Raw genomic sequence first — 111053 nt, forward strand, 5'->3', positions numbered from 1 at the left:
GTCCAAGCCCACGCGCCAGCTGATCCCCTTACTTCACCCGGTCAGGCAGACCTCACCGCCCATGTGGATTTTGAGGCACTCCTCAACGCAACCGCCGCCTGCTCCCCCAGCCGCGTCACCCCCCAAGGGATCTTTCTCGAACGCCTTGGCATCACACAGCGCGCGACGGCTTTGGCAAAAACGCTCAGCGGCCCCGCGCTTGAGAGCCACATTGCTGCACATCGCCGCTTGACGCACCCTCAGGAAATGGGAAACTTGTTCAAGACTTTCGGAATCGTCCCGAAGGGGGCTGCAATGCTACCTGGGCTTGAAACATGACGCTTGAAATACTGACTTCCGATGCCTTGCCCGTTAAACACGGCTTCTTCACCCGCCGGGGCGGTGCCTCCTCTGGCGTTTTCGCTGGGCTGAACTGCGGCCAAGGCTCTTCTGACCAGTCCGAGATCGTTGCAATCAACCGTGCTCGGGTGGCCGATGCCATGGGCGTCGCCCCTGATCACCTGCTCGGCGTCCATCAAGTACACTCGGCAACTGCCATTCCTGTAACAGCACCTTACGCCGAGAAACCCCGCGCCGACGCGCTGGTCACTTCCACACCTGGCCTTGCGCTGTCGGTGCTGAGCGCCGATTGCCAGCCTGTGCTGTTTGCCGACGCAGAGGCGGGTGTTATCGGTGCTGCCCATGCAGGCTGGCGCGGCGCCCTTGACGGTGTTCTGCACGCGACCGTGGACGCGATGGAAGACTTAGGTGCAAAACGCGAGAATATCGCCGCAGTCATAGGCCCGTCGATCAGCCAACGCGCCTATGAGGTCGGTCCGGAGTTCATGGACAGCTTCATGGCGGAAGACGCAGACTACGCCCGCTACTTCATCAACGGCGAAGGCGACCGCATGCTGTTCGACCTTCCGGGCTTTGGCCTCAACCGTTTGCGCGCGGCAGGCGTCGGCCGTGCGGAATGGACCCGCCACTGTACCTTCTCGGACCCCGAGCGATTCTACTCCTACCGCCGCACCACACACGCTAAAGAGGCCGACTATGGCCGCCTGATCGCCGCCATCACTCTGTGAACTTGGCACAAATGGGGCAATTTCGGCCATAGGCCTGCCCTATTCACGCTCCCCACCCTTCGAAACAATCCCCACGACTGTTGCCATATGAAGCACAATGCCCAGTGTTTACTATGTTTTCACAGGGCTTGGCTTGAATATGGCCACGCCGCCACATTCCTCGCTCAATCCTGCGTAGATTTTCTAAACCTTTTATTCAAATGCCCAAAACCGGCCCGATTGCTCCGCCATATTAGTCTCAATCAAGGGCAAACGCTCAGAACACAAACTGATACCGAGGACGAGCAGATGAAAACCAACGCACGCTTTATCAAGTCGATCACAAAAGCCGCCGCCGAGAATGACACGGTCATGCCTTGGGCCCGTGGCACCCGCCGCGCCGCATTTATCGCCAAGCGGAACGCAGCAGAGGCGGCACAGCAGCGCAAGGTCGCCTGAACGGCGGACAACACTCACATTCTCCCTGACAGCGCACCACCTCCTTCCCTCGTAGCGCGCTGTCCCATTATCCCTTCCCGTGCCGAATCGCGGGGAGGGATTTTTTGATTCTGCCCTTTGATCAGCGTGGTTAACGCCAAAAAAGGCAGAATGTGGCAGGCTTTCCGAAAATTAGAGAAACAAAACCACTCAAATTGGCAGGATTAACGCGTCAAAAAGCCCAAATGTCGTTCAAACTTTGACAATGAGGCGCAATCATGGCGAATTAGGTCACACGAAAGACACGAAATGACATACCACGTTATTTCCGTCGTTGTCGGTGGGGGCCGACGAGGGATGTGACAAACCATGATAGGTTACGCACATGACACAAACTGCAAATCCAGCCGCACTGCGCGGCGCGCCACGTAAAACAGGGTACGGAATGATGAACTCTTCACTTTCCACCTCCGCAAGCCAAATGGCCGAGGCCCCGATGGCAAAGCGCACATATGAAGTTGCCGCACTGCGGATGGATGGCTCGCTTTATATTGGCCAAAGCACTGCACCCGCCATTCCACTGTTTGAAGACGCCTTCTCAGCTATGACCCACGGCAGCCTGATCCAGACCACGATGGGCCTTGTTGCAGTCGAAGACCTCCAGCCAGGTGACATGATCAACACAGCTTCAGGCGAAGCGGCAGAGCTGACATGGGTCGGCACCTCCACATTCTCACCCGCTGATGCTGGCAAGCGTACTCCCCTGATCCGCATTATGCCCGATGCATTGGGTCAGTCGCGTCCAGAACGGTCACTGACAGTCGGACCCGGCGCGCGTATCCTGCACACCCCCGCGGCACTGCGCGGCGTTGCAGATGGCAAACAGCTTTTGACCCCTGCGGCCAAGTTGGTGGACGGTGTCAACGTGATCGAGATCACACCGCCAACCGCCACACGCATGTTCCACATCTGCCTGTCGCGTCACGCGGTGATCAATGTGGACGGGATCGAGATGGAAACCTTCCATCCTGGTGCGACTGCGCCGCGCGAGGTCAGCCATTCGGTGCGCGATCGCTTTATCTCACTGTTTCCGCGCATCAGCCACCTGTCAGATTTTGGTCCATTGGCCCATCCGCGCGCACCTGAAATGGACGCACACTAAGTTTTCGAAATCTCTCCTGAGCAGACAGGTTCCCTATCAGGCCTGAATGCTCAGACGTTCCTCCAAAACGTCGAACGGAACGCCGGGGTCATCCTTGGCGTTCCGGATGACGAGCGAGGTTTTGACACTCGCCACATTCGGCGCTGTCAACAACTGCCCCGTCAGAAAACTTTGGAAGCTGGAAAGATCGGGTGCGACGCATTTAAGTACAAAATCAACTTCACCGTTGAGCATGTGACACTCACGCACCAAAGACCACGCGCGGCAACGGTCCTCAAACGAGGACAAATCCGCCTCCGCCTGACTGTTCAATCCTACCATCGCAAAGACCTGAACCTCGAAGCCAAGCTCACGCGCATCAACGTCTGCATGATACCCACGGATAAAGCCCTGCTCCTCCAAGGTGCGCACTCGGCGTAGACAAGGTGGGGCAGAAATGCCGACACGTTTCGCCAACTCAACATTAGTCATGCGCCCGTCTGCTTGTAATTCGGCCAGAATTTTCCGATCAATCGGATCTAAACGCGCACCTGCCATATGTCCCCCTGCAGCTTTTCGATTGTTATACAGATAATGCCGCTCTGCGCAATATTGTTTCACATAAGCGCAATATTATTCGGTCAATCCACATTCAGCAGCCAAATAATGTGAAAAATTTGAATTTTTCGATCCAGAATTTTTTCAAAATTTCGCAACCTCTCGTAAAGGTGACGTTTCCACTCTTCCCAAAAGCGCAGAGGGGTTTAAGACCGCCCCCACGGCGTATATATCCGTGCAAACACAGATTCCCATAAGCACCAGATAGGGGCACACCATGGCCGAGACACGCAAAACCAAGCTTTTGATCATTGGCTCCGGCCCCGCAGGCTATACCGCAGGAGTATATGCAAGCCGCGCGATGCTTGACCCTATCCTCGTGCAAGGGATTGAGCCGGGCGGCCAGCTGACCACCACCACCGAAGTCGAAAACTGGCCCGGTGATACCGAGGTCCAAGGCCCCGATCTGATGATCCGCATGGAAGAGCACGCAAAAGCGATGGGCACCGAAATAATCGGCGACATCATTACCAATCTCGACCTGTCCAAACGCCCGTTCGTCGCCACAGGCGACAGCGGCACACTTTATGAGGCAGACGCCGTCATCCTTGCAACGGGAGCACGCGCCAAATGGTTGGGCCTTGAGACTGAGGAGAAGTTCAAAGGTTTCGGCGTCTCCGCTTGTGCGACCTGCGACGGCTTTTTCTATCGTGGACAAGAGATCGTTGTCATTGGTGGCGGCAACACCGCTGTCGAAGAAGCACTCTTCCTCACCAACTTCGCGTCAAAGGTCACCCTCGTTCACCGCCGCGACGAATTGCGCGCCGAGAAGATCCTCATCGACCGTCTGGAAAAGAACCCCAAGATCGAGCCACTCTGGTTTCACCAGCTTGACGAAGTATACGGCACCGACAGCCCGTTGGGCGTTGAAGGCATCAAGGTGAAACACGTAAAAACGGGCGAGATTACGGACATCCCCTGCAAAGGTGTGTTTGTCGCCATCGGCCACGCCCCCGCCAATGAGTTAGTCAAAGACACGCTTGAGACGCACATGGGCGGCTATGTCGTGACCAAACCCGACAGCACAGCCACTTCTATTCCGGGTGTATTCGCTGCAGGAGATCTGACCGACCACATCTACCGCCAAGCCGTCACAAGCGCGGGTATGGGATGTATGGCGGCACTTGAGGCCGAACGGTTTCTTGCAGAAGTAGGGGATAATGACGGCAAAGACACATCATTACCCTTAGGATACGGTGCCGAAGTCACACAAAACGGTTGATTGCAACGCGGCGAAGCCTGACAAACAACGGAAGCAGTTCCGCTGGTTTTCTCGTCAAAAAGGCAACAATCACGTCAATAAACAGTGTTTTGTTTCCATATTGCTAGAATTTTGCCATATTCAGTCAGTAGGTACCGCGTGAACGGATCAACAATGATCCCACGACGAGGCCAAGAAGCATGACAATGATTTCCAATTTGGCTCCAATTCCGGAGCTATTTGTATCCTACGATTCCGCCCAAAAACTCAAAGCCGAAGCAGGCAACCTGATCAGTCACGATCTGACCCCCCGTCAGATATGCGATCTCGAACTGTTGATGAATGGCGGTTTCAATCCACTCAAAGGGTTCCTGAGCGAAGCAGACTATGACAGCGTTGTCGAAAACATGCGCCTCGCCGATGGCAGTTTGTGGCCTATTCCCATCACGCTCGACGTGTCAGAGGAATTCGCAGGCAAGCTCGAAATCGGTCAGGACATCGCCCTGCGCGACCAAGAGGGCGTGATCCTCGCGACCATGACCATCACGGATAACTGGGTGCCCAACAAAGCGAACGAGGCTGAAAAAGTATTCGGCGCCGATGATGATGCGCACCCCGCCGTCAACTACCTGCACGACCAAGCAGGCAAAGTGTACCTCGGCGGTCCTGTCACAGGCATACAACAGCCCGTGCACTATGACTTTAAATCCCGCCGCGACACGCCGAACGAATTACGCGCCTACTTCCGCAAAATGGGTTGGCGCAAAGTGGTTGCGTTCCAAACACGCAACCCGCTGCACCGTGCGCATCAGGAACTAACGTTCCGCGCCGCGCGCGAAGCGCAGGCCAACCTGCTGATCCACCCTGTTGTTGGCCTGACCAAACCGGGTGACGTGGATCACTTCACCCGCGTCCGCTGCTATGAGGCGGTGCTCGATCAATACCCCCAAGCGACCACATCCATGTCCCTCCTGAACCTTGCCATGCGTATGGCTGGCCCGCGTGAGGCCGTCTGGCACGGTCTGATCCGTAAAAACCACGGCTGCACCCACTTCATCGTTGGCCGCGATCACGCTGGTCCCGGAAACAACTCCAAGGGCGAGGATTTCTATGGCCCCTATGATGCGCAGGACCTGTTCCGCACACATCAGGAAGAAATGGGCATCGAGATGGTCGATTTCAAACACATGGTCTGGGTGCAGGAACGCGCCCAATATGAAGCCATGGACGAGATCAAAGACAAGGACGACGTCACCATTCTCAACATTTCGGGCACCGAGCTGCGCCGCCGCCTTCAGGAAGGTCTGGAAATCCCCGAATGGTTCTCCTTCCCCGAAGTGGTCACCGAGCTGCGCCGCACCAAGCCGCCACGCAACAAGCAGGGCTTTACCGTCTTCTTCACAGGCTTCTCCGGCTCTGGTAAATCAACCATCGCCAACGCCCTGATGGTCAAACTGATGGAGCAAGGCGGCCGCCCCGTCACGCTGCTCGACGGTGATATCGTGCGCAAGAACCTCTCCTCCGAGTTGGGTTTCAGCAAAGAGCACCGCGATCTTAACATCCGTCGCATCGGCTATGTTGCGTCTGAGATTACCAAAAACGGCGGCATCGCAATCTGCGCACCCATCGCGCCCTATGCCACAACCCGCCGTGCTGTGCGTGAGGACGTCGAAAACTTCGGCGCTTTCGTTGAGATCCATGTCGCAACATCGATCGAGGAGTGCGAGCGCCGCGACCGCAAAGGTCTCTATAAGCTTGCACGGGAAGGCAAGATCAAGGAATTCACAGGAATTTCAGACCCCTATGACGTACCTGCGAACCCCGAGCTGAGCGTCGAAACGGAAAATGTCGACGTCGACAACTGTGCACACCAAGTGCTCTTAAAGCTCGAAAGCATGGGCCTGATCAAAGCCTGATCTTTCCCAACTTAATAACAAACGGCCAGCTCTCACAGGCTGGCCGTTTTGCATTTCAGGGTATCAGGATCCATCACCCTAACATAAACACATCATAGCGCGTTGATTTTCCCATAATCCGATGCGAACAGGGCCGTATCCCTTCAATCGGGTCAGCTTTAGCAGGCCACTTTAAAACAACACGCTGACGGGCATGGGTCAAAGCCACCCGCATCAAATCAGCAGCATCCTCATCAGTTCCCACAATCTCGCGCACCTGACGCAACTCACGCTTGACGAGGGCAGAGTTCTTGCGCGGTGGATGCATCGGATCAATCAAGATCGCATCGACCGCAAGCGTGGGCAGCAAATCCTTGGCATCGCCGTGCAGCAAGGTCATTCGTTCGACAATCTCGCAAAAATCGCCTCCCTCGGCCAAGGCCCGCTCGATCCCATCCGCCAACAGCGCATGCATCTCCAGCGACCGCTCAATCAGTGTAACTTGCGCCCCCAGCGAGGCCAACAAAAACGCATCACGCCCCAGCCCCGCCGTGGCATCCACAACGGTCGGCGTTTTGCCTGCGCGCAAGCCCATCGCTTTGGGCAAATCCTGCCCGCGCCCGCCGCCAAAGCGCAACCTGTGCGCCACAGGGCCATTCACAAAATCAACGCGTAGAGCGGCCTCACGCGCTATCATCCAAGATAGACCTCTCCAGACATTACAAGCGCCCCCTGCCCTGAAACCTTCACGCCAGTAATTGCTTCGCGTGGTCCCAAAACTTCAACCTGTGCTTGACCCGGACGTCCCATGCCATGTCCCTGCTCTGCAGTAAATATAGGTGAAACAATCAATCCATGCGCCCAAAGATACGCCGCCATACAACCCGTGGCCGATCCTGTGAACGGATCCTCTGGCGGACTGGGCGGCGCGAGGAGCAAACGGCTAAATGTATTGCCTCGCTCCGTTGCCCCCTCCAGACAGACCCAATACGGTTCCATAATGTCGGTGCTCTTGTGGCCCAAAGCGTCGGCATATGCAGCCAAGGCATCTTCGTTAAACTTGACCCCCTCTAGTGTCGCACGGTCCTTGAGAACCGTGATACAGAACGGCAACCCTGTGGAGACAACTTGCGGCGGGTGGATAATATCGCTGGCCTGCATCCCCCCAACAGCAGCGACCAATCCGGCATCCACCACCTCTCCGAATTCGGGTGCGATCTGCGTCATCGTCACACGGTCGCCCAGCACCTCCACAGGCACCAGACCGGCCCCCGTTTCCAGCACAAGCCGCCCATCCGCAATCATCCCGCGTCTGCGCATCGCGACAACAGTCGCTACTGTGGGATGACCTGCAAAGGGAATTTCACGGCTGGCAAGGAAATACCGCACACGAATATCTGCCACATCGGACGGCCCTGTGAACGTACATTCGACTAACGAAGTCTCCCGCACATAGGCCGTGCAAACCTCATCCGGCAATCCCGCCCCGCCATGAACAACTGCACAGCCATTTCCGCCGAACACATCGCCCGTAAACGCATCCACCCAGTCAAATTCAAATGCCATTCACGATCTCCACATGCCAAAAGGGGCCGCACTGCTGCGACCCCTCTACCTTCTGCGGATGACGCCACTGGTCAACCGTTTTAATGTACCAATACTGGCGCATAGTTATGCTCACGCGCCAAATCGAAAGCCAGTTTGCGGTCGCCTACAAGGGCCAGTTGCTGACCATCTGCATTGTGCACCGCATAAAGCTGCTCAAGCCCTTCAGCCTGATCGCGCACCTCACGGGGCAGGTCGATCACGGCAATCGTCTTGACGTAAACGGTCCGGTCCGCTGGTCCTGTCATTTCAGTAGTATCCATGTGCTACCCCTTTCGGATATTGATCGTCTGTACGACCGTTTCAGGCTTGGCTTGGGTCAGGTCCACATGCAGCAGACCGTTCTCCATCAGCGCCTCGCCCACTTCGACACCATCCGCGAGCACAAAGCTGCGCTGGAACTGACGGCCCGCAATGCCACGGTGCAAAAACACGCGGCCCTCGCTGTCTTCATTCTGCCGACCCCGAATGACCAACTGGCGGTCCTCGACAGTGATCGACAAATCACCTTCTCCAAAACCAGCCACCGCCAGTGTAATGCGGTAACTCCGTTCGGAGGTTTGTTCGATGTTAAAAGGCGGATAGCCTTCATTGCCGGATTTGGCGCTGCGTTCCAGCACCCGCTCCAGCTGTTCAAATCCCAACATATGGGGATAAGAGGCAAGCGTAAGTTTCGTCATCTATGACACGTCCTTATGATCTCAAGCGACAGTCCTGTAACGCCCCATGGTTGGCAGCGTCACCTCATAAATATGGGAAGCCAATCGGTTCTGCGCAAGGGCTATGCGCCAATCACCCGATCGCTTATACTTAAAAGCCTAATCAGTAGTCAGAATCAGAGTAGTAATGAACGCCCAAGACGATCTCTCCATGAAGAACGATGAGGTGCTGCGGGTTGAACTCGAAGTATTCCGTAATGAGCACCGCGATCTGGATGATGCAATCAGAGCACTTGCGGAACGCGGCACCGCCGATCAGTTGACCCTGCAACGGCTGAAAAAGCGCAAACTCCTGCTCAAAGACCGTATCGCACGCATCGAAGACCGCCTAACCCCCGACATCACCGCATGAGCCAGAGTTTCCCCGAAACTCTGTACCCAAAATTTCTCCGAAATTTTGCCCACCGCGCTACATTGCCCCTCCGCTCCGAATGGCTATAGTGCGCGCTTACGCACCTGACGCAAAGGCTTTAGCGCTATGAGCACACCACCCGTTGGCATCATCATGGGGTCCCAGTCCGACTGGTCCACTATGCGCGAGGCCGCCACCCTGCTCGACGAGCTTGGCATCGTTTACGAGACCCGTATCGTCTCGGCCCACCGCACGCCCGACCGCCTTTGGGAGTACGGGAAAACGGCTGTGGAGCGTGGGCTTCAGGTCATCATTGCAGGCGCGGGCGGTGCCGCCCATTTGCCCGGTATGATGGCCTCAAAAACCCGCGTTCCGGTGATCGGTGTGCCCGTCCTGACCAAAGCCCTCTCCGGCGTCGACAGCCTCTATTCCATCTTGCAGATGCCCAAAGGCTTCCCCGTTGCCACCATGGCCATCGGCGCACCTGGTGCAGCAAACGCCGCCCTGATGGCCGCTGGCATCCTCGCACTCCAAGACCCGGTTCTGGCTACCCGCCTCGACACATGGCGCAGCGATCTGAGCGCCTCTATTCCGGAAGCTCCCACAGATGACTAACCCTCTGCCCACGGGCGCGACCATCGGCATTCTTGGTGGGGGCCAGCTTGGCCGCATGCTTTCTGTGGCCGCCTCCCGCCTTGGCCTACGCACCCATATCTATGAACCAGGCAGCAATCCGCCCGCCGCTGACGTAGCCCATGCCGTCACTACGGCGCCCTACAGCGATGTGGCCGCTCTCACTGCTTTCGCCAATTCCGTTGACCTCGTGACCTACGAATTCGAGAATATCCCCACGGAGGCGCTCGACATCATCGAGGCGATAACGCCCATCCACCCCAACCGCCGCGCTCTTGGCACCTCCCAAGACCGCCTTGTGGAAAAGAGCTTCCTGCAAGAAATCGGCCTGCAAGTCGCCCCTTTCGCGGATATCACCAACGCCGCCAGCCTTGATGCAGCCCTCGCCACCATCGGCACGCCTTCAATCCTGAAAACCCGCCGTTTCGGCTATGACGGCAAAGGGCAGTCCCGCCTGAACGCTCCCGAAGACGCCGCCACAGCCCTCACCGACATGGCGGGTGCGCCCGCTGTGCTCGAAGGCTTCGTCAACTTCTCGGTCGAAATCTCGATCATTGCAGCGCGCAATCCACAAGGCGAAATCGCTTGCTACGATCCCGGTGAAAACATCCACCGCGATGGCATCCTGCACACAACAACCGTCCCTGCAAAAATCCCCGCGCGCCTGCGCACCGATGCTGTCCTGCTGGCCGCTAAAATCCTCAACACGCTGGATTATGTGGGCGTCATGGGGGTTGAGCTTTTCGTCACCCCTCAGGGACTCATCGTGAACGAGATCGCCCCGCGCGTACATAACTCGGGCCATTGGACGCAAAACGGCTGTGCCGTCGACCAGTTCGAGCAGCACATTCGCGCCATAGCAGGCTGGCCACTTGGCGACGGGAAACGCCATGCAGATGTAGTGATGGAGAACCTGATCGGTGACGACATGGACCAAGTCCCCGCACTGGCGAAAGAGCCCAACTGCGCCATCCACCTTTACGGTAAGGTCGAGACGAAAACAGGCCGCAAAATGGGCCACGTCAACAGGATCAAAACCTGAACCAACATCGGGAGCAGAATTTCAGCGCAATTCTGGCGTCAGGCCATAAATCGCATGGCAATCTCACCACTCATGTAGCTCACACGCCCCTGCACCAGCGTTGCAGCGACCCGCAAGCTCTCGCGCTCCAGCACAACCATATCCGCACGTTTGCCCACCTCCAGCACACCGCGATCACTCAGCCCCAGAACCCCCGCAGGACCGCTTGACACCAGCCCCCATGCGCCGTTCAAATCCAGCATGCCGTTCTGCCAAAGCATCAGGGCAGCACGCCGAACGCTGGGATAGTGATAATCAGACGCCAGCGCCGTACAATAGCCCATGGCAATCAGGTCCACCGCAGAAACATTGAGGTTATGCGAGCCGCCCCGTACGACATTGGGCGAACCCATAACCACAATCCCGCCATGCGTCGCAGCTGCTTCAGCCGCCTCAAGTGTCTCAGGAAACTCGGCCACATTCACGCCGCGCCCTGCCCAGATCGCACGCCCTTCAGCAGTCGTATCGTCATGGCTACCCATCGCGATCCCCCGCAGCGCAAGCTGCGCACAAAGCCAGTCGAGCGCTGCTGGCACATCCTCACTCTCCGCCTCCAATGCTTGCATAAGCGCCAGATGCGTTTCAGGACTTCGCCTAGCCTTTAGCGCTTGCGACACCAGCCGACGTGGCTGCACACCCTCCTGTAAACGGGCATGGGGCAAATGATCGTTAAAAACGATGTAACGCAGGCCCCACTCCGCCATTTTCTCGGGCAGCTCTTCATAAAAATCCAGCAGATGCGTTTCGAACCGCAATTGCCCCCGCAAATCTGTGACCATACCGGGTCCAAGATCGCGCAGATGCGAAAACACCTGATCCGCAAACTCGTAGCTGCGCACGCCACCTTCCCAACTGACAAACTGCGCCAGCGTCGCCGTGGTGATCCCGTTCGCCGCCAGCTCGGCCTCGACCGCGACCAAGCCTTCGGCCATCTCCTTCATCGCACCACGCCGTGGCGCCAAATGCCGCTCGAAGCCGTCACCGTGGACATCGACAATACCGGGCAGAACCAGATATCCACGCAAATCAACCGCGCGGCCCACGGGCGTATCCACGATCACACCATCAGAGAACGACAATCCGTCACGGTGCAGCCCGTAAGGCCCCAACACTTCTGCGCCAGTCAGATCAAGGCTTAGCATCAAAGACCTCGATGCCCGGCAAACAATCCCCGTCAGGGCAACCGAACTGCTCAAGCATCGCCCCAAAGAATGTCATGTCAGGGTCAAAACGCCCTTTTCGCAAAAAGGACACTGTCTGCGAAATCACCCGCGGATTATTCATCATAAATGTATGGGTCACAGGCAGGGTAAGATGCGCCCGCATCCCGTTTAGGCGCGTCGAAGACACCGCCACCTTTCCGTCATCATCCCCCGGCAACAACGACGAGAAATAGGGGTTAAGAGATTGCGTTCCAGCAATAATTCCCACTTCAAAATCAGCATCTGGCAAACTGCGCGGCAAAGACCCCGGACCGGTCCCCATCTGCATTCCCGCAGGCCCGTTAATCCAGTCAAAGGCGACCACATCGCGTAACTGGTCCACGATCTCGCTCCCCTTATTGGGGGGCCCCAACATCACTGCGCGTCCCACACGGTCAGGACCGACCTCGGCAACCCACTGCCGCAACAGAATGCCGCCCATCGAATGGGTCACAAAATCGACTTTTTCCGTGCCACACGCGGCTACTGCCGCGGGCAAAGTTTGACGCGTCAACTCTTCAATTGGCGCTTCTGTTGACGGATAGCCTGGCCTTACCACGCGCCAGCCCTCAGCCTCCAACGCCGCTTCCATCAAGGCAAAAGACGTCTCGGTCCGAGCCAAACCATGTAGCAGAACAACGCACCGCGCCTGCGCCGCCGTCCCAAGCAACACCATCGCACATATGATCGCAATCAATCTCATACGCTGCTATGTAATGCCAATCCGCGCACTTGTAATCCCCCATCGCATCTTACCGCTAAGAGGACCGCAACATGACCCCGACAACGCCCCCTCGCCTCGCCGTGCGTGCCATTATTCTCCATCGGGAGCGCCTGCTGCTGGTCAACGCGTGGCCCACAGGGAAAAGCGATCTTATGTGCGCCCCCGGTGGCGGGGTAGAGCGTGGCAGCTCCCTGCCCGACAACCTTATCCGCGAGGTTTTTGAAGAAACCGGCTTGCATATCACCGTAGATGCGCCGTGTTTGGTGAATGAGTTTAATGATCCAAACGGCAGCTTTCATCAGGTCGATGTATATTTTCATTGTACGCTGATCAGCCCACCAACGCTGGATCATGGATGGCAGGATGTTGACGCTATCGTGACTGACCGACGCTGGGTTACGCGCACTGAAATGGTCAAGCTCCGCGTCAAACCCGACAGCCTCGCCGCCGTGGCATGGCGCGATTCTGACGCGCCAACGTATGATCCGCTAGAGCCCCTTATCACTTAACCGTCACAGACCAGCCGATCCCCCCCACCACCAGTGCAGCTGCAATCATAATCACAGGCGTCGCTGCTTCGCCCAGCAAAACTGCCCCCGACAGTATCGCAATCACAGGTACGCTCAGCTGCACAACCGCTGCCGTGCTGCTGCGCATCTGACCCAAGACTGAATACCACAACGCATAGCCCAAGCTGGAGGTGAGCGCCCCACAAATCAATGCCAAGAAGATGCCGCGCCCATCGGCTTCCACACCACGTTGAAGCAGCAGCAACGCCAACAAAGGCAGGCAAAATATGAAATTCGCACCCGTTGTTGCCAACGGATCAGACGCACCGCGCCCCGCAATCGTATAGGCCGCCCAACCAAGCCCTGCTATGCACATCAAAAGCGCACCGCTCATATCTACAGCACCCCCGCCGCTGGGCCACAGAACCAGCGCCAACCCGCCAAAGGCAACAGCGGCGCCAATAACTTGACGTGTTGTAGAGGCTTGGCCAGTGTAAGTGCCATACGCAAACATGGCGATCTGTGTCACGCCAAATAGAATAAGCGCGCCCAACCCCGCATCAAGTGTCAAATAAGCCAGCGAGAAACCCGCCATATAAGCCGTTAGGCTTACCACGCCGATGATCCGTTCGGCCCGAAACAGCGGCAGCGACGTTCCACGCAACAACGCGATACCGCCCAACATCGCAGCCCCCGCAGCAACCCGAAGCACGGCGAAGGCAGCCGGAGCAATATGCCCACCTTCCACAGCCGCCCGTGTCAGAAGGGAATTTGCAGCAAAGGCGCACATGGTCAGAATGGTCAACAGGATCAAACGCATACTCGGGCGTACCGCGTACGCCGCCAAGCGCCAAGCCTTATCGCATCAAGTAAAGATAAACTCATCATCATCACCCAACGTCGCGATCAACGCCTCAAGATCGCTATGATCCTGCCCTACACCCACAGCAGAAAGGCCCCCCATCATCTTGCGCATCTCTTCTTTGAACAACGACACCACAGAGCCTTGAACTTCACGGTCCATCAAAGCCGCGGTTAGGCCCTGCTTAATCACCTCGCGCTGATGCTCGGATTGCGCAATTAAATCCCGCTGCTCTGCGGCAGTCTGCATCGCACCGACCATGGCAAATCGAAGCTGATCGGCAGTCATTGCCTCTTTCGTTAGGAAATCATGACACCCGTTGCGCATTGCGGTGACGGCGGTTTCCATATCACCGTTCCCCGTAATCATGATGGTTGCAACGTCGTTGTTTAATGCGCTGTTCTGGATATGCTCCAGCACCTCCAACCCGTCTCCCTGTGGCAAGCGGTAGTCGATCAGGATAAGGTCGAAAACCTCCCGCGCAACCGCCTCTTTCGCTTCTGCGATCGAGCTGACTTCGGTTAAGGCGACCATCAACCGGCTGTTCTGGCTCAGCCGCTTGATCCGAGCGCGATCAAACGTGCTGTCATCCAACAACAAGGTTTTTATTATTTTTGGAAATGCCCCCTCATCGGGGCCTAATACTTCAACTTGCACTGACATGGCTCATCTCTCCCACAGAAAATCTCAGGACAATCGTAGCTCAGGCATGCCTATCAAATGATAAATTCAGCCATCATTTACTCGTCAGCATTATCGCAAAAAACCTGATAAATTGGGTAGATCGGACCGCTTCCATCTAAGCGTCATACCCCACGGCAGTCACGTCAGCGTGGGCACCCATGGGGGATGACGACATCAATGCGCAGACCACTGCTCTCACCGTCCACTTCAGACAGTGCGACGTATCCTCCATAATGCTCGGCCAGCTTGCGCACATTGGCAAGGCCCATACCTGTCCCCTCCACTTCATCACGTGGTCGCAAGGTCGTCATCGCGCCCAGCGCACGCGAATGAAACCGCTTCGGAATTCCAGGCCCGTCATCGCAGACGGTAAAGCGGATCAACGCACCCTCTTGCTGTGTTGTGACAGTAATTGTGCCACGCGTAGCATGGTGATGCTTGACCGAGTTTCCAATTAACGCGCTCCACAATAGCAACGCATCCTGCTCGCCCATCATAACGTGGGCGCATCCAATATCACGGCTCAGCTGCATCGTCTCAGGCAGGTGCAGTTCTGACAGAACCTCCTCCAGTGCCGCCCCTACATCCACCCGCACCACGGGCTGCATTCGACCAACCCGCGAATAAGTCAACAAATCCATCAACATCCGGTCAAGCCGCGCAGTATGACGGTTCATCATCTCAATTGATTGCGCGACTGAGCCTGTGATCTCGACCCCCGCTTCCGCCAGATCCTCTGCAATCCACTGCGGCAATTCAAGCAATGCACGCACTGAGGCGCGAACATCATGGCTCATCAAATAGATGAAATCGTCAATGTCCTGAGTGTCTGTATCGGGTGCTCCTGCCGGAGCAGCCTGTGCAGCGTTGCGCGTCATGGATAACCTTTCAAACTCGTTCACTCGCGAGCCTAACAGGCCAATCCTTGCAACGCCGTTAACGTCCCCCCAGAACGAAACAAAGGGCCCCTGATAGGAGCCCTTTGATCTGTCGGTAAGGACAGGGTGGTAGATGCGTCTTGCCCTGCTCGTGATCTTTTTCTTCGAAAAAGACACTGTCAGGGTTCGCTCACAAGCTTTGCTTGTAAGCTTACATCATGCCGCCCATGCCGCCCATTCCGCCCATGTCCGGCATGCCGCCACCGGCGCCATCTTTGGAGGGCTTATCAGCAACCATCGCTTCGGTTGTGATCAGCAGGCCAGCAACAGATGCTGCATCCTGAAGCGCTGTGCGCACAACTTTGGCAGGGTCGATAACACCAAACTTGAACATGTCACCATATTCTTCTGTCTGTGCGTTAAAGCCGAAGTTCTTGTCGTCACTCTCGCGGATTTTGCCCGCAACAACGGAACCGTCAACACCGGAGTTTTCGGCAATCTGACGCAGAGGCGCTTCAATCGCACGACGGATGATGCCGATGCCTACGTCTTGGTCAGAGTTCGCACCCTTGAGACCGTCAAGCGCTTTGCCACCTTGGATAAGGGCAACACCACCACCAACAACAACGCCTTCTTGTACGGCTGCGCGTGTCGCGTTCAGTGCATCGTCAACGCGGTCTTTACGCTCTTTGACTTCCACTTCGGACATGCCACCAACGCGGATCACAGCAACACCACCGGCCAGTTTGGCCACGCGCTCTTGCAGTTTCTCTTTGTCATAGTCGGATGTTGTTTCTTCGATCTGGTTGCGGATCTGTGTGACACGCGCTTCGATCTCGGCTTTTGCACCAGCACCTTCAACGATGGTTGTCTCGTCTTTGGTGATTGTGACTTTCTTGGCGGAACCCAGCATGTCCATGGTCACGGACTCAAGCTTCATGCCCAGATCTTCGGAGATCACTTGACCACCAGTCAGAACTGCAAGGTCTTGCAACATGGCTTTACGGCGATCGCCGAAACCAGGTGCTTTGACCGCTGCGATTTTCAGACCACCGCGCAGTTTGTTCACAACAAGAGTTGCAAGCGCTTCGCCTTCAACATCTTCCGAGATGATCAGCAGCGGCTTTTGCGACTGGATCACCTGCTCGAGCAATGGAACCATTGGCTGGAGCGAGGACAGCTTCTTTTCGTGCAGCAAGATGATCGCGTCTTCCAGCTCGACTGTCATCTTGTCGGAGTTTGTCACGAAATAAGGGGACAGATAACCGCGGTCGAACTGCATGCCTTCAACAACAACAGTTTCTGTTTCCAGACCCTTGTTCTCTTCGACAGTGATAACACCTTCGTTACCGACTTTTTGCATTGCGTCTGCGATCTGACGACCGATTTCCGCCTCACCGTTGGCAGAGATTGTACCAACCTGAGCAACTTCGTCGCTGTCGTTGACAGGGCGCGCTGCTGCGATAATTGCTTCAACGACTTTGGCAGTTGCCAGATCGATGCCGCGCTTCAGATCCATCGGGTTCATGCCCGCTGCAACCGACTTCATGCCTTCGCGAACGATAGCCTGAGCCAAAACTGTTGCGGTTGTTGTACCGTCACCAGCTTCGTCATTGGTGCGGGAAGCAACTTCCTTAACCATCTGAGCGCCCATGTTCTCGAACTTGTCTTCCAGTTCGATCTCTTTGGCGACAGATACACCGTCTTTTGTGATGCGCGGGGCGCCGAACGATTTGTCCAGAACCACGTTACGGCCTTTGGGGCCGAGGGTTACTTTGACCGCATCTGCGAGGATGTTAACACCCTTGAGCATTTTGTTGCGGGCATCAGTACCGAATTTGACGTCTTTTGCAGACATATTCGAAGTCTCCTAATATTAATTTATGATGGATCGCTTGTCTTGAGGTGGGTTTTCAAACCCGCCCGTCCTTGTTCAGGACAGGATCCCCATGATGTCGCTTTCTTTCATCATCAGCATTTCTTCACCGTCTATGGTGACCTCTGTACCGGACCATTTGCCGAACAGAACACGATCACCGGCTTTTACCGCTGGTGTGATCAACTCACCGTTGTCTTTGCGTGCGCCCTCGCCCACAGAAACAACTTCGCCTTCGGAAGGCTTTTCTTTTGCGCTATCGGGAATGATCAGCCCGCCGGAAGTTTTCTCTTCGCCCTCTGTGCGTTTAACCAGCACGCGGTCGTGAAGTGGTGTTAATGCCATCTTTGTAGCTCCTTGATGCTCAAAGTTATCTCAAAGGACCAGCCCTTCACCCGAAGCGACCAGCCGTTATCACTCACCTTGGTCGAGTGCTAACGAGTGGTAATTAAGGAGTGCGCTGAGCTGAGTCAACGGGCGCACTGATAAAAATTTCTCAGCTCAGTCGGCCCCCAGCACACGGCCAGAAACAGTCACCGCATCCGCCCCCGCAGGAGTGATGCCATAAACACCCTTCTCGACCTTCTCAAACCAGCCATAATGATTGGCACGCATCATGGTCGTGGCCTTGGACACACCTGTCTCGCGTGCGACGTCCGCACCTTTGCACGCACCAACCTCGAACAGATAAACCGCGATCTTGACCGCATCCTGACGGTAGGCCGTAACCAGTCCCGCCCGCGTCTGCCCCCCGTCATTGGGATCACCTTGCCGCCGCGCAAACTCGCGCAATAGCGTGGCTTTCCGCTTTGCATTCTTGCGCGGCGCGTAGGGTCCAGGATCACAATGCACTGTGACCAATCCGTCCTCCAACCGCACCGTGAGAAGCCCCAGCCCCAGACGTCGCGCCATGGCAGTATTGGCCTTCACCGCCTTATAAAACGGCTTGCCTGCCTTATGCGCCACGGCCATGTACACATCATCACTGACCTTCAACCGCTCCACACACTGATGGAACAGCGCCAGCGAGAAGCCCAGCTTCAGCTCCACGACCACAGGCGGTTCGGCCCCGCGCACGGCAACCACATCGGCAGCACCCACTTCACCTTTCACCACATATCCCTGATCCTCCAAAAAGGACTTCACAGGCAGGTAAAGGTCGGTCTCACGTACTTTCATGGGCGAAACCTATCACCATTCCCAAATGCTGCGCGACCCCCTAAGCTGGCCCCATGACACGAGATGAACTTAAAACCTTCTGCGCCTCCCTGCCCCAAGCCACCCATGTAGTCCAATGGGGCAATTCGGATGTGTATAAAGTAGGCGGTAAACTCTTTGCTGTACTCGGCATGGGCGGCACCTCCAACGCTGTGACATTCAAAGTCACCCACCTCGCCTACGAGCTTCTCTCCGACAGCCCCGGTCTACGCCCCGCGCCTTATCTGGCCTCCCGCGGGATGAAATGGATACAGCAATACGACAAGCCTGGCCTCTCAGACGAGAGCCTCCGCGAGCACATCCACGCCTCTTATGACATGGCCATTGAGAAGCTTACCAAAAAGCTGCGCACCGAGCTTGACCTTTAACGCCGCCAGACTTTCGCCAAAAGTTTGTGCACAAATCCTCCCAAAGGATTTGCCCCCCGTGACACCGTCCCGCATCCTGCTATAAGGCGCACAAATTGACACACAGCTTGCAGGAGCGCCCCCATGACCACCCTCGTTTTCGGCCACAAATCTCCAGACACTGACAGCACGGGCAGCCCCATTGTTTGGGCGTGGTATCTGTCCGAAATCATGGACACCCCTGCTAAACCTGTTCTGCTGGGAGAGCCGAATACCGAAGCGCTGTTCATGCTCGACCACTGGAACCTAGAGAAACCCGAAATCATCTCGGGGCTAGAGGCAGGTCAAGACGTCGTCATCGTCGACACCAACAACCCCGCCGAACTGCCCGACAACATCAACGACGCCAACATCACCGCCATCATCGATCACCACAAACTGGTTGGTGGTCTGGAAACAGCAGGCCCAATCCCAATCCGGATCGAACCCCTCGCCTGTACCGCCACAATCATGTGGAAGATGATCGGCAAAGACATGGCACAGATGCCGAACGACATCAAAGGCGCGATGCTTACCTGCATCCTCTCGGATACGCTCGAATTCCGCTCGCCGACCACAACGCAAGAAGACAAAGCCATCGCATGGTCACTGGCAGAAAGCCTCGACGTGAACATTTCCGACTACGCCGCACAAATGTTCGCTGCGAAATCAGATGTCTCTTCCTTCTCCGAGGCAGAACTGCTGCGCATGGATAGCAAAGAATTCGAAGTAGACGGTAAAAAGCTCCGCGTTTCCGTGCTGGAAACCACCTCGCCTTCGGCCATACTGGACCGCAAGGATGCGCTCATGGCCGCCATGCCCGCCGTGGCCAGAGAAGACGGCGCAGATCAGGTTCTGCTCTTTGTGGTCGATATCCTCAACGAGGAATCCACCATGCTCATCCCCAATGATCTTACTAAAGCTGTGGCCGAAAAATCATTCGACGCCAAAGTGGAAGGCGACACCGTCGTTCTCCCCGGCATCATGAGCCGGAAAAAGCAGATCATCCCCTTCCTGAAGGCCTAATCCTCTTCCACACAACACCCTAAAAGGCCTCCTGCTCCAACAGGGGGCCTTTTTCACGTGCTGCCCACTGCTTGCATCCCCTGCCCACTCCGCTATCTCAGCCCCAACAGATTAACAGGAGCCGCCCATGACCCGCATCATCACCGCCCTTTCAGAAGTCTCCGCCGATTATGACGCACTCTTTGTCGATCTCTGGGGATGTGTGCACAATGGCGTGGCGGCCATGCCTGCGGCAGTCAAAGCCCTGCAAGACTACCGGAAAACAGGTGGCAAAGTTGTCCTTGTTACCAATTCCCCCCGCCCCCGCGCAGGCGTAGTCAAACAGCTCGCCCACTTCGGCGTGCCAACAGATGCGTACGACGCCATCGCCACCTCAGGCGATTCCGCCCGCTCCGCCATGTACCGTGGTGTTGTGGGCACACAGGTCTGGCACTACGGCCCCGCCACCGACAGCCGCTTTTTCGACCCGCTCGACATTCTCGAAAACCCCGTCGAAATTACCCGCGTTCCCTTGGCTGAGGCCACAGGCATCGTCTGCACAGGCCCATTTGACGCCGAAGCTGACCCCGAAACATGGCGCCCCGATCTGGAAATCGCGCTCGAATCAAATCTCAAACTCCTGTGCGCCAATCCTGACATCATCGTAGACCGTGGCGAGGTGCGCGAATGGTGCGCAGGTGCCGTGGCCAAAATGTACACCGAAATGGGCGGCACCAGCCTCTACTTTGGCAAACCCCATGCCCCCATCTATGACCTCGCCCGCCGCCGCCTGCACAAGCTCGGTAATGACATTCCCGACCCCCGCATCCTCGCTATTGGCGACGGCATCGCAACGGACGTCAAAGGCGCCATAGATGAAGGCATTGATTCCCTCTTTATCTCTGGGGGCCTCGCCGCAGCAGAAACTAAAACTGTGACCCAACCCGACGCGGAGGCCCTAACTGTTTATCTTACTGCAGAAAATTCCACCCCACCCTTCACAATAGGTCACCTGCGCTGACGTAAATAATGCTTGCCTTTCTGCGCTTGCGAAGTAATTAAGTTCCAACAACGGCGTCTGAGTCGTACTTTTATTACCAAGAGGGCAAACATGTTGGACAATCTTCCGCGCGGCACCATCGTCATCGAAGACATCGAAATCGGCATGTTCCGCTACCTGCGCAAACAGGTCACGGATGAGGATATCGAGATGTTTGCCACCATCTCGACCGACCGCAACCCCGTCCACCTCGACGACGATTACGCCCAAGACACGATATTTCAGGGTCGTATCGCCCATGGCATGCTGACGGCTGGTCTGATCTCTGCTGTCATCGGCGAGCAACTCCCGGGTCACGGCACCGTCTACCTCGGCCAAACGATGAAGTTTCTCCGTCCCGTGCGCCCCGGCGATACCGTCTATGCCGAGGTAAAAGTCACCGACATAGATCCCGCCAAACGCATCGTAAAAATGGACTGCCATTGTTCCGTAGATGGAAAAAAGGTTCTCGTTGGCGAAGCCACTGTTCTGGCCCCCTCGCGCAAGTTCGACTGACCCTACCCTACCGTGCACGGCACGACTGTCTAGCCTTGCACCAAACGCCATAGGCGGCTACCAAACCGCCTATGCGGATCATATCAGACTATCAATTTATAGAAGACATAGATCGCGGCGCCACAGCTGCGATTGGCAACTTCGACGGCGTTCACCTCGGCCACCTCTCTGTGATTGACATGGCACGCAACGCCGCCCCCAATGCGCCCCTTGGGATCGTCACCTTCGATCCGCACCCCCGCGAATACTTCGCACCCAAAGCGCCTCCATTCAGGCTGATGAGCAGCGCCGCCCGCGCCTCCCGCCTCGCAAAAGTGGGCGTAGAGCGGCTCTACCAACTCCCGTTCAACACGGCCCTTGCCTCCCTTACCCCCTTCGATTTCGCGGACAAAGTCCTGCACCAAGGTCTCGGTCTGCACCATGTCGTCGTGGGAGCCGACTTCTGCTTTGGACAAGGCCGCAAAGGCACCGCCGCCGACCTGCAATCCTTTGGTGAAGACCTTGGCTTTGGCGTCACTATCGCCCCGCTGATGGCGCAAACCGATCAAACCATCTCCTCCACCGCCATCCGCACGGCGCTGTCAGAAGCTCGCCCTCGTGACGCCGCCGCCATGCTTGGCCATTGGCACCGAATTGAAGGGCCTGTGATCGGCGGGGAGCAGCGCGGCCGCGAACTCGGCTACCCGACGGCCAACATGTCCATCGACGGCCTGCACCCGCCCGCCTTCGGCGTCTACGCTGTACTCGCCGACGTGCTTGAGGGCCCCCACAAAGGCAGCTACCACGGCGTCGCTTCTATGGGTGTGCGCCCGATGTTCGGCGAAAACAAACCAAACTTGGAAACCTTTATTTTCGATTTCAAAGGGGACCTCTACGGCACCCCCATCTCCATCGCCCTCGTCGAACACCTGCGCGGCGAGGAAAAATTTAACAGCCTCGAGTCGCTCATCACCCAAATGGATGCCGACAGCGCCCGCGCTCGTGCCATTCTGACCTCCCTATGACCGATCCTAAACGCCCCAGCAGCGAAGACACAATCGACCGCCACGGCCTCAGCCCCAAATTTTGGGAACGCAAGCCGCTCAAGTCGCTAAACAAAAAAGAATGGGAAGCACTGTGCGACGGTTGCGGAAAATGCTGCCTGAACAAGCTTGAGGACGAAGACACAGGCGAAGTCGCCCTCACAAAAGTCGCCTGCCGCCTGCTCGACGATGCCACATGTCATTGCGCCCAATACGATATCCGCCACCAGTTTGTGCCCGATTGCATCGTGATGACCCCGGAAAACATCGATGACCATGCCTATTGGATGCCCCAAACCTGCGCATATCGCCTGTTGTGGAAGGGAAAGCCCCTTCCCGAATGGCACCCCCTGATTTCTGGCACCCAAGAGAGTGTACACGCCGCTGGCGTTTCCATGCGGGGCCGTACGGTCAGTGAATGGGAAACTGCATTTGAAGAGTGGGAAGACCACATCATCGAGGAGCCTACCTGAATGTTCTTTGCATCCGATAATTCCGGCATCATCCATCCGAACATCATGCAAGCCATGGTCGACGCCAACGCAGGCTACGCCATGCCCTACGGCAACGATGACATCATGGAAGGCGTGCGCGCCAGCATCCGCGAGATATTCGAAGCGCCAGACGCTGCCGTTTACCTCGTGGCCACTGGCACGGCGGCCAATGTCCTCGCACTCGCCTGTTACACCCAGCCATGGCAAACCATCTTCTGCGCCCAATACAGCCACATCGAGGAAGACGAATGTAACGCCCCTGAATTCTACGCAGGCGGCGCTAAACTCACTCTGATCCCTACTAAAAACAAGATGACGCCCGAAGGACTCGCCAAGGCAATCGCCCATCGCGCAGGCGGCAGCGTTCACATGGCGCAATCAGGCGCTGTCTCCATCACCCAAGCTACTGAATTCGGCTCGGTCCACAGCCTCGCAGAAATCCGCGCCCTAACAGCTGTGGCAAAGGACACAAACCTCCCCGTACACCTTGATGGCGCACGCTTTGCCAATGCAATTGTCGCCCTAAATTGCACCGCAGCCGAGATGACATGGAAATCAGGTGTCGACGTGGTCAGCTTTGGCGGTACGAAAAACGGCTGCGCTGGCGTCGAAGCAGTCGTCTTTTTCGATCCTTCCAAGGCCGAGGAGTTCGAATACCGCCGAAAACGTGGTGCGCATCTCTTCTCCAAACACCGCTATCTCAGCGCCCAAATGGCAGGCTACCTCAAGGACGGCCTCTGGACCGACATGGCCCGCAAAGCCAACGCAAACTGCGCCCGTCTCACCGCTGGCCTACGCGCAAATGGTGCGAAATTCCTGCACGAGCCTGACGCGAATATGATCTTTGCCAGCTTCCCCCGCGCTGTGCATCAAAAACTGCAAAAGGCTGGGGCAAAATACTATGTCCTCGACGGGGATGTAACGACTGGACCTGCCGACGAACACCTCGCCTGCCGCCTCGTCTGTGACTGGGCAATGACCGACGATCTGATCGACCAGTTCCTAAATTATTTCTAACTCCGCGCCAGTAACGCCCGCACAGGCGCCGCCACGGCATCAGGATGCGTCACAGGCAGCATATGCCCCGCACCATTGATGATGACTCGCTCCGCATCAGGCAGGCGTTTTTCCAGCGATATAGCGACTTTAGCGCTCATTGGCGGCGATTGATCGCCCTCGATCATCACTGTGGGCATCGCCGCCCGCGCCATACGCCCCGGCTCCAACAACCCCGCACTGTCATGATGCAAAAACGCGCCGCTGGCAGGCACATAATGCACCAACCGCGCCATATGGTCCTGCATCCGTTCGGGCAGTGTCTCCCATGGCGTGCCATCGCCCCAATCGCGGTTGAACACCCGCGCGGCCTCCCGCTCGTCTCCACTCGCAAAAGCCGCATTAAGCGGCTCGCTCGCCCGCTGATGCGCGACCAACAGCTCAGGATCATCCTGAATGGCGGCAGCAAAATAAACAGGCTCGATCATCGTCAAACTGCGGACCAGTTCGGGGCTTTCCACCGCGATGCGCAACGCAACTGTGGCACCGAACGAATGACCCATTAAATCCATTGGCTCGGTGATCAGCGCCCGCGCCATATCCGTGGCCACATCATGCACGTTGCCCTTACGGTCCCAAACGCCCGACTTGCCATGGCTCGGCAAATCAAACGCCAACAGGCTCAGATCATCCTTGAGTGCGGCGGCCAAACCGCGCCACGCCCCCACATGACCAAGGGTGCAATGGATGGCGAGGGCACGGCGCGCCGCCCCCTCGTATAGATGTGTATGCGTATGTAGAATCACAGCTTTCCTTGCAATAAAAGATCAATATCAGCAATCCGGTCCTGCCCCCAGAACCGCTGCTCCCCAACGACATAGAACGGCGCACCAAATACGCCAGCATCCACAGCATCTTCCAGATTGCGGGCATACGTCTCGGCGCCTTGCAATAATCCACTATCGGCGAGTGCAGGATCAAACCCCGCCTCAACCAAACAGGCGCGGATCACATCATCCTGCGCGAGATCTTTCTCCTCGGCCCAACAGGCACGCGTCATGGCATGCGCCAACAACCCCAAATCACCGCCCCCCACATTCTGCGCCGCGATAAAAGCATAAGAGGCGGGTGCGCCATTGGTCGGCCAATGCGCAGGCTTCAGGTTAAATGCCATTCCCAGCTTTTTCGCCTGACGCGGCAACTCCTGCGCACGGTATTCAATCCGGCTGATATGGCGGTCTTTGGGCGGAACACCACCAGTGCGCCCGAATCCCTGAATGATGTCGAACGGCTTATAGTTGATCTTGGCACCATGCTTTGCCGCCACCTCCTCCAACCGCGTCCCCGCAAGGTAGCAATAGGGTGACAACACCGCGAAATAATAATCAATCTGGGTCATTTGGGGCTCCTCTTAGGCCTGTGCGCTTTGCCTAACCCTAGGCACATGTTACCCCCTGTTCCAGAGACGATTCTGTCTGCCGCTGCCACCGGAGCCTTCCCATGCGACACACCCCCGAGCCGAAACTTATTTCAGGCAACGCTAACTTGCCTCTCGCAAAAGCCATCGCACGGCGGATGTCCCTGCACCGCGGCGTGAACGTCGATCTGGTCGACACGCGGGTAGAACGGTTTAACGATGGCGAGATTTTCGTCGAGGTCTTCGAGAACGTGCGCGGCGAGGATATGTTTATCATCCAGCCGACCTCGAACCCCGCAAATGACAACCTGATGGAGCTGCTGATCATGGCCGATGCCCTGCGCCGCTCCTCGGCGCAGCGTGTGACTGCGGTACTGCCCTACTTCGGCTATGCCCGTCAGGACCGCCGCACAAAGGCCCGCACACCCATCACTGCCAAACTGGTCGCCAACATGATGGTCGGTACAGGGATCGAGCGTATCCTGACAATGGACCTGCACGCCGCGCAGATTCAGGGCTTCTTCGACATTCCCGTGGATAACCTCTATGCCTCCCCCGTCTTTGCGCTGGACATCAAACACGCGTTCAAAGACCAGATGGAAGATCTGCTGATCATCTCTCCCGACGTAGGCGGCGTGGCGCGCGCGCGTGAGCTGGCCAAGCGACTGAACGCCCCCCTCGCGATCGTCGATAAACGCCGCGAAAAGGCTGGTGAAGTCTCCGAAATGACAGTGATCGGGAACGTGACTGGCAAAACCTGCCTCATCATCGACGACATCTGCGACACCGCAGGTACGCTCTGCAAAGCCGCCGAAGTGTTGATGGAAAACGGCGCCAAAGAGGTCCACGCCTATATTTCACACGGCGTGATGTCCGGCCCTGCGGTAGAGCGTGTCACAAACTCCGTGATGAAATCGCTGGTCCTTACCGACAGCATTCAACCGTCAGAAGCCGTGAAGAACGCCCCAAACATCCGCATCGTGCCAACTGCTCCGATTTTCGCTCAGGCGATACTGAATATCTGGAACGGCACATCCGTGTCTTCCCTGTTCGAGCAGGACACCCTTGGCCCAATCTACGACGGCATGTACACCGATGGCTAAGAGCTGACCCTTTTTCTCTATTTTGACTATAAACTAAAATGATCTCTCCCCTTTGGGAGAGGTCAAACCGCAAGCTGCCTCCGGCGCTATCAGCCCACATCCCAAGCATCAGAATCCTCAAGCTCGCCCATGGCCGTCCATGATATGCGGATACGCGCGACTTTGGTGTCCCCCCATGTGCGGAAGACCATATCGAAACCCTTTTCGGTCACAGCTTCCGCCGTCACATCCGCACGCAACACAGTCCCCGCATCCATATCCCACAAGGATATCGACAGTTGGACATTTGGAACACTGAGATACTTCTCCGAGAACTTGATCCGCCGCCGCCGTTCACGCTGACCACGGCCTGTCCACATCTCGCCACCGTCCTCGAAATCCTCGAACAGAACTTCGTCACCGCTGTCTATGCCAACGATCAAACTGCGCAGCTTCTTCATAGGGGTCTTCCTGTCTTGATTTGAGCGGACCTAATACACCTGATTTATGGCATAATCACGACATGGGTAAACGCAAAAGGCCCCACACAATGGCGGGGCCTTCCGTAACGTGTTGAAATGGGATCACTCTTTGGCGGTAAGGCCCATGTGATCACCCATCGCGACCATATCAGACAACAGCTTGGCTGCGTCATCAACTGGACCAGGCTCGTTCTCGAACGCTTCTTTGACCTTGGTGTACATGGTCCGCGCTTCTTCCATGATCTCGTCCATGGTTTCCTGCGTCATGTCTTCCTTGGCCAAAGCACGCTCGGCCAGAACCGAAACGCCTGTTGCTGTGATCTCGGCGAAACCGCCGGTCACAACATACTGCGACTGCCCGTCAGGGCCGTCCACGGTCAACAAACCAGGGCGCAGCGTGGTGATGGTTGGTGCATGATCGGGCATTGCCGTCATATCACCATCCGCACCGGGTATCTGCACCGAGGCTACTTGAGCCGAGGCAAGGCGCCGCTCGGGCGACACCAGATCGAATTGCATCGTGTCTGCCATCTTGAGCGCTCCTTAAGCGGCGTCAGCCGCCATTTTCTCTGCTTTCGCAATCACTTCTTCGATGCCACCTACCATGTAGAATGCACCCTCTGGAAGGTGGTCATACTCGCCAGCAACAACCGCTTTGAATGACTGAACAGTCTCCGCAAGCGGAACCTGCTTACCATCAGCGCCGGTAAATACCTTGGCCACGTCAAACGGCTGGGACAAGAAACGCTCGATCTTACGCGCACGGGCCACTGCCAGTTTGTCGTCTTCTGAGAGTTCGTCCATGCCGAGGATCGCAATGATATCCTGCAAGGATTTGTAACGCTGCAAAACCTGCTGAACGTCAGTCGCCACTTTGTAGTGCTCTTCGCCAATAACCAACGGGTCAAGCAAACGAGATGTGGAACCAAGCGGATCAACAGCAGGGTAGATACCTTTTTCCGAGATCGAGCGGTCCAAAACCGTTGTCGCGTCGAGGTGCGCAAACGACGTCGCTGGTGCAGGGTCGGTCAAGTCATCCGCAGGTACATATACGGCCTGAACGGACGTAATGGAGCCAGCTTTTGTGGAGGTAATACGCTCCTGCATCTGACCCATATCCGTAGCCAATGTCGGCTGGTAGCCAACAGCGGAAGGAATACGACCCAACAGAGCGGAAACTTCGGAACCAGCCTGTGTGAAGCGGAAGATGTTGTCCACAAAGAACAAAACGTCTGTACCGGATTGGTCACGGAACTGCTCGGCCAACGTCAGACCTGTCAGGGCAACACGCATACGCGCACCTGGAGGTTCGTTCATCTGACCGTAAACCAGTGCCACTTTGGACTCTGTGAGGTTGTCAGGAACAATAACGTTGGATTCGATCATCTCGTGGTAAAGGTCGTTACCTTCACGCGTACGCTCACCAACACCCGCGAATACGGAGAAACCTGCGTGCACTTTGGCGATGTTGTTGATCAATTCCATAATCAGAACGGTTTTGCCAACACCAGCACCACCGAACAGACCAATTTTACCACCCTTGGCGTATGGCGCCAGAAGGTCGATCACTTTGATGCCTGTTTCCAGAACTTCAGAAGTGGTCGCCTGATCCGCAAACGCAGGCGCGTCGGCGTGAATGGAACGACGCTCGGTCGCTTCAACGGGACCTTTTTCGTCGATAGGCTCGCCTACAACGTTCATGATGCGGCCCAGTGTGGCGTTGCCAACAGGGATCGTGATCGGTGCGTCGTTGTCAGTTACTTTCTGACCGCGAACAAGACCTTCGGTCGCATCCATCGCAATGGTACGAACCGTGTTTTCGCCAAGGTGCTGAGCCACTTCGAGGATCAGCTTCTTGCCGTTGTTTTCAGTTGTCAGAGCGTTGAGAATCTGTGGCAGATTATCCTCGAACTGTACGTCAACGACCGCGCCGATGACTTGGGTGATTTTGCCGACTGCTTGTGCCATGTCGTGTTACTCCAATATCTTACAGCGCTTCCGCGCCGGAAATGATTTCGATCAGCTCGTTGGTGATGACGGCCTGACGTGAACGGTTGTAGACGATTGTGAGATCGTCGATCATATCGCCCGCGTTGCGCGTCGCATTGTCCATTGCGGACATACGCGCCCCCTGCTCGGACGCACCGTTTTCCAACAGCGCCGAGAAGATGGCAGTCGCAACACCACGTGGCAGCAAATCCGCAAGGATCGCTTCCTCGCTTGGCTCGTAATCAAACAGTGTGTCAGGCGCATCGCCTTCCGCTGCTTCGAACTTTGCCGGAATGATCTGCAATGCCGTCGGGATCTGCGTAACCACATTAACGAACTCTGCATAAAACAGCGTGGCGACATCGAATTCGCCTTCGTCAAAACGGCCCAACACGTCCTGCGCGATGCCCTGCGCGTCGACATAGCCGATGCGCTTGACCTCGGTCAGGTCAACGTGACCGATCATGTGCTTGCCCAGATCACGCTTGAGCTGGTCACGACCCTTCTTGCCAACGGTCAGGATTTTGACTTCCTTACCTTTGGCGATCAGGTCTTGAGCATGCGCACGCGCCTTTTTGGCGATGTTGGAGTTAAACCCCCCACACAGACCTTTTTCCGACGTCATAACCAACAGCAGATGCACGTCATCTTTGCCCGTACCGCTCAGCAGTTTGGGTGCAGAGTCTGATCCACCAACCGACGCCGCAAGCGACGCCATAACAGCATTGAAACGCTCCGTATAAGGGCGCGACATCTCTGCTGCTTCCTGCGCGCGGCGAAGCTTCGCCGCGGCAACCATTTGCATGGCTTTCGTGATCTTACGGGTGTTCTTCACACTCGCGATCCGGTTTTTAAGGTCCTTGAGATTGGGCATTGCCTATCTCCCCTTAAGCGAAGTCAGCAGCGAACGCGTCGAGAGCCGCTTTGATTTTATCTGCCAACTCGTCCTTCACCTTGCGGTCGTTATTGGTGATGTCTTCGAGCAGATCATTGTGGTTGCTGCGCAGGTGCTTGAGCAAGCCAGCCTCGTAGCGGCCAACAGACTTAACATCCACTTTGTCCAAGTAACCGTTCGTACCTGCATAGATGACGCAGACGATTTCGGCGTTGGTCAGCGGGTTGTACTGCGCTTGCTTCATCAGCTCTGTCAGGCGCGCACCACGCGCAAGCAACGCTTGGGTGGAGGCATCAAGATCGGAACCGAACTGAGCAAATGCTGCCATTTCGCGGTACTGAGCCAGCGACAGTTTCACCGGACCAGCAACAGAAGACATCGCCTTCGTCTGAGCGGAGGAACCGACACGTGAAACCGACAGACCGGTGTTCACAGCAGGGCGGATGCCTTGGTAAAACAATTCGGTCTCAAGGAAGATCTGACCATCCGTGATCGAAATCACGTTAGTCGGAATAAACGCGGAAACGTCACCACCTTGGGTTTCAATGATCGGCAGCGCCGTCAGGGACCCGTTACCAGCGTCATCACCAAGTTTGGCGGAACGCTCAAGCAATCTGGAGTGGAGATAGAAAACGTCACCAGGATAAGCTTCACGCCCGGGTGGACGACGCAGCAGAAGTGACATCTGACGATAAGACACAGCCTGCTTGGAGAGATCATCATAAACGATCAAAGCGTGGCGGCCATTGTCGCGGAAGTGCTCTGCCATGGCTGTCGCGGAGTACGGTGCGAGGAACTGCATAGGTGCAGGCTCGGACGCTGTCGCGGCGACAACGATGGAATACTCGATCGCGCCTGTTTCTTCGAGCTTTTTAACAAGCTGAGCAACAGTGGAACGCTTCTGGCCGATCGCAACGTACACGCAGTACATCTTCTTGCTCTCGTCGTCGCCAGCCGCTTTATTAACCTGCGCTTGGTTCAGCATCGCGTCGAGTGCGACAGCTGTTTTACCCGTCTGACGGTCACCAATGATCAATTCGCGCTGGCCACGGCCAACGGGGATCATCGCATCCACAGACTTCAGGCCCGTTGCCATCGGCTCGTGTACGGATTTACGCGGGATAATGCCCGGCGCTTTAACTTCGGCCAGACCGCGCTTGGTCGCACCAAGGGGGCCTTTGCCGTCAATGGGATTGCCCAAACCGTCAACAACACGGCCCAGCAACTCATCACCAATTGGCACGTCCACAATCGAGTTCGTACGCTTTACAACGTCGCCCTCTTTAATGTCGCGGTCGGAACCAAAGATAACAACACCAACGTTGTCCGCCTCGAGGTTCAGGGCCATACCCTGAATACCACCGGGGAATTCCACCATCTCACCGGCTTGGACATTGTCCAGACCGTAGACGCGCGCAATACCGTCGCCTACGCTGAGAACGCGGCCGACTTCGGCTACTTCAGCTTCTTGACCAAAATTCTTGATCTGGTCCTTAAGGATCGCAGAAATCTCTGCAGCTTGGATACCCATTTATCCGACCTCTTTCATTACATTCTGAAGGGAATTGAGCTTGGAGCGGATCGACGTATCGATCATCTTCGAGCCCACTTTAACAATCAAACCCCCGATGAGGGTTTCATCGACGCTCTGGTGCAGTGTCACGGTCTTGCCGGTTGTCTTCTTGAGTGACGCGGCCAGCTTGTCGGCCTGCGTCTTGGTCAGTGCCTTGGCGGATGTCACGTCCGCAGTCACTTCACCTTTGTCCTCGGCGATGATGTCACGCAGGGTTTGCACCAGCTGCGGCAGCACGAACAAACGACGCTTTTGCGCCATCAATGCCACTGTGTTTGCCATCATCGGCGAAAGTTTCATTTTCTTTGCAAGTGCCGCGATTGCGACCGCCTGCTCGTCCCGTGAGTAGATGGGCGAGTGAATAAGCGCGCGAAAATCTTCGCTTGTGCTCATTGCTTCGTGCAAAGAGGTCAAATCCGTCTCAACGGCTTTAACCTTTTTGGCCTCTTTGGCCAATTCGAATACGGCTGTCGCATAGCGCTGCGCGATACCGGTGGAAATCGAAGCTGGTTCCGACACGTCCATCCTCTCATACGTTTACACCAGCCTGCGATCATCGCTGGGCCAGTGAGTGGCGCGGCCTCTGCCAAAATTGGCAAAAGCGGTTAAATCAGGGGCGATGTAGCAGACCGTTATGTGCGCCGCAACACGCTATCGCGACGACACCGCTTCCCCAGTCCTCATGTTTTCAAGGGCTTGGCAAAAATGCGGCCTTTTGACCACGCAAATTTTTCAAGTTCCTGTCGTATTTTGCGCAATTTGGGGCGATTCTACTATCTTTAACGGTTCCCACAGTGATCATGCCAACTTTACTGAAATGCGAAACAATCACCTTCATTTTAATCTAATTGTTTCCTGCCATCGCGCATCAGGTCCTCTTTGCCCCTGAAAGATAACAATATTTGACTCATCGCAGGATTTGGCAAATGGTTAATGAAATCAGGGAGCACCACTGCCATGTCTGCACTCGCCTTGTTATCGCTTTTGGGCCTTATTCTATTTTTGCCCGCTTTCACGGACGGATCAGACGTGGACGAAGAAGAATTAACCCCCGTTGAGCCCGCGGTCGTTAACGGCACCGAAGGTGCTGACATGCTCACCGCCCAAAGCGGTGAGATAGTAAACGGTTTGGGCGGTAACGATACGCTCGTAACGGAGCAGGATTCGGACGGTGCTACCATCAACGGTAACGCAGGCAACGATATTCTTGAGTTGAGCGGCACCAACGCGACGGCAAACGGCGGCATCGGCAACGATACAATCGACTCCCGCTATATTCTGAACGGCGTTGCCGAAGGCGGCGATGGCGACGACGAGATTACCTTCTACCCCCTGCGCCCCTCCGATGCGCTCGACGGCACCGAACCCGAAGACACCAGCAGCGCTGACGGCGGCGCGGGTAATGACATAATCTTTGCGGAGGGGTTTGGCGGTGATGTTTTTGGCGGCGCAGGTGATGACCAAATCTTCGCGCAAGGTGCGCTTGAAACTGTCGATGGCGGCGATGGAAATGACACGATCTCGTATAACACCTCCGCAGAAGGCGGTAGCCTTACTCTTTCGGGTGGTGCAGGTGATGATGTCATCTCCCACGTCACGCTAAACAGCACGCCTGAAAACCTGAACAGTCTGATGATCGACGCAGGTGAAGGCGACGACAGATTGCTGTCCAACGCCAATATCGGACCAGATGCGAACAATTCCGGTGACACGCTCACAGGCGGTACTGGTTCCGACAGTTTTGAGCTTACGTTCCACCACCCCGACCTGACCGAGCCCTTCCGCGATGCGGGCGTCGTCACAACGATTACCGATTTCGACCCCGATGAAGATGTCGTTCTACTCACTCAGGGTATCGAGTCAGCTCAGGAATCCCAAGTCTCCCTCCCCTCACCCGCAGCAATTACCAGCTTCGAGATTATCGAGGCCGAAGACGGCAGCTTCACCGATGTAACTTTCCAAGCCACCGCCGCTGATACCGGCAGTGGCACAGTCACAGGCACAATTCGCCTTGCTGGCACCACCGGCGTCACCGCCGCAAACATTCAAATCGGTCCGCCCAATTTGTCCACTACGGTATAACGGCGCGCAAATTACCATAGGAGCCTATTCAATATGACCCCAATTGCCCTTCTCGCCCTTTTGGGCATAGCTTTATTTCTTCCAGTATTTATGTCCGACGATGACGCAGACGTAGAGACACCTGAAGAGCCGGAAGTACCCGAAGAACCTCTTGAGCCTACGTCATTAGTGATTGAAGGAACTGCTGAAGCGGACACTCTGAATGGTAATTCCGGCGAAATTGTAAACGCAGGCGAAGGCAACGATACCCTGACAGTGACTGAAAATGCGGCCCTTACCACGCTGAACGGCGACGGAGGAGATGATCTGTTCGACCTCGGCGGGGACGGCAACTCTGACAATACAGTCGCGAGAGGCGGCGCTGGGAATGATGTGATCACCGCAGGCCAGAACCACATCAACTTTACCGCCAATGGCGAGGGTGGCGATGATACGATCACCGTCGATAGCGACGGGGACAGCGCGATCTTGGGCGGCAACGGTGATGACCGGATTACATTCGGCGGCGACGTCGCTCAGGTCTCCGGCGGCGAAGGTGACGATTTTATGACACTGAACAGACCCAACAGTTTTGGTGGCACCGACAGCGCAATGACTGTCACTGGCGATGCGGGAAACGATTTCATTGGCATCGGGCGCTCTAATCTGACGGCTGAAGGGGGTGAAGGGAACGACCAGATCAGGCCGGGCTACTCCGCGAGTGATCCATGGACCGGGAACACATTGGATGGTGGCGCAGGGGACGATACGCTGATTGCGAATGGCACAGATAACATCCTGCTGGGCGGCGACGGCGAAGACCTTCTGCGCGATACTTTCTTCCCAAGCACCCAAAACGCCAACGTGTTGGATGGCGGCGCTGGCGACGATGTACTGGAAAGCAGATACTTTATCCGTGGCGATCAAGAGGCCGCTGTGACCGACACGTTGACTGGCGGCACTGGCAGCGACCTGTTCGACATCGAAATCGGGTTAGTCACGGACAATCCCGCCCCCTCTACTCCGGTTGCGACAATAACAGATTTCAATCCTGATGAGGACCGCCTGCGCATCGACGTCGCCAGCTTCGCCCAACAAGGGGGGTATCAGGACGTCACACTTGTCCAGGATACAGCCGCCAACAGCACCGATATCATCCTGCGCTTTGCCAATCCCGATGGCGTGTCCGCCGATACCACCGCCCTGATCCGGCTGGAGGGCGTGACAGGTTTGACCGAGGATGATCTGGAGATCGATGACGGCAGAGACGTGATTGAGGGCACCGCAGGTAACGATACCCTATCGTCCACCGATGCCGATGATGACAGTTTTCGCGGCATCGACACATTGCGCGGCCTTGCGGGCGATGATGTCCTTGTGCACGAAGCCTCCGACAGTTCGGGCCCTCTCGTGCTTGAGGGCGGTGAGGGCAACGATACGCTTGTGGCAAACGAGGTGGAGTTTGGTCAGCAAACAACACTGAATGGCGGCGCAGGCGATGACGTATTGCGCAGTGATAACTTCATCCCACGTGGCAACGGAGCCTTTGATACTTTCATCACTGGTGAAGGTGCTGACAGGATCGAGATCACGACCTTCAATGTGGGTAGCAACGACAACATTGATCTGGGACTCATCGGACTTGTTACCGATTTCACTCCCGGCGAAGATATGATTTTTGTCGATCCGTCCCAGCTCGTTCGGGAGGTTGTCCCGGATGGCGAAACCAACGGCGGCGAGGACTTTGTTGCGGAGTACACTCAAGAGTTTTCCCTGCGCGAAGATCAAGATGGTGCCTTTACCGATCTGGAATTCACCTACACCGCAATTGGCAGAACCTTGGATGGCGATCCCGTTCAAATGACGGGAATTATCCGTCTCGAGGGCCTTACCAACTTGACCGAAGACGACATTGCCTTCGCCCAGCTGGAAACACAGGCACCACTATTTGTTAGAAGTGGTGTTGCCGCAGGCATCTAAACAGGCTTGGCGCTCGGCTCCATCGCACCGATGGGATTGAGCGCGCGCTTACGCTTGACCTGCCCCTTGGGCGGATAGACCAGTTTGGTCGCCTCCACCATAAACGCGCCTCCCGCCATCATGGTGGGCAGGCTGCGGCCAACCCGCTCGAACAGGCCGCCCGACTTCATCCACATCCGCTGCCCCGAGGGGAACTGATAGAGCGCCCCTGCATGCCGCTCGGGCAAAAACTGGTGCTTGCGCAGCTGCGCATCCAGCTGCCCCGGCGAATAGGGTCGGCCATAGCCGAACGGCGTACGGTCCCGCCGCGCCCAGAGGCCCGCACGGTTCGGCACAATAAACAGCGCCTTCCCCCCCGGCCCCAGCACACGCCAACATTCTTCTAACAAATCCGACGGTCGCTCGCAGGTCTCAAGCCCGTGCAACAGCACCAGCTTGTCCACATGCCCCGTTTCGATGGGCCAGAGCGTCTCTTCGGTCAGAACTGATGTATTCGCCATTCCCGCAGGCCATGGCATAACACCCTGCGGTCCCGGCATGAGCGTGATCACTCGTCGCGCATCCTTGAGATAGGGTCGCAGCAAAGGGGCCGCAAACCCGAACCCCACAACTGTTTGGCCTTTGGCTTCGGGCCACAACTCGACCATGCGATCGCGCAATGACTTCTGCGCCGCACGTCCCAGCGCACTGCGATAGTAAAAGTTGCGCAAATCTTGCACATCAAGATGCATTGACAGAGCCCCACATTACGCCATCTTTGTACATCCTAGCGCAGCACAGGAGCCTTGCCCATGCCCTCTGAAACAATCGAGACCGACAGCCACACCCTCGTGACCATTGCATGCCTGTCTGACAATTACGCATTTTTACTACAGGATAAGGCGACAGGCAAAGTCGCGCTGATTGATGTTCCCGAAGCCGCCCCCATCGCGTCCGAGCTTTCGGCACGCGGCTGGACGCTGTCGCAAATCTGGCTTACCCACCACCACCCCGACCACATCCAAGGCGTGGCGGAACTTACTGAACAATACCCCGCTCCCCTCTACGGTGCCGCTGCAGACGCCCACCGCCTGCCCAATCTCGACACGGCACTTATAGACGGCGACACTTTCGCTCTTGGAGAGACACCGGTTCATGTTATTGACGTCTCCGGTCACACCCTTGGTCACATCGCCCTGTACACGCCGACGGCAAAAGCAGCCTTCACTGCAGACAGCTTAATGGCGCTCGGATGCGGCCGCCTGTTCGAAGGCACCCCTGCCCAGATGTACGAGAGCCTCGCCAAAATGGCCAACTGGCCCGATGACACCCTTATCTGCTCTGGCCACGAGTACACCGCCTCAAACGCAAAATTTGCCCTGACAGTCGATCCCGACAACATGGCGCTCCGAACCCGCGCTCGCGACATCGATAAGGCGCGCGCGGCAGATCGCTTTACCGTCCCCTCCCTGATGTCTTTGGAACGCGCCACAAACCCGTTTCTCCGCGCCAAAAACAGTGACCATTTCGCCGAAATTCGCGCTCAAAAAGACAGGTTTTAACCCCGCATCAAGGGCAGAGCCAATTTTTGTCCCAAGAATTGCGCACAAATCCTTCGCGAGGATTTTTCTTGGATTGTCCAACCAGTTCCGCGACACAGTGTTGCACCGTTGACTCAAACCGGCCCTAAAACCCGTCAACACCAAGAGATTAAAATAAATGTGACAACTTTCTTACAAAAAGGGGTTGAAGCTGAGCCACTATCAACCAAACTCTAAGAGTATCAGGCCATGGTCGGACAATAGGCGCTGGCATACTTCACGCCACCACCGACCCCCTTCGAAAAGGAGCACACCGTGCCTTCATTCTCGACTACACTAGAGCAGTCCATTCACGCAGCACTTGCGCTGGCGAATGCACGCAAACATGAATTCGCCACGCTGGAGCATCTTTTGCTCTCGCTGGTAGACGAGCCTGATGCCCTACAGGTGATGAAAGCCTGCTCCGTCGATGTAGACGAGTTGCGCGAAACCCTTGTGGAATTCATAGACGAAGACCTGAGCAATCTGGTCACCGACGTCGAAGGCTCCGAAGCTGTCCCCACGGCCGCTTTCCAGCGCGTGATCCAACGCGCCGCGATCCACGTGCAATCGTCGGGCCGCACTGAAGTGACCGGGGCAAACGTGCTCGTCGCCATCTTCGCGGAGCGTGAAAGCAACGCCGCCTACTTCCTGCAAGAGCAAGACATGACCCGCTATGACGCGGTCAACTATATCGCGCACGGCGTCGCCAAAGACCCCGAATACGGCGAAGCACGCCCCGTCTCAGGCGCACCGGAGCACGAGGAAGAGGCACAAGGCGTCACCGACGGCGACAAAAAAGAATCCGCGCTTGAAAAGTATTGCGTAGATTTGAACAAAAAATCCCGCGACGGCGACGTCGATCCTCTCATCGGCCGCGATTCAGAGGTGGAGCGTTGTATCCAAGTCCTCTGCCGCCGCCGCAAGAACAACCCGCTGCTGGTGGGCGACCCCGGCGTCGGCAAAACTGCCATCGCTGAAGGCCTCGCACGTAAAATCGTTGCGGGTGAGACGCCTGAAGTGCTGGAAAACACCATTATCTTCTCACTCGACATGGGTGCCCTGCTCGCAGGCACACGCTACCGTGGCGATTTTGAGGAGCGTCTCAAGGCAGTCGTGACCGAGCTTGAGGATCACGACGACGCGGTTCTCTTCATTGACGAAATCCACACTGTCATCGGTGCCGGTGCCACGTCAGGTGGCGCAATGGACGCGTCAAACTTGCTCAAACCCGCACTCGCGGGCGGCAAACTGCGCACCATGGGCTCAACAACCTACAAAGAGTTCCGCCAGCACTTTGAAAAAGACCGCGCACTCGCCCGTCGTTTCCAAAAGATCGACGTGAACGAGCCTTCCGTGGAAGACGCCCAGAAAATCCTCAAGGGCATTAAGCCCTACTTCGAGGATCACCACGGCGTGAAATACACCGCGGACGCGATCAAAACCTCTGTCGAGCTTGCGCACCGCTACATCAACGACCGCAAATTGCCCGATAGTGCTATCGACGTGATCGACGAGGCGGGTGCAGCACAGCACCTCGTCCCCGTGTCCAAGCGCCGCAAAACCATCGGCACCAAGGAAGTCGAAGCTGTCGTTGCGAAAATCGCGCGCATCCCACCGAAAAACGTCTCCAAAGACGACGTTGTCGTGCTGCGTGATCTTGAGGCGTCTCTCAAGCGGGTCGTCTTCGGTCAGGACAAGGCAATCGAGGCACTCTCGGCCGCGATCAAACTCGCCCGCGCTGGTCTGCGTGAGCCTGAAAAGCCCATCGGCAACTACCTCTTTGCCGGTCCTACAGGTGTCGGTAAAACTGAAGTCGCCAAACAGCTTGCCGATACACTCGGCGTAAAACTGCTGCGCTTTGACATGTCGGAGTACATGGAGAAACACGCCGTTTCCCGCCTCATCGGCGCCCCTCCGGGCTATGTCGGCTTCGATCAGGGTGGCATGCTCACGGACGGCGTCGACCAGGACCCGCACTGCGTTCTGCTGCTGGACGAGATGGAAAAGGCACACCCTGATGTCTATAACATCCTGCTTCAGGTCATGGACCACGGCAAACTCACCGATCACAACGGCCGCTCTGTGGACTTCCGCAATGTGGTTCTGATCATGACTTCCAACGCAGGTGCGTCCGAGCAAGCAAAAGAAGCAGTAGGCTTTGGCCGCGAAAGCCGCACAGGCGAGGCTACAGCAGCGATCGAGCGGACATTCACGCCTGAATTCCGCAACCGTCTGGATGCGGTGATTTCCTTTGGCGCGCTGCCCAAGGAGACGATTTTGCGCGTGGTCGAGAAGTTCGTATTGCAGCTTGAGGCCCAGCTTATGGACCGCAACGTCACAATCGAGCTCAGCACAAAAGCCGCAGAATGGCTCGGTGACAAAGGCTATGACGCCAAGATGGGCGCACGCCCCCTTGGCCGCGTGATCCAAGAGTATATCAAAAAGCCGCTCTCAGAAGAGTTGCTGTTTGGCAAACTCACCAAAGGTGGCGTGGTCAAAATTGGCGTCAAAAAGGGCGAACTCGACATCGTCGTCGAAGGTCCCGACAGCCCGCGTATCACCAGTAAAAAGCCACCACTGCTTACGGCTGAATAATGCGTTACGGTCTTTTGATCCTTCTCTCCCTCGCCGTGCCTGCCACGGCGGGGGAGTTGTCGTTAGTGCCCCCTATCGACTGTGATCTGACGGGTCCGTGCTACATCCAACAATATGTCGACCGCGATCCTTCCGACGACGCCTCCGATTTCACCTGCTCTGGCCTCACTTATGATGGCCATAAAGGCACCGATTTCGCCCTTCCAACCTACGACATGATTGAACAAGGGGTCGATGTCCTGGCGTCCGCTTCGGGCACCGTGCGCGGCACCCGTGACGGTATGGAAGACGTCCGATATTCCAGCCTCAATGCCGCCGAGACCAAGGACCGCGAATGTGGCAACGGCATCGTGTTGGCGCATGAGGGTGGCTGGGAAACCCAATATTGCCATCTGCGCAAAGGCTCGATTACGGTCAAAAGAGGTCAGCACGTCAGCTCAGGCGACATAATCGGCCAAGTCGGCATGTCAGGCCGCGCTGAATTCCCCCATGTCCACCTCTCCGTGCGCCGCGACGGCGAAGTAATCGACCCTTTCGATCCCGATGACGTCATCACATGCGGCAAATTGGAGACCGACACGCTCTGGTCCGAACTGCCCCCCTACCGTGCTGGCGGGATCATAAGCATTGGCGCTGCCGCAGGCATTCCCGAGTTCGCAACCATCCGCGCAAATACGGTTCCTTTGCCGAATGCTACAAGCGACGCACTGGTGATCTACGCTTCTCTCTTCGGCACTCGAAAAAGCGATGTCATCCATCTTGCCCTCGACGGCCCCGATGGTTCGGTCGTCACCCGCGACATTCTGCTGAAAAAACCGCAGGCGCAGTCATTTCGCGCCATCGGTAAAAAGCTGCGGACTGACCGCTGGCCCGCGGGTACCTACACTGGCACCGCCGAGCTGCGCCGCGCAAACAAAGTGGTCGAACGGCAGGAATTCACACTCACCATCCCCTAAACGAATGGCCACCCCACCAGTGTACGGGGGGTGCACAAGGGGTGTACGCATAACACCCCCTTATTTTTCTGTGAATTTTAGCTCGATCCGGCGGTTGCGCGCCCGCGCCTCATCTGTGTCGGCGGTGTCTACAGGCTGGTACTGCCCGAACCCGTTTGCCGCCAAACGGTCAGGTGGTATCCCTAGAAAATTCGCCATGTATTTGACTACCGACAGCGCTCGTGCTTGGCTCAATTCCCAGTTGTCAGCAAACTCGCCCAGACCCGACAGCGGCACGTTATCCGTATGCCCATCCACACGGATAACCCAATCAATCTCTTCAGGAATATCCGCCGCCACATTCCGCAGGATATCAGCGACCTTCGCTACTTCCCGGGTGCCCTCCCGCGACAGATCAGCGCCTCCAGGCGGGAAAAGCACTTCTGAGCTGAATACAAACCGATCCCCCTCAATACGCACACCCTCCTGTGCGCCCAGCACGCTGCGCAGCCGGCCAAAGAACTCCGAACGGTACTGTTCCAAATTCTTTGTCTCCGCCTCCAGCCGCTTAACCTCCGCCGCCTCCAGCTCCGCCCGCCGCCGCTCTTCCGCAGCCACACGCGCCAACGCGGTATTTAACTGTGAGCCAAGCGATTGAAGCTCAACTTCTCTTGCAATATCGTCAGCTTCCGCGCTGTCTAGCAACCCTTGAAGATTGCTCAGCTGAGCTCGCAATGCTGCAACCTGCTGGTTCAAAAGCTCTGTTTGGCGCTGTGCTGCAGCAGAGGTTTCTTGCTCTTGGGCCAGTTCTGCTTCGGCCTGCGCCAGCAACGCAGCACGGCGCTCCACCTCCGTCTGGGTCTCGTCAATATTGCTTTCAGCCGCCAATTTCGCGGCCATAGCCTCCGCCAACTGCGCCCGCAAATCATCAATTTCTACGCCTGTTTCCGTCTGTGTAGCTGCTAATCTCAAGTCCAGTTCATTCTGTGCAGACCGCGCAGCAGCAAGCAGAGTGAGCGTCTCTTCTGCCCGCTTTCGCTGCGCTTCTAACGAAAGGGTCATCGCCGTGAGTTCGGTATCGGCATTCGCCAAACGCGCCCGCAATGCCTTGGCTGCAGCCGCTTCTGCAAGGGCCACCTGTTCGCTCTCACTCAGCGCTTCTTGCGCCGCACGGGCATCCTCGCTCAGCATCTCGATCTCGCTCTCGGCCTGCGCATTGCGTGCACGCAGATCAGCAGTCAATGCTTCCAACGCCTCCCGCCTCGCCGCAGCCAAACGCGCGATTTCGGTTTGGGCATCGACCTCGCTACGGCTCGCCGCTAGAGCAAGGTTAAGCGCCTCCTGCTCACTCAGCAGCGCGGCCTCCCGCGCCTCCAAAGTACTCACTTGGCCCTGCGCAAGATCGCGATCTGATATCAATCCCGCAACTTGCGCCTCAAAGCTGGTGATCCGAGTCTGGGCTGCCAGAAGTGTCTCTTGCTGCGCTTCTCGTTCGGATTGTAACGCCGCAATAAGCGCATTTTGCTCTTCAGCCTGCGCCTGAGCATCGGAAAGCGATGAACGCAGCGCACCCATACGCGCCTCAAGATCAGTATTGTTCCGCTGCTCCAATCCGAGTGCCTGCGCGAGGGCAGCAACTTCGGAAGAGAGTTCGTCGAGCTCGGTTTCCTGACCAGAAAGCTGTTCAGTTAGAACAAATTGCATCACCATAAAGATGGTCAGAACAAACATCAGGACCAGCAAAAGTCCGGTCATGGCATCCACAAATCCCGGCCAAATAGACGCTTGAAACCGCGCGCCAGTACGTCGCGACAGCGCCACGGCTAGCGCTCCCCGCCGCCGGGCAGCTTACCTGTTGCACGCATTCGACGCGGCTCGGTGGCGCTACGCGGGGAGGAGAGGGCTTTGGTCAAGTGGGACAATTCCAGGCGCAACTCAGCCATCGTTTCTTGGCGACCAGCGGATATTTCCTCAAGTATTCTGAGCATTTGCACATCAATTGACCGCAGGCGCATACGGCTTTCCGCGTCCGAACCCGTGCTCTCAGCAGAGATTTCACGCGGTTGCTCCAGTGCGGTGATCATCCGTTCCTGCCCATCGGCAATCCGCTCCAACGCATCCGACGCGCCCCCCTGATCGCCCAGCTGCACGGCCATGCGTTCAATCGCCACAGCAAGGCTACCAAGGCGTTGCTCAACCTCGGCGCGGCCGGCCTCCGAGCGGCTAAACATCTCCTGCATGCTCTCCATCTGTTCGGCCATGTGATCTACCATACCCGCCATCACTGCCTGCTCAGGAGAATTGTCATCCCCCGCAGCAAAGCCGACCCGCGTAATCGAGCTTAGCCAGTCTTCCAACTCTTGGTAAAAGCGGTTTTGCCCGTGACCCGCAAACAGCTCAAGCAAGCCAACGATCAAAGATCCCGCGAGCCCCAAAAGAGAGGATGCAAAAGCAACGCCCATCCCCGCGAGCTGGGATTCCAATCCTGTCATCAGACGGCTGAACACATCTGTACTATTCTCGCCCGCTTGGGGTGCGAGGCTTCGAATGGTGTCCACAATGGCCGGAACAGTCGTAGCAAGGCCATAGAAAGTTCCCAAAAGGCCAAGAAAGATCAGTGTATTGACAATATAGCGTGTTATTTCACGCGCTTCATCAATGCGCGTCGCCACAGAGTCGAGGATGGACCGCGTGGACGAGGCACTGACCTGCATCCGTGCACCACGGGTTCGCAGCAAGGCTGCCAGAGGTGCAAGCATTTGCGGTGGCGTATCGCTCGGTTCATCATTGTCAGAAGCGAAATTCTCGATCCAACGAACCGACCCGATCAACTGAATCACCTGATAAAAGCAGGCCACAACACCGATCAAAAAGACAAAGAAGATGAACCCGTTCAAATACGGGTTAGCCAAAAATACAGATAGTACCCGCGGCAATGCCACGAATACCCCGAAGCCTGACAGGCCCAGAACCAACAGCATCAATGTGATCTGCCGGACTGGTTGTGAGAATTGCGGTTTTGCCTCGCGGTCTGGTTGCGCCATGCGCCCCTGCTCCTGACCTTATTGTTAGTTAGACTTATCCTAACCCGAAATCACGCCAATCCAAAGGATTTATGCAGCAATCTCACGAACCCGTGCCGCAAGCCACTCCAACGCGGGATCATGCAGGCCAAGCGACGTCAAGTGCTCTGCTGTATTGTATAGATACTCGGTATTTGGACCACGCCCGCCGATCGCATGGGCCATGATTTGCGCCTGTTCCTCAAGGGGGAGGCCGCCGCAGTATTGCTCATGTGCCTCGTCAATTACATAGACCAGCGCCGTCACGTCCTGCCCGTCTGTCAGATGAACGTTTAGTTCCTTTTCGACATAGGCAGAGGAAATCAATTCACGCTCGCGTAGATAGGCCAGTGTTTGCGCTTCCTGCCCCGCGACCACCTTGAGCGCTAAACCCTCGCAGGCCTGCGTTTCCTGCTGATCCAAGGCAAGCACAAGGCCCGGTCGTTCCACAGTCCCACGATGATGGATGGAGCGCATACAAAAGGACCGCGCATAGCCGGGCAACGTGCCAATCACGCTTTCCGCGACATCGAACCCCGGATTCCAAAGCAAACTGCCATAGCCGAATACCCACATACTCATCTGGTTCTCCTGTGTTTTGCTAGGTAAACCCCATGGGCGCGTCATTGAAAAGGGGGCTTTGCCCATGGGTCGGTTGCTTGTGAAGATATTAGTGCTGGTTGCCCTAATTTGGGGCGCATGGTGGTACATTGCGACAGGCAAACTGCAAAGCAGCTTGAACGCGTGGCTAGACGACCGCCGCGACGAAGGATGGCAAGCAGAAGTGCGCGGCATGAACCGCGCGGGTTTTCCGCTGCGCATCGGCGCGGCAGTAGATGGTCTGACGCTTGATGATCCCGAAACGCAATCCTCGCTTTTAGTGCCGCAGGTCACTCTTTTCACACCCATCTACTGGCCCGGTCATGCAACCGTCCGCCTACCGGCCGAGCCTGTGACCCTGACCACTCCGCAAGGAATCCTGACCCTGACAACGGACGGGGCCAAGGCGGCCCTGCGCCTGAATCCAGGCACATCGCTCCAGCTTGAGGCGATGCGCGGCCAAGCAGCAAATGTGAAGCTTGATTTGGTAGAAGGACGGTTGCTAAGCCTCGAAAATCTCACGGCATCTGTCCAACAAACTGCCGATCCGCAAATTTACGACATTGATCTGATCGGCAGCGGATTCGCCCCTGGCAGCATGATCCGTGAGGCCCTGCGCTTGCCGATCGCATGGCCAGACGCGTTTGAAGCTCTGCTGGCGGATGTGACAGTCAGCTTTGACCGCCCTTGGGACCGAAGTGCGCTGGAGGACAATCGCCCCCAGTTCCGCATGATACGAATAGACAGAATGGAAGCAAGTTGGGCGGATCTTCGGGTTTCACTTACGGCTGACTTGCAAGTGGCCGAAGGCGGTGTGCCGAGCGGCAAGTTGAAAGTGCAGGCACAGAATTGGCAACGAATGCTTGATCTGGCCACAGCCAGCGGCGCTTTGTCGCCCCAGATGCGCCCTCAGATCGAAAGCGGGATCACCCTGCTCTCGGGCCTATCAGGAAACAGTGATACGCTTGATCTAGATATCACAATCGAGGACGGGCGCATGCGGATGGGTTTCATCCCCTTGGGCAACGCCCCGCGACTGATCCTGCGTTAACGGCAGTACCTACCGGAACGATAGTTGGCCGTGTCAAAATGAAAATGGTCAAGGTGAAAGCGGTTTGCCTTGGGGCCAAGGACCGTACCAAAGGGTCCGCAGGCATCGGCGTGCATCTTGCGCATCGCCTTGCGGCTACCCGACGCGTTCCAGCCTTTGAGCACAGTAACCTCGCTCCCGTCCATCAGACGGAAGGCGGAGATATCAATCGCGCGACCTTTGCCATGCTCTGAAATCTTACCTGTTTTTGCGTTGTTGCGGCGGCGACATGCGTAATGTGCCGCAACCTTTATCTCGCGGAGACCGCCCCCTTTTTTGGAGAGCGCCGGCTTGGCGCTGCTATCGACCCAACTTTTTAAGGCGCGTGCCGTCCCGCAATCCATCTTTGACTTGCTGCTCAGACTCACGCCCGACACCGAGGCAATGCTCACCGCGTTCTTGATGCCACATCCCGCAATGCGACCCGGTACAGTGCCAATAACTTTGCCCTGAATAGACGGATCACCACAGACCGATCCCGCCACAAGCGCCGCTTGCTGTTGGCGCTGTTTACGAGCTGCCTTGGGAGAGCGGAATATCGGGCGCAAAGACTTGAAGAAACGGCCCTGCTCGTTCTCGATTGCCGAGCGGTCGATGGTTGCGTCCGCCGTCAGGTTTGGCCGTGCTTCGGGGCGTGCCGATGTGTCAGGACCCGCGCAAGACAGCGTGGCCATAGTGCATAAAAGAATGGTCAAACGTTTCATGGCTTATTTCCCCCACCACGGCCAAAATCAGGCGCATCAGTATCTTGGCCCGCCTCAATGATACCGCGCCGGATTGCGCGGGTGCGGGTGAAATAGGCGTGCAAATGCTCACCGTCGCCCTGACGTATCGCCCGTTGAAGCGCAAAAAGCTCTTCAGTAAATCGACCAAGGATTTCTAATGTCGCGTCTTTGTTTGAGAGGAAAACATCGCGCCACATAGTTGGATCAGAGGCAGCAATGCGGGTAAAATCCCGAAAGCCGCCAGCAGAATATTTGATCACTTCACCATCCGTTACGCGGCGCAGATCATCGGCAACACCCACCATTGTGTACGCAATCAGGTGCGGTGCGTGACTGGTCACTGCAACCACCAGATCGTGGTGATCGGCATCCATTTCCTCGACGTTCGCCCCCAGCCCTTCCCAAAAACTGCGCAGTCGCGCGATGGGTTCTGGCGTAGTACCTTCGGCGGGAACAAGCAGGCACCAGCGGTTGTCGAAAAGCTCGGCAAAACCTGAACGCGGACCCGAATGCTCGGTCCCTGCCAGCGGATGACCCGCAACAAAATGCACGCCATCGGGCAAATGTGGGGTAACTTTGTCGATGACGTCACGCTTGACCGATCCGACATCGGTGACGGTCGCACCTTTTTTAAGCGAACCTGCGATCTGCTCCATCACGCTGCCCATGACGCCTACAGGCACACACAAGACAACCAGATCGGCACCCTTCACAGCATCGTTGATGTCGTCATAGACTGTGTCACACAGACCAATTTCGCGGGCTATTTCACGCGTCTCTGCAGAACGGGCAAAGCCCGTGACTTCGCCAGCCAGCCCGCCACGCTTCATCGCCCAAAACATGGACGACGCAATAAGGCCCAGCCCGATCAGCGCCACCCGGTCATAGATTTGCGCCATTTCAGGCTTCCTTGAACTGGCGGATCGCATGGACAACGCGGCGGCATGCGCTCTCATCCCCGACAGTAATACGAAGACATGTGGGCAGGTTATATCCAGCAACACGGCGCACGATAAGGCCTTGGGATTGCAGATAGGTGTCACATGCCTCAGCTTCGGCCTGCGAGGTGAAGCGCGCAAGGATAAAGTTGGCAAGCGATACGTCAGACGGCACACCAATCTCGGCCAGCGCATCGGCAAGCCATGTCCGACAACGCGCATTCTCAGCCCGGCAATGATCGACATAAGCCACATCGCGTACAGCAGCCTCGGCTGCGGCAAGGGCAGAACTGCTTAGATTAAAGGGGCCACGTACACGGGCCAGCACGTCCATCACATGCGCGGGACCGTAACCCCAGCCGATACGTAAACCGCCCAGCCCGTAAATTTTGGAGAATGTGCGCGTCATAATCACATTCTGACGCGCATCAATCAAAGCAGCGCCTGCGTCATAACCCTCGACATATTCCGCATAGGCGCCGTCTAGAACCAAAAGCGCGTGCGAAGGGATGCCGTCAGCAAGCCGTGCAATATCGGCGGGGCCGATCATCGTTCCGGTTGGATTGTTGGGATTGGCTATGAAAACCAGCCGCGTCTTGTCGGAACAGGCGGCAAGGATTGCATCAACATCCGTGACACGCTCGTGCTCTTTCACCTCGACCGGCGTGGCCCCCGCCGCCAGTGCAGAAATGCGGTACATAGCAAATCCGTGCTCGGTGTGCACAACCTCGTCACCCTGACCCGCGTAAGCTTGACAGAGAAAGGAGATGATCTCGTCCGAGCCTGCGCCGCATAGGATGCGCGCGGGATCAAGGCCATAGACCTGACCGATAGCATTGCGCAGCTCCGCGTGATCCGAGCTGGGGTAGCGGTGCAACTGGCGGCCCGACTGCTCGTACGCTTTGATCGCCGCAGGGGACGGGCCGAACGGATTCTCGTTCGAGCTAAGCTTGAGCGCGTTTTCAACGCCTGCCACATGGGACGCGCCACCTTGGTAGAGGGCAATATCCATTATTCCGGGCTGGGGCGTGATCATCTGTGTCATATCAAGACTCTTTGCTGGTTATGGCCCTTTTAGCGGCTCAAACTCAGTACAGCCACCCGCGAATTGCATCCGTGCGCATCTGTCCGCTTAAAACGCCTCCACAAAAAGAAAACGCCCCACTGGTGGACCAGCAGGGCGCATCTGAAATTGTACGTGTAGCTGGCGAAGATTAGTTCTTCGCGTAGAATTCCACAACGAGGTTTGGCTCCATAACAACAGGGTAAGGCACATCGCCGAACGCTGGTGTACGCACGAATGTCGCTGTCATTTTGGAGTGATCCACGTCGAGGTAGTCAGGCACATCACGCTCTGCCAATTGTGTGGCCTCGATCAGTGCAACCATTTGCTTGGAACGATCACGGACTTCGATCACGTCGCCCTCTTTTACACGGTAAGAAGGAATGTTCACGAGCTTGCCGTTCACGCGAACGTGGCGGTGGTTCACGAACTGACGTGCAGCAAATACTGTTGCAACGAACTTGGCACGGTACACAACCGCGTCCAAACGACGCTCGAGCAGACCAATCAGGTTCTCACCTGTATCGCCTTTTACACGCTCGGCTTCGCCGTAGATGCGACGGAACTGTTTCTCGGTCAGGTCGCCGTAGTAGCCCTTAAGCTTCTGCTTGGCGCGCAACTGGATACCGAAGTCGGAAATTTTGCCCTTACGGCGCTGACCGTGCTGGCCGGGGCCATATTCGCGGCGATTTACTGGTGACTTTGGACGGCCCCAGATGTTTTCGCCCATACGACGGTCAATTTTATGCTTGGCAGCGGTGCGTTTTGTCACGGCTGTTCTCCTTTTTGTGGCCCCGAAAGGGGCGATAAAGGGCGTTGTCCTCTGAGCGATTGCTCCGACAGAGATCCCCTTGCGGGGCTCACCAACACCAACAGCTGCGGCCATACTATGTTCAGCAAAGAGGAGTCAATGCACACAAACATAGATTGGCAACCCGAAGCGAAACAGCGTGTCTTTGAATATCTCCAAGCCAAGCAAAGCAAGAAGTCTTAAACCACAGACAAACACGCGCATTTGGCAAGCTTGTTGATGCTTGAGGACGTGCTGCCTTGCACGAGTGCGCCAAGGCTACCTAGCCCCCGCCGACCTGTCACGATTAAGTCAGCTCCCGTTTTTTCTGCGCAGTCAACGATATGGTGCGCCGGATCCCCCACTTCCAGATAAGTCTGCGTAATCTGCTGATTACAATCGGCAGCGATTGCGCGTCCTTTGTCCAGAATTTTTTCACCAGCTTCGATCACTTCGCTATGCGAAGGCATCGTAGACACCAGATGGTAACTCGCGACGGCACCCATCGCAAAAGCCACGGTTTGAGGCTGCGGTGTGTGCACCAAATGGAGTTCCGACCCGTATTTTCCAGCAATATCACAGGCAATACGCATCGCTTTTTCAGACGTCTCGGAGCCGTCAATACCGACAACAATTTTCTTAAACATCCTTAGTCCTTTCAGGGGTTAGGCACCATCAGGCTAGCATAAAAGTCATATTGTACATTGACCTGCATCAACCCTTTGGAGGGGAAGCGCAGATATGGTGCCGGTGACATCCCACCAAATGGTCGTTCACCAGGCCGCAGGCCTCCATCCACGCATAAACAATCGTGGGGCCACAGAATTTAAACCCTGCTTTCTTGAGGTCCTTGCTGACTTGCTCTGATAACTCGGTCTCGGGCGGAACTTCCGATTGCAGCACAAATCGGTTCTGTAACGGGGCGCCGCCGACATAATCCCACATGAATGTATCAAAACCACCCTGCTCCTCCATCCGCAGCCACGCTTGCGCGTTGGTAATCGTGGCTTCAATCTTGCCGCGGTGTCGGATGATGCCTGCGTTGCCCAACAGGCGCTGGACGTCCTTCTCACCCCACATGGCAATCACATGCGGATCAAAGCCCGCAAACGCGTCGCGGAACGCCTCCCGTTTCTTCAGAATCGTGATCCAGCTCAGCCCCGCCTGAAACCCGTCGAGGATCAGTTTTTCCCACAGCGCACGGCTGTCATACTCTGGTACACCCCATTCGGTATCGTGATAGTCGATGTATATCTGTTCAGGCCCCGCCCATTCGCACCGCGTCATGTCCAGCCTCCGTTCATTAAATTCTATACTACTACGTTTGGCATAAAATTGGTCGTTTAACACCTTTTTAGCGGCTCTCGCGCAATGTCGTCTAAACCCCGCGATGCACAGCATTTCAGAGCAAAGGACGTTCACGTGAAAGGCCACACCAAACGCAAACACCCTGCCGCACAGCGCGGCACGCTCAGCCCCCTTGATTTTGCCGTAAGCAAAAACGAGCAAGGCATACTAGAAACTGTGAAGGAGGCGATTGCACATAATCAGACTCTACTGGCCTTTCAGCCGATTATGCGCGGTGACGCTCAGGGTCAGGTTGGCTTTTATGAAGGGCTCATTCGCGTTCTTGATGCCACAGGCCGCGTCATTCCTGCGGGTGATTTTATGGGCAAAATAGAAGACACCGAAACAGGGCGCGAAATTGATGTATTGGCCCTTCGGCACGGCCTAAACAGCCTCAAAAGTAATCCCCACCTGCGGCTGTCAATTAACATGTCTGCCCGCTCTATCGGCTACCGCCCCTGGATGAACTGTCTCAATCGTTTTTTAACGACGTCTCCCACTTTGGGAGAAAGGCTGATTCTCGAAATATCGGAGAGTTCGGCGATGTTGGTGCCAGAGCTGGTCATTGATTTTATGGAGCGTTTGCAACCTCGGGGGATTTGCTTTGCGATGGATAACTTCGGATCAGGCCAGATCGCGATCCGCTACTTCAAAGACTTCGATTTTGACATTCTGAAAATCGACGGTCAGTTTATGCGCGGCATCGCCCGAAATCCAGATAATCAGGCGGTGGTACGTGCTCTCTTTGGCATTGCAAAAGAATTCGACATGCTGACAGTGGCTGAATCTATTGAGACACATGAAGATGCAATAGTCGCGCGGCAGATTGGCATAGACTGCTTGCAAGGCTACTTTTTCGCAGCACCCACAACACAGCCCGACTGGCACGATGCAAAGGATGATCGCCAACGCGCCTGACATAGGCGCATCGGTCTTCTTGCCGTGTCCCGCACCATGCGGTAACCTCACATGCATGGTGGGGACAGATCAGCGCGACCCTCGCGCTCTTCTTGATTATGTTCGCCACTATCGCGTCATATTAAGAGGACCGCATTCCATGACCAACGTTGTTATCGCCTCCGCCGCCCGCACTGCCGTTGGCAGCTTTGGCGGCTCATTCGCCAACACCCCCGCCCATGATCTAGGCGCTGCTATGTTGAAAGAAATCGTCGCGCGCGCTGGCATTGATGCCGCCGAAGTTTCCGAGACGATCCTCGGTCAAGTGCTGACGGCTGCGCAGGGTCAAAACCCCGCACGTCAGGCACACGTGAACGCGGGCCTACCCATCGAATCATCTGCATGGTCAATCAATCAGGTCTGCGGCTCTGGTTTGCGGGCTGTAGCCCTCGCCGCACAGCATATCCAATTGGGCGATGCAGATATCATAGCAGCAGGTGGTCAGGAAAACATGACCATGTCCCCTCACGCCCAAGCAATGCGCGCAGGCCAGAAAATGGGTGATATGAAGCTCATCGACACGATGATCAAAGACGGTTTGTGGGATGCATTCAACGGCTACCACATGGGTCAAACCGCCGAGAATGTTGCAGAGAAATATCAAATCAGCCGCGATGATCAGGACCAGTTCGCTGTGGCCTCCCAAAACAAGGCCGAAGCCGCCCAAAAAGAGGGCCGTTTTAAAGACGAGATTTTTGCCTTTACAGTGCCGGGTCGCAAGAGCGACATCATTGTCGATGCTGACGAATACATCCGTCACGGTGCAAACCTCGAAACAATGGCTAAAATGCGCCCTGCCTTCACCAAAGATGGCTCGGTTACGGCCGCTAACGCTTCAGGATTGAACGACGGTGCCGCGGGTGCTCTCTTGATGACTGCGGAAAACGCGGAAAAGCGCGGCATCGAGCCGCTTGCACGTATCGCATCTTACGCGACTGCGGGTCTGGATCCGTCGATCATGGGCGCAGGTCCAATTTTTGCCTCCCGCAAAGCGCTGGAAAAGGCAGGCTGGTCTGTCGATGATCTCGACCTTGTCGAGGCAAATGAGGCCTTTGCCGCCCAAGCCTGTGCCGTGAACAAGGAAATGGGTTGGGATCCAGCAATTGTGAATGTGAACGGCGGCGCCATTGCCATCGGTCACCCCATCGGCGCATCCGGTGCACGGGTTCTCAATACTCTCCTCTTTGAGATGAAACGTCGCGGCGCTAAAAAAGGCCTCGCCACTCTCTGCATTGGTGGCGGTATGGGTGTTGCCATGTGCCTCGAACGGCTCTAAAAAGATTGGGCGCGTAATAAAATTGCGCGCCCGTCGCAATTGAAGCAATAACATTACAATCGGGAGAATTACATGTCGCGTGTCGCACTTGTTACCGGAGGCAGCCGCGGGATCGGCGCTGCCATTTCCAAAGAACTCAAAGAAAAGGGTTATACCGTTGCTGCAACTTACGCAGGCAATGACGAAGCAGCCTCTGCATTCACGGCCGAGACAGGCATCAAGACATACAAGTGGAACGTGGCCGACTATGACAGCTCGAAAGCAGGAATCGCACAGGTCGAAGCCGATCTGGGTCCTGTAGAGGTCATTGTTGCCAACGCGGGAATCACACGCGACGCGCCGTTTCACAAAATGACCCCTGACCAGTGGAAAGAAGTAATCGACACGAACCTTACAGGCGTGTTCAACACTATCCACCCAATCTGGCCCGGCATGCGCGAGCGAAAGTTCGGTCGGATTGTGGTCATCTCCTCGATCAACGGTCAAAAAGGTCAGTTTGCCCAGGTAAACTATGCCGCGACCAAAGCTGGCGATCTGGGTATCGTGAAATCACTGGCTCAAGAAGGCGCACGCGCCAATATTACTGCCAACGCGATCTGCCCGGGCTATATCGGTACGGATATGGTTATGGCAGTTCCGGAAAAAGTGCGTGAAAGCATCATCGCACAAATTCCTGCGGGCCGTTTGGGTGAGCCCGAAGAGATTGCGCGCGCTGTGTCTTTCCTCGTGTCCGACGATGCCGGCTTTATCAACGGGTCCACAATCTCGGCCAACGGCGCACAGTTCTTCGTCTAAGCGCCACCAGTACCCAATCAGGGCAAAGCAGAAATCATTCGGGGCCAGTGGATCATACCACTGGCCCCGTTTCATTCCGTAAGGTGGCATGCACACCGCCAGCGGAAAACTTTATCCGCGCTTTGGCGCACGCAGCCACGAGAAGAAGTCAGCCATCATGCGGCCACGCTCTGCATGGGCGGTATTCATGGCGGCGCGGGCGGCGGGGTTTGTTGTCGCTTCAAACATATCATTTCTCCTTTGGGCAATCCGGTTCGGATCAATCTGTCTTTTCTGAACCCAATATGCGCTTTGTGTGGGTTGCAGACAAACGAGACTTTCCAACCCATCAGTTAAGCTGTACTTAACTGAGCATGTCTAGTCGCCTCCCCCCTCTTACCGCGCTCCGCGCGTTTGATGCCGCTGCACGTCATATGTCGTTCGCTCAAGCCGCGGCAGAGCTGAACGTGACCCCTGCAGCCCTGTCATTTCAAATTAAATCGCTTGAAGCGCATTTGGGTGCGCCTCTCTTCCGTAGACTAAACCGCGCGGTTGAACTCACCGAGGCTGGTAAAGCCCTTTCAACAGGGGCCGCTGAGGGTTTTCAAACCCTCGCAGGTGCATGGCGCGCAGCGCAGCGCACACAAGACACGCAAACATTAACTGTCACAGCCGGCCCTGCCTTTACCGCAAAATGGCTGGCCCCGCGCTTGTATGAATTTGCCCAAGCCCACCCAAAGGTGGAGTTGCGCTTTGCCGCCTCGCTCACCTTGGCAGATCTGACACGCGACAATATCGATGTGGCCATCCGCTTCAGCGATTCAACATCGCCTGATCTCTACTCGCTGCCGCTGGCGGAGGAATGGGTAATGCCCGTCATGACGCCGGCATTAGCCGCGCAATATCCCACCGTCGAAAGCCTGCACAATGCGCCGCTGCTCTTTGACGAATCGATCAGCTTTCTCAAGGTGCCCGTAGACTGGTCTGACTGGTTCAATGCCATGGGCGCCCCTTTCAATCCAAAACTCGGGCCGCGCTTTTCGCAGTCGGATCATGCAATAGACGCCGCATTGGCGGGGGTCGGAGCCGTCATGGGCCGCCGTGCACTGGTGATCAAGGACCTCGCCGAAGGGCGGCTTGTCGCTCCCTTTCCCACCGCACTGGCGACAGGCGCGCGGTTTAGCTTTCTTTGCGTCAAAGGCATGGAAACGCGTCAGCAGATTGCTGCGTTTCGGGATTGGATCTTGGAAGAGATCAAGAAAACAGCACAGATCACGGAAAACCTCACAATTCTGGAGCCTTCACATTCATGAATCGCGCAAAAGCTACTGGCATAGGATTCATCGCAGTGCTTCTTTGGGCATTGCTGGCCTTGTTCACCGTAGGGTCAGCGCCCACTCCGCCCCTCTTGCTCAACACTCTTAGCTTCGGGATTGGCGGCATTGTGGGGCTGGTCTGGGCATGGATAACTGGCAGTTTTGACGAAATGCGCAAAGTCCCGTTCAAGGTCTATATCTTTGGCGCGCTCGGGCTCTTTGCATATCATTTGCTCTATTTCTCGGCCCTCCGCTTGGCTCCTGCGGCCGAAGCGGGTCTTATCGCCTATCTTTGGCCCCTGTTGATCGTTGTTTTTTCGGGCCTGCTCCCCTCCGAGCAGTTGCGCAGTGGTCATGTCATCGGGGCGCTTCTCGGCTTTGGCGGCGCGGCCCTGATCATTACGGGCGGCGGAACGGGCCTGAGCGGTGACTACATCATGGGCTACCTGCTGGCGCTTCTGGCAGCATTCACTTGGGCGGGATATTCGGTGCTGTCACGGCTGGTCGGCACTGCTCCAACAGCCAGCGTAGCCGTGTTTTGCCTTGCAACAGCAGCCCTATCACTCCCCCTGCACCTCATCTTTGAGGATACAGTTCTACCTTCCACAGCACTGGGATGGGCCAGCATTGCGGGTCTGGGCCTTGGGCCGGTAGGGTTTGCATTCTATGTGTGGGATATCGGATGCAAACAGGGTGATATCCAGCTTTTGGGCACCAGCTCTTATGCGGCGCCGCTGCTCTCAACCCTTGCGCTGATTATTGCAGGCGTTGCCACACCAAGTCTGACGTTACTATGGGCAGCACTGCTGGTCGCTGGCGGCGCACTGATTGCAGCGCGCGCCAGCTTTTCTTCAAACTAACTATTCGGACAGTCGACTGATTTCTTCTTTCAGGCGCATCTTTTGCTTCTTCATATCGGCCACTTTCAGGCCATCAATGCCGGGCGCTCGTTGGGCGGTCTCGATCGCCTCACTCATGTCACGGTGCTTTTTCTTCAACGTCTCAAGATGTGCGTTAAGGGACATACTTCCTCCAGTTGTTAAAAGTGCAAGTTCAGTGAAGCATGATCGGAATCCCAAGTCACGCCGCCCTGCAGCATAGCAGCCTTGTTGGTAAAGAAATGCTTAAGCTTGCCTAGAAATCCAGCGCAGCCCCTGTGCGTAAGGCATCGCGGATCGGTTGCGTGTATTGATCACCGTCTGCGTGGGTGTCGCCGCGGTGCAGAATGAGGGGCGCATGTAAGCGGAAATCCGCCCGTCCCGACTTACGCGCACGCACAATAACACGCTCTGCCGCGCGGCCCTCCCTTGCCGCAATTGGCAATACTTCGATCCCGCCCATATCATGCGGCAGCGCCGCCAGAATATCCGGCAAACGCTCCGCGCGGTGGATAATATGAAGTAGCCCTTTTGGCACAAGACGCTTGGCCCCGATTTCGATCCAAGTGGAGAGCGGCGTTTGCTCTCCCAACGCGGCTTCCCGCATGGGATCCCCTGCAGCAATTGACGCCTCACGCCGCCAATATGGCGGGTTCGCAAGGACGTGGTCAAATTGTCGCTGCCGCAACGTCAGCGGCAGGGCCGCGATGTCTGCCTTCACAACCTCAAGGACACCTGCACCATTTCGCTCAGCCAAACCTGCGTAAACTTCTTCTCGCTCGATACCAGTGAGTGACAGCCCTGCGACCCGCGCTGCAAGGCACAAGATCGCAGCACCAACACCACACCCCAATTCAAGCACACGTTGCCCTGAAACCGCAGGTATACTGGCCGCAAGCAGCACAGGATCAACCCCAGCGCGGTACCCTGACCGAGGCTGCCAAAGATGAAGCAGACCCCCCAGAAAGGCATCATGCGTCAGATCATCGTCAGTCACTGTCCCAGATCAATTTCGTTGTCACGCATTACAATCAAAGCAGCCGCATGATCATTCTCATGCACCATCAGCCGGCGCGGGAAAATTCCAATGCCACCCTCAAGGATGCTCATGTTTACGTCCATTTGAAAGCAGTCTATATCCTCGCCTTGCAACAGAGCTTGGGCAAAGGCCATGATCGTCGGGTCGGTGCTGCGCAAAAGTTCTTTCATGACAATGATGTAATCTGGGGCGACTGCCCTTGTCGAGCGCTAGGATGCGGGAAAAATGAGCAATCAATCGAGCCAGAAACCCCATGACCGCCTTGCTGCTGTGCTCAAGGACGATCTGGAAGCTGTAAGCGCGCTCATTCGTGAGCGGATGGCGTCCGAGCATGCACCGCGCATCCCCGAAGTAACAGCGCATCTGGTCGAGGCGGGCGGCAAGCGGTTGCGGCCCATGCTCACGCTCGCTGCGGCGCAGCTGTGTGGGTATGATGGTCCCTATCACATTCATCTGGCCACAACGGTTGAGTTCATCCACACCGCAACGCTCTTGCATGATGATGTTGTGGACGAAAGCAAACAGCGTCGAGGGCGGCCAACGGCGAACCTGCTGTGGGACAATCAATCCTCAGTGTTGGTAGGTGACTATCTATTTGCGCGAAGTTTCCAGTTGATGACCGAACCCGGCTCTATGCGGGTGATGAAAATCCTGTCCAACGCCGCCGCCACGATTGCGGAGGGTGAAGTGCTGCAACTTACCGCCGCACAGAACCTCGCCACAACTGAAGCGGTATATTTCCAAGTTGTCCGCGGCAAGACTGCTGCACTCTTCTCTGCCGCGACTGAAGTGGGCGGCGTGATTGCGGATGCCCCCGAAGAACATGTGCGCGCCCTGTTTGATTATGGTGATGCCCTCGGGATTGCCTTCCAAATTGTCGACGACCTGCTGGATTATCAGGGAATTGAAGGGCAAACGGGCAAGAATATCGGCGACGATTTCCGCGAGCGCAAACTGACATTGCCTGTGATAAAAGCAGTAGCTTTGGCCGATGACGAGGAACGCGAATTCTGGGTGCGCACCATTGAGCGTGGCAAGCAGGAAGACGGTGATCTGGAACATGCCCTCACGCTATTAAACAAGCACGGCACATTAACCGCGACGCAATCCGACGCGCTGATGTGGGCAGCCAAAGCCAAAGATGCTCTTGCCCCCCTACCCGCACATGAGATCAAAGACATGCTGGGTGATCTGGCGGACTATGTTGTGGCGCGGATCAGTTAGGGCTGTGGCCCACTGTTTGGGCCGCAACGATCCACCAATCGGGGTAGGCCCGCTTGATACGTGCAGCCGCAGCCTCCGCTTTGATACGATCGGGATAAATACCGAAACAGGTGCTGCCTGACCCCGACATACGTGCGAGCATTGCATCCCCAAGCTCCTCAAGAACCCGCCCGATCGTAGGAGCCACTGCGCGTGCAGGCGCCTCAAGATCGTTTCTTTGGTCGCGCAGCCATACGATCAAATCGGCCAAATCTTCGCAGCCATCAAATGCGCCCATCGCGGCGTTTTCTTTTGTCTCAAGTCCATCGAATACGGCACCTGTGGGCACTGCTACGCCAGGGTTGGCCAGCACAATATTGCACTGTGGCACGGGCCAGATCATGCTCAGCTCATCCCCAATCCCCCGCATGCGTTGCGGTGCGGCACTCATGCAAACGGGCACATCCGCCCCGAGCGACAGCGCGCCAGCCAACCCGATGCCGTCTTTGACAAGATGTCCAAACTGGCTGCGCAGCAAGGCCGCAGCATCCGCAGAGCCGCCGCCCAGCCCTGCACCATGCGGGAGGTTTTTCTCAAGCGTAATATGCCCCTTGATGCCTGCCAATTCTGCGGCACGCCAAACCAGATTTCGCTCATCTGTTGGAACACCGTTCGCAAAAGGGCCAGTGATTTGCATGCGCATCACCTCGCCCTCATCAAGCCAGAGGCGATCCCCGACATCTGCAAAGACAACAAGACTGTCGAGCAGATGATAGCCGTCATCCCGCTGCCTTGTCACATGGAGTGTCAAATTTACTTTGGCGGGCGCAAACCCCTCAATCGTCATTCGCCACCTTCAATGGCTCAGCGCCCTCTTCTGCCAAAACCACATCAAGCCCCACTTCAAGCTTGCGGCGGATGCGGTCGGGGTCGGCTTCTGTGTCCATCGTGCTGAATTCGATAAACGACAGGGCACGCTTCCATTGGAATTGCGCTTCGCGCTTGCGGCCTACAGCCCAAAACACATCGCCAAGGTGGTCGTTCACCACGGGATCAACAGCCTCAAGCTCGACTGCGCGCTCCATCTGGACGACTGCTTCCTCATAACGGCCAAGGCGGTAATAGACCCAACCGAGGCTATCCACGATATAGCCGCTATCGGGGCTGGCAGCGACAGCGCGCTCAATCATATCAAGGGCTTCATCCAGCTTCCGCTGTTCCTCGACAAGGGAATAGCCGAGATAGTTGAGCACCTGAGGTTGATCAGGATTGATCGCAAGTGCTGCGCGAAAGTCTGCTTCGGCGGCGACACTGTCGCCGTCTTGAGAATAGGCAATACCACGCGAAAAGTACAAGAACCACATCCGTACATCGCCCTCTTCAATGAGATCGAGTGCTTTTGTATAGGCCGCGATTGCTGCTTGGTCTTCATCTTGTGCGCGGAAAATATCACCCAGCGTTGAATGTACGACGGCCAGATCACCATGACTGCGGGCCAACTGTTCGAGAACTTCAATCGCCTGATCCGCTTTCTCCAAACGGCGCAACGCCGCAGCACGACCCAACTCTGCCACGTGATAGGCAGGGTCCCCATCACCGACTTTGCGGTACTCTTGCATAGCCAGTTTATATTGCCCCAAATCCTCCAGCAACGCCGCCGACAACAGCAGTGCATCCACATGGTCAGGGCGCAAATGACCAGCAATACGGGCATATAGCAGAGTATAATAATTGCTGGCCTCTTCGGCCCTAAGTAGGGCAGCAAATGTATAGAACACTTCGGCCAGCCCCGCACGCGCCGTCGGCGCATGAGTAAAGGGCAACCGCTCTTCCGCATCAAGACGGGCGACAAGCATATCAAGCTTGGAATCTGTGGCGCCGTTGAACGAGGTTTTAATAACTTCGATCGCATCGGCGTTTCGATCAAGTTGGGAGAGGATCTCGACCCGCGCAATAACACCGCGCCTTGTCCGCGCGACGGACCCTGCGGCATCGGCCTCAAACACAGCCGCAGCATCGCCGTAACGTCCGACAGTCGCAAGCGCTAGCGCTTTATGAAACTGTACAATGGCACGCATTCCCGCATCTTCAGAGGTCATCTCGAATTGCGCCATCGCGCCATCCACATCATCGGTACCGATCAGCGCCCATGCCTTTATAAGGCCGTCTACCCAAGGGCTTATCCCTTCCGATCTAATCTCTTGTGCAGCCAGTGCAGTGAAATCAGACGCGTCAATCAAACCTGCTGTGACAACCATACGCGCTACTTGAGAGCGTTGCCCCTCTGCCAAAATCGCCTCACCCAGCGGCAGTGCTTTTGCAAGATCGCCCAGCGCAAGATATGAAAGCGCAGCGCTCTCCATCAACTCGGCGTTGGCCGGATCCCGTTTGAGAGCGGTGGCATAATACTCGGCTGCACTCTCGAAATCGTTGCGCGTAGAGGCATTCCGGCCAGCCAGATAAGACCCCGCCAAAGTTTCTGCCATAACAGGCGTAGGGGCCGCGATCGTCAACGCCAGCCCAAGGGCCATTGCACTCACGGATGTTAGGAAATTTCTCATATGCTCACGCCTCGTTCTTTTTTTCCTAAGGCTAGCATGTTTGCGCGTTCGCGCAATGGCGGCCCCCTACCTCAATAGGCAGGAAGCCGCGATAATTGATCACATGTTCGGGTAGTTGGGCCCGTCACCACCCTGCGGCGTCGTCCAGACGATATTCTGGCTTGGATCTTTGATGTCGCATGTTTTGCAATGCACGCAGTTTTGGAAGTTGATGACGAAAGCGTCTTTGCCGTCTTTTTCCACAAACTCATACACCCCGGCAGGGCAATAGCGCGCCGAGGGGCCCGCGTATTTCGCGAGATTTACATCGACAGGAACCGACGCATCCTTAAGAGTCAGGTGCGCAGGTTGGCTTTCTTCGTGGTTAGTAAAGGAGAACGCTACATTGGTTAGGCGGTCAAAGCTGAGTTTTCCATCAGGCTTGGGATAGGCAATCTCTTTATGCTTCGACGCAAGCTCTGTCGCTTCCGCATCGTTCATGCCGTGATGCATCGTACCCAACAGTGAGAAATTAAACAGCGTGTTGCACCACATATCGAAACCGCCAATAGCGAGTGAGGCGACAAGACCATACTTGGACCACAGCGGCTTAACGTTACGGACCTTGAACAAGTCTTGGCCAATCGCACCTTCGCGGACGTCTTTCTCGTAATCGGGAAGCTCGTCACCGGAACGGCCCGCTTTGATCGCGGCATGAGCCGCTTCGGCAGCGGCCTTACCCGAAAGCATCGCGTTATGGTTGCCCTTGATCCGCGGTACGTTGACCATGCCAACCGAACAACCCAGCAAGGCCACACCGGGCGCTACCATCTTGGGCATGGACTGGTATCCGCCCTCGGTGATTGCACGGGCACCGTAGGCCACCCGTTTGCCGCCCTCAAGCAGCTCTGCCACCATCGGATGATGCTTGAACTGCTGGAATTCCATGTAAGGAAAAACATGCGGGTTTTTATAACCGAGGTGGACAACAAAGCCGACATAGACCTGATTATTCTCAAGATGATAGATAAACGATCCACCGCCTGCTTTTTTGCCCAGCGGCCAACCCATCGTGTGGGTAACGGAACCTTCTTTGTGCTTGGCGGGATCAATTTCCCAGATTTCTTTCATGCCAAGGCCGTATTTCTGCGGCTCTTTCCCTTTGGCGAGATCGTATTTCTCTATCACTTGCTTTGACAACGATCCACGCACGCCCTCGGAGAGGAAGACGTATTTGCCGTGAAGTTCCATCCCCGGCTCATAGTTTGGCCCCTGCGATCCGTCGGACGCGCGACCCATTTCGCCTGCGACCACACCTTTGACTTCACCATTATCTCCATAGACGATTTCGGAACACGCCATGCCAGGGAAGATTTCAACGCCCATCTCCTCGGCCTGTTCTGCCATCCAACGGCAAACATTGCCCATAGAGACGATGTAGTTGCCGTGGTTGCTCATCAGCGGTGGCATCGGAAAATTGGGAATTCGCACTTCCCCTGATTCGCCAAGTGCGTAGAAATTATCCTCGATCACAGGCACATTGAGCGGCGCACCTTTTTCCTTCCAATCGGGCATGAGCGCATCAAGGCCACAAGGATCAAGCACGGCACCAGACAGAATGTGCGCGCCCACTTCGGAGCCTTTTTCCAAAACAACGATGTTACAATCGGCATCAAGCTGCTTGAGACGGATGGCTGCTGATAGACCCGCAGGGCCAGCGCCCACGATTACAACATCATATTCCATCGCTTCGCGTTCAATCTCGGCCATACGTCTCGCTCCCCATGGGTAAAATTCGCTTTGAAAGGAGGTAGCGGCTGGACCCAACCTTTGCAATCACGACGGCGCGTTAAAATCGTCGCACTACGGCCTTTTTCGGTTCAAATCACCTAAACAGGCGTCATTTACGCGCTGAGATAGACAGTAATTCCTTTGCGAAAGCACTAGTCCATACAATCGATATAATCCCCAACCCGCGTTCCCATGCGCCATCATATTCAGTGGACATAACGAAAAACACAGGTGCGCCAAGGGTCCAAACTCCAGCGCAGCACCACGAAATTTTTGCAAATAGCCTTGCCGTATCAGCAAATAAACGCGCCGCTAGGACAAACGCGGCTACAAATAGCGCACCCATCGCGTAGACAATGTATATGTGGATCACGATACCCTCGTTGTCGCCATCCCCGTACTCGTTTCGCGCGCCTATGATCACGACACAAACGGCCAATAACATCAGCGCAACGGTGAGAGAGCTCCATTGCCACCCTCCCCCATGCAGATGCGCCGATGCAAGTGCAAGCGCCGTCAACGTGCCGGCAAAACCGTAAAGAGCGACGTCCTGAATGATCTCATATCGACCTGCGGCGAGGTCGCTAACTGTATCTGAAACCCAGTCATGATCGGGGACGATCACTGAGCCCACCACGTTTCCAACGATCAGCGCAAGCCCGCCGACAAAAGCAAGCCAAGCAAGTAGCACAAGGAAGGATGGGGATAGCCGTCGTTGGGATTCGGGCATGCGGTTTTTATCTATCATATAACGCAACCTCTGGCGGTGTATGAAAGTTCCTTTCGGTTCGGCGAAACCACGCCAGCCCTTGCGCCTTATCCGCTTGCATTTGACGTCCAACTTGGGTCAGGTAACGGGCAACACCAACACGCGCTCCGAAAACCTTCGGGGCGCGCCTTAGTATTACGGACACGGACGCCATGGAAAAAATCCCAATGACCCGCGGGGGTCACACCGCCCTTGAGACAGAACTCAAGCATCTCAAGACCATCGAGCGCCCCGCCATTATCAAGGCGATTGCGGAAGCACGCGAGCATGGCGATCTGTCCGAGAATGCTGAGTATCATTCTGCTAAGGAAAAGCAGTCTTTTATTGAGGGGCGCGTGAAAGAGCTTGAGGGTGCGATCTCGCTTGCTGAAGTGATTGATCCCGCAAAGCTGTCTGGCACGATCAAGTTTGGTGCAAAAGTTACGTTGGTGGACGAAGATACCGATGAAGAGAAAACCTATCAGATTGTTGGCGAGTATGAGGCCAATATTGAAAAAGGCTTGCTCAATATCAAATCACCCATCGCACGCGCGCTGATTGGTAAGGACGAAGGCGACAGCGTCGAAGTCCGAACACCTGGGGGTGTTAAATCCTATGAGGTTCTTAAAATCGTTTATGCCTGATGTTTGCGGTAAAATAGGTTTCGGGCGCGAGGACGATCATGTCTGATACGCAGCCCCCTGAGCAATCCAACCCACGTCCCGCAACAGGCGCATTGCGTAAAACCGGCGTTAAAACTGGCGCTTCGCGCCCAACGCCGCTGGGCATTTATGACAAGGCACGCTCGGACGGGATCACTGGCATCGAGATCATTGCAATCATTCTGTCTTCCATCTGGTTGTTGGGTTGTTTGATTTTCTTTGTCTTTATGACACAGCCGCCTGTTCCCGAAGGTCAGGGCGGCCTGCGCTTTTTAATGACAATGCTCGCCGTGTTTATGCCCGTTGCGATGATCTGGGTCGGGGCGACTGCGGCACGCGCCAGCCGCGTCATGCGCGAAGAGAGCCAACGTTTGCAGGCGGCGATTGACGCCATCCGCCATGCCTATATCGCACAACAGCAAGGCGGCAATTTGCGCTCCGAACCATCGGTCAGCCGCAAACTTGACGAGATCGCAGCTGCAACGCGTAAGACAGAAACGGCACTTGCTACGTTCTCGACCCGCCGCGAGGAAGCGCCCCGTGCAGCCCAACCCGCCATCGCACCGCCTTCCGAGGACCAGCCAACTTTGGCCCTTGGCACGCAAAGCACTGATTTGGCTCCCCAAGTTGAGATAGACGACCTCATCCGTGCTTTGAACTTTCCCGAAACGGCAGAGGACGAGGCAGGTTTTGCTGCCCTGCGCCGTGCGATGAAAGACCGAAACGCTGCCCAGCTGATTCAAGCCGCGCAAGATATCCTAACGCTGCTAAGCCAGGATGGCATTTACATGGATGATCTAACGCCAGACCGCGCGCGCCCTGAAATCTGGCGGATGTTCGGTCAGGGATCACGTGGACGTCCTGTTGCTGCTTTGGGCGGTATTCGTGACCGCTCGTCGCTTGCCCTTACGGCTGGACGCATGAAGCAGGATCCGATTTTCCGCGATGCAGCCCACCACTTCTTGCGCCGTTTTGACAAACTGTTTGCGGACTTCGAGAAAGATGCCAGTGACGGTGAAATCTCGGCCATGGCCGACACGCGCACCGCGCGCGCCTTTATGCTGTTGGGTCGTGTCGCAGGAACGTTCGACTAAGGGCAGACCTGCGCACGGTTCTTTGCGTCGAACACGGCACTGACCATAGTACCGTCCGCCGCTTCGAACATTGCAACGGCGCCCGCCATCTCCCCACCTGTCACGCGAATTTGCCCTAAATCGGATGAGGCGAGCCTGTCGTCCACATCAATGGAAAACACCGCACGCGAGCCAGCCTTGCCATCGCGCAATGCGACCTTGATCGCTTCGGCTCCGTCGGCCACATCATTGGCCTGCGTGCCCCCTTCATCGCGCAGCGGTTGGAACACCTCTACACCAGTACCGCCATCAGCAGTATCAAAGATCAACCGCCCCGCAGAGCCGCGCAGATCAACTTGCACGGCGATAAGGGGCTGCGTGCCAATGGTGAGCTCAAACCGATCCCGTGGCGCACTCTCGACAAACCTTAGGCTTGCTCCTGTACAATCTGCTGCCTGCGCAGCGCCGGTCACTACGATTAGGGCCGCTGATAATTTCCACATGAACACTCTCCTAAATTCCAAAACTTCCAAACGGGATATAACGCACCATATCACCTTTTCTTATCTCCCGCGCCTCTTCAGATAGCTCCACCAAGCCTTCGGCCCAACTCAGTCCGCTTATCCGCCCTGATCCCTCAGATGCGAACACCTCGATACGGCCATCACGCATACGGGCCCGCAGGTATTCACGCCGCCCCGCCTTTTTGCGCTTTTCGAAACCGGCTGGGACATCAAAACCTTGCGGGACCTGCCACTCGGCACCCGCCAATTGCGCCAGTGCGGGGCGTGCAAAGATCAATGTACACACCATCGCCGCAACGGGATTTCCCGGCAGTCCAAAAATGGGGACTCCGTTCCAGAGCCCCAGCGCCAGAGGCCTTCCGGGTTTAATCGCTATGCGCCACACCGCCATCGCACCCGCCTCTTCCAACAAGGCAGAAACGTGATCTTCGTCCCCTGCCGAGGCCCCGCCACTGGTAATAATCGAATCCACGTGAGTCGCCGCATGGTCAAATGTGTCGCGCAACTTACCACGATCGTCAGGCACTCGGCCAAGATCAACGGCTTCTTGCCCCAATTGAGCCAATAGCGCCAAAAGCATGGGACGGTTGGCATCAAATATCTGCCCCACACCAGCAGCCTCACCTGCTTCAACCAATTCATCGCCGGTGGAAAGCACCCCAACACGCAGCGGCACACGTACAGCAACTTCAGCAATCCCCGTAGCGGCAAGCGAGGCCAAATCCGCTGAGGTGATCCTACGGCCTCGCTGCAAGACAAGGTCACCAAATTTGATATCTTCGCCAGCCTTGCGGGTGTTCGCCCCTTGCTTAAGGGGACCTGAAAACACGATATGCCCGCGCTCGACACGCACGTCTTCTTGTAAAATGACTGTATCAACGCCTTTGGGGAGTGCTGCGCCGGTCAATATGCGAATAGCGCGGCCCGCTTCCACTTTCGTGGGCAGATCCCCCGCTGCCGCGCGACCCTCGACCAAAGCAATACGGTGCAGGCCGGCATCCCGCCCCCCCGCAAAGCCGTATCCATCAACAGCCGTATTGGGCAGGGGCGGATTGGCTCGGAGCGCCATCACATCCTGCGCCGCAATACGGCCACGCGCTTGGCACAGAGGGACATGTGCAACTTTCGTGACCGGGGTAAGACGTTCACGCAGAAGATCGAGCGCCTCTTCCACAGGCGTCCAATGAATACCCTGCGGCAAGGCAAAACAATCGTTGCGCAGCGGCGGCTCGTCCATGCAGGCCGCATTCAACGCATCACTCAGCCCAGCGCCCAGAATCCACGCCTCCTCCCGCGCAACCAGCGGTGCCTCGGCCATGTGTTCGACCAGCAAAGTCGCGGGGAGGCGGGCCAGCGCATTGGCCAAAAGCCTGACTTGGATTCTGTCACGAATGGCATCCGTCCCCTCTTGGGCCAGAACCTTCTTCACCGATGTCTCAATAAGACCAGGCCAGATTTCAGCCAAGACGACAGGAGCCTCTACGTATGCCTCGAACGGCCAAACCCGAACGCCGTCCAGACGGCGCAGACGGTTGAGCATGGGCAGGCCCATCATCTGCTGGCTGCCAACCGTGGGATTGAAAAATAACTGGAAACAAGAGGAAGATGCCTTGGACACCGCATCGCAGTGACGCTTCTCCGCTATGGGGTCGAACCGGATACCCGCTTTACGGTAGGGAATGTCGGGCCATTTTTCTCTGGTCGGCTTGCCCCAAAATGGCCCCGCGTCCTCGAATAATCCATTGAGGGTTTCGGCCACGTCAAAGCGGTTATTGGTCCCGTCATCTGCATCCGTGATCCGCTTCTCAAACCAGTCCCAAAGCGCAAAGGGGTCGTCTGATCCTGTCACTTTACGTGCAAACCCCTGCGGATAGCCAAATGGGAAGTCAAACGCGCAAAGAAGCCTACGCCCTGCCGCTTGCTCTGATGAAATCAGATCGGTTATAACGCCCTCTGCCTCTTGACGGGAGCGGCAATAGATTGGTTCTTGAGACATGCCATTGCGGGTGACCCCCAGCCAAATCGCATCTTTTTTCGGTCTTGGTCCTGCGCGTTTCCCCGCAGACCAATCCACCACAAGGACAGTATCAAACAGGCTCACAGCCCGACCTCTTTCAGGATAAAATCGGCAATGGCACTGGTGTTATCCAGGTCAAAAACAAGGCGATCAAGTGCGAGCTCGCAATCACTTGCGACGGCCCGCACTGTGGGATCGTCGGGCGCAATCAGCGGGTTGCCAGTCACGGCGCGGTGAGCCTCAATCTTGGGGTGCGCGTCACGCTTGTAGCCTTCCACCAGTACCAGATCGACGGGGGCAAGCTGCCTAAGCAGCGTCTCAAGTGTCGGCTCCTGTGCACCGCGCAATTCATGCATCAGCGCGATACGGTTGCGCGAAGCGAGTAAGACCTGAGAGGCACCCGCTTCGCGGTGACGGAAACTATCCTTGCCCGGATGATCGACGTCAAAACTGTGGTGCGCATGTTTGACAGTGGAGACAGAAAAACCCCTTCCTGTGATTTCGGTTACCAGCCGCTCCATCAGGCCCGTCTTGCCTGCATTTTTCCAACCGACAATACCATAGAGCCTCATAGCATCGCCTCGGCGCGGGCCAGATCCTCGGGCGTGTTTACATTAAAGAATGCATCCACTTGCGGGAACATCGCCTCGCGTCCATCATGCTTTTGAGTCCAGAGCACGACTTTGCGTAGCCCGCTTGCAAGGGCCACCCGTAGATCATCGCGTAGCGCCACAGGCCAAAGGCCAAAAGTAGGGTGCCGTGCCGTGCCACGTTGTGCATCAGGTGTCGCAGCAAGGACAAGCGGGTGAACCATCCCTTCGGATGCCAGCAACAACTGCGGGACCAGATCGCACGGAAAAAACGGCGTGTCAGCAGCGGCTGTGACAATCGTTTCGGCCCCCAGCGACGCGGCCCAATCCATCCCCGCCAACACACCTGCAAGTGGGCCTGCAAAGCCCTCGATGCTGTCAGCGATCACGGGAAGCCCCATGTCGGCAAACCGCGCAGCATTACCATTCGCATTAAGCGCAAGTCGGTCCACCTGAGGGGCCAGCCGCGCCTCTACCCGCGCCAGCAAGCTTTGCCCGCCCAGCATACGCAAACCTTTGTCGCCCCCGCCCATGCGCGTAGCCTGTCCGCCCGCAAGGATAACGCCGTAGGGTTGTTTCATCGCGCAGCCTCCATCCATTTTTGCAGGTCAGTGCGGAACTGTGCAGGTGTTACCCCCTCTGGCAGCGCAGTATCAGGCACGACATTAACACCGCCCCCCGATTGCAATACTGTCGCATCAGACAAGCCTACAATCCTGTCGACACCTAGCCAATTCATCGTGCTGTGGCTCAGCGCAGACGAAATCTCAATCTGCTCAGGACGAAAAACAAGACGGAAGGAGCCGTGCCGCTCAGCTGCATCGAGTGCAAGTTTTACGATTGCACGCGTCTGACGTTTGTAAATTCCGTTGATCACAAGAAATCCGGCGCAAAATCCTAGCGCCGTAAATCCTAAAATCGTTGGGTCGATAAAATCCGAACTGAAGACGATGATACGCAAGTTGAAAAGTAGAAAAACGGTCACCAATAAGGCGGCCCATAGGACTGCTTTACCAATACTATTTTTGCGACCTGGCTCTTTCTGCCCATCTGGCGCATTGATCGACCGCATACCAGCCTCTAGCAAAGCCGGCGACGGCAAATATTGAACCACATATTCAGTCATTGCGCAGCCTCCTGCCAGCGCTGCATGACCGCCAGCGCGTCCTCTGCATCAAGGGGGCCAAGAAACGCATGGCGCGGCAGGGGAATCGCTATTCCCGATATGCCCACCACTAGAACCCTTTTTCCGCCACGCACCAATGCTACATCGGCCCACCCACTGTGCCAACGGCTGTGGGCTGTACTCACAGAAATGCCGTTCTGGTCCAGCACAACCTGCTGCACGCGGCCAAACCGCGAGCGCATAGTGATCTGCGCAATCATGAAATAGGCCTGCCGCATGAGCCAGAACGTCAGAAGACCAAAGACAACAAATGTCACAGGTAAAGCTGCTGAGGGCAAATCCGAAAATTCTGGTCCACCCATGAGGGCCACGATAACCCAAAAGAACATTGTCGCTCCCAAAGGTGCACAAAACCCGACAAAGAATGACTGAAAAAGCAAGATCGCACGATGTACTCCCCGCAAGGCGTCCCGCCCTGCCAAGGCCATCGCTTCATAGACCTCTTGTGCCGTTGGCGCGACCTCCAACTCCCAGCGCTCTTCACTCATGGTGCGCCCTTACGGCCACTGCGTCTAGGCTCATCCGCAATGGCGGCAGGATCGGCGTCGCGAAGCAGCCGTTTCTCTCCCGACAAACACATAAACCGCTTCCCCTTCATTCGTCCGATAAGCGTCAGGCCAAGCTGTTGGGCAATCTCGACACCCCACGCGGTGAAGCCAGAGCGCGAAGCCAGCACAGGAATGCCCATCATCGCAGTTTTGATCACCATCTCGGACGTAAGACGGCCCGTGGTGTAGAGAATTTTGTCATCGGCACTCACCCCCTCCGACAGCATCCAGCCTGCGATTTTATCAACTGCGTTGTGGCGGCCCACATCTTCCATATAAACCAGCGGGTGGTCCGCACAGCACAGAATCGTGCCATGAATCGCCCCTGCTTGGAGATAGAGACTGGGGGTGCGGTTGATCTTGGCCGACAGGGTATAGAGCCATGAGGTCCGCACTTGGGTTTGGGGCAGGACCACACCCTCCAGCCCCTCCATCATGTCGCCAAAGACCGTACCAACAGCACAGCCGCTGGTCCGCGTCTTGCGGCGCATCTTATCCTCGTAATCGGTTTGACGCGCGGTGCGCACCACTACCACTTCAAGATCTTCGTCATAGTCAACGGCCGTGATCTCATCCTCAGGCCGCAGCATCCCTTGATTGCGCAGAAACCCAAGCGCGAGATAGTCGGGGTAGTCGCCAATCGTCATGGCCGTCACAATTTCCTGCGCGTTGAGATAGATGGTGAGCGGGCGCTCTTCGACCACATTAATCTCCTGTGCCACGCCGTCCTGATCCATCCCCGTCACCACACGGGTCAGGCGCGGTGCAGCGGGATCAGGGGCAATCAGATAATCGGATAGGTCTTGAGTGACAGCCAATTGCACCCTCCTCGGCAACACGCTACGCATTGCCTCTAATCTAAGGGCATCGCATGACCTCTACCACCCGCAAATCCCCCTACCGTCAAGGGATCATCGACAGCAGCCCGTTCATTCTGGTGATCATTCCGTTTGCATCGCTGTTTGGCGTGCTTGCGTCTGAGGCAGGTTTGAGTGTGGTGGAGACGATGGCCTTCTCGATTGTCGTCATTGCAGGCGCGGCACAATTCACAGCACTTCAGCTTATGCAAGAGAATGCGCCGACTGTGATTGTGCTAATCTCTGCGCTTGCGGTGAACCTGCGTATGGCGATGTATTCCGCCTCCCTCACCCCTTACATCGGCGCAGCACCGCTTTGGCAGCGTGCTCTTTGTGCCTATCTCACGGTGGATCAATCCTATGTGGTGGGCGTATCCAAGTTCGAGCGTGAGCCGGATATGACAGTCGCGGCACGGGTTTCATACTTTCTAGGGGCGGTAACGCCGATCGTGCCGCTTTGGTATCTGTTCACATATGTTGGTGCTGTGCTGGGCACTCAAATCCCTGACAGCTGGGCGCTGGATTTCGCCATTCCCATCACCTTCCTAGCTATGATCGCACCCATGTTCCGCACGGCGGCTCACGTAGTAGCGGCACTGGTCGCTGTTGTTGTCGCTTTGCTCGCTGCTGGTGTGCCCTACTCGCTCGGGCTGATCATTGCAGGGACGGCAGGTATGATGGCAGGTGCGCAAACCGAACTGTGGCTTGAGCGCAAAGGAAATGCTAAATGATCGAAACAGGTACACTCTGGACTGTGATCATCGTGCTGGGGCTAGGCAGCTTTGGCTTGCGCTTTGTCTTTACCGGATTGGTAGGCGACCGCGCGATGCCCGATTGGCTGCTGCGGCACTTGCGCTATACCGCAGTCGCGATCCTCCCTGCACTGGTGGCGCCACAGGTCGTCTGGCCTGTCGCGACTGACGGTGTGTTTGATATTCCACGCGCGGCAGCGGCAACAGCGGCCTTGCTGATTGGATTGGTCACAAAGAATGTTTTGATGGCTGTGCTTAGCGGTGCAGTCACTCTTTACGGGCTGCTTTATCTAATCGGATAGACCTTTGACGCCGTCGCGAACATTACCTTGGTCATCTTCATAATAGCGCGAAGTTTTTACACCGGGCAATCGCTCTACCTGTTCCATCAGCTTGAGTGGATAAAACCCCTGCTGGATCGACTGAAAACCGGGGATCTGTTTGAGAATGCCAGAGGTAGCGTTCGCACAAAACGCGCTTGGCACCGCACCATTCGACCGCACCAACTGCATCGCGCGCGCTGCTTGTGCGGGTGTCACGACAAACTCTTGGGAGACGACATGAAAGTCACTACGCGCATGGGCAGATTTATAAATCTGGATCCAATTCGGTGACATGCCGTACAAGACATCACCACGCTCGGGTATCTTCTCGTGTTCGAAAGAACCTGCGGGATCAAAAATCACAGACTGCTGACCCTGAACCAACAACGCACTGTGCCCGCCTGCACCGGTCCGGTTATTGATCATCGTGATCAACGTCAGTTTTGGGGGGCCCTGATGCGTATGTATCCCTGCTTCAATCTGCGCTTGTGGCGATTCTTTTCCCTTTTCTGCACAGCCAGCCAAAAAGGCTGCGCACATCAAGGACGCAAGGAGTGGTTTAATCATCAGTTATACAATCGGTTTAGCGTGCGAAAAGAGCCAGAAAAAGCAGAATACCAATGATTACCATGCAAGCGCGTGTGACAAAAGTAACGAAGCCGTTAAATGTCTTTTCCTGCACGTCAGTTTTCATCGTGCCATGTTCATGTTCGGCCATCGGAAGTCCCTCTTGTCATAGTTGGCTTGGTTTTACGGCTGATTACGGCATTTTCCTGCCGCTGTCACGCCAGATTTGGCGCATATGTCTAAGATGCCGCGTTTATACCTCGTCCCGATCCAGATCAGCCAACAGCTTAAAGCCGATGCGATTGGGGGCTTCTGCCTCGACCGTCTTTGGCAGAGCTCGGAAAACAACATTCAGCTGGCTCACGTGCTGGACCAGCTGCATCTTTACGCCTGCTGCGTCTGCACCGTAGAAAGTCACCACATCAGGATCGAAGAACCCCATGCCCTCAATCTTGAGCACGCCAGCGTCCGTTCCTGCAAATCCCATGGCGATTTCGTGATCGTCATCAAGGCCTTCCTCGAACTTCTTGAGATACAACACTGTGCGCTCGTAGGCCCATTGCGCGGGGGATTTCTTTTCCACAGGCTTGCCCGAAACACCCTTTGGTACAGGTTGATCCTTGGCGTTTTTCGCCGCAGGGTCGTTGTGTACTTCGTGCACACGCGGCAGGGCACTTGTCTCATGTGCTTCTGCCGCTGTCTTGATCTGGTCACCCATAACTCACCCTCTACGCTTTACGCTGATACAGCCATGCACCATCGTCGCGCTGTGTGCGCGTGGCAAGGCCCGTCTGGTGAAGGTGGCTCAAATGGGCAAAGGCTTCAACCAGCGCAAGGCCATATTCACCCTCACCTATCGCTCTTTTGAACAACGGTGAGAAAACCTCGCCCGCGGTCTTGGGCGTGCAGATGTAGTCGAGCAGACGGCGCAGCGCACCGTGGTGGTTGTCGATCAGCATGTTCATTCGCTTTGGCAGGCCTGTAAAGGGTACTTTGTGGCCGCCCAACACCAGATGATCGGCACGTCCCAGCAGGGCCAACCGCTCGCATGCCTCAAGCCATTCACCAATCGGATCAGCCATCGGTTCGGTGGCGTAAACGCCAACATTCGGGCTGATGGAGGGGAGAATTTGGTCGCCAGCGATAACCAGGTTATCATCACGGCTCCAGAAGGTTGCGTGCTCTGGCGCGTGGCCGTTGCCCATATGCACATCCCACAAACGGCCACCCAGCTCGATCGTGTCGTCCTGCTTGATCCGTGTGTATCCCAGCGGCAGCGGATCGACGATATCAGCAAAATTAAACGGGCGGTCTTTGGCCCGCTTTGTATAAATCGCAGCTTCCATACCCGCAGAGCGGTAGAAGGCAAGGCTCTCTTCATTGGGGACATCCTGCACATCCAGCGTCAGCATGCGCGCCGTGAGCCATGCCGTGCGGGTCGTCACCAGCTCTGCCCCATGCTCGGTCTGGAACCAGCCCGCCAACCCGATGTGATCGGGATGGTGGTGCGTCACCACAACGCGGCTGACCGGTTTGCCCCCCAGCGGCCCCGCCAAAATCTCGGTCCAGATGCTTTTGGATTTCTTTGAGGAGAACCCCGTGTCGATAATGGTCCAACTGTCGCCCTCGTCCAGCGCATAGACGTTGACGTGGTCGAGCTTCATTGGCAGCGGCAGGCGCATCCACAGCACACCGGGTGCGACTTCGATCGCCTCTGTTCCGACGGGTGGCACCTCCCATGGATAACGCAGACCTTCGGGCGCGGGGCGTTCAGCCATGATTATCCTGCCAATTCTTCTGCGGTCAGCGCGTATAGGTCTTCCGCTCCCGCCTGTGCATGGGCCAGCAGCGCAGTATGTTCGGGCAGCATGCGTTGAATGTAAAAACGCGCCAGCTTTTCACGTGCGCCGCCTCGCTCGGCCACTGCTGCCTTAAGGTGAAGATGTGCGCCCAGAATTCGGGCAAAAGCATGCAGGTATGGCACCGCCCCAGCAAAACGCTCTTGCAAATCAGTTTGTGAAACAAGCCATTCTGTCGCCTCACGCATGCTCTCTGTGGCTTCCCAGACATCATTGGCGAGACGTGGAAAGACCGCCTTGGCCGCTTCGACATCTTCGGAGATTTCATCCAGCAAGGCCATCGCCGCCTCACCGCCATCCATCATTTTGCGCGCCACAAGGTCCATTGCCTGAATGCCGTTGGTCCCTTCATAGATTGCCGTAACACGCACGTCGCGACAGAACTGCGCGGCCCCTGTCTCCTCTACAAAACCCATGCCACCGTGCACCTGAAGGCCCATATCCGCCACAGCAATGCCTGTGTCTGTACCAAATGCTTTTGTGATCGGGGTCAGGAGTGCTGCACGCGCTTTCCACACTTTGTCACCCGTTGCTGTGGCCATATCAATGGCAACTGCGTTGCAGACCGCAATAGCCCGCGCAGCAAATATCTCGGCCTTCATGGTGGTCAGCATACGCCGCACATCCGCGTGGCCCAGAATGGAGTCTTTTTCCGCAGGCGCGCTGGTTTTGCCCTGCTTGCGGTCCTGCGCATAGGCCAGCGCGTGCTGGTAGGAAGCATCGGCAATCCCAATCCCCTGCCCGCCGACACCCAGCCGCGCATTGTTCATCATTGTAAACATCGCTGCCATGCCGCCATTTTCTTCACCCACAAGCCATCCAGTGGCGGCGTCATATTGCATAACGCATGTTGGGGAGCCGTGCAGGCCCATCTTGTGCTCAAGACTGACAACGCTCACACCATTGCGCTGACCTGGATTACCATCGGCATCAGGCAACAGTTTTGGCACAAGAAACAGGCTTATCCCGCGCACACCAGCAGGTGCACCTGCAAGCCGCGCTAGAACCAGATGACAAACGTTGCCTCCAAAATCGTGATCACCCCATGTGATATAGATTTTCTGGCCTGTGACGGCGAAAGTACCGTCTCCGTTTTCTTCGGCTTTGGTCGTCAACGCCCCAACATCCGATCCTGCCTGCGGTTCGGTCAGGTTCATGGTTCCGGTCCATTCGCCACTGATCAGTTTTGGCAGGTACAACTCTTTGAGCGTATCGCTCGCATGATGCTCAAGCGCTTCAATCTGCCCTTGGGTCAGCATTGGAGCCAGTTGCAACGATAGGCAAGAGCCGCTCATCATCTCGCCCACAGCCGCGGTGAGCGCCATTGGCAGACCCATGCCGCCATACTCGGGATTGGCCGACATGCCGACCCATCCGCCCTCGGCAATCGCCTTGAACCCCTCATGAAAACCCGGCGAAGTCCGCACCACGCCATTTTCCAGATGGGCAGGATGTACATCGCCTGTGCGCTGAAGCGGGGCCAGCACTTCTTCACAAAGCTTGCCCGCCTCAGTGAGAATCGCGCGGGTCACATCGTCCGTCGCATCGCCAAACCGCTCGGTCGCACGCAGCGCGGTCAGCCCCACAACATGCTCGAACAGAAAATTGTAGTCTTCAACAGGTGCGCGATACGTCATAAGGGTCTCTTTCAAGTGGAAGGCGGTTCAGCTGCGGTCAAACTATTTCGCTCGACGCAGCATAACAACAGGTTGGTGAGCAATCAGGCGAACTGCAACCAAAACGCCGCGTCAGACAAGGCAGGAGCAGACAGTGACACAACAAACCGAACGCCTATCTGCAACTGAAACCGGCATCGACCGCGCGGCTGAGCTGCTAGAGGCAGGTGCCTTAGTCGCCTTCCCCACAGAGACTGTCTACGGCCTTGGCGCTGATGCGCGACAGGGAGAAGCGGTGGCCGCCATCTACACTGCGAAAGGCCGCCCATCCTTCAACCCGCTCATCGTGCATGTCGCAGATGTTTCAATGGCACAAAAATATGCGGAATGGTCGCCTGAAGCAGCTGCACTTGCCGCTGCATTCTGGCCGGGGCCTTTGACCCTTGTTCTCCCGCTTTGTGCTGATAATGGCCTGTCGCCCTTGGTCACTGCGGGGCTGTCCTCCGTCGGCCTTCGAGTGCCTGAGCACACCGTAGCGCGGGCCTTACTCACAGCATTTGGTGGACCTGTTGCCGCGCCATCGGCCAATCCATCAGGACGGATCAGCCCGACCACATCCGAGCATGTTCTTTCGGGTTTGGACGGACGCATTGCCGCAGTGGTGGAAGGGGGCGCTTGTCCTGTCGGTGTCGAAAGTACAATCATCGGACTGATGGATGGACCTGCTGTCTTGTTGCGCAGTGGCGGTGTGTCCAGCGAAGCGATCGAAGCGGTTTTGGGCCAACCCCTGCGGCACGGGGATGAGAGCAAGATCACCGCCCCCGGTCAGATGGCATCTCATTACGCACCGCAAGGGAATGTTCGCCTTAACGCCGCACAAGCACGTCCTGACGAACACATGCTGGGTTTTGGCAATATCTCAGGTGATTTAAACCTCTCTGAATCTGGTGACCTGACAGAGGCGGCGGCAAACCTGTTTGGGCATTTGCACCGGCTTGATGCATTGGGCGGGCCGATTGCTGTGGCACCGATTCCGATGGAGGGGTTGGGCCGCGCCATCAATGACCGCCTCGCCCGCGCCGCAGCCCCCCGCGACTAGATCAGGCACGCCCCGCAGCGCCAGAAAGGCTCACGGGATCAATGCCGATGCTGCGCAATGACGCATCCCAGATCAGTTCGGTTTGCGTGTCGAACACCAAATCCTCTGACGCGGCGGCCGTGAGCCAGCCATTTGCGGCAATTTCCTGCTCTAGCTGACCCGCTCCCCAGCCCGCATAACCCACCGCGAACAAGAAGGGCGTCGGCCCCTTCCCTGTTGCAATATCCTCCAGAATATCGCGTGTCGCCGTGAGGACATATCCACCCGGGATTATCAAAGGCTCTGGCGAGAGACGGGTTTTATCGAGGTGCAGGACAAATCCGCGCTTTGTCTCAACAGGGCCACCGAAATGCACAGGCGTCGACACTGGCCCAGTGCTGGCGGTGATTTCAATACGGGCAAACACTTCGCGCAGGGTCATGTCGCCCACGTGTTTGTTAATGATGACCCCCATCGCACCCTCATCCGAATGCGCGCAGATAAACACAACCGAACGGGCAAAGCGCGGATCATCCATCCCTGGCATCGCAATCAAAAGCTGTCCTGTCAGATCCATAGCTGCCTCCTGCCGCTCAAGCCTGTCGCCCTCTGCCACTTTGACCAGCGCGGATCGCCCCTGCAAGTACCATCAGCGAAACATAGCTGACTGAGTTGTGACTTGGCAAAAGCATCGGGCCGCGTCACACAGGATGCATGATCAAATCCATACTCTGCGCCACCGCCCTTATTACAACTGCTACCGTTGCCCATGCAGGCGATCCAGTTGGCGTTCCCGTAACTGCAGAGTTGATTGACGGCTGGCAACAGGCGGACGGTACTCGCGTGAGTGCAATTCGCCTGACGATGGCGCAAGGATGGAAGACATATTGGCGCGCACCCGGTGACGCAGGTATTCCGCCAGATTTCAAATGGAACGGATCACGTAATCTGGCGGGGGTCACTGTAAGCTGGCCCACACCAAAAGTGTTCGAGCAAAATGGCATGCGCTCTGTTGGCTATTCCAATCAGGTCACCCTGCCATTGGCCGTTGCGCCAAAGCGGTTAGGCAAGCCGGTCGAGATTAACCTCAAAATGGAAATTGGTGTATGCAAAGATATCTGTGTGCCTCAAACTCTTTCCATAAAAGGAACGCTTAACAGCGATGCAACAACACCTGTTCCCGCGATTGCGGCAGCCTTGGCCGAACGCCCTTACTCTGCCAAAGAAGCGGGCGCACGCAACGTCACTTGTGCGATCAGCCCCTCAGAAGATGGCCTGAACATTACTGCCACGCTCACCCTTCCCACGACTGGCGGCAGAGAGCATGTCGTGATTGAAGCAGGTCGCCCTGACATTTGGGTGTCCGAAGCTGTATCACGTCGCAGTGGCAACACACTGACAGCACAGGCTGAAATGGTATCAGGTGCTCAGGGCGCCTTTGCGCTCGATCGCTCTGCGATCCGTTTTACGGTTTTGGGATCGTCCCATGCGGTTGACCTGATAGGCTGTACACCAAGCTGAGGCGCTAAAGAGCTGCTACTCTGTCGCGATGCTGGGTTTGCGAAGCATCATCACAAGACCACCAATCAGGTATCCCAAAAGGGCGACGATAGCGGCACCTACGACAAACAATGCGAACGCCGCCACCATGACAGATTGTCCTGCCAATGTGGGCAGTGCAGCAAGCAGCGCCGGAAAAAGCACACCCTTAAGCGTCGCATGGCCCAGTGTGAGCGCACCCCATCCCAGAACCAACGCCCAAAGCGCAACCAGACCCAGTTGCAAACCGCGTGCCCGCGCTCGCATACCGCGTCTCATCGCCGCAATCTGACGGGCAACATCATGTTGCGCCGCTACCAGCGCTGGAACAACCAGCAGCACCAACAGCATTCCGAACCCAAGGCCGTAAACCAGTGTGATCACCGTGGGTTTTAGAAACTGTGCCTGTTGGCTGCGCTCAAACAGGAGCGGTGCCATGCCCAAGACAGTTGTGAGCGTCGTCAACATCACAGGGCGCAAACGGTCAGCGGCACCATCTATGATAGACGGGATAAGCCCGCGGTCCTGCGCATATTCATCAATCGTCGTCACCAATACAATTGAATCGTTGATGATAATCCCCGTCATTCCCAAAAGGCCGACGACCGTAAACATGCTTAGCGGGACATCCCACGCGTGGTGTCCATAAATTGTGCCAACCAACCCGAACGGAATAATTGCCATGACAACCAAGGGGCGCGTCCAGCTGCCAAAGACCCATGCAAGCACCAGAAAAATACCAGTTAGACATAAAATTAGTCCCGTCATTGCATCCTGAAGGAACTGGTCTTCCTGCTCGCTCAGACCTGCGATGCGATATTCCACCTGCAACTCGGAGGCGATGCGCGGCAAGATATCCTCGGCCAGTGCCGCTCCAATTTCTGTCGCACGGTCGGCGTTGTCCTCGGAGATATCCCCCGTCACCGAGATCAACCGGATCCCGTTCTCGCGCCGCACGGTGCTAAATCCTGTGCGCTGCTGGACGCTCACGATATCGCTGAGTGCTACATAATTTCCCGCCGCTGTGCGCATCTGGGTACGATCCAGAAAATCAGCCGTCAACTCCCCTTCAGGCAACTCAACCCGTATCGTAGCCGACCGCGGGCCGTCGGGATACGTTGCCGCTTCAATCCCACCGAGGCGGTTACGCAACACACGCCCAAGCTGATCAATGGTGAAGCCCAGCGCCAATCCTTGCGGCGTCAGGTCTAGAATAAGCTCCTCTTTATCATAGGCGAGGTTGTCCTGAACTGCACTCACTTCGGGATATTGAAGCAAGGCCGTTTGAAGCGCTTCTGAAGCGTTTTTGAGCGTCTGCGTCTCGGCTCCGTAGAATTCAACCGACAACGCGTCACCACCCGGACCAGAGCGCCAGCCGCGGAAGCTTACTGTCTCGACTAAGGGATGATTAATCACCTCGTCCTGCAACTGCGCGACAAAAGCAAAGCTTGAATAGGGACGCAAATCAGCGTCGATCAATTCAATCGAAATCCCACCAAGCAAATCTGCATCTTTGCCGTCCGCAGCGGACAATCCCCGCCCGCCGTTTCCACCGACCTGTGCCATGACATAATCAAGCGGGTTGGTGCCGTGCTCTTCCTCCAACTTGGCTGCTACGGCATCCGTGGCACGCTGCATCTCGCGCATCATCTCAAGTGTATCGGCACGGGTGGCCCCTTCCGCCATGATGAAATTGCCAGTCACAGAACCGCGCTCGGGCGCGTTGAAGAAGCGCCACTGCACATCGCCCCTGATGAACAGCGCAACCTGACTGGCCAGCACAACAACAACGCCAGCCAACACCACATAACGCGCCTTGATTACAAGGGCCATAAACGGGCGGAACAGACGCTCGCGCATCCAAACAAAGCCGCCATTAATCACTGTGGAAGGCGTATCAATCCCATAACGTCCAATGGCCTGCACCATCGCCCGCAGGCGCGCAGGGCGGGTGGCCAGATACCCGCCGATAAGGACCAGCGTGATCCCAGTCAGGGCCGCTGCACTGCCCGACAACAGACCATAGGCCTCGCTCACATCAGCGCTTGTGATCCACAAAAATCCGGAAATTATTCCAAAGATCGCAGCCGTGATAAGCACAGTCGCTACAATCGCAGAGACAATGCCGCCCACAACCAACTTTGACATCGAAAACTTTGAGCGTTCTTCGATACTCTCCAGAGCATTTTTCATGTGGTGAGGCAGAATTAGAAAACACTCGATCAGGGACGCGATCAAAACGGCAATCACCGTAAACGGAATATCGCGGATAAGATCACCAAAACGCCCCCCTACAGCCACCAAACCAAAGAACGCGATGATCGTCGTAAGTGTCGCCGCAAATACCGGCATCGCCATGCGCTGTGCTGCACCCTCGGCCGCTTCTGCCGCACTCATCCCGCCGAGGCGGTAGCGGTGATCGGCATGTTCTCCAACAACAATCGCATCATCTACAACGATGCCCAACGTGATAATAAGACCGAACAGCGAGATCATATTGATCGTCAAGCCACCGAGATACATGAAGGCAATCGAGGCCCCCATCGCAACAGGAATACCTGCCGCGACCCAAAATGCGGTCCGTGCGTTGAGGAACAAAAACAACAGCGCAAGCACAAGGCCTAACCCCATCAAACCATTGTCGATAAGAAGATCAAGACGCCCTGTTATTGCCGCTGCCCGCGTCCGGATCAACTCCACCGACACACCTTCAGGGAGGCCAGCTTGGAGTTCAGCTGCGACCTGTTCGACTTGCTCTTGAATACCAATGGCATCGCCGCGATCCGAGCGGTCCACCCGTACGGATATCGCCGCATTGCCACCTACGAAAAATCCCATTTCACGGTCAACACCTTGCGCGCGAACTGTTGCGATATCACCGACCAACAGCTTTGAGCCGTCGGGATTTGATCGCAGAGTGATGCCTTCGATTTCTTGCGGAGTACGTTTTGCTGTCCCTGTGCGCACACGCGCATTCGCACCTGCTACATCACCGGCCGGATCGGCATCGACCTCCTCGGCAATTGCCGCCGCGATTTGCGCCATGCTCACATCATAGCCAACAAGTTTTGAGGAGGGCACTTCGACGAGTGTTTGTGGGGCGGCGACACCTTGGATAGTGGTACGCGTGACCCCGGCCGCAAAAAGGCGAGTCACAAACTCATCTGCAAAGCGGCCCAACTGCTCTGGCCCAACAGGCCCCGTGATCACAACATCGGTGACACGGTCGCGCCATGCACCACGGCGCACATCGGGTTCCTCGGCCTCTTCTGGCAGTATCGTGATTGCATCGACGGCTGTTTGCACGTCCGCTGCGGCACGCGCCATGTCCCAACCTGGCTCAAATTCAAGCGAAATCGTGCTGCGTCCTTCACGCGCTGTGCTCGAAGAACTCTCAACGCCTTCAAGGCCCAGCAAAGCAGTCTCGAGTACTTGACTGATTGCCTCATCTACATCCTCGGCACCAGCGCCCTGCCACACTGTTGTCACCGAAACATTATCGACAATCACATCAGGAAAAAACTGGGCGCGCATGTTTGGCGCAGCGGTGACACCCGCGACCAACATCAAAACAAGCAGGAGGTTCGCTACGGTCTTATGGCGTGTAAAATAGGAGAGTATCCCGCCTGCTGTTTTTGGAATTGGCCGCGCCATGCGTTATCCCCCCATCCTGCTTTCGATCCGCGCAACAACCTTTGCAGAGACCTTAGCCTCGCTCAGTTGAGCGAGTACGCGGGCCTTGGCATCCTCTGGCATCCGCTTGTTTGCCTCGACAAAAGCCACGAGTTTCGCACGACGCTCCTCAGTGAGCTCCAGCATCTCGGGCTCTGCTGGCGGCAAAGCACCCCTGCGCAGCGGTTTAACCGCAATGCCTGCACCCAACAGAGGTGATCGCGCCTCGACGACTTCCCGGCCGACAATATCACCGCGCACCAGAACATCGTCATCCTGACGGCGCAGCACGGTGACGCGGGCGGCCTCAAGCCGATCCTCTTCACCCAGCACCAGAACCGTTCCCGCAGCATCAACAGCAGAAGACGGCAGTAAAATTACGTTTTCGAGGGGGGGTTCTTGTACACGAGAAGTCACAAAATCTCCGGGTTTGAACCCGACGGGATTCTCAAGGGACGCAAAAACCAGACGGCCGGTTTGTCCTTCCCCCGCTGCGGCGGAGGTACGCGTCACACGGCCCCGCGCTTCAAGGTCTACCCCCGCAACGTCCAAAGTAACGCGCACATCTGATTTCAAGATGGAACCATCGGTGTCAAGCAGTCGCGCATATTGCGCAGTGGACAAACGGAAAGAAACCTCGAGGTCGTCAGGGTCTATTAATTCTGCCAGACGCTCGTTTATTGTGACCAGCCGCCCTTCCACCACTGTTGCTCCGCTCAAGGTACCATCAAATGGCGCCGTTATGACGGTATCATCCAAGCGCCTCTGAGCCTCTGCCAATGCAATCTCTACACGTGCAATTGATGTGGTCGCCTGATCCACACGCGCCTCAGCCTGAGCTAGAGCCTGACGGCGCGCCAGTACTGCTTGTCGCGCAGCAGATGCCGCAAGTTCCGCTGTTTCTTCGGCAGCAGTCGTACCCACGCCGCGCTGTACCAGATCGGTTTGACGCTTGGCTGCACGCACGCGCAGGTCAGCTTGCTCTTGGGCAGCTGACAACTCATCTCGGGCTAGTTCTAGCCCGCGTGCGGCATCCCGCGCTTCTGCTTGTGCATCCGCCAAATCACTCTGTCCACGCTGAAGCGCCGAGAGCGCATCCGCAGGATCAAGTCTGACCAAAACATCGCCAGCTTTGACGACGCCGCCATCCTCGAAGCCATCGGCGAGTCCTATCACACGGCCCCCATCAGCGGCCCGCAGTTCAAGAGTTCGACGGCTTGCTATTTCGCCAAAACTTTCAAGAACAGGTGATTGCGTGCCCATTTCGGCTTTTACTACATTAACGCTAAATACCCGCTCGCGCGCCGGCGGTGCCACCGATGTATCCGCCATCCGCGTTTGAACGGCACCACCAATCATCTGGACAGCCCACACCAGCAACCCCAGCGTGACAGCCGCCAGAAACAGACCAATCATACTTTGTCTCAGAAAACGCATTCTGTATCCGTTATATCCAGTTGATAGAGATTTAATGCGGCATTGCAGTTTGCCAATCAAACCTTATACGCACACTGTTCAAATTTCCGTCACTTTTTTCTGTAACGTATTTACACAAACCCAAGCGATATCGCCCTATTTGCGGCGGTGGTGCTCATCCAGACGGGGCAAAATCTCGACAAAGTTACAAGGGCGGTGCCGGTAATCGAGCTGCTTTTCCAAAATTTCGTCCCAAGCGTCTTTGCAGGCGCCCGGACTGCCTGGCAACGCGAACAGATAAGTACCGTTGGACACCCCACCCGTCGCACGCGACTGAACTGCGCTGGTGCCAATTTTCTGCATCGACACGATAGTAAAGATTGTGCCGAACGCATCAATCTCTTTTTCATAAACGTCACGGTGGGCCTCGACCGTTACATCGCGCCCTGTCAGACCTGTGCCACCTGTTGAGATCACAACATCAATCTGCGGATCAGCGCACCACTTGCGCAGCTGCTCGGCGATATCGACTCGCTCATCGCGCAGAATTTTGCGGTCTGCCAGTATATGCCCTGCCGCTGCAATCCGGTTAACCAGCACATCACCCGAGCGGTCCTCCTCGATGCTGCGCGTGTCAGACACGGTGAGCACGGCAATCCGCACCGCGATAAAATCTTTGTTCTCGTCTATTCTGCTCATCGCCTACTCCATCACCGCAAGACGCGCGGCCAATGCTGCATAAATGCTGCCAGTGACATAGCCCAAAATCTTGGACGATTTCACCAGTTTTGCGCCCAGCGTCCCCGCATATGCGCCAACCATTCCGTTGACCACAAAGCCACCCAGCGCGATCATCGCGCCAAAGGCAAGGAACTGCGCAAATACAGGCCCCGCTTCGGGAACGACAAATTGGGGAATAAAGGCAAGAACGAACCAGATCACTTTGAAATTGCTCAGGTTCGTGAAAAAGCCAGCGCGAAAAGCCCTTAGCGGAGACATGCCTGCACCGCGCGCTTTGACGGTGCTGCTGCGGAATGCCTGAACTGCGAGGTACAGCAGATAAGCCACGCCGACCCAGCGGATCATTTCAAACGCCCATGGAAATGCGCCCACGACTGCCCCAAGGCCCAGCCCTGCTATTGTTACATGAACGAAGGCACCTGCACTCACGCCCGCACTTGCCGCCCATGCCGCCTGACGGCCAGCGTGCATGCCTTGCGCAAGGCACAGCATCATATCGGGTCCAGGCGTAAAATTTAGGGCCAGCGCCGCTGGCACAAAGGCCAAAAGAACTACCGGATCTATCACTTATCCACAGCCGCTTTGAGGCTTAACAAATCCGCCCAAGCATCTCGCTTTGCATCCGTATTTCGCAGCAGATATGCAGGATGGCACATCGGTAAGGCAGGTTTATCCACAGCTTGCGTCCAGTGCCCCCGCAACCGTGTGATGCCGCGTTTTGCGAGTAAGGCCTGACAGGCCCAATTGCCCATAATGACCAGCACCTTAGGGTCAGCCAATGCGATATGGCGCAGCAGAAACGGTTTCATCATCGCAATCTCTTCAGGCTTGGGGTCGCGGTTGTGAGGGGGACGCCATGGCAGAGTGTTTGTAATATAGATCGGCGCATCGGCATTCGTACGCCCCATGCCGATAGCTGCAAACATCTTGTCCAAAAGTACACCCGACGCACCAACAAACGGCTTGCCAATACGATCCTCATCCCGGCCCGGTGCTTCTCCAATGATCATAACAGGTGCCCCGGCAATACCGTCAGAGAACACCATATTTCGCGCACCGCGTTTCAGATCGCACAACTCAAATGCTTCCATCGCCGCGCGCAGAGCTTCCAGACTGTCGGCACCATTTGCCGCCGCTTCGGCTTCTGCCACCGCGTCGCGGCTCTCCATCTTGACGGGACCCCGTGTGAGGTGGGGCTTGGGGTTCGCTTGCTTTGGCTTGGCAAGTTTGTCTGGCAAAGCATAGCGGTCCACAGGCATATCGCTGATGCACTCATCCGCGCCCAGCTCAATCTGCCACTCCAAAAGCGCACGCGCCGTGTGAAACTCAACTGATTCCATGCCGACACTCTACGCCTCTGGACAACAGATCAAAATGCCTCATGCACCGCTTCTTGCCCGTCTGCGCCCGCCTCCCTATAACAGCGCAAACAGCGTAAGGTTTCCTCATGAGCTTCCCCCACCGTCACCTGCTTGGTATCGAGCCGCTGCATCCCACCGAAATCACGACTTTGTTGGACCTCGCCGACAGCTATGCCGAGCAGAACCGCATGCCGGACAAGCACGGATCGGCGCTCAAAGGGCTGACACAGATCAACATGTTCTTCGAGAATTCGACCCGCACCCAGGCAAGCTTTGAGATTGCGGGTAAGCGGCTGGGCGCTGATGTGATGAACATGGCGATGCAGGCATCTTCAATTAAAAAGGGCGAGACCCTGATTGATACCGCCATGACACTGAATGCAATGCATCCAGACCTGCTTGTCGTGCGTCATCCGCAATCGGGAGCTGTGGATCTACTGGCTGAAAAAGTGAACTGCGCCGTCCTCAATGCCGGTGACGGACGCCATGAACACCCGACCCAAGCGCTGCTTGATGCGCTTACCATCCGCCGTGCCAAGGGTCGCCTGCACCGCCTGTCGATCGCCATCTGCGGAGATATCGCGCACAGCCGCGTGGCACGGTCCAATATCATGTTGTTGGGCAAGATGGAGAACCGCATCCGCCTGATCGCACCGCCCACCCTGATGCCCTCGGGCATTGGCAAATTTGGCGTAGAGGTGTTCGACAACATGGAAGAAGGGCTGAAAGATGTAGATGTCGTCATGATGCTACGCTTGCAAAAAGAGCGCATGGATGGCGGGTTTATCCCCAGCGAAAGGGAGTATTACCACCGTTTTGGCCTTGATGAGGCAAAGTTATCCCACGCCAAGCCAGACGCGATTGTCATGCACCCCGGTCCGATGAACCGTGGTGTCGAAATTGACGGTACATTGGCCGATGACATCAACCGCAGCGTCATTCAGGATCAGGTAGAGATGGGCGTTGCAGTGCGCATGGCCGCGATGGACCTGCTAGCGCGCAATCTGGCTGCCAATCGCGCATGACCACATCAAGTTTTTGGGATAAGCTATTAGAGGCAGATGAAAAAATACTTTGGTCGGGTCGCCCCCAACCAAAATTTCACTGGCGCAACTGGCGCTTTTTTGGCCCCGCCCCAATGGCCGCAGTCGGGCTTCTGGCGGCGGCGTGGTTCATCATATACACAACGGGAAGTGAGGGTGATATGTGGTTGCTGGTCCTGCCCGCGCTGCTAGTCCTCATCCCGCTTCGCGCGACACAGCAACAGCTGCGCACTTATAGAGCGACCCGCTATGCATTGACTGACAAGCGTGTGCTTTTCTTCAAAGTCGAGGGATCTGAAACCCGCGTTGCTGCGCACCCGCGCAGTGCGATGATCCCCCCGATCGTGCAGAACACACTTCCCTCCAGCGTGAGTTTCCTAAGGCATGGCCCGAAAAAGGTCGATGTTTTGGGGTTTGACTTCATCCAAGGTGCCGACGACTTACTGCCGCACCTCAAGCAGGCCGCGAAATGACAAAAATTCTGATCCCCAGCGCGGAGCATGGCACAATCCGCGTCTTTGCGATCTCGCGCCCGATTGCGGATATGGCTCACGCTCTCAAGCAACAACACAAGACTGCGATCGCTTCCGTGTTGTTGGGCCATGAGGTGTCGCAGGATGATATAGAATTATTTGCCCTATCTGATTTGACAGGTATCGGCCTTCACGGCTACCTCGCAGAAGGGTATGATGTTGACAAAGATACCCTGCGCCAAGACTTTACACGACTTGAAGCGCTTGACGGATATGTCCTGCTTGTCTTCTCGAAAGTGAGTGCAAAGGGAGATGTGACACTTACGCCGACCCATGACCTGACGCTCATCGGCACCTATGCCGAGCCAAAGGCAAAACACATAGCACCGCCGATCGTGACTGATGCATCCAAGCTTTACTCCGGCGTTTCTCAAGATCCGAAAGCACCGCAACGGTCACGGGCAGGCAGTGCCTTTACAGCGGCGGCAGTCCTGCTCACCCTTCTCATAATATGGTGGATATTGCGATGAAAGAACCCAAACCCGATCCAAAGATGTCTGGCCGCGTCGCTACGATAGCGCTTCTTGTGGCCTTTGCAGTGGCCGCAGGCATGGTCTGGTTGGCGGGATGAGCGATCCCCTCGCCGCTTGGACACCAACACTGGCAGTTTTTGTGCGGCGCTGCGCAATAGTCGGGGTGCTGACGATTGGCCTTATGCTCTTGTTTGGCTGGATCATCGGCACGTATACGGGTTTTTGGCAGGTCATGTATGTCGCGCCTGTCCTCGCGCTTGCCTATAATATCGGGTTCGAGGACCCCGCCCGCTGGCGTGCTGCACGCCAGGACCGCTGGCACCTTCGCACTGATGCCGTCATCCATCACGGACCCGATGGTGAGGTCCGGATACCGCTCGCTGATGTGGTCGATGTGCGCACCCGCCTCGGCTGGAGCGTGGTAATTTTCCTCACAGACGGGCAGCGTGTTCGGATATCTTATGTGAGCGGCCCCAAAGAGATTGCCGCTCAGATCATCGCAGCTCGAAACCGCATGACACCGTGAGCAACATTCTTGATTGATATTGGAGAAGTCAGGGAAAATCGTCTGGAAGAGCCGCTCTGATTACTGTCGTCGTAACCCGCTTGACCCAATTCACACGCATTGACGATGCGCAAAAAGTATTCCACCTCATGCAGCAGATCCAGAAAGAGACGCCATGACCCACCATTTCATCAACGCCACCCTGATCGACCCCGAAAACGGGACCGAATTCGTCGGCTCGGTCAGTGTCGAGGGCGACCGCATTAGTGCAGTGACCGAAGGTGGATTAGCCAATCCCAAAGGTGATGTGATTGACTGTGGCGGCAAATACCTTGCACCCGGCATTGTCGATCTAGGGGTAAAGGTTTGTGAGCCGGGCGAGCGGCATAAAGAAAGCTACCGCTCTGCCGGGTTGGCCGCCGCTAAAGGCGGCGTGACGACAATGATCACGCGGCCAGATACGAACCCCGCGATAGACAGCCCCGAAACGCTGGAGTTTGTGACGCGCCGCGCTAATGAAGCCTCTCCTGTCCACGTCCTGCCCATGGCCGCCCTCACCAAGGGGCGCGAAGGTCGCGAGATGACCGAAATCGGGTTTCTTATGGACGCTGGAGCGGTCGCCTTTACAGATTGCGACCATGTGATCACCGACACAAAAGTGTTTTCCCGCGCACTCTCCTACGCCTGCGGCCTTGGCGCTTTGGTCATCGCCCATCCGCAAGAGCCGATTATGAGCAAGGGGGCCGCTGTCACATCGGGCAAGTTTGCAACCCTGCGCGGCTTGCCTGCCGTCTCGCCGATGGCCGAGCGAATGGGGCTGGACCGTGACATGGCACTCGTTGAGATGACAGGTGCGAAATATCATGCCGACCAGATCACCACCGCTCGCGCCCTACCACCACTGGCGCGCGCCAAGAAGAACGGTCTGGATGTCACCGCAGGCATCGGCATCCATCACCTCACGCTCAACGCGCTGGATGTGGCGAATTACCGGACCTTCTTTAAGCTCAAACCGCCGTTGCGCGACGAAGACGACCGTCTGGCGATGGTCGATGCGGTAGCCTCTGGCCTGATTGATATCGTTTGCTCCATGCACACACCACAGGATGAAGAGAGTAAGCGCCTGCCCTTTGAGGAAGCTGCGTCTGGGGCTGTTGGACTAGAGACGCTGCTGCCTGCGGCACTGCGTTTGTGGCACTCCGAAATGATCACCCTGCCCCAACTCTGGCGAGTCATGTCGTTCAACCCCGCACAACGACTTGGCCTACCCTCTGGCAGACTTGCGGCGGGCGCACCTGCCGATTTGGTGCTGTTCGATGCACATGCGCCTTTTGTGATGGATCGGGCCACACTACACTCGAAATCGCGCAACACCCCGTTTGATGGCGTGCGAATGCAAGGTAAGGTGCTGGCAACTTATGTATCGGGCGCTTGCGTCTATACGGCCTGATTTGGAGAGCTGACCTATGCCAATCCTCGAGAGTTCCCTGACTTTACTTCTGCTCTGGGCCGTGATCGGATATCTGCTCGGCTCCATTCCGTTTGGCGTGATCGTGGCCCGTGTAATGGGTCTGGGCAATCTGCGCGAGATTGGATCGGGCAACATAGGGGCAACGAATGTGCTGCGCACAGGCTCAAAGCCTGCGGCGGCGGCGACGCTGATACTGGACGCCACCAAGGGTGCAGTTGCGTTGCTTTTGGCCCGTTATTTCGCAGCGGAGGATGCCGCACAGGTTGCCGCTCTCGCTGCGATGATCGGACATTGCTATCCGGTTTGGCTCAAGTTCAAAGGTGGCAAAGGCGTCGCAACCTTCCTTGGTATTTTGTTGGCTCTTGCCTGGCCTGTTGGTCTTGCCGCATGCCTTGCATGGCTCATCGGTGCGGGCCTGTCGCGCATTTCCTCCATGGGCGGGCTGTTTTCTGCGGCCTCCTCCACCATACTGATCGTTGTAATGGGTTTTGGCTCGGGATATCTGCTCAGCGTTTTGTTGGCGATCATCGTATTTCTGCGTCACCGTGCCAACATCGCCCGTATTCGCGCAGGTACAGAGCCCAAGATCGGCCAGAAGAAGTGAGAGCCTCGGCACCCGAAGGATTTGCCAAGGCGTTGAGAGCTATTCCGCTTGGCACATCTGTGGGACGCGTGGAGTCCATCCGCTACACCGCTACGCGCAGCGACTTTAACAACGGGCGCTCAATCAAACTGGTTGCCGAAGCTTTGGACCAGTCCGACTACGTTAGCCTTAACTTTTATGATCTGGAGAGCGGCGGGCAGCTTGCCCCTTGCGAAATGCAGCATGACAAGGTGGTCGACTTTATCATGGCCTATTGTCCTGAAACGGAGACGTCATATTGAAACACTTTGTCATACCTTTCGCCATGATATTGGCTGCGCCAGCGACTGCTGAAACCTTTGACGTACTGCTCGGCAACAAATCACTCGGGCAACTCAACTATGAGAAAAAGGGCAGTACTGCTACTCTGCGCACTGCCCTCAACAACACACCAATGGGCGTTTTCAACGGGACCTTTACAGGCACCAGCACAGGCAATTCCAAAAGCGCAAATTTCATAGGGGACAGTCGGTCCTCCCGCAAGCGGCGCGTGGTCCGTGTCGAGATTGCAAAAGGCCGCGCGAGCTCAACCGATATTAAGCCTGCCAGCGAGATCACAGACCTGTCGGACGTCGCACGTGTTCCCGCAGGCGTCACTGATCCCGTCCGCGTTATCGCGGCGCTCATTTCTGCGGACGGCTGCCCCGATTCGATGAAAATGTATGATGGCCGACGTGTTGTGACCTTTGCGCAAAAGGCAGGTAAGGTTGAAGATGATACCCTTACCTGCAACATGACCTACCGCGTCACCGCTGGGCCAGGGCATTTGTCGGCGCTGGGCATCAAGTCGGCTGAATTCGAGCTGACCTATGTGACAGGTGGGTCGGATCAGTCGCTTCGCCAGATCAAGGTATCATCAGGCATTTTTCGACTGACCCTCGACCGCAAAGAATGAGTTTCTGCAGAACCATTTGTGAATTCTCTTGTAAAGTCTGTTAATTTCGTTATTTCTGTAAATGCAGAAATTAATGAATGAGTCGCACAGATGCACCTGACACCCGCCATGCAAAACTTTATCCTTCACTGGGGTGATATGGGTGCGAAGTGGGGCACGAACCGCTCAGTGGCGCAAATCCACGCGTTGCTGCACATTGCCCCTGACCCACTGACCGCCGATGAAATCTGCGACTTGCTCAACCTTGCCCGTTCTAACGTCTCAAACGGCCTAAAAGAACTTCAAAGCCTCGGCATGGTGAAATCACAGCGCAAGTTGGGCGATCGTCGCGATCACTTCACGTCGATCCGCGACATGTTTGACCTGACCACCACCGTGATCGAAAGCCGCCGTCAGCGTGAGTATTTGCCAACCTTGAAAGCACTTGAAGCGGTCCAGCGCGAGGCAGAAGAAGACGCTACGCCAGCAATCGTAAAACAGCGGATCAAGGAAACTCTTGATACGATGCAGATGTTTGACAGCTGGTATCAAGATGTCTCCCGTCTACCCCGCTCTGTGCAGATGGCAGTAATTAAATTGGGCGGACGTGTCGCACGCTTCTTGCCGAAGGGCAAAGACAGCTAAAAATTTTGATATGGAGTTTCTGTAATGACAGAAATAAATGACAATACCGAAGAAAATAGCATCCACTGGGCCGGATTTACCACTGGTTTGATTGGAGCACCACTCATACTCAGTACCGCTCTAGTCGGTCCGCTGTTTATCCTCGACGTATTTTACGATTCCGCTGATATCCGCAGCGCAATCAGTGTCCTTGGTGTCCTCATCACAATCGGAGCCACACTCTATGCGCTGATCGGAACGCCTGTTTTGATCTACCACCTCAAACGCCATCACGCCGAAGTTGGTCGGATCATGGCCCTGTCCATTTTGTCGGTGCTCGCAATGTTGCCAGTCGGCGCATTCTTCTCGCTGGTCATGTTTGACCCAGCGGCCCTGATGATCGCGGGCATCTCTACTTGCTTCGGCCTCCTTGGCGCCCCTGTTCTCGCAGCACTTTTTACCTTCATTTACCAGCGGTTCACCCGCACCTGAAAGGAGCCATCATGCATACTATGCTCACCCCTCCTCCTGTACCATATCCCGCACGCTATATCATTGATCCCGTTGCTTTCTTCGCAGCACTCATTGGCGGACCCCTTCTCTTTACCGCACTTACCTTTGCTGCGTTCTTGATCCCAGTTGCTGCCCTGATTTTTGGCGGCCCGATGTATCTCATTGTGGGGACGCCACTGCTGCTGTGGTATCTGCGGCTCAATGACGGCGATCCAAATGCCTTGGCCTTTCTCGCGTTCAAGGTCATGGCTTTTGCTCTGATCCTCGCTACCGCGCTTGCAGCCATCACTGGTGACAATGCCGTGTTTGGGATCGGCCTGTGGTTCACGGGCTTTGGCATGATCTTCGGACCCGCTTGGGCATACTTCTTTGGCATCGTTTACCAATACCTGCGGCGTGATTTTTTCGCAAAACCGCGCTGTCTTTAACCCCCCTCGCTCCTGAAAGGACACCTACCATGTTTGTATTTGCAGCTCTCTATATCGCTCTAGGCTTTGGCGCATTGGCCGCTCTTGCCACCATGATCCTGCGCATTGGCACCCTGTTGGGTGAATGTCCGCAAAGCAAGCGCACCGCCCGTGCCGCCTCTGTCACCATCGCAACCGGCTTTGCCGCAATTGGCGCAGGTGGTGTCATCCTTGTCGGCGCTGTCCTACCCCTGATGGCGGAAGTTCCGCTAACTGGATTTTTGGGGGCCTTGGGGTTTGTAGCACTTTGTCTTGGTCTCGGCTTCACCCAAGCGGTCGGCACCCTGCGCGCCTTGATGTTTGACGCACAGCCAAAAGCACCGAACACCGCCGCCGCCTGACGGAGCAAATAGCAGGTTTGAGGGCGGCAGGGCTGCTGCCCTCAAACGGGCAAAGATCACTGATTTGCCTCATTCTACCCACCATTGCGCCACAGCGATGGATCACCGTCAGGCTGAATGAACCAAGAGGATATGATATGGGCCCTTTGACAGCGATCAGCCAAGCCGTCGCACGCAGCTTTACCTTCAAAGGGCGCGCAAGCCGCAGTGAATACTGGTGGTTCATCCTCTTCTACACCGTGGTCATTATGGCCTGTGGTGTATTTGACACCGTGATGATCATAGAATTAATCCAAGAACAGGGGGAACTGGCGGCACTGGAACTCGGTGTCCTAGATTTTGCTTCAACCTACGCTTGGGTCGCCACACTGCCCGCATTTCTTAGCGTGACCGTCCGCCGCCTGCATGATGCAGGGTTTTCAGGCTTCTGGTTGATCCTCTACTTCATCCCCGTTGGGGCACTGGTTTTGCTGGTGATGCACGTGTTCCCAAGCGAAGAACAAACTTCGGTACACGGCACGCCTGCATCAGGGCCAGTTGCCGACCGTACAGGCAAACCTGTCACAGTAGATTCGCACAAGCGCGCCATGCAGGGCTACGCGCTGCTGTTCGACAAAGACAAAAAGCTATCGCCAGAAGTCCAAGCCGCACGCAAAGCCGAAGTGTCCGACTACTACCGCACCCAAGTCCTCAAGGCGTCCAAGCCTGCCTGACGCGCGACTTAGTAAGAAAACTCTGAATAGATCCGGCTCAGATCGCCCTGCCACTCACCATTGTAGCAATCAATCAACTCGTCCGCAGGGGTTTTTCCGGTCTGGATGCTTTCCTTAAGCGCATTAAGGAAATGCGTCTCGTCAGGGACCAAACCGCCTGCACCGCTACGTGCACGTGCCTTGAGACCAGCCTCGGACAAGGCAACCGCATCGCGTGCCAGGTCAAGCATATTTATACCGCCCACCTTAGCCTGCAATCCGTCAACAGAAGCGGCAACGCGCAGCGCTTCACGTGTTTCGGCATCCCAGCCTTTGACCATGTCCCACGCGCCATCAAGGGACGCCTGATCATACATGATACCGACCCAGAAGGCAGGCAGCGCACAGAGCCTGCGCCACGGGCCGCCATCCGCGCCGCGCATTTCGATAAATTGCTTGGTACGCGCTTCTGGGAAAGCTGTGGTCAGATGATCCGCCCAATCGCTCAGCATTGGTGTCTCACCCGGCAGGGCGGGCAGTTTGCCGGCCATAAAATCGCGGAACGACATGCCCAGCGCATCGATATACTTGCCATCGCGGTAGACAAAATACATCGGCACATCGAGAGCATATTGCACCCAAGCTTCAAAGCCAAAGCCTTCTTCAAACACAAACGGGATCATGCCCGTGCGGGCAGGATCAAGATCACGCCACACGCGGCTGCGCCATGATTTATGGCCGTTCAGCTTTCCTTCAAAGAACGGCGAATTGGCGAAAAGCGCTGTTGCCACAGGCTGTAATGCCACGGCCACACGCATCTTTTGTGCCATATCGGCCTCGGAGGAGAAATCAAGATTGACCTGAACCGTACAAGTGCGGCGCATCATGACGCGACCCATGGTGCCGACTTTGTCCATATAGTCATTCATCAATTTGTAGCGGCCCTTGGGCATTAGGTCCATGTCCTCATGGGTCCATTCAGGCGCAGCACCAAGACCGATAAAGCCGACACCAATCTCGTCAGCCACATCTTTGACTTCGCGCAAATGCACATTCACTTCGTCGCATGTTTCGTGGATCGTCTCAACGGGCGCACCAGACAGTTCCAACTGGCCACCCGGCTCAAGCGATACATTCGCGCCGTCTTTTTCCAACCCGATGAGCTTGCCACCCTCCTCAACAGGAGACCAGTTGTGGCGGTCACGCAGACCCTCCAGCATCACACGGATCGAACGCTCGCCTTCGTACGGCAGGGGTTTGTGCGTGTCTTTACAATAGCCGAACTTCTCATGCTCGGTGCCGATGCGCCATTTTTCCTTGGGCTTGCAACCATCTGCAAGGTATTGGGCCAGCTGATCAATATGCTCGATCGGGCCGCCGCCGGATTGGGGAATAGACATGCACGCACTCCACTTGGTGTTCACCCCACAGCCTTGCGGAGAATCTCTTGATCGTCAATGCAGCAGGGCGTGGGCAGGACGCAAGGGGGTGCGTTCCCAAATCACAACAGCGTTGCCGCGCTCTGCGCGCAGTTCTGACAACATCCGCTCGATCCGCAGCCCCGGCAATTTGCTGAAAGCGTCAAACAGGGCATCGGCTCCCGCAGCGTTCACAGGGATCATTACGGGCGCCTGCTCAGGTGCATCGAGCCGCCAATGGGCAGGGCTTGCCGTGCGGTCAAGGCTCAAACGTTCCAATGCGGCAAGGGCAACGACTCCGCCAGTCAGCGGTCCGAAATAGGCGATCTGGCCCTCATCCACTTGCACAGCGCCCAAGCCGTCGCCAGCCCCCCGAAACCGCCCCCGTTGTGCACCCACTAGGCTTAGGGCAATCCCGCCCAGCACCAATGCCCAACCCGGCAACGCCAGCAGAAGCCCTGGACCGATGACCCACCAAAGCCCGAAGAGGGCCAAGCCAACACCGACAAAAACCTCGCGCCAGCGCCATAACACTGCTTTCGCTTCAGGTCTGAAGAACACTATGACCAATCCCCCAAAGCTTGCTGCCAGAGGGTCATGGCCGCCACTGCCGCCGTGTCCGCCCGCAATATACGCGGCCCCAGAGAGACTGAGGTTGCGCACGCCATCGCCCGCAGCTTGTCACGCTCCCGTTCGGAAAAGCCGCCCTCTGGCCCAATAAATATTGCCCATGGGGCAGAAACCTGACCCTTAAGGAAGCCAGACGCCGATGATGTTAGTGCTTCGTCACAAAACATGATGCGCCGCGATAAATCCCAATTGCCCAGCAGCTTATCAAACCGCTGCATCTCGGCCACTTCGGGTACATAAGTGCCGCCACATTGCTCTGCCGCTTCAACAGCATGGGCTTGAAGACGGTCACGCTGGACGCGGCCTGCATTGGTAAAGTCGGTTTGCATCGGCACAATACGCGCAGCGCCCATCTCCGCCGCCTTCTCGACAATAAAATCAGTGCGCGCTTTTTTGATCGGTGCAAAGCAAAGCCAGAGGTCCGGCGGCATCTGCAACGGCTTGGTCTGCTCCAGACACGTCAGCTCACCACCGCGCTTTCCTGCCTGCGACACTTCGGCCTGCCACTCGCCGTCCTGCCCGTTAAACAACAGTACCTGTGCGCCAGCAGCAAGCCGCATAACGTTGAAAAGATAATTCGCCTGCCCACGGTCCAAAGGAACTGTTTGCCCATCCCCTAAAGGGTGCTCTACATAAAGTCTGATTTTCGCATCCATAGGATGGATATATGCAAGACAACGCCACACCACCAGAGCCGCAAGACAATGGAACAGTTGCAGATGCATATTCCCATAATTGGGTGGACCTCTATGCCCCTGCCGCAACACGCCCCTTTCTGCGGCTCAGCCGCGCAGACAGGCCAATCGGCACATGGCTTTTGCTCCTTCCGTGCTGGTGGGGGCTGTCGCTGGCGATGATCTATGACCAACAGACATCGTGGTATGATCTTTGGATATTTGTGGGCTGTGCACTTGGGGCGTTTTTGATGCGCGGCGCGGGTTGCACATGGAACGATATCTCAGACCGTGACTTTGACGGAAAGGTAGCACGCACCCGCTCACGGCCTATCCCGTCGGGTCAGGTAAGTGTCAAAGGGGCGGTGATCTGGATGATCATTCAGGCGCTTATCTCATTTATGATCCTGCTGACATTCAACGCTGCTGCAATCCGCCTTGGTGTACTTGCCCTGATACCAGTTGCAATTTATCCCTTCGCCAAGCGCTTCACCTGGTGGCCACAAGTATTCTTGGGCCTCGCCTTCAACTGGGGCACATTACTGGCTTGGACGGCCCACACAGGTCAACTCGATGCGCCGGCAGTTGTGCTTTATCTCGCTGGCATCGCATGGACGCTCTTTTATGATACAATTTACGCCCATCAGGACACGGAGGATGATGCGTTGATCGGTGTTAAATCCACCGCGCGTCTATTTGGTGAAAACACTGGCAAATGGCTGCGCCGGTTTCTTATGGCGACTGTCGGACTGATGGGGATCGCGGTGATTTATTCCGCGCTGCCAAATGCTTCTGTCCTCGCCCTTGCCGTGGCAATTGGGGGGCCGTGGGCGATGGGATGGCATATGGCGTGGCAGTTGCGCGGCCTCGACATCCACAATACCGACAAAATGCTCCAATTGTTTCGAGTCAACAGAGATACCGGCATAATACCGCTGCTCTTTTTCGCGATTGCACTACTCCTGTGATTGCACCACAGGCATCAGCATCGTATCACCTGCTTAACCTCCAACTGTTCCGAAAGTGCCTATGCGCCTCTCCTCCATGCTCACAATTTTTCTGACCTTTGCTGCCGCTGCGGTTATCTGCCTTGTTGCAGCAAGCTTTTCGGTACAGCTGATTGAGGATTCCTCGGAGATCGGTGTGCGTGATGCCTTGGACGAAAAAGGAATGACATGGGCTGAAGTCGAGGCAAACGGCTTGCAAGTCTCGCTCACTGGTATCGCCCCCACCGAGGCAGTACGCTTTTCGGCACTAACTACCGCAGGCTCTGTTGTCGACGCAGCGCGGGTGATTGACGGCATGGGCGTCGCCGCTCAGGAAGCACTTGCCGCGCCTAAGTTCTCCGCCGAAATCCTTCGCAACGAAAGTGGTGTATCCGTCATTGGCCTCATCCCCACCAGCACAGACCGTGAATATGTAATCGCGCGATTTTCCAGCCTTGAAGGCTCGAACGGCGTGACGGATCTGCTTGAAACTGCGGATTATCCAGCGCCTGAAGGTTGGGAAAGTACACTCGAATTCGCCTTGTCTGCGATGAGTAGCCTCCCTCGCGCCAAAGTTTCTGTTGAGGCGGAACGCGTTGCCATCACAGCCATCACAAACAGCGCACAGGAAAAAGCCCGCCTTGAGCAAAACCTCAGACGCATGGCCCCGCGACAGGTTCTCTTGCAACTGGATATTTCCGCCCCGCGCCCTGTAATTACGCCGTTCACAACGCGGTTTCAGATCACACCAGACGGGGCAAGCTTTGACGCATGCTCTGCCGATACCGATCAAGCGGCGCAGCGCATCATCAGCGCAGCAAAAGCCGCAGGTGCGGAAAACCCGCGCTGTACTGTGGGCTTGGGCGTTCCCACGCCGCGGTGGGCGGATGCCGTTACCGCATCAATCGGTGCGCTGACAAAACTTGGTGGCGGCTCTATTACAATTGCGGACGCCGACATTACGCTGCTTGCGGCCCCAGAAACCAGCCAGTCGCTTTTTGACGATGTCGTCGGCGAGCTGGAAAATAGCCTGCCCGCCGTGTTCGCCCTGCAGGCAAAGTTGCCAGAGGCGCAGGATCCGAATGCAGGCCCCCCCGAATTCACTGCGACCCTGAGCCCTGAAGGCCAAGTGCAACTGCGCGGCCGCGTCAACGATGATGCGTTGCGTGACCTCACAACCAGCTTTGCAAAGGCGCGGTTCGGCTCTGACAAAGTGTTCACCGCAACGCGGGTTGTGGATGATCTGCCTTCCGACTGGGCCACCCGCGTACTGGCTGGCCTTGAAGGGCTTGGCCAGCTGAGCAACGGTACTGCGACCATCACACCTGACAGCGTTCAAATCACTGGCAATACCGGCAATCCTGACGCCTCGACCGAGATCGCCTCGTTGCTCGCCGGTAAACTGGGCGAAGGATCGGCTTTCGATGTAAACGTGACCTATCAAAAAAGGCTGGACCCCGTCCTTGGCTTGCCCACACCTGATGAGTGCGAGGCTGAAATCGGTGCGATCGTTGCTGCTGGCAAAATTAATTTTGAGCCTGGTTCAGCAACAATTGATGCGTCTGCCCTAGGAACGATGGATGACATTGCGGCCATACTCAAACGCTGCGGCGCTCTTGATCTTGAAATTCAGGGTTACACCGACAGTCAGGGCGGCGGCGATATGAACCTCGCCCTCAGCCAAAGTCGTGCGGAGTCAGTTCTCAATGAATTGCGCGCACGCCGTGTGGTTACCAATTCGTTCAAAGCAGTCGGGTATGGTGAAGCAAGCCCCGTTGCAGACAATGCGACAGAAGCCGGACGAGAAGCTAACAGACGGATCGAATTCCGGCTGGTACGCTCTGGTGCCGTTGCAACGTCTGGCGAAAACGATGATACAACAGAAAATACACCGACCGAAGAAAGCGCTACAGAATGAGCAGATTTGAATTCGTCCTCGCGACCGCCATCATTCTATTCGTTGCATTCTGCATGGGATGGTTTGCCAACTGGCTACTGCACCGCTTTACCCGCGTAGCGTCGGATGATGTGGCCCAACTCGACCGGATGAGCCAAGAGCTTCACGAGGCTGAAGAGACGCGGGATCAGGCGATCACCTATCTGCAACAGCGTGAGGCCGAGCTTACAAACCAGCTGTCGCAGACAGAGGCCGAGTTGCGCGCCGCGATGGACGGCCTGCGCGACGCACGCCATGAAGCAGAAGAAATGCGTGCCTATATTGAAAGCCAGCGCGCAGGATGATCAAGCGCCGTTAAGGAACAGTGAGGCACGCGCATTTGGCGTTCTTGCTGATCTGATGTGACGTGCTGCCCAAGACAAGCGATCCAAGATTTCCCAAACCACGACGTCCGGTAATGATCAAATCAGCCGATGCAGCTTCAGCACGGTCAAGAATGTCATGTGCAGGATCGCCATGGCCGATATGCACTTCGACAGTCTCAAGCCCCTCCTCTGCGGCAATGTCACGGGCTTGCTCACCCAGCTTATCCGCAGCCTCTAGCAAGAGCTCTTGTTGAGCAACATTCGTGCCCACATAAAAGCCCGATATCGCCTCGGCGGCGTAGACCACCGTTTCATCCCGTGGAGTATGCTGAATTTGTAGCTTTGCATCGAATTTCAACGCAATCTGGCATGCAAGTTGCAGCGCCCGTTTGGCCGCGTCAGAGCCGTCGATACCAACGACAATAGACTTAATCATATTCTGTCCTCCAATGGGTGATCCTCTCAGCCTACGCTTGCGTGTCTCAATGCTGCTTTGACATGGATCAATACGTGGTGCCGTCCTACCAACGGGACAAAGCGGCTTCATCCTCTTCGGTAGACGCCACCCATGCTTTCCCTGACGCAGAAATTTCCCGCTTCCAAAAAGGCGCGCGCGATTTGAGATAATCCATCAAAAACGCTGCCGCTTCAAAAGCATCCTTGCGGTGTCGCGCGGCGGTTGCCACCATCATAATCATCTCACCCGGAACCAGACGACCATATCTGTGAATGATCAAAACATCCCCTAACGAAAAACGCGCCTGCGCCTGCGATGCCATCTCAGAGAGCGCCTTTTCTGTCATCCCTGGATAATGTTCGATTTCCATGGCTTCCATAGGATCGTCAGACAGGTCCCGCACAACGCCAGTAAAGGTTACAATTGCGCCCATATCACGCCGACCCGACGCGAAGGTGGTGCTCTCCTGCCCCAGATCAAAAGGCGCGTCTTGAACACTTATCCGCATGCTACCCGCCTGTCATAGGTGGAAAAAACGCGACCTCGCGCACACCAGCAAGCGGGGCGTCAAAATCAGCAAGCTCTTGGTCCAACGCGACGCGCAAGGCAGACGTATCTTCAAAAGCGGCGGCATAGCGTTCTTCACGCGCCCTCAATTCTGCAACCAAATCTGCAACGGTCACAGCGCTCGTTTCAATCTGTTCGCGCGGCAGGCCAATGCGCTCGCGCACCCACGCAAAATACAAGACGTCCATCAACGCCCCTCCTTCAGATGCGGCATAGCCTTCATCATATAATCCCACCCCGTCACCGCCGTCAGCGCCGCAGCGAGCCATAAAAGAAACAGCCCGATCCGGCCCGACCATTCCATAGCCAACACCTTCCAGCCCAACCCAAGCGTATCTTCTTCAGTGCCGTTCAGGATTGCTTGAACCATCGTTTCATCCATGCCGTAGACACTCATTCCCAAATAATGCTCAAACACCCCTTGGCTGAACAAGACGGCAATCGCAGTCATCTGCAATGCAGTCTTCCATTTGGCCAACTTCGTCACTTTCAAAGTTCCCGCAGTATCGCCGAGATATTCCCGCAAACCCGATACAAAAACCTCACGAAACAAGATCACAGTCGCAGGTAGCACAAGCCAAGGCGACCAACTTGAAAAGCCAATGATAACCATCAAGGCAATTACAACCATCGCCTTATCCGCGATAGGATCCAACATCGCACCTAGCTTTGTCTCCTGCTTCCACGCGCGTGCAAGATAGCCGTCAACCCAATCCGTCACCGCCGCCGAGACAAAGAGCAGGAGTGCAAACCAATCCGCATAGGGACGCGTGAAATACAAAAACATCACAGCCACACAGGGCGCAGCAAGCAACCGCATCACGGTCAGGATATTTGGTACATTCCACTTCATAATTGCACCCTACACCGCGCAAACATCACGTAAAAGCACGAACCCTGTCCCCACAGGAACAAGACATCTGATATGCGCGATCCTTCGCTTCTATTTAGCAAATCAAGTCACCCCAAAGGAAAAAGGCGAGAGAGTAAGAAGTCTCGGCTCACCCTTTCTCATGGAAGTAGGCATAGATCGTGTCAGCCAATGCCCCTGACACCCCCTCAACCGCTTTTAAATCATGCAGATTCGCGCGTGCGACCGCCTTTGCCGAACCGAAATGTGCCAGCAGTGCGCGCTTTCGCGCGGCTCCCACCCCTGGAACATCGTCAAGCGGTGTGGCCCCAACAGATTTTGCCCGCTTGGCGCGGTGCGTTCCAATTGCAAAGCGGTGTGCCTCGTCGCGCATGCGCTGAATAAAATAGAGCACCGGATCATTGTGCCGCAGAGCCATAACTGGCCTACCCGTGCGGTAGAATTCCTCCTTACCTGCATCACGGTCCTCTCCCTTGGCAATGCCAATCATCGGGATATCCTCGACGCCATACTCCCGCATAATTTCACGCACTGCACTCACCTGCCCCGCACCGCCGTCAATCAGCAGCAGATCAGGCCAATTCCCCTCGCGTCGCTCTGGATCTTCCTTGATCAGGCGCTTAAAGCGGCGCATCAACACCTCTTTCATCATGCCAAAATCATCACCTGGGGTAAGGTCATCCCCGCGAATGTTGAATTTGCGGTACTGGCTTTTCATCATCCCCTCTTGCCCCGCAACCACCATCGCACCTACGGCAAAAGCACCCTGAATGTGGGAGTTGTCATAGACCTCGATTCGATCTGGTACTTTTGGCAGATCAAATGCCTCCGCCAATCCTTTGAGCAGTTTGGTCTGCGTGGCACTCTCTGCCATCTTACGTGCAAGGCTTTCTCGGGCATTGCGCAATGCACCATCAACCAGCTCGGCCTTCTCACCGCGCTGTGGCACCAACAACTCGACCTTGCGGTCAATCTTGGTGGCTAGAGCCGCCGCCATCAGGTCCGGATTCTCGATCTCGTGGCTCAGGATAAGTTGGCGTGGCGGATCGCGCTGGTCGTAGAACTGGCCGATAAAGGCCTCCAGAACTTCGGCAGGCTCCACATCATCGCCCACACGCGGATAATAATCGTGATTGCCCCAGTTCTGACCCGAGCGGATAAAGAACACCTGTACACAGGCCTGACCGTCGGACATGTGCAAACCAATGACGTCCGCTTCGCTCACACCTTTGGGATTTATGCCTTGCGTTGTCTGAACTTGCGTTAGTGCCTTGATGCGATCTCTTAAGGCTGCGGCACGTTCAAACTCCATCTCCTCAGACGCCGCAGTCATCTCGGCAGCAAGCCGTGTTTGGATACCAGTCGTCTTTCCGGCGAGAAACTTCTGCGCGTCCTCAACAGTCTGCCGATACTCCTCTGCGCTGATTTTACCCACACAGGGTGCTGAGCACCGCTTGATCTGGTACTGTAAACAGGGCCGTGTGCGGCTTTCGAATTGGGAGTTCGTGCAATCTCGCAGCAAGAACACGCGTTGAAGCTGGTTCAGCGTTCTGTTCACCGCACCCGCGCTGGCAAAAGGACCATAATAAGCGCCCTTTTCCTTCTTCGCGCCGCGATGTTTTTTAATCTGTGGGTAGTCGTGCGTATTGGTAACAAGGATATTGGGAAAGCTCTTGTCATCGCGAAGCAGTACGTTGAACTTAGGCTTAAGTTGCTTGATCAAGTTTTGCTCTAACAGCAACGCCTCGGTCTCGGTCTTAGTCGTGAGAAACATCATCGAGACAGTGTTGTCGATCATACGCGCGATGCGTGGGCTGTGGCCGCTGGGCCGCGCGTAATTACTGACACGGGCCCGCAAGTTTCGCGCTTTGCCAACATAAAGCACCCTGCTCTCGCCATCCAGCATCCGGTAAACACCCGGTGAGCCGTCCAAAGTCTTGAGGTAACTCTGGATGACGTCATAGCCCGAAAGCTGGGGTTTTTCTGCGTCGGACATAACCGTTCGATTCTCTCTCGTTCTCTTCATGTTTTAACAGCAGCATCAACCACTAACATGTCCACTTTTCCTGTGGATAACTCTGTCTATAACTTCTGAACACACAGAGTTTTTCGTTAATTTTTAAGAGGTTCGCTGGAACGACTATTTTTTAGGCAAAAACTTAAACTATTGTAAACAATTGATTTAATTTAATAGTAGCTTCAAAACCGCTCATTAACCAATGAAACCCTTAACAGATTTACCAAATTCCATTCTTACGTGCAAAACTTTGCCACCCTGCGCTTTACTCCACGCCCAAAACATCGGGTGTTTGCCATCCGAGGTGCTGACCACCGTCGACGCACAGCAGCTGGCCCGTGACACCGGGTGCGTCCAGAAAGTATCCCAAGGCAGCGGTAATATCGCGCGGATTTGCGCCGCGTTTGAGAACAGTGGCAGCGCGCTGGCCTTCAAAATGGACTGCTGACTGACGGCTCCCCTGCAACGTGGGGCCGGGGCCAATCGCATTGACCCGAATAGCAGGCGCAAGAGCCTGGGCCGTCGTTTGCGTTAGTGACCAAAGCGCGGCTTTGGCAAGCGTATAGGTCATGAACTCGGGCGTGAGTTTGCGCACCCGTTGATCCAGCATGTTAACGATCAAGCCAGAAGCAACTGGCTCCCCTCTGTCATCTGTTTCAGGCTGCAAATCCTGCGTTGCCATCGCCTGACTGAGTACGAAGGGGGCACGCAAATTCGAATTTATGTGCCTGTCCCAGCTGACGCGCGTCGCACTTGTGATATTGTCATATTCAAATATCGACGCGTTGTTCACCAAACAGGTGATTGGTCCCCCCAATTCCTCAGCCGCACGCGGCAGAAGCGTCTCCATCTCATCAAGATCCAGAAGATCAGCTTGGAAAGATTTGGCTTGGCGTCCCATCTCTTTGATCTGTGCCACCACTTCATCAGCTGCGTCAGACGACGCCGCATAGTGCACTGCGACGTCAAACCCCCGCTCTGCTAGATGCAGCGCCATAGCGCGGCCAAGTCGCTTACCCGCGCCGGTTACCAATGCTCGTTTCATGTTATCGTCCTTAACCCGCCAAAACCACAAAGAGATAGGTGGCATATAGCGCAGTGAGGGCTAACCCCCAGACCCGCGTGATGTTTTGACCAAGATAAACAAATGGGATCAGCAGCAACGATGCGCCAAGCATGACCCACAGATCAAAGCGCAAGAATTCGGGATCCACCTCAATCGGTCCAACCAGTCCCGCAATTCCGATTATTGCCAGAAGGTTAAACATGTTTGACCCGATAACGTTGCCCAGCGCCACATCGGCCTGACGGCGCAGCGCCGCGACAACAGTTGTCGCCAATTCTGGCAGGGATGTACCAATGGCAACCAGTGTGAGGCCAATCACCGTATCGCTAACCCCGAATTCCTTGGCTATAACTGTTGCGTTATCCACCAGCAGAGACGCACCAAGAGGCAGACCTACGAGCCCGAGGGCAAGGAACAGTCCAATCTTCCAGGTCGGCATATCGGGATCGACCCCTTCAAGATCTTCTTCCTCGTCCGTGGCCTCGGCCAAATCCGCATTACGATGGGCACGTGCATCCCGCGCCGCATCAAACAGCATCGCTGCAAGGGCTACCAATAACGCGATCGATGCAACCCAGTCGAATACCCCGCGATATGCCAGAGCAATAAACAGGAGCGTCGCCGCAATCATGTGGTTAAAAGATTTGCGCGTGTTGCATTCCGATGTGTGCATCGTGGCAAGCAAGGCAGGAATACCCAGAACCAGAAGGATATTAGCTGTGTTCGAACCCACAACATTCCCCATCGCAATACCGGGAACGTCGTCCAGAACCGCTTTTATAGAAATGAGAAGTTCGGGTGCGGAGGTGCCGAAGGCTACGATCGTGAGGCTGACAATAAGGGCTGGTATGCCAATTCTCAGGCTAAGGTTCACTGCCCCTTTTACAAGCGCATCCCCTGCAAGGAGCAAAATCACTAGCCCGAGGCCCGACAGTATCCACGCAGTCATCATCCCCGCTTCCCTCCACAGGCGCAGGGCCCTTTACCGATGCGGTAGCGTCCACATTCTTTACATTTGCGTTGTGTCAGGGCCTTACCGCCGATCCAATGCATTTTACCAAACCAGCCCAAGACGCCGATGAAAACCAGAAACAAAGCAACAATTTTTAGGATCATACTAAAGGCCGAATCGTGCAAATTGGGCGCGTTCTTCTATGCCGTGCACCGCATCCCCTATGATCTGCGCACCAAAACGGTTGAGCAGACCTTTCTTTACACCATAACGGCGCATCTTTACCTTCTCGCCAAACCGCTCTTGCAGATGCGGTTTGATGTGGCCAATACCGTCGATCAATCCGACCTCAATCGCTTTGCGCGCAAGCCAGATTTCGCCGGTGAACAGATCACGGTCTTCGGCCAACTTACCCGCACGGCGGGTCGTCACATGCTCTTTGAAGTTTACATGAATATCTTCAAGCAACTCTTTGAGCCGCGCGATATCTTCGGGCTTTTCCGGCTGGAATGGGTCAAGCATGGATTTGGAATTGCCCGCCGTATAGACGCGCCGCTGCACGCCGTTTTTTTCCATCAACTCATGCAGGCCAAAGCCTGCTGAAATAACTCCGATGGAACCGACGACCGATGATGTATCGGCATAAATTTCATCCGCTGCTGCCGCGAGCCAATAACCACCAGACGCAGCCACATCCTCGACAAAGGCAATAACGGGAATCTTCTTTTCTTCCGCCAAGCGCCGAATCCGCGCACCGATCAACGAGGATTGCACAGGGCTACCTCCCGGTGAATTAACCTCAAGTGCGACTGCGACGGGCTTACCCCTAGAGAAGGCTTTCTCAATCACAGGCGCAAGGCTCGCATCATTGAGCGCGCCGCGTCCAGAGGTGCCAATCATCCCCGACAGCCGGATCACAGCTACGGTCGGGTCACTTTTCAAAAAGGGGAGCCATTGTTTCATTCCTCACATGTAGAGCCGCACGGCCCCAGCAACAAGGAGGGGGCGAGTGATTATTGCCGGATGCGCCAGCCTGTTTTGAATATCCACCAAATCACGGCCATGCAGAGCGTGGTAAACCCTGCAATCGCGAAGAGACTCAGGCCGATTGACACGTCTGCCGACCCAAAGAAGGACCAGCGGAAGCCCGAGATCAAATAAACGACGGGATTGAAGTGGGAGATGATTTGCCAAACGGGCGGCAGCATCGAGATGGAATAGAATGAACCGCCCAAAAAGACCAAAGGTGTGATGATCAACAGCGGCACCAGTTGTAATTGCTCAAAATTGCCCGCCCAAATGCCAATGATGAAGCCCATCAGCGCAAAACTGATGCAGGTGAGGACCAAGAAGCCGACCATGGCAAAGGGGTGCTGTATTTCAAAATCCACAAACAAAAATGCCGTGGCAAGGATGATGACGCCGATAAACAACGCCTTGGTTGCCGCAGCGCCTACATATCCCATCACGATTTCAAGGAAGTTCACTGGCGCGGAGAGCAGCTCGAATATCGTGCCAATGAATTTGGGGAAGTATATCCCGAAACTCGCGTTTGAGATCGACTGTGTAATCACGCTAAGCATGATCAACCCCGGCACGATGAACGCACCATAGGAAACACCCTCGACCTCTTGGATACGGCTGCCTATAGCCGCGCCAAAGACGACAAAGTACAGCGAAGTGGAAAGAACCGGTGAGATGAAACTCTGCGTGATCGTGCGGAAAAAGCGTGCCATCTCGAAGACATAGATAGATTTTACAGCGGTCCAGTTCATGGTGCATCTCCTTCGTGAACGAGGTCGACAAAAATATCCTCAAGGCTGGACTGCCTTGTGACAACATCGCGCAAGACCAGCCCCGCCGCCGCCACGTCTGCCAGCAACTTGGTAATGCCCGTACGCTCGCTCTTGGTGTCATAACTATAGATCAGCGCGCTGCCGTCGCCCTTGAGGCGTAGGGTGTCCGACGCAAGACTGGCAGGAATTTCCAAGATTGGCTCAGAAAGTTGGACCTCCAACTCCTTCTTGCCCATCCGCGCCATCAGCTTGGATTTTTCTTCGACCAAGAGGATTTCACCTTGCGCAATCACGCCGATGCGGTCGGCAATTGCCTCGGCCTCTTCGATGTAGTGGGTGGTCAGAATGATCGTGACGCCGTCACGCTTAAGTTCCGCAACAATCTCCCACATGTCGCGCCGCAACTCAACGTCTACGCCTGCTGTCGGCTCATCCAGAAACAAGACGCGCGGCTCATGGCTCAGCGCCTTGGCTATCAGAACGCGGCGTTTCATGCCCCCTGACAACTCGCGTATCTGGCTGTCACGCTTGTCCCAGAGGGACAGTTGACGCAGAATTTTCTCAATCAGCGCTGGATTGGCAGACTTCCCAAACAGCCCACGCGAGAATTTTACCGTGTTCTGAACCTTCTCGAACGGCTCAAGGTTAATCTCTTGGGGCACCAGCCCGATCATGGAGCGAGCAGCGCGGAAATCCTTGACAGTATCATGTCCGCCCACTTTGACGCTGCCCGATGTGGCTGTTGTTATTCCGCAAACAGTTGAAATCAAGGTCGTCTTGCCTGCACCATTAGGTCCAAGCAGGGCAAGAATTTCGCCCTCCTCAATTTGAAGGTCCACCCCCTTAAGCGCCTCGAACCCGCCTGCATAGGCTTTTCGCAACGCAACTACATCGACAATCAGGGGCATGGCAGTCTCCAGTTTGGGCTAATGCCTACCTAGACCGCTTTGCGCAGCAGCAACAAGAGGGCCGCTGCGTTACGATTTCTTCAACCCGAACCAGCCTTTTTTGCCTTCAGCCTCAGGGGCGTCTTCTGCGGCGTCCGCCTCTGGGGGACCCTCAAGCGTCGCTTGCAAATTATTAAAGAACTGATCCGCCATTTTCTTAGCGAATCCGTCAATGATGCGGCTACCCAGTTGCGCCAGCTTTCCGCCGACTTTGGCCTCTACGTCATAGCTCAACTCGCAACCGTCCGCAGTGGCGACCAGTCGTACATCAGCACCACCTTTTGCGAAACCAGCCGCGCCGCCCTTGCCTGCACCATCAATGCGCAGCGAAGTATCAGGCACCATATCTGTGATCTCGACTTCACCTTTGAACGTCGCTTTCACGGGGCCGACTTTCTGCACAACCGTCGCAGTGAAACCTTCTTCCACCGATCCCGACACTTCTGTCGCCCCCGGCACACAGGCCTTAAGCATTTCGGGATCAAGCAAAGCCGCATAAACCTCGGCGGGGGTCGCGGCGATCTGGCGGGTGTCTGACATTTGCATGGCGTAGCTCTCCTGAGTTGAAGCCTAACGCTATGAATTTTTCTGGACAGCTGCAACGGGATTGATGAAGGTGGCGGGATGACAACACCCTCAAATCGTGCGGGCCTTGCAATCGCATTTGTGCTGTTCGGGGTTTTGTGCATCTCCCTCAACGACATGCTCATCAAACAGCTCTCGAGTGGCTATCCGCTGCACCAGATTGTATTTTTTCGCTCGTTGATCGCCCTGCTGATTACGCTGGTGTTCTTGCAGTTCGAGGGCGGCTTTGCTGCGCTGCGCACCGACAAGCCCCTCTTGCATCTGTTTCGCGGTATCTTGGTCGTCATTTCGAATATGGCATTCTTTCTGGCGCTCGCCGTGCTGCCGCTGGCCGATGCCACTGCGCTTTTCTTTGTGGCACCGCTCTTTATCACGCTGCTGTCGATCCCTTTGCTGGGTGAAAAAGTAGGCCCCCTGCGCATCGGTGCTGTGATCGTCGGCTTTATCGGTGTGATCATCATGCAGCGCCCGTGGGAGAGTGGTGACAGCCTCCCCGCCTCGCGCATTGTGTTACTCTTGCCTGTGCTGGCCGCCCTCACCTATGCGCTCAACCAGTTGATGACCCGCAAGCTGGGGGTCAAGGCACCTGCCTCAACGCTTGCGATCTATATCCAAGCGACATTCCTCATCGTCTCCATTGGCTTCTACCTTGTGGCGGGCGACGGTCGCTTTGCTGCCAATACCACCAATGCCTCGCTTGAATTTCTGTTGCGGGCATGGGTCTGGCCCACCCCATCAGAGCGGATCTGGCTTTTGGTCATGGGGGTAAATGGCGCGCTCATCGGCTATTCACTCAGTCAGGCCTACCGCCTTGCCGATGCAGCAACGGTTGCACCGTTTGAGTATATCGGTCTCCCCTTGGCCGTATTCTGGGGGCTAATGGTCTTTGGCGATTTGCCCACATGGGAGGTTTGGACAGGAATTGCCCTCATCATCGCGTCAGGATTGTTTGTGTTCTTCCGCGAGCAGGCCAAAGCAAAGCGCACAACCGTGCGCCCCGTTGCCAGACGACACTAGCTGACCTCGATCACAATCTTTCCCGTCGCTTTGCGGGTACGGAGCAGATCAAGCCCTTCGTTCGCCTTTTCCAAAGGCAGCACATTGCTCACATGCGGCTTGAGCTTGCCCTCAAGATACCAGCCCATAAGCGTCGCAAAACTGCGCGGCAGTGCCTTCGGCTTTAGCTTAGCATAACCGCCGATGTAAAAGCCCAGAACCGTCATGTTTTTGACCAGAAGGATATTCGCAGGGATTTGCGGCACCTCCCCACTGGCAAACCCCAGCGGCAACAGGCGCGCTCCTACGTTACATGCCCGCATCGCGGCTTCGAACTGTGCGCCGCCAATCGGGTCATAAACAACATCCGCACCGCCCAGCGCTTTTACCCGCGCCCGAATGTCGTCGGTGTCGGAATCAATCAGATGGTCCGCGCCCAACCGCTTGCAAATCTCCAGTTTCTCCGCACCGCGCGCACAGGCGATAACTTCGGCCCCCATCAGCTTTCCCAACTCAACCGCTGTGAGCCCAACGCCACCTGACGCACCTAGCACCAGCAGCCGCTCACCTGCCTGCAACTGCGCCCTGTCATCAAGGGCGATATGGCTTGTCCCGTAAGTGATCAGAAACGCAGCAGCATCGGTGAAGGGCATCTCGTCAGGGATCGGCACACAAATCTCGGCGCGCACAGCGGCAAATTCAGAGAGACCGTTCACACCACTGTGGGCTGCAACGCGCTGCCCCACGTGCAGGTCCGTGACACCCTCACCCACATGAGTAATCACCCCGGCAAGCTCCATCCCCGGCGTAAACGGCAAAGAGGGCTTTTCCTGATAGCTGCCTTTGATCATCAGCGTATCACCAAAATTGAGGCCACAAGTTGCAACCTGTACCACCACTTCACCCGCCGCAGGAGTTGGCATTTCGAGCTGCATCATTTTCAGTGGCGTGTTGTAGTCCGTTACCTGCATGGCACGCATCGCGCAGCCTCCCTTTGCGTGGAATTTATCGCAGAGTGGCCTGCGGCATCCCGAGTTTCAAGACGGACAGATTATGTCGTGAACTGGACCTTCACGCGCAGACCCGGTGCAGCATCCTCGAACGACAGAACTGCACCGTGCAATCGCGCGACCCCGTCCACAAGGCTCAACCCCAGACCGTTGCCAGGGGTATTGCGACTTTGATCAAGACGGTAGAGGCGTTGGGTCACTTTCGTACGCTCCTCCTCGGGTATACCCGGACCGTTGTCTGTCACCAATAAGGTTACGCACTGCGCATTTTGCACAATAGAGACCCCGATCTCAGCGCCCACACCCGCATGGTTTACCGCATTTTCAAGCAGGTTTGCGACCAGTTGCCCCAGAAGGTTCTTCTCACCCAAAACAATTGCATTGTCAGGGCCGATAAAATTCAAAATCTGA

Annotated in this window: 125 protein-coding genes (2 of these 125 running past the window's edge); 53 read left to right on the plus strand and 72 right to left on the minus strand. The window is 56.1% G+C overall.

Features of this window, described 5'->3' with window-relative positions; genetic code table 11:
• The 4 genes from Q0775_RS04110 to Q0775_RS04125 all read left to right on the plus strand — a co-directional run.
• A protein-coding gene (locus Q0775_RS04110; protein WP_298858066.1) for an SAM-dependent methyltransferase crosses the window boundary here: on the plus strand, window positions 1–318 show its 3' portion. Its footprint begins 744 nt before the window's first position; the window shows 318 of its 1062 coding nt (coding positions 745–1062); its start codon lies off the left edge, out of view; its stop codon occupies window positions 316–318.
• Window positions 315–1067: a peptidoglycan editing factor PgeF gene (pgeF, locus tag Q0775_RS04115; protein WP_298858067.1), complete on the plus strand. Its 753-nt coding sequence runs from the start codon at window positions 315–317 to the stop codon at window positions 1065–1067. The genes Q0775_RS04110 and pgeF overlap by 4 nt, the downstream gene beginning before the upstream one ends.
• A gap of 288 nt (window positions 1068–1355) precedes the next feature.
• Window positions 1356–1505, plus strand: coding sequence for a hypothetical protein (locus Q0775_RS04120; protein ID WP_298858068.1), 150 nt, complete (start codon window positions 1356–1358; stop codon window positions 1503–1505).
• Between the two features lie 364 nt (window positions 1506–1869).
• Window positions 1870–2646 carry a Hint domain-containing protein gene (locus Q0775_RS04125; protein ID WP_298858069.1) on the plus strand — a complete coding sequence of 259 codons (777 nt, stop codon included), beginning with the start codon at window positions 1870–1872 and terminating at the stop codon, window positions 2644–2646.
• Between the two features lie 36 nt (window positions 2647–2682).
• Here Q0775_RS04125 and Q0775_RS04130 read toward each other — a convergent pair whose 3' ends face one another.
• Window positions 2683–3183, minus strand: a complete 501-nt coding sequence (locus Q0775_RS04130; protein ID WP_298858070.1) for an Lrp/AsnC family transcriptional regulator — start codon at window positions 3181–3183, stop codon at window positions 2683–2685.
• A 277-nt stretch (window positions 3184–3460) separates the two neighbouring features.
• On the opposite strand from Q0775_RS04130, the gene trxB reads away from it, so the two are divergent.
• Window positions 3461–4465 carry a thioredoxin-disulfide reductase gene (gene trxB / locus Q0775_RS04135; protein WP_298858071.1) on the plus strand — a complete coding sequence of 335 codons (1005 nt, stop codon included), beginning with the start codon at window positions 3461–3463 and terminating at the stop codon, window positions 4463–4465.
• 179 nt (window positions 4466–4644) lie between these two features.
• On the plus strand, window positions 4645–6360 hold the full coding sequence (locus Q0775_RS04140) for a bifunctional sulfate adenylyltransferase/adenylylsulfate kinase (RefSeq protein ID WP_298858072.1): 1716 nt from the start codon (window positions 4645–4647) through the stop codon (window positions 6358–6360).
• Between the two features lie 73 nt (window positions 6361–6433).
• Here the strand turns inward: Q0775_RS04140 and Q0775_RS04145 are convergent, their stop codons facing one another.
• From Q0775_RS04145 to Q0775_RS04160, 4 genes are all read right to left on the minus strand, one after another.
• Window positions 6434–7036 carry a class I SAM-dependent methyltransferase gene (locus Q0775_RS04145; protein ID WP_298858073.1) on the minus strand — a complete coding sequence of 201 codons (603 nt, stop codon included), beginning with the start codon at window positions 7034–7036 and terminating at the stop codon, window positions 6434–6436.
• Entirely contained in the window at window positions 7033–7905 is an 873-nt protein-coding gene (locus Q0775_RS04150) for a PhzF family phenazine biosynthesis protein (protein ID WP_298858074.1), read from the minus strand. Before Q0775_RS04150 ends, Q0775_RS04145 begins: the two co-directional genes overlap by 4 nt.
• 80 nt (window positions 7906–7985) lie before the next feature.
• Window positions 7986–8207, minus strand: a complete 222-nt coding sequence (locus Q0775_RS04155) for a DUF1150 family protein (RefSeq protein ID WP_298858075.1) — start codon at window positions 8205–8207, stop codon at window positions 7986–7988.
• A gap of 3 nt (window positions 8208–8210) precedes the next feature.
• The gene (locus Q0775_RS04160; protein WP_298858076.1) at window positions 8211–8624 is read right to left on the minus strand and encodes an Hsp20 family protein; all 414 of its coding nucleotides are present in this window, start codon (window positions 8622–8624) and stop codon (window positions 8211–8213) included.
• 166 nt (window positions 8625–8790) lie between these two features.
• Here Q0775_RS04160 and Q0775_RS04165 point away from each other — a divergent pair, with 166 nt between their 5' ends.
• From Q0775_RS04165 to Q0775_RS04175, 3 genes are all read left to right on the plus strand, one after another.
• On the plus strand, window positions 8791–9015 hold the full coding sequence (locus Q0775_RS04165; RefSeq protein WP_298858077.1) for a DUF465 domain-containing protein: 225 nt from the start codon (window positions 8791–8793) through the stop codon (window positions 9013–9015).
• Window positions 9016–9141: 126 nt separating this feature from the next.
• Window positions 9142–9630 (plus strand): 5-(carboxyamino)imidazole ribonucleotide mutase, encoded by a 489-nt coding sequence (gene purE / locus Q0775_RS04170; protein WP_298858078.1) that lies wholly within the window; start codon window positions 9142–9144, stop codon window positions 9628–9630.
• Complete coding sequence (locus Q0775_RS04175; protein ID WP_298858079.1) at window positions 9623–10690, plus strand: 5-(carboxyamino)imidazole ribonucleotide synthase; 1068 nt, start codon at window positions 9623–9625, stop codon at window positions 10688–10690. Before purE ends, Q0775_RS04175 begins: the two co-directional genes overlap by 8 nt.
• 38 nt (window positions 10691–10728) lie before the next feature.
• Here Q0775_RS04175 and Q0775_RS04180 read toward each other — a convergent pair whose 3' ends face one another.
• Complete coding sequence (locus Q0775_RS04180) at window positions 10729–11871, minus strand: alpha-D-ribose 1-methylphosphonate 5-triphosphate diphosphatase (RefSeq protein ID WP_298858080.1); 1143 nt, start codon at window positions 11869–11871, stop codon at window positions 10729–10731.
• Window positions 11858–12634 carry an alpha/beta fold hydrolase gene (locus Q0775_RS04185; protein ID WP_298858081.1) on the minus strand — a complete coding sequence of 259 codons (777 nt, stop codon included), beginning with the start codon at window positions 12632–12634 and terminating at the stop codon, window positions 11858–11860. Before Q0775_RS04185 ends, Q0775_RS04180 begins: the two co-directional genes overlap by 14 nt.
• Before the next feature lie 71 nt (window positions 12635–12705).
• Here Q0775_RS04185 and Q0775_RS04190 point away from each other — a divergent pair, with 71 nt between their 5' ends.
• Window positions 12706–13164 (plus strand): NUDIX hydrolase, encoded by a 459-nt coding sequence (locus Q0775_RS04190; RefSeq protein ID WP_298858082.1) that lies wholly within the window; start codon window positions 12706–12708, stop codon window positions 13162–13164.
• On the opposite strand, the gene Q0775_RS04195 is transcribed toward Q0775_RS04190, so the two are convergent.
• The 6 genes from Q0775_RS04195 to Q0775_RS04220 form a co-directional block, all read right to left on the minus strand.
• Window positions 13157–13984 carry a DMT family transporter gene (locus tag Q0775_RS04195; RefSeq protein WP_298858084.1) on the minus strand — a complete coding sequence of 276 codons (828 nt, stop codon included), beginning with the start codon at window positions 13982–13984 and terminating at the stop codon, window positions 13157–13159. The genes Q0775_RS04190 and Q0775_RS04195 overlap by 8 nt on opposite strands.
• 45 nt (window positions 13985–14029) lie before the next feature.
• Complete coding sequence (locus Q0775_RS04200) at window positions 14030–14689, minus strand: response regulator (RefSeq protein WP_298858086.1); 660 nt, start codon at window positions 14687–14689, stop codon at window positions 14030–14032.
• A gap of 164 nt (window positions 14690–14853) precedes the next feature.
• Window positions 14854–15588, minus strand: a complete 735-nt coding sequence (locus Q0775_RS04205) for an ATP-binding protein (RefSeq protein ID WP_298858087.1) — start codon at window positions 15586–15588, stop codon at window positions 14854–14856.
• Window positions 15589–15799: 211 nt separating this feature from the next.
• Entirely contained in the window at window positions 15800–17446 is a 1647-nt protein-coding gene (gene groL / locus Q0775_RS04210) for a chaperonin GroEL (RefSeq protein ID WP_298858088.1), read from the minus strand.
• A 75-nt stretch (window positions 17447–17521) separates the two neighbouring features.
• Entirely contained in the window at window positions 17522–17809 is a 288-nt protein-coding gene (locus Q0775_RS04215; RefSeq protein ID WP_298858089.1) for a co-chaperone GroES, read from the minus strand.
• 156 nt (window positions 17810–17965) lie between these two features.
• Window positions 17966–18643: a DUF2161 family putative PD-(D/E)XK-type phosphodiesterase gene (locus tag Q0775_RS04220; RefSeq protein WP_298858090.1), complete on the minus strand. Its 678-nt coding sequence runs from the start codon at window positions 18641–18643 to the stop codon at window positions 17966–17968.
• A 53-nt stretch (window positions 18644–18696) separates the two neighbouring features.
• On the opposite strand from Q0775_RS04220, the gene Q0775_RS04225 reads away from it, so the two are divergent.
• The 7 genes from Q0775_RS04225 (at window position 18697) to Q0775_RS04255 (ending at window position 24161) form a co-directional block, all read left to right on the plus strand.
• A complete protein-coding gene (locus Q0775_RS04225) occupies window positions 18697–19050 on the plus strand; it encodes an MmcQ/YjbR family DNA-binding protein (RefSeq protein ID WP_298858091.1) in 354 nt (117 codons plus the stop codon).
• Between the two features lie 123 nt (window positions 19051–19173).
• A complete protein-coding gene (locus Q0775_RS04230) occupies window positions 19174–20094 on the plus strand; it encodes a manganese-dependent inorganic pyrophosphatase (protein ID WP_298858092.1) in 921 nt (306 codons plus the stop codon).
• A 127-nt stretch (window positions 20095–20221) separates the two neighbouring features.
• Window positions 20222–21094 (plus strand): TIGR01459 family HAD-type hydrolase, encoded by an 873-nt coding sequence (locus Q0775_RS04235; RefSeq protein ID WP_298858093.1) that lies wholly within the window; start codon window positions 20222–20224, stop codon window positions 21092–21094.
• Between the two features lie 90 nt (window positions 21095–21184).
• A complete protein-coding gene (locus Q0775_RS04240) occupies window positions 21185–21628 on the plus strand; it encodes a MaoC family dehydratase (RefSeq protein WP_298858094.1) in 444 nt (147 codons plus the stop codon).
• Between the two features lie 71 nt (window positions 21629–21699).
• Window positions 21700–22632 (plus strand): bifunctional riboflavin kinase/FAD synthetase, encoded by a 933-nt coding sequence (locus Q0775_RS04245; protein ID WP_298858095.1) that lies wholly within the window; start codon window positions 21700–21702, stop codon window positions 22630–22632.
• Window positions 22629–23123, plus strand: a complete 495-nt coding sequence (locus tag Q0775_RS04250) for a YcgN family cysteine cluster protein (protein ID WP_298858096.1) — start codon at window positions 22629–22631, stop codon at window positions 23121–23123. The genes Q0775_RS04245 and Q0775_RS04250 overlap by 4 nt, the downstream gene beginning before the upstream one ends.
• Window positions 23124–24161 carry a low specificity L-threonine aldolase gene (locus Q0775_RS04255; RefSeq protein ID WP_298858097.1) on the plus strand — a complete coding sequence of 346 codons (1038 nt, stop codon included), beginning with the start codon at window positions 23124–23126 and terminating at the stop codon, window positions 24159–24161.
• Here the strand turns inward: Q0775_RS04255 and Q0775_RS04260 are convergent.
• Window positions 24158–24946, minus strand: a complete 789-nt coding sequence (locus tag Q0775_RS04260) for an alpha/beta hydrolase (protein WP_298858098.1) — start codon at window positions 24944–24946, stop codon at window positions 24158–24160. The genes Q0775_RS04255 and Q0775_RS04260 overlap by 4 nt on opposite strands.
• Window positions 24943–25539, minus strand: a complete 597-nt coding sequence (locus tag Q0775_RS04265) for a 2-hydroxychromene-2-carboxylate isomerase (protein ID WP_298858099.1) — start codon at window positions 25537–25539, stop codon at window positions 24943–24945. Before Q0775_RS04265 ends, Q0775_RS04260 begins: the two co-directional genes overlap by 4 nt.
• 101 nt (window positions 25540–25640) lie before the next feature.
• Between Q0775_RS04265 and Q0775_RS04270 the strand changes: the two genes are divergently transcribed.
• Complete coding sequence (locus Q0775_RS04270; RefSeq protein WP_298858100.1) at window positions 25641–26660, plus strand: ribose-phosphate pyrophosphokinase; 1020 nt, start codon at window positions 25641–25643, stop codon at window positions 26658–26660.
• Window positions 26661–26749: 89 nt separating this feature from the next.
• On the opposite strand, the gene Q0775_RS04275 is transcribed toward Q0775_RS04270, so the two are convergent.
• The 6 genes from Q0775_RS04275 to Q0775_RS04300 all read right to left on the minus strand — a co-directional run bounded on the left by Q0775_RS04275 (window position 26750) and on the right by Q0775_RS04300 (window position 32097).
• On the minus strand, window positions 26750–27100 hold the full coding sequence (locus tag Q0775_RS04275) for an H-type lectin domain-containing protein (RefSeq protein ID WP_298858101.1): 351 nt from the start codon (window positions 27098–27100) through the stop codon (window positions 26750–26752).
• A gap of 123 nt (window positions 27101–27223) precedes the next feature.
• On the minus strand, window positions 27224–27652 hold the full coding sequence (locus tag Q0775_RS04280) for a F0F1 ATP synthase subunit epsilon (protein ID WP_298858102.1): 429 nt from the start codon (window positions 27650–27652) through the stop codon (window positions 27224–27226).
• 12 nt (window positions 27653–27664) lie between these two features.
• The gene (atpD, locus tag Q0775_RS04285) at window positions 27665–29089 is read right to left on the minus strand and encodes a F0F1 ATP synthase subunit beta (protein WP_298858103.1); all 1425 of its coding nucleotides are present in this window, start codon (window positions 29087–29089) and stop codon (window positions 27665–27667) included.
• A gap of 19 nt (window positions 29090–29108) precedes the next feature.
• Window positions 29109–29984, minus strand: coding sequence for a F0F1 ATP synthase subunit gamma (locus tag Q0775_RS04290; RefSeq protein WP_298858104.1), 876 nt, complete (start codon window positions 29982–29984; stop codon window positions 29109–29111).
• 13 nt (window positions 29985–29997) lie between these two features.
• On the minus strand, window positions 29998–31536 hold the full coding sequence (atpA, locus tag Q0775_RS04295) for a F0F1 ATP synthase subunit alpha (protein WP_298858105.1): 1539 nt from the start codon (window positions 31534–31536) through the stop codon (window positions 29998–30000).
• Window positions 31537–32097, minus strand: coding sequence for a F0F1 ATP synthase subunit delta (locus Q0775_RS04300; protein ID WP_298858106.1), 561 nt, complete (start codon window positions 32095–32097; stop codon window positions 31537–31539).
• Between the two features lie 438 nt (window positions 32098–32535).
• On the opposite strand from Q0775_RS04300, the gene Q0775_RS04305 reads away from it, so the two are divergent.
• Both Q0775_RS04305 and Q0775_RS04310 read left to right on the plus strand, forming a co-directional pair.
• Complete coding sequence (locus Q0775_RS04305) at window positions 32536–33660, plus strand: hypothetical protein (protein ID WP_298858107.1); 1125 nt, start codon at window positions 32536–32538, stop codon at window positions 33658–33660.
• A 33-nt stretch (window positions 33661–33693) separates the two neighbouring features.
• Window positions 33694–35619 (plus strand): calcium-binding protein, encoded by a 1926-nt coding sequence (locus Q0775_RS04310; RefSeq protein ID WP_298858108.1) that lies wholly within the window; start codon window positions 33694–33696, stop codon window positions 35617–35619.
• Here the strand turns inward: Q0775_RS04310 and Q0775_RS04315 are convergent.
• Window positions 35616–36350, minus strand: a complete 735-nt coding sequence (locus Q0775_RS04315; RefSeq protein ID WP_298858109.1) for a methyltransferase domain-containing protein — start codon at window positions 36348–36350, stop codon at window positions 35616–35618. The genes Q0775_RS04310 and Q0775_RS04315 overlap by 4 nt on opposite strands.
• 60 nt (window positions 36351–36410) lie before the next feature.
• Between Q0775_RS04315 and gloB the strand changes: the two genes are divergently transcribed.
• From gloB to Q0775_RS04330, 3 genes are all read left to right on the plus strand, one after another.
• The gene (gene gloB, locus Q0775_RS04320) at window positions 36411–37160 is read left to right on the plus strand and encodes a hydroxyacylglutathione hydrolase (RefSeq protein WP_298858110.1); all 750 of its coding nucleotides are present in this window, start codon (window positions 36411–36413) and stop codon (window positions 37158–37160) included.
• Window positions 37161–37454: 294 nt separating this feature from the next.
• Complete coding sequence (clpA, locus tag Q0775_RS04325; protein ID WP_298858111.1) at window positions 37455–39776, plus strand: ATP-dependent Clp protease ATP-binding subunit ClpA; 2322 nt, start codon at window positions 37455–37457, stop codon at window positions 39774–39776.
• The gene (locus tag Q0775_RS04330; protein WP_298858112.1) at window positions 39776–40732 is read left to right on the plus strand and encodes a M23 family metallopeptidase; all 957 of its coding nucleotides are present in this window, start codon (window positions 39776–39778) and stop codon (window positions 40730–40732) included. The genes clpA and Q0775_RS04330 overlap by 1 nt, the downstream gene beginning before the upstream one ends.
• Before the next feature lie 60 nt (window positions 40733–40792).
• On the opposite strand, the gene Q0775_RS04335 is transcribed toward Q0775_RS04330, so the two are convergent.
• The 3 genes from Q0775_RS04335 to Q0775_RS04345 all read right to left on the minus strand — a co-directional run bounded on the left by Q0775_RS04335 (window position 40793) and on the right by Q0775_RS04345 (window position 44355).
• Window positions 40793–42532, minus strand: a complete 1740-nt coding sequence (locus Q0775_RS04335; protein WP_298858113.1) for a peptidoglycan -binding protein — start codon at window positions 42530–42532, stop codon at window positions 40793–40795.
• A 2-nt stretch (window positions 42533–42534) separates the two neighbouring features.
• Window positions 42535–43755: a biopolymer transporter ExbB gene (locus Q0775_RS04340; protein ID WP_298858114.1), complete on the minus strand. Its 1221-nt coding sequence runs from the start codon at window positions 43753–43755 to the stop codon at window positions 42535–42537.
• A 69-nt stretch (window positions 43756–43824) separates the two neighbouring features.
• Window positions 43825–44355, minus strand: a complete 531-nt coding sequence (locus Q0775_RS04345; RefSeq protein ID WP_298858115.1) for a gamma-glutamylcyclotransferase — start codon at window positions 44353–44355, stop codon at window positions 43825–43827.
• 64 nt (window positions 44356–44419) lie between these two features.
• On the opposite strand from Q0775_RS04345, the gene Q0775_RS04350 reads away from it, so the two are divergent.
• Window positions 44420–45424 (plus strand): DUF2125 domain-containing protein, encoded by a 1005-nt coding sequence (locus Q0775_RS04350; RefSeq protein WP_298858116.1) that lies wholly within the window; start codon window positions 44420–44422, stop codon window positions 45422–45424.
• Here the strand turns inward: Q0775_RS04350 and Q0775_RS04355 are convergent.
• The 6 genes from Q0775_RS04355 to Q0775_RS04380 form a co-directional block, all read right to left on the minus strand.
• Complete coding sequence (locus Q0775_RS04355; RefSeq protein ID WP_298858117.1) at window positions 45421–46167, minus strand: extensin family protein; 747 nt, start codon at window positions 46165–46167, stop codon at window positions 45421–45423. The two genes, Q0775_RS04350 and Q0775_RS04355, sit on opposite strands and share 4 nt — an antisense overlap.
• Window positions 46164–47087, minus strand: a complete 924-nt coding sequence (locus Q0775_RS04360) for a prephenate/arogenate dehydrogenase family protein (protein WP_298858118.1) — start codon at window positions 47085–47087, stop codon at window positions 46164–46166. The genes Q0775_RS04355 and Q0775_RS04360 overlap by 4 nt, the downstream gene beginning before the upstream one ends.
• Before the next feature lies 1 nt (window position 47088).
• On the minus strand, window positions 47089–48171 hold the full coding sequence (hisC, locus tag Q0775_RS04365; protein ID WP_298858119.1) for a histidinol-phosphate transaminase: 1083 nt from the start codon (window positions 48169–48171) through the stop codon (window positions 47089–47091).
• Between the two features lie 169 nt (window positions 48172–48340).
• Window positions 48341–48961: a 30S ribosomal protein S4 gene (gene rpsD / locus Q0775_RS04370; RefSeq protein WP_298858120.1), complete on the minus strand. Its 621-nt coding sequence runs from the start codon at window positions 48959–48961 to the stop codon at window positions 48341–48343.
• Window positions 48962–49179: 218 nt separating this feature from the next.
• A complete protein-coding gene (locus Q0775_RS04375) occupies window positions 49180–49626 on the minus strand; it encodes a universal stress protein (RefSeq protein WP_298858121.1) in 447 nt (148 codons plus the stop codon).
• Between the two features lie 67 nt (window positions 49627–49693).
• On the minus strand, window positions 49694–50266 hold the full coding sequence (locus Q0775_RS04380) for a DNA-3-methyladenine glycosylase I (RefSeq protein ID WP_298858122.1): 573 nt from the start codon (window positions 50264–50266) through the stop codon (window positions 49694–49696).
• Window positions 50267–50401: 135 nt separating this feature from the next.
• Here Q0775_RS04380 and Q0775_RS04385 point away from each other — a divergent pair, with 135 nt between their 5' ends.
• The 5 genes from Q0775_RS04385 (at window position 50402) to Q0775_RS04405 (ending at window position 55509) form a co-directional block, all read left to right on the plus strand.
• On the plus strand, window positions 50402–51244 hold the full coding sequence (locus Q0775_RS04385) for an EAL domain-containing protein (protein WP_298858123.1): 843 nt from the start codon (window positions 50402–50404) through the stop codon (window positions 51242–51244).
• A 139-nt stretch (window positions 51245–51383) separates the two neighbouring features.
• Entirely contained in the window at window positions 51384–52559 is a 1176-nt protein-coding gene (locus tag Q0775_RS04390; RefSeq protein ID WP_298858124.1) for an acetyl-CoA C-acetyltransferase, read from the plus strand.
• Between the two features lie 72 nt (window positions 52560–52631).
• Window positions 52632–53354 carry an acetoacetyl-CoA reductase gene (gene phbB, locus Q0775_RS04395; protein ID WP_298858125.1) on the plus strand — a complete coding sequence of 241 codons (723 nt, stop codon included), beginning with the start codon at window positions 52632–52634 and terminating at the stop codon, window positions 53352–53354.
• A gap of 353 nt (window positions 53355–53707) precedes the next feature.
• Window positions 53708–54646 (plus strand): transcriptional regulator GcvA, encoded by a 939-nt coding sequence (locus Q0775_RS04400; protein WP_298858126.1) that lies wholly within the window; start codon window positions 53708–53710, stop codon window positions 54644–54646.
• A complete protein-coding gene (locus Q0775_RS04405) occupies window positions 54643–55509 on the plus strand; it encodes an EamA family transporter (protein WP_298858127.1) in 867 nt (288 codons plus the stop codon). Before Q0775_RS04400 ends, Q0775_RS04405 begins: the two co-directional genes overlap by 4 nt.
• Here Q0775_RS04405 and Q0775_RS04410 read toward each other — a convergent pair whose 3' ends face one another.
• The 3 genes from Q0775_RS04410 to Q0775_RS04420 all read right to left on the minus strand — a co-directional run bounded on the left by Q0775_RS04410 (window position 55510) and on the right by Q0775_RS04420 (window position 56736).
• Window positions 55510–55674 carry a DUF465 domain-containing protein gene (locus Q0775_RS04410; protein WP_298858128.1) on the minus strand — a complete coding sequence of 55 codons (165 nt, stop codon included), beginning with the start codon at window positions 55672–55674 and terminating at the stop codon, window positions 55510–55512.
• Between the two features lie 109 nt (window positions 55675–55783).
• Window positions 55784–56524 (minus strand): methyltransferase domain-containing protein, encoded by a 741-nt coding sequence (locus Q0775_RS04415; RefSeq protein ID WP_298858129.1) that lies wholly within the window; start codon window positions 56522–56524, stop codon window positions 55784–55786.
• Complete coding sequence (locus Q0775_RS04420; protein ID WP_298858130.1) at window positions 56521–56736, minus strand: DUF2007 domain-containing protein; 216 nt, start codon at window positions 56734–56736, stop codon at window positions 56521–56523. Before Q0775_RS04420 ends, Q0775_RS04415 begins: the two co-directional genes overlap by 4 nt.
• Window positions 56737–56791: 55 nt before the next feature.
• On the opposite strand from Q0775_RS04420, the gene Q0775_RS04425 reads away from it, so the two are divergent.
• Window positions 56792–57790 carry a polyprenyl synthetase family protein gene (locus tag Q0775_RS04425; protein ID WP_298858131.1) on the plus strand — a complete coding sequence of 333 codons (999 nt, stop codon included), beginning with the start codon at window positions 56792–56794 and terminating at the stop codon, window positions 57788–57790.
• Here the strand turns inward: Q0775_RS04425 and Q0775_RS04430 are convergent.
• The 4 genes from Q0775_RS04430 to Q0775_RS04445 form a co-directional block, all read right to left on the minus strand.
• Window positions 57783–58616 (minus strand): 4-(cytidine 5'-diphospho)-2-C-methyl-D-erythritol kinase, encoded by an 834-nt coding sequence (locus Q0775_RS04430; RefSeq protein WP_298858133.1) that lies wholly within the window; start codon window positions 58614–58616, stop codon window positions 57783–57785. The genes Q0775_RS04425 and Q0775_RS04430 overlap by 8 nt on opposite strands.
• Entirely contained in the window at window positions 58606–60330 is a 1725-nt protein-coding gene (locus Q0775_RS04435; protein ID WP_298858136.1) for a tetratricopeptide repeat protein, read from the minus strand. The genes Q0775_RS04430 and Q0775_RS04435 overlap by 11 nt, the downstream gene beginning before the upstream one ends.
• A gap of 99 nt (window positions 60331–60429) precedes the next feature.
• Complete coding sequence (locus Q0775_RS04440) at window positions 60430–62079, minus strand: electron transfer flavoprotein-ubiquinone oxidoreductase (protein WP_298858137.1); 1650 nt, start codon at window positions 62077–62079, stop codon at window positions 60430–60432.
• A 130-nt stretch (window positions 62080–62209) separates the two neighbouring features.
• Window positions 62210–62848 (minus strand): DUF998 domain-containing protein, encoded by a 639-nt coding sequence (locus Q0775_RS04445; protein WP_298858139.1) that lies wholly within the window; start codon window positions 62846–62848, stop codon window positions 62210–62212.
• A gap of 173 nt (window positions 62849–63021) precedes the next feature.
• On the opposite strand from Q0775_RS04445, the gene greA reads away from it, so the two are divergent.
• Window positions 63022–63492, plus strand: a complete 471-nt coding sequence (gene greA, locus Q0775_RS04450; RefSeq protein ID WP_298858141.1) for a transcription elongation factor GreA — start codon at window positions 63022–63024, stop codon at window positions 63490–63492.
• 38 nt (window positions 63493–63530) lie between these two features.
• The gene (locus tag Q0775_RS04455) at window positions 63531–64604 is read left to right on the plus strand and encodes a hypothetical protein (protein WP_298858143.1); all 1074 of its coding nucleotides are present in this window, start codon (window positions 63531–63533) and stop codon (window positions 64602–64604) included.
• On the opposite strand, the gene Q0775_RS04460 is transcribed toward Q0775_RS04455, so the two are convergent.
• The 7 genes from Q0775_RS04460 to Q0775_RS04490 are packed head-to-tail and all read right to left on the minus strand — an operon-like array spanning window position 64601 to window position 70272.
• Window positions 64601–65086 carry an aggregation factor core gene (locus Q0775_RS04460; RefSeq protein ID WP_298858144.1) on the minus strand — a complete coding sequence of 162 codons (486 nt, stop codon included), beginning with the start codon at window positions 65084–65086 and terminating at the stop codon, window positions 64601–64603. The two genes, Q0775_RS04455 and Q0775_RS04460, sit on opposite strands and share 4 nt — an antisense overlap.
• A gap of 10 nt (window positions 65087–65096) precedes the next feature.
• Window positions 65097–67208: a gephyrin-like molybdotransferase Glp gene (gene glp / locus Q0775_RS04465; protein WP_298858146.1), complete on the minus strand. Its 2112-nt coding sequence runs from the start codon at window positions 67206–67208 to the stop codon at window positions 65097–65099.
• Window positions 67205–67696 carry a molybdopterin-guanine dinucleotide biosynthesis protein B gene (mobB, locus tag Q0775_RS04470; RefSeq protein ID WP_298858148.1) on the minus strand — a complete coding sequence of 164 codons (492 nt, stop codon included), beginning with the start codon at window positions 67694–67696 and terminating at the stop codon, window positions 67205–67207. Before mobB ends, glp begins: the two co-directional genes overlap by 4 nt.
• Window positions 67693–68295, minus strand: coding sequence for a molybdenum cofactor guanylyltransferase MobA (gene mobA, locus Q0775_RS04475; protein ID WP_298858150.1), 603 nt, complete (start codon window positions 68293–68295; stop codon window positions 67693–67695). Before mobA ends, mobB begins: the two co-directional genes overlap by 4 nt.
• Complete coding sequence (locus Q0775_RS04480; RefSeq protein ID WP_298858152.1) at window positions 68292–68840, minus strand: hypothetical protein; 549 nt, start codon at window positions 68838–68840, stop codon at window positions 68292–68294. Before Q0775_RS04480 ends, mobA begins: the two co-directional genes overlap by 4 nt.
• Window positions 68837–69388, minus strand: a complete 552-nt coding sequence (locus tag Q0775_RS04485) for a hypothetical protein (RefSeq protein WP_298858154.1) — start codon at window positions 69386–69388, stop codon at window positions 68837–68839. The genes Q0775_RS04480 and Q0775_RS04485 overlap by 4 nt, the downstream gene beginning before the upstream one ends.
• The gene (locus Q0775_RS04490) at window positions 69385–70272 is read right to left on the minus strand and encodes a formate dehydrogenase accessory sulfurtransferase FdhD (RefSeq protein WP_298858156.1); all 888 of its coding nucleotides are present in this window, start codon (window positions 70270–70272) and stop codon (window positions 69385–69387) included. The genes Q0775_RS04485 and Q0775_RS04490 overlap by 4 nt, the downstream gene beginning before the upstream one ends.
• Window positions 70273–70319: 47 nt before the next feature.
• Here Q0775_RS04490 and Q0775_RS04495 point away from each other — a divergent pair, with 47 nt between their 5' ends.
• The gene (locus tag Q0775_RS04495) at window positions 70320–71036 is read left to right on the plus strand and encodes an AzlC family ABC transporter permease (protein ID WP_298858158.1); all 717 of its coding nucleotides are present in this window, start codon (window positions 70320–70322) and stop codon (window positions 71034–71036) included.
• Window positions 71033–71359, plus strand: coding sequence for an AzlD domain-containing protein (locus Q0775_RS04500; protein WP_298858159.1), 327 nt, complete (start codon window positions 71033–71035; stop codon window positions 71357–71359). Before Q0775_RS04495 ends, Q0775_RS04500 begins: the two co-directional genes overlap by 4 nt.
• On the opposite strand, the gene Q0775_RS04505 is transcribed toward Q0775_RS04500, so the two are convergent.
• The 5 genes from Q0775_RS04505 to Q0775_RS04525 all read right to left on the minus strand — a co-directional run bounded on the left by Q0775_RS04505 (window position 71348) and on the right by Q0775_RS04525 (window position 75443).
• Complete coding sequence (locus tag Q0775_RS04505; RefSeq protein ID WP_298858160.1) at window positions 71348–71947, minus strand: hypothetical protein; 600 nt, start codon at window positions 71945–71947, stop codon at window positions 71348–71350. The two genes, Q0775_RS04500 and Q0775_RS04505, sit on opposite strands and share 12 nt — an antisense overlap.
• A gap of 16 nt (window positions 71948–71963) precedes the next feature.
• Complete coding sequence (locus Q0775_RS04510; RefSeq protein WP_298858161.1) at window positions 71964–72098, minus strand: aa3-type cytochrome c oxidase subunit IV; 135 nt, start codon at window positions 72096–72098, stop codon at window positions 71964–71966.
• A 102-nt stretch (window positions 72099–72200) separates the two neighbouring features.
• The gene (locus Q0775_RS04515; RefSeq protein ID WP_298858162.1) at window positions 72201–72665 is read right to left on the minus strand and encodes a DUF6173 family protein; all 465 of its coding nucleotides are present in this window, start codon (window positions 72663–72665) and stop codon (window positions 72201–72203) included.
• Window positions 72666–72675: 10 nt separating this feature from the next.
• A complete protein-coding gene (locus Q0775_RS04520; protein WP_298858163.1) occupies window positions 72676–73725 on the minus strand; it encodes an MBL fold metallo-hydrolase in 1050 nt (349 codons plus the stop codon).
• Between the two features lie 2 nt (window positions 73726–73727).
• A complete protein-coding gene (locus Q0775_RS04525) occupies window positions 73728–75443 on the minus strand; it encodes an acyl-CoA dehydrogenase (RefSeq protein WP_298858164.1) in 1716 nt (571 codons plus the stop codon).
• A gap of 133 nt (window positions 75444–75576) precedes the next feature.
• Here Q0775_RS04525 and Q0775_RS04530 point away from each other — a divergent pair, with 133 nt between their 5' ends.
• Window positions 75577–76521: an L-threonylcarbamoyladenylate synthase gene (locus Q0775_RS04530; protein ID WP_298858165.1), complete on the plus strand. Its 945-nt coding sequence runs from the start codon at window positions 75577–75579 to the stop codon at window positions 76519–76521.
• A 1-nt stretch (window position 76522) separates the two neighbouring features.
• On the opposite strand, the gene Q0775_RS04535 is transcribed toward Q0775_RS04530, so the two are convergent.
• The gene (locus Q0775_RS04535) at window positions 76523–77077 is read right to left on the minus strand and encodes a YqgE/AlgH family protein (RefSeq protein ID WP_298858166.1); all 555 of its coding nucleotides are present in this window, start codon (window positions 77075–77077) and stop codon (window positions 76523–76525) included.
• A 137-nt stretch (window positions 77078–77214) separates the two neighbouring features.
• On the opposite strand from Q0775_RS04535, the gene Q0775_RS04540 reads away from it, so the two are divergent.
• The gene (locus Q0775_RS04540; protein ID WP_298858167.1) at window positions 77215–78021 is read left to right on the plus strand and encodes a protein-disulfide reductase DsbD domain-containing protein; all 807 of its coding nucleotides are present in this window, start codon (window positions 77215–77217) and stop codon (window positions 78019–78021) included.
• 15 nt (window positions 78022–78036) lie between these two features.
• Here Q0775_RS04540 and Q0775_RS04545 read toward each other — a convergent pair whose 3' ends face one another.
• From Q0775_RS04545 to Q0775_RS04565, 5 genes are all read right to left on the minus strand, one after another.
• Entirely contained in the window at window positions 78037–81693 is a 3657-nt protein-coding gene (locus Q0775_RS04545) for an efflux RND transporter permease subunit (RefSeq protein ID WP_298858168.1), read from the minus strand.
• 3 nt (window positions 81694–81696) lie between these two features.
• Window positions 81697–83148: an HlyD family efflux transporter periplasmic adaptor subunit gene (locus Q0775_RS04550; protein ID WP_298858169.1), complete on the minus strand. Its 1452-nt coding sequence runs from the start codon at window positions 83146–83148 to the stop codon at window positions 81697–81699.
• Between the two features lie 135 nt (window positions 83149–83283).
• Entirely contained in the window at window positions 83284–83826 is a 543-nt protein-coding gene (gene moaB / locus Q0775_RS04555; protein ID WP_298858171.1) for a molybdenum cofactor biosynthesis protein B, read from the minus strand.
• A 3-nt stretch (window positions 83827–83829) separates the two neighbouring features.
• Window positions 83830–84435 (minus strand): LysE family translocator, encoded by a 606-nt coding sequence (locus Q0775_RS04560; protein WP_298858172.1) that lies wholly within the window; start codon window positions 84433–84435, stop codon window positions 83830–83832.
• Window positions 84432–85208, minus strand: a complete 777-nt coding sequence (locus Q0775_RS04565; RefSeq protein ID WP_298858173.1) for a uracil-DNA glycosylase — start codon at window positions 85206–85208, stop codon at window positions 84432–84434. The genes Q0775_RS04560 and Q0775_RS04565 overlap by 4 nt, the downstream gene beginning before the upstream one ends.
• 107 nt (window positions 85209–85315) lie before the next feature.
• Here Q0775_RS04565 and Q0775_RS04570 point away from each other — a divergent pair, with 107 nt between their 5' ends.
• The 13 genes from Q0775_RS04570 (at window position 85316) to Q0775_RS04630 (ending at window position 93429) form a co-directional block, all read left to right on the plus strand.
• Entirely contained in the window at window positions 85316–86254 is a 939-nt protein-coding gene (locus Q0775_RS04570) for an aspartate carbamoyltransferase catalytic subunit (RefSeq protein WP_298858174.1), read from the plus strand.
• Window positions 86251–86745, plus strand: a complete 495-nt coding sequence (locus Q0775_RS04575; RefSeq protein ID WP_298858175.1) for a hypothetical protein — start codon at window positions 86251–86253, stop codon at window positions 86743–86745. Before Q0775_RS04570 ends, Q0775_RS04575 begins: the two co-directional genes overlap by 4 nt.
• On the plus strand, window positions 86742–87275 hold the full coding sequence (locus tag Q0775_RS04580) for a hypothetical protein (protein ID WP_298858176.1): 534 nt from the start codon (window positions 86742–86744) through the stop codon (window positions 87273–87275). The genes Q0775_RS04575 and Q0775_RS04580 overlap by 4 nt, the downstream gene beginning before the upstream one ends.
• Window positions 87276–87372: 97 nt before the next feature.
• Window positions 87373–87804 carry a hypothetical protein gene (locus tag Q0775_RS04585; protein ID WP_298858178.1) on the plus strand — a complete coding sequence of 144 codons (432 nt, stop codon included), beginning with the start codon at window positions 87373–87375 and terminating at the stop codon, window positions 87802–87804.
• A gap of 154 nt (window positions 87805–87958) precedes the next feature.
• Window positions 87959–89233, plus strand: coding sequence for a dihydroorotase (gene pyrC, locus Q0775_RS04590; RefSeq protein WP_298858179.1), 1275 nt, complete (start codon window positions 87959–87961; stop codon window positions 89231–89233).
• 16 nt (window positions 89234–89249) lie between these two features.
• Window positions 89250–89858 (plus strand): glycerol-3-phosphate 1-O-acyltransferase PlsY, encoded by a 609-nt coding sequence (plsY, locus tag Q0775_RS04595; protein ID WP_298858180.1) that lies wholly within the window; start codon window positions 89250–89252, stop codon window positions 89856–89858.
• Window positions 89855–90139 carry a hypothetical protein gene (locus Q0775_RS04600; RefSeq protein ID WP_298858181.1) on the plus strand — a complete coding sequence of 95 codons (285 nt, stop codon included), beginning with the start codon at window positions 89855–89857 and terminating at the stop codon, window positions 90137–90139. The genes plsY and Q0775_RS04600 overlap by 4 nt, the downstream gene beginning before the upstream one ends.
• Window positions 90136–90792 (plus strand): hypothetical protein, encoded by a 657-nt coding sequence (locus Q0775_RS04605; protein ID WP_298858182.1) that lies wholly within the window; start codon window positions 90136–90138, stop codon window positions 90790–90792. Before Q0775_RS04600 ends, Q0775_RS04605 begins: the two co-directional genes overlap by 4 nt.
• A 90-nt stretch (window positions 90793–90882) precedes the next feature.
• Window positions 90883–91416, plus strand: coding sequence for a MarR family transcriptional regulator (locus Q0775_RS04610; protein WP_298858183.1), 534 nt, complete (start codon window positions 90883–90885; stop codon window positions 91414–91416).
• 24 nt (window positions 91417–91440) lie between these two features.
• A complete protein-coding gene (locus tag Q0775_RS04615; protein WP_298858184.1) occupies window positions 91441–91887 on the plus strand; it encodes a hypothetical protein in 447 nt (148 codons plus the stop codon).
• An 11-nt stretch (window positions 91888–91898) separates the two neighbouring features.
• The gene (locus Q0775_RS04620; RefSeq protein WP_298858186.1) at window positions 91899–92336 is read left to right on the plus strand and encodes a hypothetical protein; all 438 of its coding nucleotides are present in this window, start codon (window positions 91899–91901) and stop codon (window positions 92334–92336) included.
• Window positions 92337–92365: 29 nt separating this feature from the next.
• Complete coding sequence (locus Q0775_RS04625; RefSeq protein ID WP_298858188.1) at window positions 92366–92716, plus strand: hypothetical protein; 351 nt, start codon at window positions 92366–92368, stop codon at window positions 92714–92716.
• A gap of 137 nt (window positions 92717–92853) precedes the next feature.
• Window positions 92854–93429 (plus strand): DUF805 domain-containing protein, encoded by a 576-nt coding sequence (locus tag Q0775_RS04630; RefSeq protein ID WP_298858190.1) that lies wholly within the window; start codon window positions 92854–92856, stop codon window positions 93427–93429.
• A gap of 8 nt (window positions 93430–93437) precedes the next feature.
• On the opposite strand, the gene Q0775_RS04635 is transcribed toward Q0775_RS04630, so the two are convergent.
• Genes Q0775_RS04635 through Q0775_RS04645 form a run of 3 tightly spaced genes read right to left on the minus strand, consistent with a single transcriptional unit; the run spans window position 93438 to window position 96112 of the window.
• Window positions 93438–94808: a glutamate--cysteine ligase gene (locus Q0775_RS04635; protein ID WP_298858192.1), complete on the minus strand. Its 1371-nt coding sequence runs from the start codon at window positions 94806–94808 to the stop codon at window positions 93438–93440.
• A gap of 54 nt (window positions 94809–94862) precedes the next feature.
• Window positions 94863–95390 (minus strand): hypothetical protein, encoded by a 528-nt coding sequence (locus tag Q0775_RS04640; protein ID WP_298859945.1) that lies wholly within the window; start codon window positions 95388–95390, stop codon window positions 94863–94865.
• Entirely contained in the window at window positions 95387–96112 is a 726-nt protein-coding gene (locus Q0775_RS04645) for a 16S rRNA (uracil(1498)-N(3))-methyltransferase (RefSeq protein ID WP_298858194.1), read from the minus strand. The genes Q0775_RS04640 and Q0775_RS04645 overlap by 4 nt, the downstream gene beginning before the upstream one ends.
• 11 nt (window positions 96113–96123) lie before the next feature.
• Between Q0775_RS04645 and ubiA the strand changes: the two genes are divergently transcribed.
• The 3 genes from ubiA (at window position 96124) to Q0775_RS04660 (ending at window position 99357) form a co-directional block, all read left to right on the plus strand.
• Window positions 96124–97098, plus strand: a complete 975-nt coding sequence (ubiA, locus tag Q0775_RS04650; RefSeq protein WP_298858195.1) for a 4-hydroxybenzoate octaprenyltransferase — start codon at window positions 96124–96126, stop codon at window positions 97096–97098.
• A 76-nt stretch (window positions 97099–97174) separates the two neighbouring features.
• Window positions 97175–99034, plus strand: a complete 1860-nt coding sequence (locus tag Q0775_RS04655; protein WP_298858196.1) for an OmpA family protein — start codon at window positions 97175–97177, stop codon at window positions 99032–99034.
• Window positions 99031–99357, plus strand: coding sequence for a hypothetical protein (locus Q0775_RS04660; RefSeq protein WP_298858197.1), 327 nt, complete (start codon window positions 99031–99033; stop codon window positions 99355–99357). Before Q0775_RS04655 ends, Q0775_RS04660 begins: the two co-directional genes overlap by 4 nt.
• A gap of 10 nt (window positions 99358–99367) precedes the next feature.
• Here Q0775_RS04660 and Q0775_RS04665 read toward each other — a convergent pair whose 3' ends face one another.
• The 11 genes from Q0775_RS04665 to Q0775_RS04715 all read right to left on the minus strand — a co-directional run bounded on the left by Q0775_RS04665 (window position 99368) and on the right by Q0775_RS04715 (window position 108597).
• The gene (locus tag Q0775_RS04665) at window positions 99368–99814 is read right to left on the minus strand and encodes a universal stress protein (RefSeq protein ID WP_298858198.1); all 447 of its coding nucleotides are present in this window, start codon (window positions 99812–99814) and stop codon (window positions 99368–99370) included.
• Between the two features lie 85 nt (window positions 99815–99899).
• Window positions 99900–100343 carry a molybdenum cofactor biosynthesis protein MoaE gene (locus tag Q0775_RS04670; protein WP_298858199.1) on the minus strand — a complete coding sequence of 148 codons (444 nt, stop codon included), beginning with the start codon at window positions 100341–100343 and terminating at the stop codon, window positions 99900–99902.
• Window position 100344: 1 nt separating this feature from the next.
• Entirely contained in the window at window positions 100345–100590 is a 246-nt protein-coding gene (gene moaD, locus Q0775_RS04675; RefSeq protein WP_298858200.1) for a molybdopterin converting factor subunit 1, read from the minus strand.
• Complete coding sequence (gene pgsA, locus Q0775_RS04680) at window positions 100590–101255, minus strand: CDP-diacylglycerol--glycerol-3-phosphate 3-phosphatidyltransferase (protein WP_298858201.1); 666 nt, start codon at window positions 101253–101255, stop codon at window positions 100590–100592. Before pgsA ends, moaD begins: the two co-directional genes overlap by 1 nt.
• Before the next feature lie 148 nt (window positions 101256–101403).
• Window positions 101404–103269: an excinuclease ABC subunit UvrC gene (gene uvrC / locus Q0775_RS04685; protein ID WP_298858202.1), complete on the minus strand. Its 1866-nt coding sequence runs from the start codon at window positions 103267–103269 to the stop codon at window positions 101404–101406.
• A 286-nt stretch (window positions 103270–103555) separates the two neighbouring features.
• Window positions 103556–104335 (minus strand): SDR family oxidoreductase, encoded by a 780-nt coding sequence (locus Q0775_RS04690; protein WP_298858203.1) that lies wholly within the window; start codon window positions 104333–104335, stop codon window positions 103556–103558.
• 10 nt (window positions 104336–104345) lie between these two features.
• Window positions 104346–105305: a calcium/sodium antiporter gene (locus tag Q0775_RS04695; protein WP_298859947.1), complete on the minus strand. Its 960-nt coding sequence runs from the start codon at window positions 105303–105305 to the stop codon at window positions 104346–104348.
• 168 nt (window positions 105306–105473) lie between these two features.
• On the minus strand, window positions 105474–106271 hold the full coding sequence (locus Q0775_RS04700; protein ID WP_298858204.1) for a S49 family peptidase: 798 nt from the start codon (window positions 106269–106271) through the stop codon (window positions 105474–105476).
• A gap of 50 nt (window positions 106272–106321) precedes the next feature.
• On the minus strand, window positions 106322–107083 hold the full coding sequence (locus Q0775_RS04705; protein WP_298858205.1) for an ABC transporter permease: 762 nt from the start codon (window positions 107081–107083) through the stop codon (window positions 106322–106324).
• Window positions 107080–108012: an ABC transporter ATP-binding protein gene (locus Q0775_RS04710; RefSeq protein ID WP_298858206.1), complete on the minus strand. Its 933-nt coding sequence runs from the start codon at window positions 108010–108012 to the stop codon at window positions 107080–107082. The genes Q0775_RS04705 and Q0775_RS04710 overlap by 4 nt, the downstream gene beginning before the upstream one ends.
• A gap of 69 nt (window positions 108013–108081) precedes the next feature.
• Window positions 108082–108597, minus strand: coding sequence for a CoxG family protein (locus Q0775_RS04715; protein WP_298858207.1), 516 nt, complete (start codon window positions 108595–108597; stop codon window positions 108082–108084).
• Between the two features lie 78 nt (window positions 108598–108675).
• On the opposite strand from Q0775_RS04715, the gene Q0775_RS04720 reads away from it, so the two are divergent.
• Window positions 108676–109653 carry a DMT family transporter gene (locus Q0775_RS04720; protein ID WP_298858208.1) on the plus strand — a complete coding sequence of 326 codons (978 nt, stop codon included), beginning with the start codon at window positions 108676–108678 and terminating at the stop codon, window positions 109651–109653.
• On the opposite strand, the gene Q0775_RS04725 is transcribed toward Q0775_RS04720, so the two are convergent.
• Complete coding sequence (locus tag Q0775_RS04725) at window positions 109650–110612, minus strand: NADPH:quinone oxidoreductase family protein (protein ID WP_298858209.1); 963 nt, start codon at window positions 110610–110612, stop codon at window positions 109650–109652. The genes Q0775_RS04720 and Q0775_RS04725 overlap by 4 nt on opposite strands.
• A 71-nt stretch (window positions 110613–110683) precedes the next feature.
• A protein-coding gene (locus tag Q0775_RS04730; RefSeq protein WP_298858210.1) for a HAMP domain-containing sensor histidine kinase crosses the window boundary here: on the minus strand, window positions 110684–111053 show its end. The gene runs 962 nt beyond the window's last position; 370 of the gene's 1332 nt are visible here — the last part of the coding sequence; its start codon lies off the right edge, out of view; the stop codon is at window positions 110684–110686.

Source organism: uncultured Sulfitobacter sp. (genome assembly GCF_947499945.1).
Taxonomy (GTDB): Bacteria; Pseudomonadota; Alphaproteobacteria; order Rhodobacterales; family Rhodobacteraceae; genus Sulfitobacter.

Bases quoted from the DNA above. Each gene is read 5' to 3' on its own strand.
- pgeF (WP_298858067.1), top strand. From the start codon at position 315: ATGACGCTTGAAATACTGACTTCCGATGCCTTGCCCGTTAAACACGGC.
- Q0775_RS04120 (WP_298858068.1), top strand. From the start codon at position 1,356: ATGAAAACCAACGCACGCTTTATCAAGTCGATCACAAAAGCCGCCGCC.
- Q0775_RS04125 (WP_298858069.1), top strand. From the start codon at position 1,870: ATGACACAAACTGCAAATCCAGCCGCACTGCGCGGCGCGCCACGTAAA.
- Q0775_RS04130 (WP_298858070.1), bottom strand. From the start codon at position 3,183: ATGGCAGGTGCGCGTTTAGATCCGATTGATCGGAAAATTCTGGCCGAA.
- trxB (WP_298858071.1), top strand. From the start codon at position 3,461: ATGGCCGAGACACGCAAAACCAAGCTTTTGATCATTGGCTCCGGCCCC.
- Q0775_RS04140 (WP_298858072.1), top strand. From the start codon at position 4,645: ATGACAATGATTTCCAATTTGGCTCCAATTCCGGAGCTATTTGTATCC.
- Q0775_RS04145 (WP_298858073.1), bottom strand. From the start codon at position 7,036: ATGATAGCGCGTGAGGCCGCTCTACGCGTTGATTTTGTGAATGGCCCT.
- Q0775_RS04150 (WP_298858074.1), bottom strand. From the start codon at position 7,905: ATGGCATTTGAATTTGACTGGGTGGATGCGTTTACGGGCGATGTGTTC.
- Q0775_RS04155 (WP_298858075.1), bottom strand. From the start codon at position 8,207: ATGGATACTACTGAAATGACAGGACCAGCGGACCGGACCGTTTACGTC.
- Q0775_RS04160 (WP_298858076.1), bottom strand. From the start codon at position 8,624: ATGACGAAACTTACGCTTGCCTCTTATCCCCATATGTTGGGATTTGAA.
- Q0775_RS04165 (WP_298858077.1), top strand. From the start codon at position 8,791: ATGAACGCCCAAGACGATCTCTCCATGAAGAACGATGAGGTGCTGCGG.
- purE (WP_298858078.1), top strand. From the start codon at position 9,142: ATGAGCACACCACCCGTTGGCATCATCATGGGGTCCCAGTCCGACTGG.
- Q0775_RS04175 (WP_298858079.1), top strand. From the start codon at position 9,623: ATGACTAACCCTCTGCCCACGGGCGCGACCATCGGCATTCTTGGTGGG.
- Q0775_RS04180 (WP_298858080.1), bottom strand. From the start codon at position 11,871: ATGCTAAGCCTTGATCTGACTGGCGCAGAAGTGTTGGGGCCTTACGGG.
- Q0775_RS04185 (WP_298858081.1), bottom strand. From the start codon at position 12,634: ATGAGATTGATTGCGATCATATGTGCGATGGTGTTGCTTGGGACGGCG.
- Q0775_RS04190 (WP_298858082.1), top strand. From the start codon at position 12,706: ATGACCCCGACAACGCCCCCTCGCCTCGCCGTGCGTGCCATTATTCTC.
- Q0775_RS04195 (WP_298858084.1), bottom strand. From the start codon at position 13,984: ATGCGTTTGATCCTGTTGACCATTCTGACCATGTGCGCCTTTGCTGCA.
- Q0775_RS04200 (WP_298858086.1), bottom strand. From the start codon at position 14,689: ATGTCAGTGCAAGTTGAAGTATTAGGCCCCGATGAGGGGGCATTTCCA.
- Q0775_RS04205 (WP_298858087.1), bottom strand. From the start codon at position 15,588: ATGACGCGCAACGCTGCACAGGCTGCTCCGGCAGGAGCACCCGATACA.
- groL (WP_298858088.1), bottom strand. From the start codon at position 17,446: ATGTCTGCAAAAGACGTCAAATTCGGTACTGATGCCCGCAACAAAATG.
- Q0775_RS04215 (WP_298858089.1), bottom strand. From the start codon at position 17,809: ATGGCATTAACACCACTTCACGACCGCGTGCTGGTTAAACGCACAGAG.
- Q0775_RS04220 (WP_298858090.1), bottom strand. From the start codon at position 18,643: ATGAAAGTACGTGAGACCGACCTTTACCTGCCTGTGAAGTCCTTTTTG.
- Q0775_RS04225 (WP_298858091.1), top strand. From the start codon at position 18,697: ATGACACGAGATGAACTTAAAACCTTCTGCGCCTCCCTGCCCCAAGCC.
- Q0775_RS04230 (WP_298858092.1), top strand. From the start codon at position 19,174: ATGACCACCCTCGTTTTCGGCCACAAATCTCCAGACACTGACAGCACG.
- Q0775_RS04235 (WP_298858093.1), top strand. From the start codon at position 20,222: ATGACCCGCATCATCACCGCCCTTTCAGAAGTCTCCGCCGATTATGAC.
- Q0775_RS04240 (WP_298858094.1), top strand. From the start codon at position 21,185: ATGTTGGACAATCTTCCGCGCGGCACCATCGTCATCGAAGACATCGAA.
- Q0775_RS04245 (WP_298858095.1), top strand. From the start codon at position 21,700: ATGCGGATCATATCAGACTATCAATTTATAGAAGACATAGATCGCGGC.
- Q0775_RS04250 (WP_298858096.1), top strand. From the start codon at position 22,629: ATGACCGATCCTAAACGCCCCAGCAGCGAAGACACAATCGACCGCCAC.
- Q0775_RS04255 (WP_298858097.1), top strand. From the start codon at position 23,124: ATGTTCTTTGCATCCGATAATTCCGGCATCATCCATCCGAACATCATG.
- Q0775_RS04265 (WP_298858099.1), bottom strand. From the start codon at position 25,539: ATGACCCAGATTGATTATTATTTCGCGGTGTTGTCACCCTATTGCTAC.
- Q0775_RS04270 (WP_298858100.1), top strand. From the start codon at position 25,641: ATGCGACACACCCCCGAGCCGAAACTTATTTCAGGCAACGCTAACTTG.
- Q0775_RS04275 (WP_298858101.1), bottom strand. From the start codon at position 27,100: ATGAAGAAGCTGCGCAGTTTGATCGTTGGCATAGACAGCGGTGACGAA.
- Q0775_RS04280 (WP_298858102.1), bottom strand. From the start codon at position 27,652: ATGGCAGACACGATGCAATTCGATCTGGTGTCGCCCGAGCGGCGCCTT.
- atpD (WP_298858103.1), bottom strand. From the start codon at position 29,089: ATGGCACAAGCAGTCGGCAAAATCACCCAAGTCATCGGCGCGGTCGTT.
- Q0775_RS04290 (WP_298858104.1), bottom strand. From the start codon at position 29,984: ATGCCCAATCTCAAGGACCTTAAAAACCGGATCGCGAGTGTGAAGAAC.
- atpA (WP_298858105.1), bottom strand. From the start codon at position 31,536: ATGGGTATCCAAGCTGCAGAGATTTCTGCGATCCTTAAGGACCAGATC.
- Q0775_RS04305 (WP_298858107.1), top strand. From the start codon at position 32,536: ATGTCTGCACTCGCCTTGTTATCGCTTTTGGGCCTTATTCTATTTTTG.
- Q0775_RS04310 (WP_298858108.1), top strand. From the start codon at position 33,694: ATGACCCCAATTGCCCTTCTCGCCCTTTTGGGCATAGCTTTATTTCTT.
- Q0775_RS04315 (WP_298858109.1), bottom strand. From the start codon at position 36,350: ATGCATCTTGATGTGCAAGATTTGCGCAACTTTTACTATCGCAGTGCG.
- gloB (WP_298858110.1), top strand. From the start codon at position 36,411: ATGCCCTCTGAAACAATCGAGACCGACAGCCACACCCTCGTGACCATT.
- Q0775_RS04330 (WP_298858112.1), top strand. From the start codon at position 39,776: ATGCGTTACGGTCTTTTGATCCTTCTCTCCCTCGCCGTGCCTGCCACG.
- Q0775_RS04340 (WP_298858114.1), bottom strand. From the start codon at position 43,755: ATGGCGCAACCAGACCGCGAGGCAAAACCGCAATTCTCACAACCAGTC.
- Q0775_RS04345 (WP_298858115.1), bottom strand. From the start codon at position 44,355: ATGAGTATGTGGGTATTCGGCTATGGCAGTTTGCTTTGGAATCCGGGG.
- Q0775_RS04350 (WP_298858116.1), top strand. From the start codon at position 44,420: ATGGGTCGGTTGCTTGTGAAGATATTAGTGCTGGTTGCCCTAATTTGG.
- Q0775_RS04355 (WP_298858117.1), bottom strand. From the start codon at position 46,167: ATGAAACGTTTGACCATTCTTTTATGCACTATGGCCACGCTGTCTTGC.
- Q0775_RS04360 (WP_298858118.1), bottom strand. From the start codon at position 47,087: ATGGCGCAAATCTATGACCGGGTGGCGCTGATCGGGCTGGGCCTTATT.
- hisC (WP_298858119.1), bottom strand. From the start codon at position 48,171: ATGACACAGATGATCACGCCCCAGCCCGGAATAATGGATATTGCCCTC.
- Q0775_RS04375 (WP_298858121.1), bottom strand. From the start codon at position 49,626: ATGTTTAAGAAAATTGTTGTCGGTATTGACGGCTCCGAGACGTCTGAA.
- Q0775_RS04380 (WP_298858122.1), bottom strand. From the start codon at position 50,266: ATGACGCGGTGCGAATGGGCGGGGCCTGAACAGATATACATCGACTAT.
- Q0775_RS04390 (WP_298858124.1), top strand. From the start codon at position 51,384: ATGACCAACGTTGTTATCGCCTCCGCCGCCCGCACTGCCGTTGGCAGC.
- phbB (WP_298858125.1), top strand. From the start codon at position 52,632: ATGTCGCGTGTCGCACTTGTTACCGGAGGCAGCCGCGGGATCGGCGCT.
- Q0775_RS04400 (WP_298858126.1), top strand. From the start codon at position 53,708: ATGTCTAGTCGCCTCCCCCCTCTTACCGCGCTCCGCGCGTTTGATGCC.
- Q0775_RS04405 (WP_298858127.1), top strand. From the start codon at position 54,643: ATGAATCGCGCAAAAGCTACTGGCATAGGATTCATCGCAGTGCTTCTT.
- Q0775_RS04410 (WP_298858128.1), bottom strand. From the start codon at position 55,674: ATGTCCCTTAACGCACATCTTGAGACGTTGAAGAAAAAGCACCGTGAC.
- Q0775_RS04420 (WP_298858130.1), bottom strand. From the start codon at position 56,736: ATGAAAGAACTTTTGCGCAGCACCGACCCGACGATCATGGCCTTTGCC.
- Q0775_RS04425 (WP_298858131.1), top strand. From the start codon at position 56,792: ATGAGCAATCAATCGAGCCAGAAACCCCATGACCGCCTTGCTGCTGTG.
- Q0775_RS04430 (WP_298858133.1), bottom strand. From the start codon at position 58,616: ATGACGATTGAGGGGTTTGCGCCCGCCAAAGTAAATTTGACACTCCAT.
- Q0775_RS04435 (WP_298858136.1), bottom strand. From the start codon at position 60,330: ATGAGAAATTTCCTAACATCCGTGAGTGCAATGGCCCTTGGGCTGGCG.
- Q0775_RS04440 (WP_298858137.1), bottom strand. From the start codon at position 62,079: ATGGCCGAGATTGAACGCGAAGCGATGGAATATGATGTTGTAATCGTG.
- Q0775_RS04445 (WP_298858139.1), bottom strand. From the start codon at position 62,848: ATGATAGATAAAAACCGCATGCCCGAATCCCAACGACGGCTATCCCCA.
- greA (WP_298858141.1), top strand. From the start codon at position 63,022: ATGGAAAAAATCCCAATGACCCGCGGGGGTCACACCGCCCTTGAGACA.
- Q0775_RS04455 (WP_298858143.1), top strand. From the start codon at position 63,531: ATGTCTGATACGCAGCCCCCTGAGCAATCCAACCCACGTCCCGCAACA.
- Q0775_RS04460 (WP_298858144.1), bottom strand. From the start codon at position 65,086: ATGTGGAAATTATCAGCGGCCCTAATCGTAGTGACCGGCGCTGCGCAG.
- mobB (WP_298858148.1), bottom strand. From the start codon at position 67,696: ATGAGGCTCTATGGTATTGTCGGTTGGAAAAATGCAGGCAAGACGGGC.
- mobA (WP_298858150.1), bottom strand. From the start codon at position 68,295: ATGAAACAACCCTACGGCGTTATCCTTGCGGGCGGACAGGCTACGCGC.
- Q0775_RS04480 (WP_298858152.1), bottom strand. From the start codon at position 68,840: ATGACTGAATATGTGGTTCAATATTTGCCGTCGCCGGCTTTGCTAGAG.
- Q0775_RS04485 (WP_298858154.1), bottom strand. From the start codon at position 69,388: ATGAGTGAAGAGCGCTGGGAGTTGGAGGTCGCGCCAACGGCACAAGAG.
- Q0775_RS04495 (WP_298858158.1), top strand. From the start codon at position 70,320: ATGACCTCTACCACCCGCAAATCCCCCTACCGTCAAGGGATCATCGAC.
- Q0775_RS04500 (WP_298858159.1), top strand. From the start codon at position 71,033: ATGATCGAAACAGGTACACTCTGGACTGTGATCATCGTGCTGGGGCTA.
- Q0775_RS04505 (WP_298858160.1), bottom strand. From the start codon at position 71,947: ATGATTAAACCACTCCTTGCGTCCTTGATGTGCGCAGCCTTTTTGGCT.
- Q0775_RS04510 (WP_298858161.1), bottom strand. From the start codon at position 72,098: ATGGCCGAACATGAACATGGCACGATGAAAACTGACGTGCAGGAAAAG.
- Q0775_RS04515 (WP_298858162.1), bottom strand. From the start codon at position 72,665: ATGGGTGACCAGATCAAGACAGCGGCAGAAGCACATGAGACAAGTGCC.
- Q0775_RS04520 (WP_298858163.1), bottom strand. From the start codon at position 73,725: ATGGCTGAACGCCCCGCGCCCGAAGGTCTGCGTTATCCATGGGAGGTG.
- Q0775_RS04525 (WP_298858164.1), bottom strand. From the start codon at position 75,443: ATGACGTATCGCGCACCTGTTGAAGACTACAATTTTCTGTTCGAGCAT.
- Q0775_RS04535 (WP_298858166.1), bottom strand. From the start codon at position 77,077: ATGGATCTGACAGGACAGCTTTTGATTGCGATGCCAGGGATGGATGAT.
- Q0775_RS04540 (WP_298858167.1), top strand. From the start codon at position 77,215: ATGATCAAATCCATACTCTGCGCCACCGCCCTTATTACAACTGCTACC.
- Q0775_RS04545 (WP_298858168.1), bottom strand. From the start codon at position 81,693: ATGGCGCGGCCAATTCCAAAAACAGCAGGCGGGATACTCTCCTATTTT.
- Q0775_RS04550 (WP_298858169.1), bottom strand. From the start codon at position 83,148: ATGCGTTTTCTGAGACAAAGTATGATTGGTCTGTTTCTGGCGGCTGTC.
- moaB (WP_298858171.1), bottom strand. From the start codon at position 83,826: ATGAGCAGAATAGACGAGAACAAAGATTTTATCGCGGTGCGGATTGCC.
- Q0775_RS04565 (WP_298858173.1), bottom strand. From the start codon at position 85,208: ATGGAATCAGTTGAGTTTCACACGGCGCGTGCGCTTTTGGAGTGGCAG.
- Q0775_RS04570 (WP_298858174.1), top strand. From the start codon at position 85,316: ATGAGCTTCCCCCACCGTCACCTGCTTGGTATCGAGCCGCTGCATCCC.
- Q0775_RS04575 (WP_298858175.1), top strand. From the start codon at position 86,251: ATGACCACATCAAGTTTTTGGGATAAGCTATTAGAGGCAGATGAAAAA.
- Q0775_RS04580 (WP_298858176.1), top strand. From the start codon at position 86,742: ATGACAAAAATTCTGATCCCCAGCGCGGAGCATGGCACAATCCGCGTC.
- Q0775_RS04585 (WP_298858178.1), top strand. From the start codon at position 87,373: ATGAGCGATCCCCTCGCCGCTTGGACACCAACACTGGCAGTTTTTGTG.
- pyrC (WP_298858179.1), top strand. From the start codon at position 87,959: ATGACCCACCATTTCATCAACGCCACCCTGATCGACCCCGAAAACGGG.
- plsY (WP_298858180.1), top strand. From the start codon at position 89,250: ATGCCAATCCTCGAGAGTTCCCTGACTTTACTTCTGCTCTGGGCCGTG.
- Q0775_RS04610 (WP_298858183.1), top strand. From the start codon at position 90,883: ATGCACCTGACACCCGCCATGCAAAACTTTATCCTTCACTGGGGTGAT.
- Q0775_RS04615 (WP_298858184.1), top strand. From the start codon at position 91,441: ATGACAGAAATAAATGACAATACCGAAGAAAATAGCATCCACTGGGCC.
- Q0775_RS04620 (WP_298858186.1), top strand. From the start codon at position 91,899: ATGCATACTATGCTCACCCCTCCTCCTGTACCATATCCCGCACGCTAT.
- Q0775_RS04625 (WP_298858188.1), top strand. From the start codon at position 92,366: ATGTTTGTATTTGCAGCTCTCTATATCGCTCTAGGCTTTGGCGCATTG.
- Q0775_RS04630 (WP_298858190.1), top strand. From the start codon at position 92,854: ATGGGCCCTTTGACAGCGATCAGCCAAGCCGTCGCACGCAGCTTTACC.
- Q0775_RS04635 (WP_298858192.1), bottom strand. From the start codon at position 94,808: ATGTCTATTCCCCAATCCGGCGGCGGCCCGATCGAGCATATTGATCAG.
- Q0775_RS04645 (WP_298858194.1), bottom strand. From the start codon at position 96,112: ATGGATGCGAAAATCAGACTTTATGTAGAGCACCCTTTAGGGGATGGG.
- ubiA (WP_298858195.1), top strand. From the start codon at position 96,124: ATGCAAGACAACGCCACACCACCAGAGCCGCAAGACAATGGAACAGTT.
- Q0775_RS04655 (WP_298858196.1), top strand. From the start codon at position 97,175: ATGCTCACAATTTTTCTGACCTTTGCTGCCGCTGCGGTTATCTGCCTT.
- Q0775_RS04660 (WP_298858197.1), top strand. From the start codon at position 99,031: ATGAGCAGATTTGAATTCGTCCTCGCGACCGCCATCATTCTATTCGTT.
- Q0775_RS04665 (WP_298858198.1), bottom strand. From the start codon at position 99,814: ATGATTAAGTCTATTGTCGTTGGTATCGACGGCTCTGACGCGGCCAAA.
- Q0775_RS04670 (WP_298858199.1), bottom strand. From the start codon at position 100,343: ATGCGGATAAGTGTTCAAGACGCGCCTTTTGATCTGGGGCAGGAGAGC.
- moaD (WP_298858200.1), bottom strand. From the start codon at position 100,590: ATGGACGTCTTGTATTTTGCGTGGGTGCGCGAGCGCATTGGCCTGCCG.
- pgsA (WP_298858201.1), bottom strand. From the start codon at position 101,255: ATGAAGTGGAATGTACCAAATATCCTGACCGTGATGCGGTTGCTTGCT.
- uvrC (WP_298858202.1), bottom strand. From the start codon at position 103,269: ATGTCCGACGCAGAAAAACCCCAGCTTTCGGGCTATGACGTCATCCAG.
- Q0775_RS04690 (WP_298858203.1), bottom strand. From the start codon at position 104,335: ATGAAACGAGCATTGGTAACCGGCGCGGGTAAGCGACTTGGCCGCGCT.
- Q0775_RS04695 (WP_298859947.1), bottom strand. From the start codon at position 105,305: ATGACTGCGTGGATACTGTCGGGCCTCGGGCTAGTGATTTTGCTCCTT.
- Q0775_RS04700 (WP_298858204.1), bottom strand. From the start codon at position 106,271: ATGAAACAATGGCTCCCCTTTTTGAAAAGTGACCCGACCGTAGCTGTG.
- Q0775_RS04705 (WP_298858205.1), bottom strand. From the start codon at position 107,083: ATGAACTGGACCGCTGTAAAATCTATCTATGTCTTCGAGATGGCACGC.
- Q0775_RS04710 (WP_298858206.1), bottom strand. From the start codon at position 108,012: ATGCCCCTGATTGTCGATGTAGTTGCGTTGCGAAAAGCCTATGCAGGC.
- Q0775_RS04715 (WP_298858207.1), bottom strand. From the start codon at position 108,597: ATGCAAATGTCAGACACCCGCCAGATCGCCGCGACCCCCGCCGAGGTT.
- Q0775_RS04720 (WP_298858208.1), top strand. From the start codon at position 108,676: ATGACAACACCCTCAAATCGTGCGGGCCTTGCAATCGCATTTGTGCTG.
- Q0775_RS04725 (WP_298858209.1), bottom strand. From the start codon at position 110,612: ATGCGTGCCATGCAGGTAACGGACTACAACACGCCACTGAAAATGATG.